We start from the raw sequence: 87,237 nt of genomic DNA, 5'->3' as shown, positions 1-87,237 counted from the left end.
GAAAGTATGAGTTTCCRAGGCCCTCGACGGTCAGGACCGAGGTCCTGATCGACGCTCTCGCCGAAGCGAGTGCGTGGGATATTTCTAATCCAGGGTCGGGTCGGCCACAAGTGGTTCAGCAGAGATTTCCGTGACTTTGTGGGCCATTTTCCTGTCCGCTCCGGCGTGTCCTGACGACACGCCGTGTCCGGGCCGCCGGCGCCGCCTGCGAGGATGGATCCATGCCCAGCGCCCTGCCCGACGGTGACCCTGCACCGTCGGACGGCCTCCTCCCGCAGGCGTCGCTCCAGGCTCTCGGGGACCGACCGTTCGGCATCTACCTGCACGTGCCGTTCTGCTCCGTCCGCTGCGGGTACTGCGACTTCAACACCTACACGCTGACCGAGCTCGGCGTCGACGGGGCCAGCGTCGGCACCTTCGCCGATGCCGCGCTGCGTGAGCTGGCCTTCGCGGTCGATGTGCTCGGCGACGTGCCGACCGTGGACACGGTGTTCGTCGGTGGGGGAACCCCGACGATGCTGGCCGCGGAGGACCTCGCCCGCATGCTGCACGGCATACGAGACGGCTTCGGGCTGGCGCAGGGGGCCGAGGTGACCACCGAGGCCAATCCCGACTCGGTCACTCCCGAGGGGCTCGCCGTGCTCGCCGACGCAGGGTTCACCCGGGTGTCCCTCGGCATGCAGTCGGCAGTGCCGCACGTCCTCCGGACCCTCGAGCGCACCCACGACCCGGCCAACGTCGAGCGCGCCGTCGCCGCCGCACGCGCGGCGGGGCTCCAGGTCAGCCTCGACCTGATCTACGGCACCCCCGGGGAGTCGCTCGACGACTGGCGGACCAGCCTGGCTGCCGCGAGCTCCCTCGAGCCGGACCACATCTCGGCCTACGCCCTCGTCGTCGAGGAGGGAACGAAGCTGGCCGCCCAGGTCCGGCGTGGCCAGGTGCCGGCACCTGAGGACGACGACGAGGCGGCCAAGTACGAGATCGCCGACGAGCACCTCGCCGCAGCCGGCTACTCCTGGTACGAGGTGAGCAACTGGGCCCGGCGCGAGGATGCGCGGTGCCGCCACAACGAGGGCTACTGGGCCGACGGCAACTGGTGGGGAATCGGGCCCGGGGCGCACAGCCATGTGGGCGGAGTGCGGTGGTGGAACGTCAAGCACCCCAACGCGTATGCCGCCCGCGTCGCCGAGGGCCTCAGCCCAGCTCACGGCCGGGAGACGCTGACCGCCGAGCAGCGGTACGACGAGCGGGTACTGCTCGCGGTCCGGATGGTCGACGGCCTCCCGATCAGCGACCTGCGCGACGAGGGGCGGGTCGCCGTCGCCGGGCTGATCGCTGAGGAGCTCGTGGACGCGACAGCGGCCCTGCGCCGTCAGCGGGTCGTGCTGACGAGGCAGGGCCGGCTGCTCACGGACACCGTCGTGCGACGGCTCCTCGGCCTGCGCTGAATCCTGGGAGTGCGCTGACCGCTACGCGGTCACCTCACCAGCTCCGGGGTCATCGGGTAGCGGTACCACTCGCCGTTGTTGGCCTTGACGGCGGCGATGATCGAGAAGACCACCCAGGCGATGCCCGTGGCGATGAGGAACGGGATCCCGATCAGCACGAAGGACAGGAGCCCGAAGACCCACAGCGCGATCGTGATGACGATCTGGAAGTTGAGCGCCTGCGCGGCGTGGAACCGGATGAACGGCCCCCGGTCCTTGAACACGAGGAACACGATGAGCGGGCCGAGGAACGGGAAACCCACCATGGCCGCGACGAACGGGGCGATGTGGACGAGCGTGGCCCAGGTCTTCTCGTCCTGCGGCGACATCGGCCGGGGAGCCACGCCGTAGGCCGGCGGGGGCTGGACCGGCGGCTGGTAGTGCGGCTGGTCCTGTGGCTGGTTCGGCGTCGGCGGCTGGTAGCCCGGGGGTGCCTGCGGGGGCACCTGCGACTGCTGCGGCTGCTCTGGTTGGTCGGTCATGGGTTTCTCCGTGGTGAGTGGCTCCGTGGTGGTGCTACACCCAGTGAAACGCATGACGGCCCCCGAAAGTCCGCCTCTCGGGGTGTGGGCAGGGGCGGGTCAGGGACCGTTCAGGGTCGACCCCGAGAGCTCAGTGCCCCGGCTCCGTCACGCTGTATCTAATCTCGCGACTCCGTCACGCTGTATCTAAGCTCGCGACTCCGTCACGCTGTATCTAATCTCGCGACTCCGTCACGAAGTCGATGAGCTCCTCGACGCTGGCCAGCAGGGTTGGCTCGAGGTCGGCGTACGACCGCACCGTCCCGAGGATCTGCTTCCACGCCCGCGCGATGTCGGCCTGGTCGTCGTGCGCCCACCCCAGGTGCGCGCAGATGCCGTGTTTCCACGACTGGCCGCGGGGGATGACCGGCCACCGCGACAGCCCGAGCCGCTCCGGGCGCACGCTCTGCCACACGTCGACGTACGGGTGTCCCAGCACGCGCACGTGCCGGGCATACGGTCCCCGCGCTGCCTGCTGCACGACTCGGTGCTCCTTGGTGCCCGGCAGCAGGTGGTCCACGAGGACCCCCATCCGCCGACCTGGGCCGGGCTGGAAGTCCGCGATCGCCGCGACCAGGTCGTCCACGCCCTCCAGCAGCTCCACGACGACTCCCTCGACCCGCAGGTCGGCACCCCACACCTTCTCGACCAGCTCGGCGTCGTGCCGGCCCTCGACGAAGATCCGCGAGCCGCTGGCCACCTTGGCCCGCGCGCCCTCGACGGTCCTCGACCCGGAGGCCGTGCGCGAGGCCGCGGCGCGTGCGTCGGCCAGCTGGGCACGGGCTGCGGCAGTCGGCGGGGTCAGGATGACCGGGGCGCCGTCGAGCAGGAAGCCCGGGCCCATCGGGAAACCCCTGGTGCGGCCGCGACGGTCCTCGAGGTGCACGACGCGCATCCCACCGGCCTTCTCGACGCGGACCACGGCACCGCACCAGCCGGTCTCGACGTCCTCGACGACCAGGCCGGTCTCGGCCTCCACCTCGCGGGAACGGCCCCGCGGGGGGACCTTCCAGTCACCGGACAGGACATCGGAGCCATAGCGGTCGGACACCGATGCAGGGTATGCCGCGGCGTGGCCTCGACAGCGCGGGCGCGCCGCCCGTGCGGGCAGGACCGGGGAACAACGTAGACTTGGCACTCGCTGAGCCTGAGTGCCAGCCTGTCCGTAGCCGGGCCAGATCGGTCGAAGGAGGTGCCTGATGAGCGAGGAACGTCGACTCGCAGTGCTGCGCGCGATCGTGCAGGACTACGTCCAGACCTCCGAGCCGGTGGGTTCCAAGGCCCTGCTCGACCGGCACCAGCTGGGGGTCTCGGCCGCGACCGTCCGCAACGACATGGCGGCGCTCGAGGAGGAGGGCCTGATCGCGGCTCCGCACACCAGCGCCGGGCGTGTGCCGACCGACGCCGGTTACCGCCTGTTCGTCGACCGGCTGAGCTCGGTCAAGCCGATGACGGCGGCCGAGCGGGCCGCCATCGCCCAGTTCCTCGAGGGCGCCGTCGACCTCGACGACGTGGTGGACCGGACCGTTCGCCTGCTCGCCTCACTGACCCGGCAGGTCGCCGTCATGCAGTACCCGTCGCTGACCCGTTCGACCGTGCGGCACATCGAGTTCGTCGCGATGGGCCCGACCCGCCTGATGGTCGTGCTCATCGTCAACACGGGGCGCGTCGAGCAACGCGTGATCGAGACCAGCCACGACCTCTCCAGCAAGGACGGCGAGGCGACCCTCGGGCTGGTCCGGGCCAAGGTCAACGCCCGCGCCATCGGGCAGCGGCTGGTGGACGCCGCCGCCTCCCTGGCCAGCCTCGCCGACGAGTTCGAGCCGGTCGACCGTGACCTCGTGCGTGCCGTCGTGCGGTCCCTCGACGACGCGCTGGTCGAGGAGCGTGAGGAGCGTGTCGTCCTCGCGGGCACAGCGAACCTCGCCCGCGTCGGCACCGACTTCCCGCTCAGCATCGGCCCGGTCCTGGAAGCCCTCGAACAGCACGTCGTGCTGCTCAAGCTGCTGGGCACGGCACGCGAGACCTCCGACACGGTCTCGGTGCGCATCGGGCACGAGAACCCGTTCGCCGGGCTCCAGTCGACCTCGGTCGTCTCGACCGAGTACGGCTCGGGCTCCGAGCTCGTCGCCGGTCTGGGCGTCCTCGGCCCCACCCGGATGGACTACCCCACGACGATGGCGTCGGTGCGGGCCGTGGCGACCTACGTCTCCCGAATCCTCGCGCAGTGACGCGCGTTCGACCTCGTACCACCGACCGTCACCCCGGTGACACCAAGGACATTCGTTGAACGACTACTACCAGGACCTGGGTGTGTCCCGGGACGCCAGCCCCGAGGACATCAAGCGCGCGTATCGCAAGAAGGCGCGGACGCTGCACCCGGACGTCAACCCGAGCCCTGAGGCCGAGGAGCAGTTCAAGAAGGTCTCGCAGGCCTATGACGTGCTCTCCGACGCGGACAAGCGGCGGTCCTACGACATGGGGTCCGACCCCTACGCCGGGGGCGCTGCCGGGTTCGGCCAGGGCTTCTCGTTCAGCGACATCATGGACGCGTTCTTCGGTGCCGGGGCAGGTCAGGCCCAGCGGGGTCCGAGGTCGCGTCAGCGGCGCGGCCAGGACGCCCTCATCCGGCTCGACATCGACCTCGGCGACGCCGTGTTCGGTGCCGAGAAGGAGCTCGCCATCGAGACGGCCGTGGTGTGCGCCACCTGTCACGGTGACGGCGCGCAGCCGGGCACCTCTCGCCGCACCTGTGACGTGTGCGGCGGTCGCGGCGAGATCCAGCAGGTGCAGCGCTCGTTCCTCGGCCAGGTGATGACGACCCGTCCCTGCGCCACCTGCCAGGGCTACGGCGAGGTACTCGTCAGCCCGTGCTTCGAGTGCTCGGGTGACGGCCGGGTCCGCACCCGACGCACCCTCAAGATCAAGGTTCCTGCCGGGGTGGACACGGGCACCCGCATCCAGCTCGCCGGCGAGGGTGAGGTCGGCCAGGGCGGCGGGCCCGCTGGAGACCTCTACGTGGAGGTGGCGGTGCGCCCGCACCAGACCTTCCAGCGGCGTGGCGACGACCTGCACTGCACCGTCGAGCTGCCCATGACGGCCGCAGCCCTCGGCACCACCGTCAAGCTCGACACCTTCGACGGCAGCAACGAGCTCGAGATCAAGGCAGGCACGCAGCCCGGCGACGCGATGACGCTGCGTGGCCTCGGGGTCACGCACCTGCGCGGCACCGGCCGCGGCGACCTCATCATCCACGCCAACGTGCAGACCCCGACACGCCTCGACGAGCAGCAGGAAGAGCTGCTCCGCCAGCTGGCCACGCTGCGCGGTGAGGAGCACCCGGCAGGGCGGCTGTCGCCGGCCCACCCCGGGCTCTTCGGCAAGCTCCGCGACGCGTTCAAGGCCAAGTAGCAAGGTCCTCCCGCCGTGACCCTGCCGCTGTTCCTCGTCGAACCAGCCGTCCTCGTCGGGGCCGCTGCGGGCAGCCACCTGGTGCTCGATGGTCCCGAGGGCCGGCACGCCGCGACGGTCCGCCGGATCGCGGCGGGGGAGCAGGTGATGCTCGCCGATGGCGGCGGCCTGCGGGTCACCTGCACGGTGCTGGGGGCCGGCAAGGCCGAGCTCGACCTCACCGTCGTCAAGGTATGCCGCGAGCCCGAGGTCGTGCCCCGGTTCGTCCTCGTGCAGGCCCTGGCCAAGGGCGACCGTGACGACCAGGCGATCGAGGCGGCGACCGAGTTCGGGGTCGACGAGGTGGTGCCCTGGCAGGCCTCACGAAGCATCGTCCAGTGGCGTGGTGACCGTGGCGACAAGGCCCGGCGCAAGTGGGAGTCGACCGTCGCCGCGGCGGCCAAGCAGTCCCGCCGCGCCCGCGTACCGGTCGTCGCAGAGCTGGTCTCGACCAAGACCCTCGCGGCGCGCATCGGCGGCGCCGCGGCGGCATACGTGCTGCACGAGGACGCGACCCGACCCCTGGCGGGGCAGGCGCTCCCGACCGACGGCGACGTCCTCGTCATCGTCGGCCCGGAGGGCGGCATCACCGCCGAGGAGGTCACGGCGTTCGAGGCTGCGGGTGCGCTGACCGTGCGCCTGGGCGACACGGTGCTGCGGTCCTCCAGCGCCGGGCCGGCTGCGCTCGCCGTGCTGAGCGCCGCCGGCCGCTGGCGCTGAGGCGGCCTAGCGGACCGAGAAGGACACGACCTTCTCTGCCACGATCTTGTCGCCGCCTTGCATGCTCGGCTCGAAGACCCGGATCGAGTAGTCGCCCGCCGTGAGCCTGCCGAGGTCGATGGAGTACGTGCCCTGCATGGGGCCTCCGATCGAGGCGGTGGTGTGGCCGGCCTTGACCTTGGTGCTGCCGCGCCTGAGCTCGTAGCTGACGTTGGCCTCGAACACGATGGCCAGGCCCTGGACGACGACCGGCTTGGCCACCGGGAGAACCTGGTCCCGAGACGGTGACGTGACCCAGATCGGGGCGACGTCCTCGTAGAGCCGGTCCGACGGCGGCCTGGTGAACGTCTGGTCGGTCGAGATCGAGCCGAACAGGGTGGTCGACCCGTCGGCAACCTCGAACCGCACGGGGGAGGTCTGCTGGATCGCGGCCTGCGCGGTCCACACGAGCTCCTGGACGGCGAGCCGCTTGTTCTCGTCACCGACGACGGCGTCCTTGGAGCCGCCGTTGGCCAGGTGGACGGTGATCAGCGTGTCGGTCACGGTCACGTCGCCGATGGTCTGTCCGGACCACGGCTGGAGGTAGCCGTCGGTGTTGCTGTAGGGCTGGGCGTTGATGGCCAGCACGAGTGCTGCCTTCGCCCGCTCCGCCGGGGTCGCGCCGGTGGGCAGCTCGCTGCGGATGAAGTCGCGGAACAGCCGGTAGGTGGGCTTGTCGTCCCCGATCGGCCCCAGGAAGTAGACGGGCAGCGACACGGCCTGTGTCGTGGCCGGGCCACTGGTCGACGGCGACGAGGAGGGTGACGTGGTCGGCGTCGTGCTCGCGGACCCGGTGGCGGACTGCGAGGGGCCCGAGGTCTGCGGAGGCGTGATCGTGGGCCCGTCGTCCTGGGCGGACCACCACACGCCACTGATGATCGCGGCCACGGCCGCGGCGGCCGCCAGGGGCATCACCCAGCGCCGGGCACCAGCACCACCGGTCGCGGTCACCGGCCCCGCCTCGTGGGCCTCGTGCAGGATCGTGTCCAGGCGGTGCGAGGGGTGCATCTGCTGGGCGTCCTGGGCCAGGGCCTGGCGCAGCCGCCGCTCGACCTGGTCGAACTCTCCCGGCTCGTAGTCGGGGTGCAGGAAGTCGATGCGGTCACTCATGACGCCGCCTCCATCCGGTCGCGCAGGGTGGCGAGTCCGCGGTGGGCATGGGCCTTGACCGAGCCCGCGGAGATGCCGAGCGCGTCGGCGATCTCGGCCTCGCTCAGGTCGAGGTAGTAGCGCATCGTCAGGACCTCTCTCTGGCGCTGGGGCAGTCGCCCCAGCGCGCTGATCATCGAACTGGTGCTCTCGGACTGGAGTGCGCGTTCCTCGGCGCTGGCCTCGGTGTGCCGTGCGTAGGCCGTGGGCTCACCCTGCTCCCGGGCGACGTACCGCTCCTCGACCCCGCGGTGTCGCAGGCCCGAGCGGGCGCCGTTGACGACGGACCGACGCAGGTAGGCCGCCGCGGCCTGGTGGTCGCGGATCGACTCCCAGCGTCGGTGCACGGCGATGAACGCGTCCTGGACGACCTCCTCGGCCGCGAGGTCGTCGCGCAGCAACAGCCAGGCCAACCGGACCAGCCCGGTCCAGTGGGCGGCATACAGCTCGGCGATCGCCTCGTCGGCCGCTGGCCGGACCTCGCCACGGCGGTCATGCTCTGCCACGCTCAACAGTCTCACGCCCTGATGACGCGCAGCCCCGTCAACCGGTTGACGCGCCGATAGGGTCGGATTCATGGGAACCCCGGCCCCGCGGCACACCGACCCCGACTGCCTGTTCTGCAAGCTCGTGGCGGGCGACATCCCCTCGACCGTGGTGTACGAGGACGAGGCGACCTTCGCGTTCCGCGACCTCGAACCCCAGGCTCCGACCCACGTCCTGGTGGTCCCGCGCCACCACGTGCCGAACGTCGCCGCTCTCGTGCACGAGGCGCCCGAGGACGCCGCGGCCCTGATCCGCGCCGTGGCTGCAGTCGCAGAGCAGGAGGGCATCGCCGACCGCGGCTACCGCTCGGTCTTCAACACGGGCGCCGAGGCCCACCAGACCGTGTTCCACGCGCACGTCCACGTGCTCGGCGGCCGGTCAATGACGTGGCCGCCCGGCTGAGCGGCACCGTAGACTGGTCGGACCATGCCAGATCCTGACCATCCGACTCATCCGACTCATCCGACAACACTGGGGGGCGCGCCCGAGGGTGCCCTTCCGATGCCCACCCACACCGTCGAGATCCCTGCCCAGGTGCAGATGGTGACGCTTCTCGGTCCGCGCGACGAGCTGCTACGCACCATGGAGCGGGCCTTCCCGCAGCTGCAGATCCACGTCCGGGGCAACGAGTTCCACCTGTCCGGACCGAGCGCCGAGGTCGCGCTCGCCGAGCGCACCATCGACGAGCTGCTCCTGGTCATCGACGGCGGTCAGCCGCTGAACCGCGACGCCGTCGAACGCTCGATCAGCATGCTGCGTGCCCAGACCACCGAGCGCCCCGCCGACGTGCTCACCATGAACATCGTGAGCAACCGCGGCCGTACCATCCGGCCCAAGACGCTCAACCAGAAGCACTACGTCGACGCGATCGACAAGCACACCATCGTCTTCGGCATCGGTCCGGCCGGCACCGGCAAGACCTACCTCGCGATGGCCAAGGCCGTCGCGGCGCTGCAGGCCAAGCAGGTCAACCGGATCATCCTGACCCGCCCGGCGGTCGAGGCGGGCGAGCGGCTCGGCTTCCTGCCCGGCACGCTCAACGACAAGATCGACCCCTACCTGCGGCCGCTCTACGACGCGCTGCACGACATGGTGGACCCCGAGTCGATCCCGCGGCTGATGGCTGCCGGCACCATCGAGGTCGCACCGCTGGCCTACATGCGCGGACGTTCGCTCAACGACGCGTTCATCATCCTCGACGAGGCACAGAACACCTCGCCCGAGCAGATGAAGATGTTCCTCACGCGGCTGGGGTTCGGGTCCAAGATGGTCGTGACCGGTGACGTCACCCAGATCGACCTCCCCGACGGCACCCGATCGGGGTTGCGCGTGGTCCGCGACATCCTCGGTGACGTCGAGGACATCCACTTCTCCCTGCTCACCGCCCAGGACGTCGTCCGGCACCGCCTCGTGGGTGCCATCGTCGACGCCTACGGCCGGTGGGACGAGCAGGGACAACGCGTCCAGGGTGAGCGCCTCCAAGGCCAACACGCCCAGGGCGAGCAGCACGGTCAGGGAGGGCGAGGGCGTGAGCGTCGACGTTCTCAATGAGACCGACTTCGAGCTCGACGAGCTCGAGCTGGTGGCGCTGAGCCGCTACGTCATGGGGGAGATGCGGGTCCATCCCGGCGCCGACCTGTGCCTGCGGCTGGTCGACGAGGCCGCGATGGAGGTGCTCCACGTGCAGTGGATGGACCTACCCGGCCCGACCGACGTCATGAGCTTCCCGATGGACGAGCTGCGGCCGGCCCGGGAGGGTGACGAGCCCGAGGAGGGCGTCCTCGGCGACATCGTCCTCTGCCCGTCGGTCGCGGCCAAGCAGGCTGCCGACGCGGGTCACGCGACCGAGGAGGAGCTCCTGCTGCTGACGACGCACGGGATCCTGCACCTGCTCGGGTACGACCACGCGGAACCCGAGGAGGAGCGCGAGATGTTCGAGCTCCAGCGGCAGCTGCTGCTCACCTTCCTCGCGGGCCGCGGGCGGCCCGCCACCTGATGGGGCGCTGATGACCGCACTCGTCTTCGCAGCCCTGCTCAGCATCGCCAGTGCCTTCCTCCTCTCGGCGGCAGAGGCGGCCCTGTGGCGGATGTCCCGGGTCCGCGCCCAGGAGCTGCTCGAGGAGAAGCGCACCGGCGCCGTGGCGCTGTCGCGCATCGTCGCCGACAGCGCGGCATACCTGTCCGTGACGGCGTTCCTGCGCATCGTGGCGGAGTCGACCACCGCCGTCCTGATCACGCTCGGAACCATCGACCTGGTCGACGGGTTCTGGCGGCGGCTGCTCATCGCCATCGGCATGATGGCCCTCGTGTCGTTCGTCGTGGTCGGCGTCTCGCCGCGCACGCTGGGGCGTCAGCACTCGGATTCCGTTGCCCTGCTTGCCTCCCCGCTCATCGTGGGTCTGCGCACGTTCCTCGGACCGGTGGCGAGGGTGCTGGTCGCCCTCGGCAACGCCGTGACACCGGGGCGCGGCTACCGCGACGGCCCGTTCCAGAGCGAGTCCGAGCTGCGCGACCTCGTCGACCTGGCGGGTGAGAGCTCGGTCATCGAGGCCGGTGAACGCGAGATGATCCACTCCGTCTTCGAGCTCGGTGACACGGTGGCGCGCGAGGTCATGGTGCCGCGCACCGACATGGTCACCATCGACGGCGAGAAGTCGCTGCGCTCGGCGATGTCGCTGTTCCTGAGGTCCGGGTTCTCGCGCATCCCCGTGGTGGGCGACGGCTCGGACGACGTCCTCGGGCTGCTCTACTTCAAGGACGTCGTCCGCCGGGTCAACGCCGACCACGAGTCGGGGTCGCTGCCGGTGACGGCGCAGATGCGGCCGATGCACTACGTTCCCGAGAGCAAGCCGGTCGACGACCTCCTGCGCGAGATGCAGCGCGACCAGAGCCACTTCGCGCTCGTCGTCGACGAGTACGGCGGCACGGCCGGCCTGGTGACGATCGAGGACATCATCGAGGAGATCGTGGGCGAGATCGCCGACGAGTACGACCGCGAGGCGCCCGGGGTCGAGGACCTCGGTGACGGCACCTTCCGCGTGCCCGCGACCATGGACATCGACGACCTCGCCGACCTGTTCGACGTGGACATCGAGGAGGACGAGGTCGACACCGTCGGAGGGCTCATCGGCAAGTCCATCGGACGGGTTCCGATCGTCGGCTCCCGCTGCGAGGTGGGCGGGCTCGCCCTCACGGCCGAGCGGATGGCCGGCCGGCGGCACCGCATCGCCAGCGTCATCGTCCAGCGCCTGGTCGTCGACGAGGATGCCGATGCCGACGGTGGGCGCGAGCGCACTACGGTGGAACCCGAGCGCGAGGGAGTGTCATGACTGCGAGTGGTTCCGGACCGACCGAGGGGTATGCCGGGTCCTCACCGTCCGGGGCGTCGGCTCCGGACGCGCCGTCGGGATACGTCGCCGGCTTCGCCTGCCTCGTCGGACGACCCAATGCCGGGAAGTCGACGCTGACCAACGCCCTGGTGGGGCACAAGGTGGCGATCACCTCGTCGAAGCCCCAGACCACCCGGCACACCATCCGCGGGATCGTCTCGACACCCGCCTCCCAGCTCGTGCTCGTCGACACCCCCGGGCTGCACAAGCCGCGCACCCTGCTGGGGGAGCGGCTCAACGACGTGGTGCGCGAGACCCTGCTCGAGGTCGACGTCATCGGGTTCTGCCTGCCGGCCGACCAGAAGATCGGGCCCGGTGACGGGTTCATCGCCCGTGAGCTCAAGGAGATCCAGCAGGACAGACGGCGCCCGGTGGTCGCCATCGCGACCAAGATCGACATCGTCGACCGACAGCGGCTGGCCGAGCACCTCATCGCGATCGACCAGCTGGGGGACTGGGCCGCGATCGTGCCCTGCTCCGCCGTCGACGGCCGCCAGGTCAAGGACGTGGCGCAGGTGCTGTCGACCTACCTGCCGCCCTCGCCCGGACCGCTGTACCCCGAGGGACAGCTGACCGACGAACCGGACGTCATCATGATCGCCGAGCTGGTCCGCGAGGCGGCGCTCGAGGGCGTTCGCGACGAGCTGCCCCACTCCTTGGCCGTGGTCGTCGAGGAGATGCTGCAGCGACCGGATCGCCCGGTCGACAAGCCGATGCTCGACATCCGTGTCAACGTCTTCGTCGAGCGGTCGTCCCAGAAGGCCATCATCATCGGCCGCGGTGGCTCCCGGCTGCGTGAGGTCGGCACCAACGCCCGCGTGGGCATCGAGAAGCTGCTGGGCCAGAGGGTCTACCTCGACCTGCACGTCAAGATCGCCAAGGACTGGCAGCGCGACCCCAAGCAGCTCCAGCGCCTCGGGTTCTAGGCATCCCTCGGTCCTGACGCTCAGGCGCCCTGTGTGGTGAGGGTCACGGCATACCTGAATGTGGTTGCAGCGCAATGGATCTGGCCATGCCGACCCCGTCTCACGCCGTGGAAGATTTGAGTTCCCTGTGAGTTCTCGGCAGGGTGGGCGGCTGCGCGACACGGTTTTCATACGCAACTAACCCAGAACAGCGAAGGAGCGGCGCCCTCCCCAAAGAGGGCGCCTACGCCACGTGGACACGACACTGACCAAGACTGGCCCCGCAGCCCCGGCGGAAGCCGCCGGCGAGCACGAGGCCCTCGAGCACCTGCCCGACAACCAGCACCCCGCCCTCGACCCCGTCGTGGTGGAGCACCAGGCCAACGAGCCACAGAAGGTCGACACCATCGTCTTCGGTGTCACGGCCGCCATCGCGGTCGCGTTCGTCCTCTGGGGCTTCCTCAGCACCGACACCCTCAGCTCGGCGTCGGGTGCCGGCCTCGGCTGGGTCGTGCACAACATGGGCTGGCTCTTCTCGCTCGTGGCGTCCGGCTTCGTGCTCTTCGTCATCTGGATCGCGGCCAGCAAGTACGGGCGCATCACGCTCGGCCGGGACGACGAGGAGCCGGAGTTCAAGACCGTCTCCTGGATCGCGATGATGTTCTCCGCCGGCATGGGGATCGGCCTGATGTTCTACGGCGTCTCCGAGCCGCTCTCGCACTTCGTGACCCCGCCGCCCGGCACCGGTGCGGCCGGGAACCCCGAGGCCGTGCAGAACGCCATGGCGACCACGCTGTTCCACTGGACCCTGCACCCGTGGGCCATCTACGCGGTCGTCGGACTGGCCATCGCCTACGGCGTGTTCCGCAAGGGCCGTTCGCTGCTCATCAGCTCGGCCTTCGCGCCGCTGCTGGGGGAGAAGCACACCAACGGTCCCGCCGGTCGCGTCATCGACATGCTCGCGATCTTCGCGACGCTCTTCGGCTCCGCCGCCTCGCTCGGCCTGGGCGCGCTCCAGATCGGGTCGGGCTTCGAGATCGTCGCGGGGATCGGCAAGGCGGGCAACATGCTGCTCGTCGCCATCATCGCGGTGCTCACCCTGTGCTTCATCCTGTCGGCCGTCTCCGGTGTCGCCAAGGGCATCCAGTGGCTGTCCAACATCAACATGGTGCTGGCCCTCGGGCTCGCGGTCTTCGTGTTCGTCGTCGGCCCGACCGTCTTCATCCTCAACCTCGTGCCGACGGCCGTGGGCTCCTACTTCCAGGACCTCGCGATGATGTCCGCGCGCACCGACGCCGCTGGCGGTTCCGCCATGAAGGAGTGGCTGTCGGGCTGGACGATCTTCTACTGGGCCTGGTGGGTCAGCTGGACCCCGTTCGTCGGCATGTTCATCGCGCGGATCTCGCGTGGTCGCACCATCCGCCAGTTCGTGACCGGTGTGCTGCTGGTGCCGAGCCTGGTGTCCCTGGTGTGGTTCGCCATCTTCGGTGGCGCGGGCATCGACATGCAGCGTGGTGGCACCGACCTGGCCGGCGCCGGGTCCGCCGAGGGGACGCTCTTCGCGATGCTCTCGCACATGCCCCTGTCCACGATCACCTCGATCGTCGTCATGGCACTCGTCGCGATCTTCTTCGTCTCCGGCGCGGATGCGGCGTCCATCGTCATGGGCACGCTGTCCGAGCGGGGCACCCTCTCGCCGAGCCGCAAGACGGTCATCTTCTGGGGCGCCGCCACMGGTGCGGTCGCCGCGGTCATGCTCCTCGTCGGCGGTGAGGACGCGTTGTCCGGGCTGCAGAACATCACCATCGTGGCGGCGCTGCCGTTCCTCGTCGTGATGATCGGGCTGGCCATCGCGCTCGTCAAGGACCTCAGCAGCGACCCGCTCATCGTCCGCGGTGCGTACGCCGTGGCCGCGGTCGAGCAAGCTGTCGTGGCGGGCGTGACCGAGCACGGCGACGACTTCACCCTCACGTTCGAGCAGTCCGCCCCGGGTGAAGGGGTCGGCGACCTGGTTGACGTGGGGTCGACTTCCGACAACGAGCACACAGGTTCTGCCACATCGTGAGCCGCTGAACCGCTGCACGACCGAGCCGACCTATCCTTGGTCCCATGAGAATTGGTGTCTTCGGGGCCACTGGGCAGGTCGGCTCGGTCATGCGTGCACTCCTCGCCGAGCGGGGGTTCCCGGTCGACGAGATCCGCTACTTCGCCTCTGCGCGGTCGGCGGGCACGACGCTTCCGTGGGCCGGGGGCGAGGTCACCGTCGAGGACTCGGCGACCGCTGACTTCTCGGGGATCGACATCGCGCTGTTCTCCAACGGTGGTGCGGCCTCCAGGGACCTGGCCCCCAAGGTCGCCGCCGCTGGCGCGATCGTCGTCGACAACTCCTCCGCCTGGCGCAAGGACCCCGACGTCCCGCTCGTGGTGAGCGAGGTCAACGCCGACGACCTCGACACCATCCCCAAGGGCATCGTCGCGAACCCCAACTGCACGACGATGGCCGCCATGCCGGTGCTCAAGCCGCTGCACGACGAGGCCGGCCTGGTCCGCCTCACCGTGGCGTCCTACCAAGCCGTGTCCGGCTCCGGTGGCAAGGGCGTCCAGGAGCTCGACGGCCAGCTGCGCGGTGGGTATGCCGCGGGCGCACCTGCCGACCTCGCCCTCGACGGGCGCGCGGTGGAGGTCCCTGCGCCGAACGTCTACGCCGTGCCCGTGGGCTTCAACGTGATCCCGCTCGCGGGGTCGATCGTGGACGACGGATCGCTGGAGACCGACGAGGAGCAGAAGCTCCGCACCGAGTCCCGCAAGATCCTGCACATCCCGGACCTGCTGGTCTCGGGCACCTGTGTCCGGGTGCCCGTCTTCACGGGGCACTCGCTGGCCATCCATGCCGAGTTCGCCGACGACATCACGCCCGAGCGCGCCCTCGAGCTGCTGGCCAAGGCTCCAGGCGTCGTCGTCACCGACGTGCCGAACCCGCTCGAGGCGGCCGGACGCGACGAGGTCTACGTCGGGCGCGTGCGCGTCGACCAGGCGGCCCCGGCGGGCAAGGGGCTGGTGCTGTTCGTGGTCGGCGACAACCTCCGCAAGGGCGCGGCGCTCAACGCGGTGCAGATCGCCGAGGAGCTGCTCAAGCGCCGTTAGCGCTCAGCGCTCAGCGCTCAGGCCTCGGGCCTCAGGGCTCGGCGCGCGCCCGTTGGCCGCGCTCGTGGCAGCCATGACAAATGGCACCCCTGCCCTACGCGATGTGGCGTCCCTCGGCCTGATCATTGTGGGGGTGCCTCCTGGGTGTGGAACGGGTGTTCCGTGGATCTGCGGGACGGGCGCACGCGAGGTGCGCCGCCGTCGGACACGAGGAGCATGCTGTGGAACGACGAATCTGGCGGATCGTGGTGGCGGCGGTCACCGCCGGGGTGGCCGCTGTGGGAGTGCAGGCCGTACCTGCCCTCGCAGCCCCGGGGGGGACCGGTCACACGGTCACCCAGACCGAGCACCAGCACGGGACCTGGACCGAGACGGACGACAACGACTTCTGCACCGGCGAGCTGATCTCGCCCACCATCACGGGCAACTCGGTCGAGCACGTGACCTACTTCCCGGCAGGTGACGAGGTCTGGGGGACCTTCACCACGGAGGGTGTCGGCTCCTTCGTGCAGCCCTCCACCGGACTCACGTTCAGCGGGCGCGTGACGGTCTGGGGGAACTTCAACGTCAACGAGAAGAACAGCAACAACACGTTCACGGCGACCTTCACCTTGTCAGCAGTGGACGGCTCGGGGGTCACGCACCTCGAGGTGGGTCACGAGGTGGCACACATCGGGTTCAACGCGGTGGACCCGATCAACCCGATCGTGACGTTCGACAAGCTGAGCGTCACCTGCTCCTGACCACCCGGCTCGAGAGTGCACGACACGCTGACTGCGAGCGTCCGTCGCCAGCGTGTCGTGCACTCTCGACCACCCGGTCACCTGGTCACCCGACCACCCGACCACCCGGTCACCCGACCACCCGACCACCCGGTCACCCGGTCACCGGCGCGCCGAGCGCGCTCAGCGGACGGCGCGCCAGACCGACCCGGACTCGCTCGCGCCCGGTGACCACGGCGCGATCCACGGCCCGGTGCCCTCGCTCTGGTCCAGGACTCCCTCCTCGAGCCACGTGTAGTCGCCGGCCAGCACGCCCTGGGCCAGCCGCGTGTCGGCGTCGTCGGAGTTGGACCACAGGTCGGTGAACAAGGTCTCGACGCGGTGCCGGCTCTGCTGGCAGAACACGTCTGCCAGCTGGTAGGCCGAGCGCCCTCGGGCCTCGTCGTCCGTGCGCAGCATCTCTGCGCGGCTGCAGGCTGCCGCGATGGCGAACAGCTCGGCACCGATGTCCACGACCCGGCCCAGGAACACCTGCCGATACTCCAGCTTCGCCTGCCACCGCGACATCCCGTAGAACGTCTGCCGGGCCAGCTTGCGACTGGACCGCTCCACGAACCGCAGGTGGGCCGCCAACGGTCCGAACTCGGCGTACGAGGTCGGGGCCGAACCCTTGCCGATGACCAGCTGCGGCAGCCACTTCGCGTAGAACCCGCTCGCGCCCGCGGCGGCGCGGGCCTTGTCCTCGAGCGAGGCGTCCTTCTCGGCCAGGGCGCCGGCGGCCTTGAGGTGGGCATCGACGGCCTCACGGGCGATGATCAGGTGCATGATCTCGGTCGAGCCCTCGAAGATCCGGTTGATCCGCAGGTCACGCATCATCTGCTCGGCCGGCACCGCGCGTTCGCCCCGGGCTCGCAGCGACTCGGCGGTCTCGTAGCCGCGCCCGCCGCGCACCTGCACCAGCTCGTCGGCGATCTGCCACGCCATCTCGCTCGACCACAGCTTGGCCAGCGCCGCCTCGATGCGGATGTCCTTGCTCCCGGCGTCGGCGAGCTGCGCCGACAGCTCCAGGACCGACTCGAGGCCGTAGGTGGTCGCGGCGATGAAGGCGATCTTCTCGGCGACAGCACCGTGCTCGCCGACCGGCCGCCCCCACTGCACCCGCTCGRCCGACCACTCGCGCGAGATCTTCAGCGCCCACTTGCCTGCTGCTGCGCACATCGCCGGGATCGAGAGGCGCCCGGCGTTGAGGGTCGTGAGCGCGATCTTGAGACCGTCCCCCTCCTTGCCGAGCCGGTTCTCCGCGGGCACGCGTACCTGGTGGAAGCGGGTCAGGCCGTTCTCGATGCCCTTGAGCCCCATGAAGGAGTTGCGCCGCTCGACGGTGATGCCCTCGGCAGTGCCCTCGACGACGAAGGCGGTGATGCCGCCCTTCTGACCGTCGTGCGCAGGCACCCGCGCCATGACGACGAGCAGCTCTGCCACCACCCCGTTGGTGGTCCACAGCTTCACCCCGTCGAGGAGGTATGCCGTGCCGTCGTCCGTGAGGGTCGCGGTGCTGCCCATGCGGGCCGGGTCTGAGCCGACGTCCGGCTCGGTCAGCAGGAACGCCGAGATGGCGCCTGCGGCGCACCGGGGCAGGAACGCCTGCTTCTGCTCGGCCGTGCCGACGAGCTTGACCGGCTCGGGGACGCCGATGGACTGGTGGGCGGACAGCAGCGCACCCAGGCTGGGGTGCGCCGACCCGATCAGCATCAGCGCCTTGCCGTACGACGACATCGTCAGGCCGAGGCCGCCGTACTCGCGAGGGATCTTCATGCCGAAGGCACCGATGTCGGCGAGGCTGGCCAGCACCTCGTCAGGGATCTTCGCCTCGCGCTCGATCCGGGCCCCGTCGATCTGGGCGCAGACCTCGCGCAACCTGGTCAGGAACTCCTCGCCGCGGGCCTCGTCCTCGGGGGTGGCACGCGGGTGCGGGTGGACCAGGTCGAGGTCGAAGTGGCCGAGGTAGAGGCCCTTGGCGAAGCTCGGGCGCTCCCAGTCGGACTCCCTGGCGGCCTCGGCGACAGCGCGCGACTCGCGCTCGCTCGCGTGCACCGTGGGCTCGGCACCACGCGGGGGAGTCGCGCCGTCCGGTGAGGTCGCGGCTGTCGGGGGACGGTCCTGCTCGACGTCACTGCTCATGTGATCGCCTCCTGCCTTCACGCTACTCCCGGGTAGGCCGTGCGACCACCGGGCTCAGAGGTCGGTCATCCACTGCCGCCACGTCTGCGTCACCTGCATGCCGACGTGCTCGTAGAGGCCGAGCGCTCCCGTCCTCGAGTCGGTGGACAGCTCGCTGACGGTCGCTCCGTGCTCCCGGGCGCGCGCGAAGGCGTCGACGAGGAGGGCGCGTGCCAGACCGAGGCCGCGCTGGTCGCGACGCACGGCGATCGCGTCGACGTAGCCCGTGGCGCCGGCGAGGATCGTGTAGCAGACGCCGACCTCGGCGCCGCCGGGGTCGACGGCGAACCGGATCTGCCACGGCTCGAAGCCTGGCCGCAGCGGACCCCGTGGCGCCCAGTCGTCGTAGCTCGACGGGTCGCGGCCCGGCCACTCGTTGAACGCGTCCTCGATCAGCTGGAACGCCACCCGCCCGTCGGCAGCCCCAGCGAACTCGCGCAGGGTGTAGCCGTCCGGCAGCGGCTGCGGCTCGATCGTCGTGCCGGCGGGCAGCTGCAGCACCCACGAGGTCCAGCCCACTCGGTAGCCGCGGGCGTGGAAGAACGCCTCGGGTGAGCTGTCGCCGGGGACGGTCTGGCCCACCAGCTCCGACCCCCTGGCTCTCGCGCGGTCCTCGAGCCAGGTGGCTAGCCACGTGCCGATCCCGCGACCGCGGTAGTCGGGGTGGACGGAAGCGTCGGCCCTGCGGCCCTTGAAGACCTCGCCCGCAGCCGCCAGCCGGTCTCCGTCCCACACCCCGATGCTCTCGGTGGTGAGGTCGAAGCTGCCCCGCAGCCAGTCGCCCTCGATGTCCTCCAGGTCGATGGCGGGGGAGCCCGCGTCGACGGTCTCGGCAGCTGCGATGAGGTCGGTGACGGCCTGCGCGTCGCTGGGGACGTGGGGGCGGGCCACCAGCCCGTCGGGGAGTTCCATGTGGGACATGCTGACGGCGGAGAGCGGTCCACGCATCCGATTTCTGGCCCTGCCGTGACTCTGCAGATCGAACTTGACTGTTCTGGCCAACTGATATGCAATATATTGCATGCCGATCCCCACGCTCGCACCAGCAGTGGCCCGTGCGCTCCTGCGCGACGACGTCTACCTCCGGGTGCGCGACGCGATCGTCGACGGCACCCTGGCGCCCGGCGAGCAGCTGCGCGACCAGGAGCTCGCCGCCTGGCTCGGGGTGAGCCGCACGCCTGTCCGCGAGGCGCTGCTCCGCCTGCAGCAGGCGGGCCTCGTCGAGTCGCGGCCGGGGCGCTCGACGACGGTCGCCTCGCTCGACACCCGCGCCGCGCGCGACGCCCAGGCTGTCGTGGCGGCGATGCACGAGCTCGCGGTGCGCGAGGCGGTGGGGCTGCTGACCGCTGACGACCTCGCTCGCATGCGCGACGCCAACGACCGCTTCGAGACCGCCCTGAAGGCAGGCGACCCCGACGCCGCCCTCGAGGCGGACGACGAGCTGCACGGCATACCCGTCGCTGCTGCGGGCAACGCCGCGCTCGCCGCAGTGCTCGACCAGTTCACGCCGGTCCTGCGGCGGGTCGAGCGGCTGCGCTTCGCGTCGCTGGCCGGCCGCGGTTCGGTCGCGCTGCACGCTCGACTCATCGACCTGTGCGAGGCGGGGGAGCGAGAGGCCGCTGCCGAGGTGTCCCACGCCACCTGGCAGACCCTCGCACCCCTGCTCGACACCTGACCGCCCCATCCCAGCCAACCCACTCAGCCCAGGAGACGCGATGTCGATCCACGACTTCGAGCGCTACCCGCTCACGTTCGGTCCGAGCCCGATCCACCCGCTGAAGCGGCTGTCGGCCCACCTGGGTGGCGCCCAGGTGTGGGCGAAACGTGAGGACTGCAACAGCGGCTTGGCGTTCGGGGGCAACAAGACCCGCAAGCTGGAGTACATCGTCCCCGACGCGCTGGCCCAGGGTGCCGACACCCTCGTGTCCATCGGCGGGTACCAGTCGAACCACACCCGTCAGGTCGCCGCCGTCGCCGCACACCTCGGGCTCAAGTGCCGTCTGGTCCAGGAGAAGTGGGTCGACTGGGACGACCCGGTCAACGACAAGGTCGGCAACATCCTGCTCTCACGGATCATGGGTGCCGATGCCCGGCTCGACCCGCACGGCTTCGACATCGGCATCCGATCCTCGTGGGAGGACGCGCTGCGCGAGGTCGAGGAGGCGGGTGGCAAGCCCTACGGCATTCCCGCTGGCGCCTCCGAGCACCCGTTGGGTGGGCTGGGCTTCGCCAACTGGGCCTACGAGGTCGCCGAGCAGGAGCGCGCGCTGGGCGTCTTCTTCGACACGATCGTCGTCTGCACGGTCACCGGCTCGACGCACGCGGGCATGATCGCCGGCTTCGCGGCCCTCGAGGACGCAGGTGGTCGCCCACGTCGGGTGCTCGGCATCGACGCGTCCGCCACGATCGACAAGACGCGCGACCAGGTGCGTCGCATCGCCCAGCACACGGCCGACCTCATCGGGCTCGGGCGCCCGCTGCGCGACGACGAGGTGACGGTCCTCGAGGGCTGGGCCGGTGACCTCTACGGCATCCCGGTCGAGTCCACGGTCGAGGCGATCAGGCTCAGCGGCCGGCTCGAGGGCATGATCATCGACCCGGTCTACGAGGGAAAGTCGATGGCCGGGTTGGTCGACCTGGTGACCTCGGGTGAGATCGCCGCCGACTCGACCGTCCTCTACGCCCACCTGGGCGGCCAGCCCGCCCTCAACGCCTACTCCGGCATCTTCGACGGTTCGATGTAAACGCGCCGGCGGTCACCGGCGCGTTGACATCGAACCGGGTCAGGGTCGGCGTCCGGATGGTGGGCGCGGCGGCTCGGACGATGGACGGATGCCGGGCGCGCGGCATACCCTCGACTCGTGCGTTCTCTGCGCCTCCTCCTTCGCCGCCGCGGCGGGGCCTGACCGATCAGCCGCCCCTCGTCGCGGAGTAGCGTTGCCCCGGCTGGCTTCAGCAGCAACGAATCGTTAGGCGAGAGAACATGATTCACCCGCAACAGCCGTCGGGTATGCCGGTCGCGAAGTATGTGCCGTTCAAGGACCAGATCCCGTTCGAGCTCCCCGACCGCACCTGGCCGACGCGCGTCATCGAGCACGCCCCTCGCTGGTGCGCGGTCGACCTTCGCGACGGCAACCAGGCACTCATCGACCCGATGAGCCCGGACCGCAAGAAGCGGATGTTCGAGCTGCTCGTGCGGATGGGCTACAAGGAGATCGAGGTCGGCTTCCCGTCGGCGAGCCAGACCGACTTCGACTTCGTCCGGATGCTCATCGAGGACGACATGATCCCCGACGACGTGACGATCCAGGTGCTGACGCAGTGCCGTGACCACCTCGTCGAGCGCACCTTCGACTCCATCCGCGGGGCCAAGCAGGCCATCGTGCACTTCTACAACTCGACCTCGATCCTCCAGCGTCGGGTGGTCTTCGGGCTCGACCAGGACGGCATCGTCGACATCGCGCTCCAGGCCGCGCGGCTGTGCCGCAAGCTCGAGGAGACCATCCCCGACACGACCGTCTACTACGAGTACAGCCCGGAGTCCTACACCGGCACCGAGCTCGAGTTCGCGGTGCGGATCTGCAACGAGGTGGCCGACGTCATCGACCCCACCCCGGACCACAAGATGATCATCAACCTGCCTGCCACGGTCGAGATGGCCACGCCCAACGTGTACGCCGACTCGATCGAGTGGATGATTCGCCACCTCGAGCGGCGCGAGTCGATCGTCGTGAGCCTGCACCCGCACAACGACCGGGGGACCGGTGTCGCGGCGGCCGAGCTGGGCTACCTCGCCGGCGCCGACCGCATCGAGGGCTGCCTGTTCGGCAACGGGGAGCGCACCGGCAACGTCGACCTCGTCACCCTCGGCATGAACCTCTTCAGCCAGGGCATCGACCCGCAGATCGACTTCTCCAACCTCGACGACATCCGTCGCACGGTCGAGCACTGCAACCAGCTGCCCGTCGGCGAACGCCATCCCTGGGGTGGCGACCTGGTCTTCACGGCGTTCTCCGGGTCGCACCAGGATGCGATCAAGAAGGGCTTCGAGGACATGGACCGCCAGGTCAAGGCGTCCGGCAAGTCCATCAACGAGCTCGTCTGGGGAGTGCCCTACCTGCCGATCGACCCCCACGACGTGGGCCGCTCCTACGAGGCCGTGGTCCGCGTCAACAGCCAGTCGGGCAAGGGCGGGGTCGCCTACCTGCTCAAGAAGGAGCACCAGCTGGACCTGCCGCGGCGCCTCCAGATCGAGTTCAGCGGCGTCGTGCAGGCCAAGACCGACAGCGAGGGCGGCGAGGTCAGCGCGGCACAGCTGTGGGAGATCTTCCAGGACGAGTACCTCCCCGCCGTCGACGGCGCGGTCAACACGTGGGGCCGGTTCACGCCGGTCAGCCACTCGCTCATCAGCGAGCAGGGCGGCGTCGACAAGATCAGCGCCACCATGCTCGACCGCGGCACCGAGGTGGTCGTCGAGGGCACCGGCAACGGACCGATCGCGGCGTTCATCGACGCGCTGTCGACCCTCGGGGTCGACGTGCGCGTGCTCGACTACGCCGAGCACGCCCTGTCCGCAGGTGGCGACGCGAAGGCCGCTGCCTACGTCGAGTGTGCCGTCGGCGACCGCGTCCTCTGGGGCGTGGGCCTGCACTCCTCGATCGTCAAGGCGTCCCTCACGGCGGTGCTGTCCGCTGTCAACCGAGCCGAGCGGATGGCTCCGGTCGAGTGAGCCGAGGTATGCCGCGTGGCCGGCCCACGCGGCATACCTCGCGCGCGTCCGTCAGCGGACGCCGCGCGGGCGGAACTGGATCGAGATGCGCGGCCCGACCGGCTTGCTGGTCTTGGGGATGGCGTGGTCCCACGTGCGCTGGCACGAGCCGCCCATGACCACCAGGTCGCCGTGGCCGAGAGAGAAGCCGCGCGACTCGCCGCCGCCCCGCGGCCGCAGGGCCAGGGTGCGTGCCGAGCCGATCGAGAGGATCGCGACCATCGTGTCGAGGTCCTTGGCGCGGCCGATGCGGTCGCCGTGCCACGCGACGGAGTCCCGGCCGTCGCGGTAGAGGCACATCCCGGCGGTCACGAACGGCTCACCCAGCTCCGCGGCATACCACTGCGACAGGGCGTCACGCGCCTGGGTGAGGACCGGGTGGGGGAGGGCGTCGTCCTCGTCGTAGAACTTCAGCAGGCGCGGGACGTCGACCATGCGCTCGTACATCTCGCGGCGCTCGGCGTGCCACGGCACCTCGTGGTGCAGCGACTCGAAGAGCGTGTCGGCCCCGGCGAGCCAGCCCGGGCGGTAGTCGACCCACGCGCCGCGGCCCAGGTCGGTGCGGCGCAGCCCCGGCGGGAGGGGGTGCAGGGCGATCTCGTCGGCGGTGTCGAGCAGGGACCCCTGGAATGCCGTGGCCATGGCACCACCATAACCCACCTTCGAACACCTGTTCTAGTCCTTGGGGCGGCTCCGTGCCGCTACGGTCTTCCCATGACCGAGCAGCCTCCTGAGGGCGAGCAGCTGGCACGTGGGCTGGCGTGTGGGATCTGGGCGGGCCTCGTGGCGGTGGTGGTGATCCTCGTGATCGTCGCCCTGGCGTTCTTCGGGCTGGGTCTGCGCGGCTGACCTGATGGAGACGACCTGGCCCGAGAAGGCACTGCTGGAGGTCCGAGTCCTCCCGTGGCGGCCGCGCGCGCGAGTCATGAAACCCAAGACCCTGCGCGAGGCCGCCGATCCCTCTGTCATCGGCCTCGACGACCTGAGCGGAGTGGTCGTCGGCCTGGCGCTCTGGCTGGTCGTCATCATCGCGGCGCCGGTCGTGGTCCTCCTCCTCGCTGCCGGGCTGTTCTCCGTCGAGCTCCCCGTCGTGGTCGTGCTGGCGGTTCCGCTCCCGCTGGCGCGCTTCGCGGGGCTGCTTCCGTGGACGGTGGTGATCCTCGACGCGGTCACCGGCGGCGAACGTCGCGAGACGTACCGCAACCTCGTGCACGCGCTCCGGCGGATCCGTGAGGTCAACGCCGACCGTCGCGTGGCGGTGCGCTGGGCCTGGACGTAGGCAACCCACCGTCGGCACGGCATACCCGCTTCGGGCCGACGACTTGCGACAATGGGGGCATGCCGCTCTACCGCGACGAAGGGATCGTCCTGCGCACCCAGAAGCTGGGTGAGGCCGACCGCATCGTCACCCTGCTCACCCGCACCCTGGGCAAGGTCCGCGTCGTCGGCAAGGGCGTCCGTCGCACCAAGAGCCGCTTCGGGGCGCGGCTCGAACCGGCGATGATGGTCGACGTCCAGTGCTACGAGGGCCGCAACCTCGACACGGTGACCCAGGCCGAGACGCTGGCCTCCTGGGGTGACGTGCTMGCCCGCGACTACACGACCTACACCGCGGCCGCCGCGATGCTCGAGACCGCGGACCGGCTCACCGAGGAGCGCGAGCCCAACCTCCAGCAGTACCTCCTGCTCCAGGGCGCGCTGCGGTCGATGGCCGAGGGGCTGCACGATCCCGGCCTGGTCCTCGACGCCTACCTGCTGCGCGCGCTCGCCGTGGCCGGCTGGGCGCCGAGCTTCCACGACTGCGCGCGCTGCGGTGCCGAAGGGCCGCACCGCGCGTTCAACCTCGCCTCGGGCGGCACCGTCTGTCCGGTATGCCGTCCCGTCGGGTCTGCTGCGCCGGCGCCGGAGACGCTGGCCCTGCTGGCCGCCCTCCTCGCAGGCGACTGGGTCATCGCCGACGCGTCGCAGGGGCGACACCGACGCGAGGGCAGCACCCTGGCCAGCGCCTTCCTCCAGTGGCACCTCGAGAAGGGTGTGCGATCGTTGCGCCTCGTGGACCGACGTGACCCCGACCAGCCCCGGCTCGACTCCCGCGTGACGTGGTCGCCGGCCCCGCTCAGCGTGATGGACAAGGTCGAGGCGGCGCATGCCGCCGCCCAGGTGGCCAAGGCGTGAGCACGGCATACCCCAGGCCGTTTGCCCACCCGAGCGGCGCCCAGCCGCCTTCGCTGCCCGTCGAGCTCGTGCCCAGGCACGTCGCGATCGTCATGGACGGCAACGGTCGCTGGGCCAACCAGCGAGGACTGCCCCGCACCAAGGGGCACGAGGCCGGTGAGGCGGCCCTGCTCGACGTGACGGCCGGTGCGATCGAGGCGGGTGTCACCCACCTGTCGGCCTATGCCTTCTCCACCGAGAACTGGAAGCGCAGCCCCGACGAGGTGCGCTTCCTCATGGGGTTCAACCGCGACGTGATCCGGCGTCGTCGCGACCAGCTGCACGAGTGGGGCGTCCGGATGCGCTGGGTGGGCCGGCGGCCGCGCCTGTGGGGCTCGGTCATCAAGGAGCTCGAGGTCGCCCAGGAGCTGACCAAGGACAACACCGGGCTGACCCTCTACTTCTGCGTCAACTACGGCGGACGAGCAGAGATCGCCGACGCCGTGCAGCGGATCGCCGAGCAGGTGCAGCGCGGCAAGTTGAAGCCGGGATCGATCGACGAGTTGACGATCGCGCGTCACATGCCCGAGCCCGACATGCCGGACGTCGACCTGTTCGTGCGCAGCTCGGGGGAGCAGCGGACGAGCAACTTCCTGCTGTGGCAGAGCGCCTATGCCGAGATGGTCTTCCAGGACACGCTGTGGCCGGACTACGACCGGCGCCACCTGTGGGCGGCCATCCAGACCTACGCCGAGCGTGACCGTCGCTACGGCGGGGCGGTCGACCTGCCCACCAGCTGAGGACGGCCCTTGCTCCTGCCGGCTGCCCCAAGCTCTGCTAGCAGATCTTGCCTCTCTCAGCAGAGGTCGCAACCTGCGCTGAGCGAGCCAGACCCTGCTAGCAGAGGTCAGGGCGAGGTGCAGGTGGCGCAGGTGCCGAAGATCTCGAGCGTGTGGCGCACCTCGGTGAACCCGTGCTCAGCACTGACCCTGGCCGCCCACGCCTCGACGGCAGCACCCTCGACCTCCACGGTCCGGCCGCACTCGCGGCACACCAGGTGGTGGTGGTGGCCGGTCGAGCAGGCGCGGTAGACGGCTTCGCCCTCGTCGGTTCGGAGCATGTCGATCTCGCCCTCGGCGGCCATCGCCTGCAGGTTGCGGTAGACGGTGGCGAGCCCGACCTTGTCGCCGCCCTCGCGCAGCAGGGCGTGCAGCTCCTGCGCGGAGCGGAACTCGCCGGTCTCGGCCAGGACGGCGGAGACGGCGGCCCGCTGGCGGGTGGGGCGACGGGTGCCCTCGGTGGTGGGCCGTTCCTGGACTCCGGTCATTGCGGTGCCGCCTCCTTCGCTGCCTCATGACTGCCGTCGTGCGGACTGCCGTCGTGGTGGTGGTGGCTGCTCGCCTCGTGCCTGGCCGGGTCGTGCTCGTCGTAGTGGCCCTCATGAGGGGCGTGCCGGTGCCCGTCGTGCACGTAGTCGACGTGGTCGCCGTGGGCGACGGCGGGGTGGCCGCACTCGGGACCGTGCTCGTGGTCGTGTCGCTCGGCCCGGCGGTGCTGGTGGGCGCGCGCCCTGGCGATCGCCGCTGTGCCGGTTGCGGCCACCACGAAGAACCCGATGGCCAGCAGCACGATCGTTCCGCCGGAAGGGGTTTCGGCATAGAACGACAGGATCACCCCGCCCACGCTGGACACGACGCCCACCAGCACGGCCCACCGGGTGGACGCGCGGAAGCTGCGACCCAGCAGCTGCGCGGTCGCGTTGGGGATGATCATGAGGGCGCTGATGAGCAGCAGCCCGACCACGCGCATCGACACCACCACGGTCACCGCGGTCAGCACGGCAAGGGCGATGTTGAGACCCGTGACCGGCAGGCCGCTGGCCCGGGCGTACTCCTCGTCGTTGGCGACCGCGAACAGCCACGGCCGGAGCAGCCAGGTCGCGAAGAGCACCACGAGGGCGAGTCCGGCGAACACCCACAGGTCGCGTTGGTCGGCCGTGGTGATCGCGCCGAACAGGTAGGCCGTGAGGTTGGCTGGGCTGCTGCTCGGTGACTTCGCGATGATCACCACACCGGCGGCGATGCCGCCGTAGAACATCACGGCGAGGGCGATGTCACCGCTGGTCCGGCCACGCCCTCGGATCACCTCGATCGCCACAGCCGCGGCAACGGCAGCGACCAGCGCCGTCAGGACCGGGGCCTGACCGGTGAGCACCCCCACCGCGACACCGGCGAGGGCGACGTGACCCATGCCGTCACCGATCAGCGACAGCCGCCGCTGGACGAGGAAGACACCCACGAGGGGCGCGGCGACACCGACGAGGACGGCGGCGACGAGGGCCTGCCGCATGAAGTCGAGGGACAGCAGCTCGCTCATGAGCGGACACCTCCGCGCGGGTCGAGGGGGCCCRCAGAGGGTGCACCGGGCAGCCTGGGTGTGGTCATGCGGTCCTCGTCCTCGTGGTGGTGGTCGGCCGACGAGGCGAACTCGCCCGTTCGCCGGGCGAACTCCTCGCGCGACCCGTCGAAGGCGATCCGCCCGCCCTGCACGACCACGATCCGGGTGACGATGTCGGCCAGGGCCGCGAGCTCGTGGGTGACGATGACCATCGTCGTACCGCGTCCGGCCAGCCGCGCCAGCACCGCCGACAACACCTGCTGGTTGGCGGCGTCCACCCCGGCTGTGGGCTCGTCCATGAGCAGGACGTCGGGGTTGGAGGCCAGCGCACGCGCGATGAGGACGCGGCGCTGCTGACCGCCGGACAGGGTTGCCACGTCGGCGTGGGCGCGGTCGTTCAGGCCCACGACGTCCAGGGCCCGGTCGATGATCGCGGCGTCCTGCGTGGACCGGATGACCGGACGCCACCAGCGGTGGTGCGACAGCCGTCCGACCGCGACGATCTCCGTGACGGTCGCGCGCACGGACGCCGAGAGGGTGTGCCGTTGGGGGACGTAGCCGAGCCGGGCGAAGTCCGAGAAGGACTCGCGCGACTGGCCGAAGAGCTCCACGTCGCCACCGAGGTGGTCGTTGAGGCCGAGCAGACCGCGGACGAGTGTCGACTTGCCGGAACCGTTCGGCCCGAGGACCGCCACCACCTCGCCGGGGCGGATGGTCAGGGTCGCGCCGGTGACCACCGGCTGGTCGGCGTAGCCGAAGCTCGCACGCCGCAGCTCGATGATGGGTGCGATGTCCGTGGTGGTCATGAACACTCCTGTCCCGCGCGCAGGACCGCGAGGTTGGCCCGCATCACCGCGGGGTAGTCGCGGCCGGTCGAGGCGCTGGTGATGCCCTCGATCGGGTCGAGCACGGCCAGTCTCGCACCGGTCTCCCGGGCCAGYGCCTTGGCGACGTCCTCGCTCACGAGCGTCTCGGCATACACCGTGCTGGCGCCGGTCTCGCGGATGTGCCTGGTCAGCGCCCCCATGGCGGCGGGGCTCGGTTCGGCGTCGGGGGTCAGCCCGGTGATCGACTCCTGGTGGAAGCCGTAGGTCTCTGAGAGGTAGCCGAAGGCGGTGTGCGAGGTGACGAGCTCGTGGTTGGCGCAGGACTTCAGGCCGGTCCGGAACTCGGCGTCGAGGGTGGTCATCGTCGCGCGGAACGCCTTCGCATTCGCCTGGTATGCCGCGGCGTCGGCGCTGTCTCGCGCCGCCAGCTCGGCGGCGATCGCGTCGCCCACGTCGGCGTAGCGCATGGGGTCGAGCCAGAAGTGCGGGTCGCGAGCGCTCGCCCCTTCGGCTGCGTGGTCGGCGTGTTCCTCCTCGGTCTCGCCCCCGTGGTCGTGGCCCTCCTCGACCAGGACGAGGTCGAGCCGGGCGGCGGAGGAGACGTCGAGAGCCGTGTCTCGCGCCTGCCCCGCGACGGCGGCGTCCACGGCGGGCTGGAAGTGCTTCTCGTAGACCACGAGGTCGGCCTGCGCGACCTTGGCAACCTGTCGCGGGCTGAGCTCGAGGTCGTGCGGCTCGGCGCCGGCCTTGGTCAGGCCGGTGATGTCCACGTGGCTGCCCCCGATCTGGGCCACGGCGTACTCGAGCGGGTAGAAGGCTGCGACGACACCCAGTCGCCCGTCGTCGGCGCCGCGCCCCCCGGTCGCGCCGCAGGAGGAGACCATGGCGATGGACAGCAGGCCTGCGAGCAGACCGAGGGGGCGAAGCGTCATGACAATCATTCTCATCTTAAATGAGAACGATTGTCAAAACCACGGCGACGCACGGCCGCGAGATCGTGGCAGATCGACCTCATCGGACCGCGTTGCGACGGTTTGCCACCCCGTCGGGTGAAGGGGTTGAGCCGGCCTCAGCTGCGCGGGAAGGCCTGGGTGACGGTGATCGCCACCGCGATCAGGAACACGGCGAACCTGCCCAGCCGCGCGGTCCGGTCCAGCGCCGGCCACGCCAGGTAGAGGGTCCAGCCGAGGAAGGCCACGACGACCGCCAGGAACAGCCAGCCCCAGGGACGGACGAAGAGGCCGGCGACCATGAGGCCCAGGACCAGGAGGAAGGGGACCGCACGGGGCATCCGGTTCAGCGAGTTGATGACGGGCAGGCTGACGTCGGCGACGCGTTCACGCAGGGAGGGCACGGGCGAAACCCTACGTCGTCAGGTACCGCGGACCTGAGTCAGTGCCGAGGCGAACCGCGGCAGGCTCTGCTCCATCACCGGGAGGGTCTGGGTCAGGGAGATCCGGAAGAAGCCGGGCGTCTCGAAGATCCGGCCGGGCATCACGATGACGCCCAGGTCCGAGAGCAGTCGCACGAACGCCTCGTCGTCGGGCACCGGCGAGCGGGGGAAGAGGTAGAAGGTCGCCTCGGGCACCCGGAGGTCGTAGCCGATCCGGCGCAGTCCCTCGACCATGAAGTCACGCTTCACCTGCAGGTGCGCCACGTCGAGGCTGAGCTCCTCGAGGCGCGGCGTGGCGTACTGCATGACATTGTTCGGAAAGAGCCACCCCGCAGCGATCTGGACGCTCTCCACCGCCTCGATGATGGCGTCCACCACGTCGACGGGCATCGACGGGGGCAGTGCGAGGTAGCCCAGCCGCTGTCCCGGCGACACCAGGACCTTGCCGTAGGAGTAGCAGAGCAGGGTGTAGGGGTAGTGCTGGGCCGGGCTGACGAACCGCGCCCCGTCGAAGACCAGCCGGTTGTACGCCTCGTCGGACACGAGGTAGATCCGCCGGCCGTTCCTGGCGGACGCCTCCTCGAGCAGGGCGCCCAGGGCTTGCAGGGTCGACTCCGGGTAGATCCGACCGGTGGGGTTGTTGGGGGTGTTCACGATGACCACCCGGGTCCTCGGGGTGATCGCGGCCTCGACGGCCGCCAGGTCGAGGTCGAACGACTGCGGGTCGATCCGCACCTTGACCGGCACCAGGCCGGCCTCGAGGACCAGGGACTCGTAGAGGAACCACGGTGGCAGGCTGAACACGACCTCGTCTCCCGGGTCGGCCACCGTCTTGAGCGCGGTCGCGATCGCACCGAAGCCGCCGGTGGTCATGCGTATGCGGTCGGCCGGCCACGCGATCCCGAGGTGACGCGAGAGCGAGGCGGCGGCCGCGTCCTGGGCCGGTTCCTGGCTGAACTTGTACGCGAACCAGAGCTCGTCCTTCGGAAGGGCGGCCTCGCGCAGCGCCTCGACGTAGGAGGACTGGGGCAGCTCGTGCGGGTCGCCGAAGGTGAAGTCGAGCACGCCGGGCTCCAGGCGGCGCTCCTGGTAGCCGGACTTGCGGGCGAAGTCGAAGAGCATCCGGAAGGACTCGGCCTGCTGGATCCGCAGCGCTCGTGCGGAGACGGGGTTGTCGTTCATGCCCATCGACGCTAGGTCTGCCCTCCGGCAGAGGGGACCACCATTCGACGGAGGCGGCCACGCGGCATACCCGTCGAGAGGCGAGTCGACGCACGCACAGTAACCTTCTGCGCATGGCTGCACCCTCCACCGTCGACACCGTCGTCTCCCTCTGCAAGCGCCGGGGCTTCGTCTTCCCCTGCGGCGAGATCTACGGAGGCACGAGGTCGGCCTGGGACTACGGCCCGCTCGGTGTCGAGCTGAAGGAGAACATCAAGCGACAGTGGTGGAAGAGCATGGTGACCAGCCGCGACGACGTCGTCGGCCTGGACTCCTCGGTGATCCTCCCGCTCCAGACGTGGGAGGCCTCCGGCCACGTCGCGACGTTCTCCGACCCGCTCGTCGAGTGCCTGTCCTGCCACAAGCGGTTCCGCGCCGACCACCTGCAGGAAGCGGTGTTCGAGAAGACGGGGGCCAAGCACGGTCTGACCTCACCCGACGAGGTCAAGCTCGCCGACGTCGCCTGCACCAACTGCGGCACGCGGGGGCAGTGGACCGAGCCGCGCCAGTTCTCCGGGCTGCTCAAGACCTATCTCGGCGTCGTCGAGGACGAGTCGGGGCTGCACTACCTGCGACCCGAGACCGCGCAGGGCATCTTCCTGAACTTCCTCAACGTGATGAACACGGCCCGCAAGAAGCCGCCGTTCGGCATCGCCCAGACCGGCAAGAGCTTCCGCAACGAGATCACCCCGGGCAACTTCATCTTCCGCACGCGCGAGTTCGAGCAGATGGAGATGGAGTTCTTCGTCAAGCCCGGCGAGGATGAGGACTGGCACCAGTACTGGATCGACGAGCGCACCCGCTGGTACACCGACCTCGGCATCAACCCCGACAACCTGCGCCACTTCGAGCACGCCCAGGAGAAGCTCAGCCACTACTCCAAGCGCACCGTCGACATCGAGTACCGCTTCGGGTTCACGGGCAGCGAGTGGGGCGAGCTCGAGGGCATCGCCAACCGCACCGACTTCGACCTGACGACGCACAGCAAGCACTCGGGCACCGACCTCGTCTACTTCGACCAGGCCAGCGGCGAGAAGTACACGCCCTACGTCATCGAGCCCGCGGCAGGCCTGTCGCGCAGCCTGATGACCTTCCTCGTCGACGCCTACACCGAGGACGAGGCGCCCAACACCAAGGGCGGCGTCGACAAGCGCGTCGTGCTCAAGCTCGACAAGCGCCTCGCGCCGGTCAAGGCCGCCGTGCTACCTCTGTCGCGCAACGCAGACCTGTCGCCGAAGGCCCGCGACCTGGCCGCCACGCTGCGCCAGCACTGGAACATCGACTTCGACGACGCCGGCGCGATCGGCCGTCGTTACCGTCGCCAGGACGAGATCGGCACGCCGTTCTGCATCACGGTCGACTTCGACACCCTCGAGGACCAGGCGGTGACCATCCGTGAGCGCGACACCATGGCGCAGGAGCGCGTCGCGCTCGACCAGGTCGAGTCCTACCTCGGCGCGCGCCTCCTCGGCTGCTGACCCCTGCGCGCAAGCCACTCCCTCCCATCGGTATGCCGCCGCGGCGCCAACCTTTTGGGGTACCTCGTGCGTTACTTGGGGTGAGGGAACTCGCTGAGGTGTGGGAGGTGGCATGCGGCACGAGGTGGACGAGGAGTTCGCCCGCTACGTGCGGGCCCGCCAGCACCGGTTGCTGCGCGCGGCGTACCTCGTCTGTGGTGACGCCCACCTGGCCGAGGACCTGCTCCAGGGAGCCCTGACCAAGCTCGCCTCTCGCTGGGACAAGCTCCGTCACGAGAACCCCGACGCCTACGTGCGGCGGATCCTCTACCGCGACGCGGTGTCCTCGTGGCGCAGGACTCGTCGCGAGTCGCTGTCGTCCGTGCCCCTCATCGAGGTCCCGGTCCAGGACCGGTCGGCCCAGACAGGCCAGCGGGTCGACCTCGAACGCGCCCTGGCGGAGCTCACGCCAAAGCAGCGTGCGGTGGTCGTGCTGCGCTTCTTCGAGGACCGCACCGAGAGCGAGTCCGCCGAGGTGCTCGGAGTCTCGGTCGGCACCGTGAAGAGCCAGACGTATGCCGCGCTGGCTCGACTGCGCACGTTGCTGCCGGACTTCGCCCCTCACCTGTCCGGGAAGGACCAGCCATGACCGAGCGAGACCTGAGCAGCCTGCTCGAGCGGGCGAGCGAGCACCTGCCCGAGGTGGACTTCGCCCAGGGTGCGTGGGCCGCTGCCGTGGCGGGACGGGCACGTCGCCGTCGGCTGGCCGTGGGCGCCGTCGGTGCGGTTGCGGCAGCCGGACTGGCAGTGGCCGCCGTCCAGCTGGGCGGCTCGACCAAGCCCCGGCCCGTCCCTGCGACCTCGTCCACGACGTCAGCCCGCGGCGGCACCCTGTCGGACGGAACGGCATACGCGGTCATGCCCTTGGAGGGCGCCGAGGCTCGGCTGCCCGACTTCGATGCCGGGCTGCCGTCGGTGATCGACCTTCGAGCCAAGGGCGCCCGCGCGTTCGCTGGCCCCCCCACGTCCGTGGTCGCCGTCTACCTGCGTGCTGACGGAGAGGTCTTCCATCCGGTGCTGGTGGCCCGAGACGGGACGCAGGTCATCGTCGACCAGCTCGACCTCGTGCGGACCAACGACGCGAACGGCAACGCGGCCACGCCGCTGGGACCACGCGCCATCGGCGGTGGTGGGCGCTACATCGTCTTCCCCCAGCGGGACCACGTGCTGCGGCTCGACATCCAGACCGGTGACACGGTCTCGTACCCAGTGCCGTCCCAGGTCGTGGAGTGGGCCGGATGGAATGACTCAGGCAGCGTCATCGTGGCTCGGGACGCGGAGCATGCCTGGACCATCGACCCGTGGAAAGCGGGCGCGAAGGCGGTGCGGGTCGATGGTGGGTACGAGGGAAGGTTCCGTGTCACCTCTGTCGACACGAACTCGATCGGGCTGATGGTGACGAGGTTCGACGATGCTGGGCGCCCCGGGGCGGAGTCTGCCGTGCGGGCTCCGGTGGCCTCCGTGTTCAGCGAGACGATCAACACCGAGGTGTTGGCGGCAACGGGTGCCTTCTTCGACCAGAACGTGACAGCAGAGGTGATTCGTCGGGGCAACGGCCCGATCTACCAGGGGCTGCTGGTCGTCGACGCGGGCTCCTCAGCGGCCCGGGTCCTGCTGGCACCGGAGAACCCGGACGGACAGACAGGTCGGTTCAAGGGATGCTGCACGGTGCTCGGCTGGGCTGACGCCACGACCGTTCTGTACCAGTCGGTGGGCAGCCACGGCCGGTGGATCCTGGCCTGGAACGTCGACACGGGAGCGGTCTACGAGGTGTCTCGTCTCACCACTGGCGCGCCCGACGATCCCCCGACCGCGATCGCGCTGAACGTGGGTGCGCGCAACTGACCCGGACGTGCCGACGACCGGGAACCGGAGCGGCCCACTGGCTGCCACCTGACAGACGTCACGGTGACCTCGTGACGGCTGTCCGAGGCCCGCGCCGGTCGCCCGCGGCAGGCTGGAGCCATGCCACAGACGCGGACCCACACGCAGACAGGTCGGTCGACGCGAGCCGCCGAAGTGCCCGCCATCGAGCTCCAGGGGCTCACGAAGAGCTTCGGCAGCGTCCGGGCGGTGCGCGGGATCGACCTGACCGTGTGGCCCGGTGAGATCGTCGCCTTCCTCGGACCCAACGGGGCCGGCAAGACCACCACCATCGACATGGTGCTCGGGCTGTCGCGCCCCGACCACGGCAGCGCCCTGGTCTACGGCATGGAGCCCTCGGCGGCCGTTCGCCGCGGGCTGGTCTCGGCCGTGATGCAGTCCGGCGGGCTGCTCAAGGACCTCACGGTCGAGGAGACACTGCGCCTCACCGCAAGCCTGTTCAGCGACACCCGACCGGTGGCAGAGGTGCTGGGTCGTGCCGGCATCGCCGACATCGCGGGACGGCGCGTGGTGAAGTGCTCCGGCGGCCAGCAGCAGCGGCTGCGGTTCGCCATGGCGCTGCTGCCCGACCCCGAGCTGCTCGTGCTCGACGAACCCACCACCGGCATGGACGTCACCGGGCGTCGAGACTTCTGGGGAGCCATCCGCGAGGACGCCGCGCAGGGGCGAACGGTGCTCTTCGCGACGCACTACCTCGAAGAGGCCGATGCGTACGCGGACCGGATCGTGCTCGTCAGCCACGGCCGGGTCGTCGCTGACGGCACGGCGGCGCAGGTCAAGGCCCTGGTTTCCGGACGGACCGTGCGGGCGACGTTGCCGGGTGCGGATGTGACTGAGCTGCAAGGACTTCCCGGGGTCGAGACGGTCGAGGTGAGAGGTGACTCGATCCTCATCGCGTCCACGGACAGTGATGCCGTCGCCCGCCACCTGCTCGGGTCCACCCACGCCCGCGACCTCGAGATCACCTCGCGCGGGCTCGAGGACGCCTTCATCTCCCTGACCACCGAAGGAGGACAGCCATGAGCACCAGCACCGCGTCCACCCCTGCGTCCACCCCTGCGTCCACCGTCCCGCAGCGGAAGGTCCCACCATTCGGCGGTTTCAACAGCGTCCTGCTGCGGCTCGAGGTGCGCCGCATGCTCCGCAACCGACGCACCGTGATCTTCTCGGTCGTGCTCCCCGTGGTCTTCTTCCTCCTGTTCGGCACAGGGAGGGACTACTCGCTGAAGAGTGCCGGGGCGCACGGCAACGTGGCTGCCGAGATCATGATCTCGATGGCGCTGTACGGCGCGATGCTCTCCACCACGGCGGGCGGCGCGATGGTCGCCACGGAACGCAGCCAGGGCTGGAGCCGCCAGCTGCGGCTCACGCCGCTCACGCCCGCGGCCTACATCGTCGTGAAGGTCCTCGTCGCGATGCTCCTCGGTGCGGTCTCGGTCGCAGTGACGTATGCCGCTGGCGGCTTCACCCAGGCCCAGCTGGATGGGCCGCTGTGGGTCGGGACAGCCCTCATTGCCTGGGTGGGGTCGCTCGTCTTCGCCGCCTTCGGCGTGTTCATGGGGTACCTGTTGCCGAGCGAGAACGTCATGCAGATCCTCGGTCCTGGCCTGGGCCTGTTGGCTTTCCTGGGTGGCCTCTTCACGCCGCTGGACCAGATGGGTTCGACCTTCCAGACCATCGCGAAGTTCACCCCGATGTACGGCCTCAGCGAGCTGGCACACGCCCCACTGACGGGCAACGGTCCCGGATGGGCCGCCGTGGTCAACGTCGCCGTCTGGCTCGCAGTGTTCGCAGGAGGGGCGGCGTGGCGGTTCCGACGCGACACAGCCCGCGTCTGAGCCTGCTGCAGGCGTTGCGCCCGTTCACCACCGACCCGGTCTCTGAGAGGCTGGGCCCCGTGAGCGAGCACAGCACTGGGGACKCGGTCCCCGAGGGCCCCGGACGCGCGGGGGTCCCCGACCCACGCCCGCAGTTGTTCGCGCGCACCGGCGAGAACACCTGGGGCGAACGGGTTCTCGGCTTCTTCTTCGCGAGCATCTGGCTCGTGTTCCTCTGGGACGCGGTGGGTGCGGCCTGGGAGCAGCGGGAGACCCTGCGCGCAGATGGCGGCCTGGTGGTGCTCGCGCTGTTCGTCGTGCTCTACCTCGTGCACTTCTCCCACCTGCGAGCGGCCGTGTGGGGGACGCGCGGCTCGATCGCCTCCCGTTGGTACGTCACGTCGGTGGGGCTCCTCTACTGGGCCGGGCTGGCCGTCCTGGCGGCGTTGGCCACCGTCACCATCGGCCAGGAGGGTGCGGCGACCTGGGTGTTCCTTGCGGTGTCGGGGCTGTGGACCTTCCGGGTCCGCATCGGGCTGGCCATCGGGGGAGCCCTCGTGGCGCTCTACGAGTTCCTCACCTTCCACGTCGACGGCTGGCGGCACGACGCGAGCATCAGCATGTCGATGGTGCTCGCCATGGCCGCCGTCACCGGAGGCATGATCGCGTCGCAGCGGCAGCGGGCCCTGGCAGAGGCCCGCGAGGAGAACGCGCGGCTGGCCATCCAGGACGAGCGCAACCGGATGGCCAGGGACGTCCACGACATCCTCGGCCACAGCCTGACCGTCATCACCGTCAAGGCCGAGCTGGCCGCGCGGCTGATGGACGTCAGCCCGGAGCGGGCCAAGGTGGAGGTCGCGGACCTCGAGCGGCTGGCCCGGGACGCCCTGGCCGACGTGCGCCAGGCCGTCGCGGGTTTCCGCGAGACGTCGCTGCCTGCCGAGCTGGCCCGCGCCCGATCCTCGCTGGCCGCCGCAGGGATCGAGGCGGACCTGCCCACCGCGGCCGACGCCGTGCCCAGCCACCTGCGCGAGCTGTGCGCCTGGACGCTCCGCGAGGGCGTCACCAACGTCATCCGTCACAGCGGGGCCACGAGCTGTCGGGTGACTCTCGACGAACGCGGGATCACCATTGCCGACAACGGTGCCGGGTCCCGGCCCGGCGCACCCGGCACGGGGTTGGTCGGCCTGAAGGAACGCGCCGAGGGCGCCGGCGCCCGGCTCGTCACGGCAGCCGTCTCGCCACACGGTTTCGAGCTGTCGGTCACCTCCTCCCCGCACCCTCGCTCCGCGGACCCGGACTCGCACGAGAGGGTTGGGGCATGACGATCCGCCTGCTGCTGGCCGACGACCAGGCCATGGTCCGTGGTGCCATCGCCACCCTCCTCGGGCTCGAACCCGACATGGAGGTCGTGGCCGAGGTCGGCAGTGGTGACGAGGTGGTCGCCGCGGCACGCAGCAGCAAGCCGGACGTCGCACTGATCGACGTCGAGATGCCGGGCCTTGACGGGATCGCGGCCACGGCAGCACTCCACGACGCGATGCCTGGCGTGCGGGTGCTGATCGTCACGACCTTCGGCCGCCCCGGCTTCCTGCGTCGCGCGTTGCAGGCAGGGGCCAGCGGTTTCGTCGTCAAGGACACGCCTGCCCGGCAGCTCGCCGAAGCCGTGCGCCGTGTGCACTCCGGACTGAGGGTGGTCGACCCTGCCCTGGCGGCCGACTCGCTGGCCGGCGGCGAGTCACCGCTCACCGCACGCGAGACCGAGGTGCTACTCGCCGCCCGGGAGGGAGGTTCGGTGGCGGACATCGCCAGGCACGTGAGCCTCTCCGAGGGCACCGTGCGCAACCACCTCTCCTCGGCGATCGGCAAGACCATGGCCCGGAACCGCGCTGACGCCGTGAGGATCGCCGACGAGTACGGCTGGCTCTGACCGTTGCTCCCGCAGCGCAGGCGGCTCAGTCGCCGGTTGCCACAGGGCGGTTCGGGTCGGTGATCCACTCGCTCCACGACCCGACGTAGAGCGCCGCCTCGACGCCGACCTCGTGCAGGGCGAGCACGGTGTGGGCTGCAGTGACCCCTGATCCGCAGTAGGCCGCCACTGGTCCCGGTGTAGGAAGTCCCTTGCGGGAGAACAGCTCTCGCAGACCGTCGGCAGTCAGGAACCGTCCGTCCGGCTCCACGCTGTCGGTCGTGGGGGCACTGACGGCGCTGGGCACCCGACCTGCGACCGGGTCGATCGGCTCGGTCTCGCCGCGGAACCGCTCGGGAGCCCGCACGTCGAGCAGGACGCCGTCCCTGGCCGCCCGGGCGGCGCCGGTTGCGTCGACGACGGGCATGCCGCCGGCGTGCGCCTCGAACGTCCCCGTGCCGGGTTCGGGCAGCTGCGTCGTCACCGGTCCGCCCGCGGACCGCCAGGCTGCGAGACCGCCGTCGAGGACGCGCACGTCGCTCGCCCCGAAGTGGCGCAGCACCCACCAGGCCCGGGCCGCGGCATACGAAGGGCCCTGGTCGTAGACGACGATGCGCGAGTCGTTCGTCGCGCCGCACCGCTGCGCCGCTGCCGCAACCGCGTGCGCCTGGGGGAGCGGGTGCCGGCCACCGCGCCCCGGCGGTCCKGCGAGCTCGGCGTCGAGGTCGACGTGGTGGGCGCCGGGGAGGTGCCCCGCGGCATACAGCTCGCGCCCGGGCGGGCCTGCGCCGGCGGTGAGGGCCCACTGGACGTCGATGAGGACCAGCGCACCCGGGGTGCGGGTGAGCTCCTCGAGGAGGTCGTGGGCGCTGACGAGGGCACGCATTCGGCCAGTCAAGCATCAGATGGGACACTGGGGCGCCATGACCGCCACCTCCACGCGCCACAGCGCGCCGACTGCCGTGCTGCCGCCCCTGCAGATCGGCCGGCACACCATCGAGTCGCCGGTCGTGCTCGCCCCGATGGCCGGCATCACGAACCGGGCGTTCCGCAAGCTGTGCCGCGAGTACGGCGACCAGGGGCTCGACCAGGGCGGCGCCAGCGGCGCGACCTCGCTGTACGTCAGCGAGATGATCACCTCACGGGCCCTCGTCGAGCGGACGCCCGAGTCGATGCGGCTGATCGAGCACGATCCCCAGGAGAACCCTCGGTCGATCCAGCTCTACGGCGTGGACCCGGCCACCGTCGCCGCCGCGGTGCGGATGCTCGTCACCGAGGACCGCGCCGACCACATCGACCTCAACTTCGGCTGCCCCGTCCCCAAGGTCACCCGCAAGGGCGGCGGCGCCGCCCTGCCGTGGAAACGTGACCTCTTCCAGGCCATCGTCACGGGAGCGGTCCGGGAGGCGAGCCCGTATGCCGTGCCCGTCACCGTGAAGATGCGCAAGGGCATCGACGACCAGCACCTGACCTACCTGGAGGCCGGGCTCATCGCCGAGCGCGCCGGCGTCGCCGCCGTGGCCCTGCACGGTCGCACCGCGTCGCAGGCCTACTCCGGCGAAGCGGACTGGAGCGCCATCGCACGGCTCAAGGAGACCGTGCGGAGCATCCCGGTGCTCGGCAACGGCGACATCTGGTCGGCCGAGGACGCGCTCCGCATGGCTCACGAGACGGGCTGCGACGGCGTGGTCGTCGGGCGCGGCTGCCTGGGTCGTCCGTGGCTGTTCACCGACCTCGCCGCGGCCTTCGCCGGGACGCCCGCGCGGGTCGAGCCCACGCTGGGCGAGGTGACGGCGACCATGCGTCGGCACACCGAGTACCTCATCGACTTCTACGGCAACGAGTACAAGGCCTGCCGTGACATCCGCAAGCACATCGCGTGGTACCTCAAGGGATTCCCCGCTGGTTCCACGGTGCGTCACCAGCTCGCGCTCGTCGACTCGCTCGCCGCGCTGGACCGGCTGATCGCCACCATGGATGCCTCGGCGCCGTGGCCCGGTGACGCCGCCGAGGGGCAACGTGGGCGCGCTGGTTCGCCCCGACACGTCGCCCTGCCTGAGGGGTGGCTCGACAGCCAGGAGCTCAGCGAGGCCCACCGCCAGGCCGTGTCCGAGGCCGAGCTGTCCGTCTCCGGCGGCTGAGGGCTACCGCGGGAGGACCGTCGCGAGTCGGCGGATGGCTTCGGGCACCTGCTCGACGGTGACCCGACGGAACCCCATCGCGAGACCGGGCCGCGGCGGTGTGTCGAGGAACCGCACGGACACCGGCTCGAGCGACACCCCGGCCTCCGACGCGGCCCTGGCCACCGCCACGTCGTCGACGGTCCGGTCGACGAAGTAGGTGCACAGGTGCAGCCCGGCCGCGGACGGGAGCAGCTCCAGGGTGCCCGCGGGCAGAGCCTCCAACCCCCTCACGAGGGCGGCCCGGCGCCGGGCGTAGACCCGGGTGACCCGGCGGACATGGGCGGAGAGCAGGCCCTCGGCCATGAACCGCGCGAGGGCGCCCTGGGTGACGGCATCTCCTTGCCAGTCCGTCAGCAGCTTGGCCTGGCCCAGGGTGTGCTGGAGCGACTGGGGGGCGATGAGGTAACCCACCCGAAGCGACGGCATCAGGGTCTTGGAGAACGACCCGACATAGACGACGCGCCCGTCCCGGTCGAGGCTCTGCAGTGGTGCGAGCGGCCGGTCCTCGAACCGGAACTCCGAGTCGTAGTCGTCCTCGACGATCACAGCGTTGCGTCGAGATGCCCACTCCAGCAACGCGATCCGTCGCCGCAGTGACATCACCGCCCCGGTCGGGAACTGGTGCGACGGAGTGACGTAGACCATTCGGGCGGTGCGGGGGAGCTCCTCGACGACCAGGCCCTCGCCATCCACGCGGACCCCCTGCACCCGGGCGCCGTGCGAGACGAACAGGCGGGTCGCGGCGGTGTACCCCGGGTCCTCGACGACGACGACGTCACCGGGATCGAGCACCGCCCGCGCGATGACGTCGAGCGCCTGCTGGGCGCCGTTGGTGAGCAGCACGTCCCCCGGGCCGGCGACGACGGAGCGGGACAGCCCGGCATACCTCGCGATCTCCCGACGCAAGCCGGCGTCCCCCTGACCCTCGTAGGCCGAGGCGGCCAACAGCGAGGGTCGGAGGGTTGCGGAGACGAGCCGCCGCCAGACCGCGAGGGGGAACAGCGAGGTGTCGGGACCGCCGACGGACAGGTCGAACTCGGCGGCCGGCGCGTCGAGGACCGGGGGAGGCAAGGTCGCCCAGACGGCCCGCGGTCGCACGTCGCCCACCGGCGCGTGTCGCGTGCGCTGTGGCACGACGTCCCTGCTCACGAAGGTGCCCGAGCCGACTCGGGCCGTCAGGAAGCCCTCGGCGGTGAGTCGGTCGTAGACCGTGGTGACGGTCCCGCGCGACAGGCCCAGCTCGGTGGCGAGCTCGCGGGTGGGTGGCACCCTCGAGCCCGCAGCCAGACGGCCGTCGACGACGGCGTCGAGCAGGTGTTCGTAGAGGGTCGAGGCCCGGTCGCCGACCGCGACACCGTCGAGGGACAGGCCCAGGTGCGGGCGCAGGTGCAGGTCCACTCCGCCAGCCTAGATTGGTCCAACCGGATTGGCGAGAAGTGGCTCTTCGCGCGGGTCCAATCGAGCGGCATGCTGAAAGCATGACCACGACAGCCACGACCACCACCACCGGCGCCCGGCCGTTCGGGCTGTCCGTCCCGCAGGGCGCCGCCCTGTCGATCGGCGCGGTGCTCGGCACGGGCGTCATCACGCTGCCGGCCATCGCCGCGGGCATCGCCGGGCCGGCCTCGCTGGTCGCCTGGGCGGCCCTAGTGCTGCTGAGCGTCCCCCTCGCGTCCACCTTCGCGGCGATGGGCGCGCGGTTCCCCGACAGCGGTGGGGTCTCGACCTATGTGCGGCGTGCCTTCGGGCCCAAGGCCTCCGCCGCCGTGGGGTGGTGCTTCTACTTCGCGGTGCCGGTGGGGGCGCCGCCGGCGTCGCTGATGGCCGGAGGTTATGTCTCCGACGCCTTCGGCGCTGGCCGCACCGTGGCTGTCGCCGTCGCGGCTGCGCTCATCGTGGGAGTCGCACTGATGAACGCCGCCGGGCTGCGCCTGTCCGGGCGCGTCCAGCTCGGCCTCACCGCGGTCCTCGCCACCCTCATGGTGGTCACGATCGTTGCCGCGCTGCCGCACGCCCGGCTGGAGCACCTGCAGCCGTTCGCCCCCCACGGCTGGGGTGCCGTCGGTCCGGCGGCCGCGCTGCTGGTCTGGGGCTTCGCCGGCTGGGAGGCCGTCGCGTCGCTGGCGGGGGACTACCGACGACCGTCCCGCGACGTGCCCCGGGCCACCGCCGTCGCCGTGGTGGTCGTCGGGACCCTCTACCTGGCCCTCGCTGCCACCAGCCTGATGGTGCTCGGGCCTGCCACGGGGTCCAGCGAGGCGCCGTTGTCCGACCTGCTCGCGGCGGGCCTCGGTGGACAGGTGCGGGTCGTCACGGCCGTGGTGGCCATCCTCCTCACGGTGGGCGCCATGAACGCGTACTACGCAGGCGGGTCCCGGCTGGGGGCCGCACTGGCTCGCGACGGCGCCCTGCCGGCATACCTCGCCTCGGGGTCGGGCGCTGGTCAGGTGCCACGACGCAGCCTGGCCCTGATCGCCATGCAGTCGGTCGTGTGGCTGGTCGCCGGCGAGGTGCTGCACCTCGGCCTGACGCCGTTGATGCTGCTGGCCACCGGCTGCTTCACGCTCGTGTACGTCCTCGGCACGGCAGCCGCCGTGCGCCTGCTCCCGCGCGGGTCCCGGGTGTGGTGGACCGCGGTCGTCGCCCTGACGTCGGTGCTCGGGCTGCTGGTCATGAACGGCTGGCACGTCCTGTGGGCGGTCGGGATCGCCGCTGCCGCCGTGGGGTACCAGACGTGGCGCGGGCGTCGGACCGTCGTGGCAGGCTTCGGCCATGACGCGGAAGGGCACACCGAAGCAGATCGGCACACCGGGCGGGACACCGGAGAGACCTGCGACGTTCTTCTCGGGGCCTGAGGAGTTCGGGGCCTGGCTGGCGGCCAACCACGACACCGCCACGGAGCTCTGGATGGGCCTGAACAAGAGGCACGTCGCCGACCGCGGGCTCACCTGGGAGCAGGCCGTCATCGAGGCGTTGTGCTGGGGCTGGATCGACTCGGTCGCGCAGCGCATCGACGAGGACACGACGCGACAACGGTGGACTCCGCGCAAGCGCACCAGCAACTGGAGCGCGATCAACATCGCGGCCGTCGAGCGACTCAAGGCCGAGGGCCGCATGCAGCCGTCCGGGATCGCTGCCTACGAGCTGCGTCGGGCCGACCGGTCCGGCATCTACTCCTACGAGTCGGGCGAGGTCGAGCTGGCGCCTGGGTATGCCGCGCGGCTGGCCGACGACGCCGCGGCCAGCGCCTTCTGGGAGGTCGCCACCGCGTCCTACAGGAGGCTGGCCCTGCACTGGGTGATGACCGCCAAGCAGGAGGCGACGCGCGACAAGCGGATGGCCCAGCTGTTGGAGGACAGCGCCGCCGGCCGGCTGATCCCCAGCCAGCGGTACGGCGAGCAGCCCAAGTGGGTGGAGCGGGCTGCCGAGGCAGCCCGCGCTGCACAGTCGTAGGCTCGGCGCCGTGGCTTACACCTCGGTCGACCGGGAGCGCTGGGTGCGGGAGGACCCTGCCACCAGGCGCGCCGACCGCGACGACTTCGCGAGGGACCGGGCCCGGCTCGTCCACTCGGCCTCGCTGCGACGGCTGTCGGCCAAGACCCAGGTCGTGCAGCCCGGCGACGACGACTTCGTCCGCAACCGGCTCACCCACAGCCTCGAGGTGGCCCAGATCGGTCGTGAGTTCGGCGAGGCCCTCGGCTGCAGCGCCGACGTGGTCGACTCCGCCTGCCTGGCGCACGACCTCGGGCACCCGCCCTTCGGCCACAACGGCGAGCGTGCTCTGGACGACATCGCCCGCGACATCGGCGGCTTCGAGGGCAACGCCCAGACGCTGCGACTGCTGACCCGTCTGGAGCCCAAGCGGGTCCATCCCGACGGTCGCCCAGCTGGCCTCAACCTCACGCGCGCGACCCTGGACGCGGCCACCAAGTACCCCTGGGTGCGCGGCGAAAGCGGCACTCCCACAAGGAAGTTCGGCGTCTATGCCGATGACGTGCCGGTGTTCGACTGGTTCCGCGACGGCAGGCCGCAGGGGGAGCGCTGCATCGAGGCCGACGTCATGGACTGGTCCGACGACGTCGCCTACTCGGTGCACGACGTGGAGGACGCGATCGCTTCCGGCCGCCTGGACGTGCGACGACTGCGTGACGCCACCGACGTCGACTCGGTGTTGGCGGTGGCCACGGGGCTCTACGCCGCGGACCTGGGCATCGACGCCCTCGGTGCGGCGCTGGAACGCGTGCTCGCCAGCGGCGCCGTCCCCACGGCATACGACGGCTCGCGGGTGGACCGTGCTGCGCTCAAGGACATGACCTCACGGCTCATCGGACGGTTCGTGCACGGGGTCGAGGTGGCCACGCGCGAGCGGCACGGTGAAGGGCCGCTGACCCGCTACGCCGCCGACCTGGTGGTGCCCGACGACACCCGCGCTGAGTGCGCTGTCCTCAAGGCGGTGGCTGCCCACTTCGTCATGCACGCGCAGGAACGGGTCGACGTGCTGACGAGGCAGCGCGAGGTCGTGGCGGACCTGGTCGCCGGCTACCAGCAGGACCCGGTCGCGCGGCTGGACCCCGACCTGCTCGGGGACTGGAAGAACGCTGAGTCCGATGCCGCCGCGCTGCGCGTCGTCGTCGACCAGGTGGCCTCACTCACCGACGTCCGCGCGGAGTACCTGCACCGCATCTGGAGCTGACCCCGCCGCGACGAGGGGTCAGTGCGTCTCGAAGGCTCGCGCCTCGCCGACCACCGAGAGACCGACGATCGATCCTGTGTGCGGGACGTCAGAGCCGTTGACGCGGGCTGTCACCACCGTGTGGTCAGCCTGCAGACGCAGCGCCACGAGCGCGTCGTGACCGAAGTAGGTCGTCGACAGGACCTCGGCGCAGGGGATCCCGGGCGCCATGTCGCGCAGCACGATCTGCTCGGGTCGGATGAGCACGTCGACCGTGCCCGCTGGGGCCGGCTGGTGGACGGCGAGCCGCCCGAGGGCGGTGCTGACATCCGTGCCGTCGGCGCTTCCGCGAAGGAAGACCGCGTCTCCGAGGAAGGCCGCCGCGTGACGGTCCGCAGGGGTGCCGTAGACCTCGGACGGCGTGCCCACCTGGGAGAACCGGCCGTCGTGCATGATGGCGACCTGGTCGGCGAACGACAACGCCTCGGCCTGGTCGTGGGTGACGAGCACGACCGTGACGTCCTCGTGGGCCAGCGCCTGCGCGACGGCCTCGCGGGTCGAGGAGCGCAGTCCCGCGTCGAGGGAGGAGAACGGCTCGTCGAGCAGCACGACCGTGGGACGCCGGGCGAGGGCCCTGGCCAGTGCCACCCGCTGCTGCTGCCCACCGGAGAGCTGGTCGGGGCGACGCGCCGCGAGGTCGGGGGAGAGCCCCACCAGCTCGAGCAGCTCAGCCACGCGCTCGCCCGCGCGGCGGGCGTGTCGGGCGAGCCCGTAGGAGACGTTGGCCCCGACGCTGAGGTGGGGGAAGAGGTTGCCCTCCTGGGCGACGTAGCCGATGCCACGCTTCTCGGGCGCGACCCACACACCCGGGCCGGTCACCGTCCGGTCGCCGAGCTGCACCACTCCCTCGTCGGCCTGCTGGAACCCGGCCACCACACGCAGCAGCGTCGTCTTGCCGCAGCCCGAGGCGCCCAGGATCGCCGACGTGGTGCCCGACGGCACGACGAGGTCGAGCCCGTGCAGGACGGGTCGTCCGTCGTAGGACGCGGCGACACCGGAGATGCGCAGCGTGGTCACAGGGCGGGCTCCTCGTCGGGTCGGCGCAGCAGGAGATAGGTCAGGGGGGCGGACACCAGCACGAGCGCAGCGGCATAGGGCGCGGCGCCCGCGTAGTCGATGCTCTCACTCGCACTCCAGAACGCCGTCGCCAGTGTCTGCGTGCCGGTCGGCGCGAGCAGCAGCGTCGCCGTCAGCTCGGTCGACGTCGCGATGAACACCATGGCGAAGCCGGCCAGCGCGCCGGGCGCGGTGAGCGGCACGAGCACGCGCACGAAGGCCCGGAACGGCCCGTCGCCCAGCGCCCGCGCGGCCTCGGTGAGCTCCTCGGGGGCGTGGGCCATGGCCGCCCTGATGCTCACCATCGCGCGGGGGATGAACAGGATGGCGTATGCCGCGACGAGGACGACACTGGTCTGGTAGACGGGGCGGGCGTAGCGGACCGACAGGGTGACCAGCGCGAGGGCGATGACCACACCGGGCAGGGACGAGGCCACGTAGGTGGCCCGCTCCACCAGGATGGACAGCCAGGTGCGACGCCGGGCAATGAGCCATGCGACGGGGAACGCCGCCACGACGGTGACGACCCCCGCGACGAGGGCCAGGCGCAGCGTGCCCCAGAGCGTCGTCACGAGCTCGCCCGGGTCGAAGGCGCTCTCGGTCAGGCCGCCGCTCCCGGCGCGGAACCAGTAGACGAGGCTCCCGAGCGGCACCCCCAGGGCCAGCACCGTCAGGACCGTCATGCCGAGCAGGGCCGGCGCCGTCCACCTACCGAGCCTGGCGGGCAGGGCGCGACGGGCTGCGCCCCGACCCAGTCGGGCGTGCCGCACCGTGCCGCGCAGGAGCAGCTCGGCCGTGAGCAGCCCCAGGCACAGCGCGATCAGCACGACCGCGAGCAGGCTGCCGGCACTGTTGCTGAAGGCGACCTGGAACTGCTCGAGGATCGCCGTGGTGAAGGTGGGGAACCGCAGCATCGCGAGCACGCCGAACTCGGACAGCAGGTGGAGCGAGACGAGCAGCATGCCGCCGAGGGCAGCGGGTCTCAGCTGGGGCAGGACCGCGCGGAAGAACGACCGCCAGGGACCCAGGCCCAGCGACCGGGCGGAGTCCTCGAGGCTCTGGTCGAGGCCGCGCAGCACCGCCGCCACGGGCAGGAAGACGAACGGGAAGTAGGACAGCGTCGTCACCAGCACGGCACCCCCGAGCCCCTGGAGGTCGGGGCGCACCGTCACCCAGGCGTAGGAGTTCACGAAGGCAGGCACGGCCAGCGGGCAGACCATCAGCACCCGCCAGAACTTCGCACCCGGCAGCGAGGTCCGCTCGACCAGCCAGGCGGCAGCGATGCCGAGCCCCGTCGTGAGCGAGACCGTGAGCAGCACGAGCGCCCCGGTGTTGCGCAGCAGCTCGCCGACGCGCGGCCGCCACAGCAGGTCCCAGGCCGGCCCCCAGCCGATGTCGAACGCCTTGACCGCCACGACCACGAGGGGGAGCACGCAGACAGCCGCCACGACGAGGCTGGCCGCGACGACCGCTGCCGGGGTGGGGTTCGAGCGACCCCTCCGGGGTGTGGTGAGAGACGTCATGAGAGGCGTCAGGAGTGACGGCATGAGTGGCGTCCTGAGGAGTGCGGCACCTAGAGGATGCCGGCCGTCGTCATCAGCTCGATGACCTTGGGGCCGTTGAGCTTGAACGGGTCCACCTGCGGCGCCTCGAGGGTGTCCAGGGGCTCCAGGGCCTTGTCGGAGGCCACGCCCTTGCCCACGGCATACTCCTTGGCGTCACTCGTGGCGAGGATGCCCTGGCCCTCCTTGGACGTGACGAAGGCGAGGAACTTCTGCGCGTTGGCGCCCCTCTTGCTCGACTTGAGCACCGCACCGCCCGAGATGCTGACGAACGCACCCGGGTCCTGGTGGCGGAAGTAGAGGAGCTTGGTGTTCTTGCTGCCGGCCTTGGTGAGCGCCTGGTCGCGGTACCAGTAGTAGTGGTACATGATCCCGACCGGCACCTGTCCGGCGTTGACGGCCTTCATGACCGCGATGTTGTTCTGGTAGATCTGCGCGCCGTCCTTGAGGCCCGTGAGCCAGGCGGCGGTCTTGGCCTCGCCCTGGGTCTCGAGGATGGCCGAGACGATGGCCTGGAAGTCGGCACCTCCCGCGGCGGCACCCCACTTGCCCTTCCACTTCGGGTCCTGCAGGTCCATGATCGACGTCGGCAGCTCGGCCTCGGTGATCTTGCCGGGGTTGTAGACCAGCACGGTGGAGCGCGCGGCAATCCCGACCCACTCGTGGGTCGACGGCGCGTACTCGGCGCCGACCTGGCCGACCGTCGCGTCGTCGACCTTCGCGAGGAGCCCGGCGTTCTGCACGGTCGTCATGGCGGGGGAGTTCTCGGTGAGGAACACGTCCGCGGGGCTCTTGGCGCCCTCCTGCACGATCTGCGCGCCCATGGAGGAGTCCGACCCGTAGCGGATCTGCACCTTGACGCCGGTGTCCTCCTGGAACTTCTTCGCCCAGGCCTGGGTGAGGTTCTCGTGCTGGGCGCTGTAGATCGTCAGCTTGTCCGGGTCGAGGTTCTTGCCCGCCTCGAGGCTGCCGTCTCCGCCGCAGGCCGTCAGGGCCAGGGTGGCTGTGGTCGCCAGGGCGAGCAGGGCGGTCCGTCGGCGGATCACGGTGGTGGTCTCCTGAACACGATGGGGGCGAGAAGGCAAGCCTTACCTTACCTTTCTGGGCACCGAGGGCCCAGTCCGGGTATGCCGCGTGGGCGGCCACGCGGCATACCTCAGCTGTGGAGGTGGGCCACGCGGGACGGGACGCACCGCCTAGACTCGGCCGCGACAAGGAGGGCCAGTGCCGGGTCGGATCAAGGCCGACGACGTCGCGCTCGTGAAGGAGCGTTCGTCGATCGAGGACGTCGTGCGCGAGCACGTGACCCTTCGACCTGCCGGACCGGGCTCGATGAAGGGGCTGTGCCCCTTCCACGACGAGAAGTCCCCGTCGTTCAACGTCCGTCCGACCGTCGGGGCCTGGCACTGCTTCGGCTGCGGCGAGGGCGGTGACGTCATCTCCTTCGTGCAGAAGGTCGAGCACCTCACCTTCACCGAGGCGATCGAGCGGCTCGCGCAGAAGCTCGGCATGGAGCTGCACTACGAAGAAGGCGGCAAGCCCGGCGGCGGGGAGTCCCTCGGACGGCGCTCGCGGCTGGTCGAGGCGCACCGCGTCGCGCAGGAGTTCTACCACCACGCGCTGCTCAACGCCCCCGAGGCCAGGGCCGGCCGCGACTTCCTGCGCGAGCGCGGGTTCGACAGTGAGGCGGCCAAACGGTTCGGGGTCGGGTTCGCCCCGCGAGGTGGCGAAGACCTGTCGCGCCACCTGCGGTCCAAGGGTTTCACCGACGAGGAGCTCGTCCTGGGCGGGTTGTCGGGGCGGGGGAGCCGCGGGCTCTACGACCGGTTCCGTGGGCGGCTGGTCTGGCCGATCCGCGACATCACCGGTGACACGGTGGGGTTCGGCGCACGGCGCCTCTATGACGACGACCGGATCGCGGCCAAGTACCTCAACACCTCCGAGACCCCGATCTACAAGAAGTCCACGGTGCTCTACGGCCTGGATCTGGCGAAGAAATCCATTGCAGGAGAACGCAAAGCGGTCATCGTCGAGGGCTACACCGACGTCATGGCGTGCCAGCTGGCGGGGATCGAGGGTGCCGTGGCGACGTGTGGCACCGCCTTCGGTGTCGACCACATCAAGATGCTGCGCCGGATCATGCGCGACGAGGTCGACCTCGCGCCGGCCCGCGTCGTCTTCACGTTCGACGGCGACGCGGCGGGCCAGAAGGCAGCGATGCGTTCGTTCGCCGAGGACCAGCGCTGGGCGTCCCAGTCGTTCGTGGCGGTGGCCGACGGCGGCATGGACCCGTGCGAGCTGCGGATCGCCAAGGGCGACGACGCCGTCCGCCACCTCATCGACGACGCCGTGCCGCTGTTCGAGTTCGCGGTGCGCACCACGATCGACCGTTTCGACATGGTGACGGCCGAGGGGCGGGTGCAGGCCATGCGCGCGGCCGCGCCGATCGTGAACTCGATCCGCGACAGCTCGATGCGCCCCGAGTACATCCGCACCGTCGCGGGCTGGATCGGGGTCGAGGTGGAGCAGGTGCAGGCCGAGGTGTCGCGCGCCCAGCGAACGGCTGCCCGCGACGCCAAGGAGGCCAAGGACGCACCCGCCGGTCGCGAGCGTCGTCCTGATGCCGACACCGTGCCGGAGCCCTCCATCGAGGAGGCCCGAGCCGCCCTGCCGACGCCGGACCTGCGCGACCCGATCGTCTTCGCCGAGCGCCAGCTGCTCCAGACGCTGCTGCAGTACCCCGACAGCTTCACCACGGACGACGTCGACAAGGTGTCCGCCGACGCGTTCACCGCCCCTGCCCACCGGGCGGTCTTCGACGGGGTGCGCGGGGCCGGCGGGCCACAGCGCGGGCTGTCGGTGCAGGCCTGGGGCGACCGGGTCACGCAGGCCGCGCCACTGGCGGTCCACGGCCTCATCGCCGAGCTCGCCGTCGCGCCCTTGCCCACACGCATGGACAGGGCCACCGGCCTGCCCGAGCGCCGCTACATCGACGCCCTGCTCACTCGCGTCCAGGAGGTCTCCCTGACCCGCCGCATCGCCGACGCGATGTCGGCGATGCGGCGCATGGCCACCGACTCGCACTCCGACCCCGCGGCGGCGCGCACGCTCAGCACGCAGCTCCAGGAGCTCCAGCGCGAGCTCGCCACCCTGCGCGACCGGGCCTCCTGATGGCGCTCTCGCTGCGCCGTGCGGAAAGGCTGCCCACCCAGGTCCGCGAGGCCGTCGGACTGAGCGGCGGCGAACGAGTCCTCAGCTGGGGTCGGGAGGTGGCCAGCGGCACGACCGTGGTGGCCACCAACCATGCCCTGTGTGCCGTGGACGCAGCGGGAGTCCGGACGCTCGCCCGCCCGTGGCACGAGGTGGACGGGGGCACCTGGTCGGCCGAGCTCACCCAGCTGACCGTGACCTGGGTGGATGGTTCGAGGCCGTCGCAGTGGGTCCTGGGTGCCACGAGCCTGCTGCCGGAGACGCTGCGCGAACGCGTCCAGGCGAGCGTCGTCCTGGCCCAGCGGATCGAGCTGGGGCCGCGGCGGTGGGCCAAGGCGGTACTGCGCCAGGACCTGGCCACCGGCGACCTCGTCGAGCAGGTGGTGCTGGGTCGCGGGGTGCGCGCCGACGACGCCGAGATGACCGCCCGCACCGAGGCCGCGCTGGCCTACCTGCGCGAGCAAGTCGGCCGCTGACACCACGGCCCGGCCGTTTTCAGAACTGCGCGCATCCTTTGCTATGGTTGCGCAGCGCCGAACGCGGGGGACCGCAGACGGACATTCCCCTGTAGCTCAATTGGCAGAGCAGCCGACTGTTAATCGGCAGGTTGTTGGTTCGAGTCCAACCGGGGGAGCCACCACACCAACGAGGCCCCAGACCATCCGGTCCGGGGCCTTCGTCGTGCCTTCTCGAGTCAGGCGTGTCAGGCCGCTGCGCCTGCGCCGGCCGCGGCTGGCGCAGGGACGGCAGCGGCCTCGTGGATCGTCGTGCGGCCACGTTTGGACAGGCGCTTCTCGACCTTGCCCGCGACGACGGTCAGCGAGAAGTTGATGAGGATGAACAGGACCGCTGCCACGATGTAGGCCGGCAAGGTGTTCGCGAAGGCGGACCCCAGGGTCTTGGACCAGATGAGCAGCTCGCCGTAGGTGATGGCGAAGCCCAGCGCCGAGTCCTTGAGGATGACGACGAACTGCCCGATCAGCGCGGGCAGCATGGCGGTGATGGCCTGGGGCAGCTGGATCGAGCGCAGCGTCTGCGACTCGGTCAGCCCGATCGACAGGCCCGCCTCCGACTGGCCCTTGGGCAGCGAGAAGACGCCGGAGCGGACCAGCTCGGCAATGACCGACCCGTTGTAGAGCGTCAGGCCCGTGACGACTCCCGCGAGGGGTGCCGTCTCGCTGGAGAAGACACCGGAACGGGAGTAGTAGCCGTAGCTGGCGATCATCATGATGAGCACCGGGATGGAACGGAAGAACTCGACGACGACGCCCGACGCCCATCGGATCACCCGGTTGCTCGACAGCCGGCCGAGGCCGAAGAGCAGCCCGAAGGCCAGGGCCAGCGTGATGGAGATGACCGCGGCCTTGACGGTGCCCCAGAGCCCGATGAGCAGGTAGTCGCGCCAGACCGAGCGGTCGGTGACAAAGGGCTTCCACATGTAGCCCTGGAGCTGGTTCGCGTCCTGCATCTTGCGGACCACGATGTAGCCCGCGGCGACGACGAGCAGCACGCCGATGACGGAGAGCGTCGCGTGGCGTCGGCGCGCCTTGGGCCCCGGTGCGTCGAAGAGGACGGAGGCGCTCATCGCTTCACCGCCAGGCGCTGCGACAACGACGTGAAGAACACGCCCAGGGGCAGTGTGAGGATGACGAAGCCGATCGCGAAGATCAGGAAGACCGAGAGCGTGCCGGTCTCGTTCTCGATGACCTTCTGCATCAGGCCACCGGCTTCGGACGCGACGATGACGGCCGTGACCGTGGTGTTCTTGACGAGGGCGATGAAGTTGGAGCCGAGCGGGGCGATGGCTCCCCGGAACGCCTGGGGGAGGATCACCTCGCGCATGCCCTGTGAGAAGGTCAGGCCGATCGACCGAGACGCCTCCGCCTGACCGACCGGAACGGTGTTGACGCCAGACCGCAAGGCTTCGCACACGAAAGCCGCGTGGTAGACCGACAGCATCACGGCAGACCACCGCAGCGCGTTCTGCGTCACGTCGGCCTGGTCCAGGCTGAGGCCGAGGATGTACGTGAGTCCAAGGATGCTGAACAGCATGAGCAGGGTCAGCGGGGTGTTGCGGAAGACGTTGACGTACCAGGCGCCCAGCAGCCGCAGAACGCGTACTGGTGACAGTCGCATGACCGCGACGAGGGTGCCGATGACGAGGGAGCCGACCCCGGCGACCAGTGCGAGCCGGATGGTGACCCAGAACGCGTCGAGGATCTCGGTGCCGTAGGTGCTCAGGATGTCACCCATTCAGAACCTTCCGTTGGAGGGTCAACCGGACGAACGCTGCGGTATGCCGCCCGCTCGCGGGAGCGGGCGGCATACCAGTGCCAGTGCCTGACCGATCAGGTGCAGGCGTCCTGCTTGGGCGGGTTGGTGGCCTTGTCGACCTGGAACCCGGCCGGACCGAGGTTCTTGTCGACGGCCTTCTGCCACTCGCCGGAGGAGATCATCTTGGCGATCGCAGCGTTCATCTTCTCGCAGGTGGCGGTGTCGCCCTTCTTGAGACCGATGCCGTAGCGCTCCTCGGAGAAGGTCTTGCCGACGACCTTGAGCTTGCCCTTGTACTGGGCCTGCGAGGCGTAGCCGGCGAGGATCGTGTTGTCCGTCGTCAGGGCGTCGACGCCCTTGGAGACCAGGGCAGCCACGCACTCCGAGTAGGTGCCGAACTCCTGGAGCTGGACGCCCGGGTACTTGTCCTTCACCTTCTGGGCCGAGGTCGAGTTCGTGACCGAGCAGAGCTTCTTGCCGGTCATCGCCTCCGGGCCGGTGATGGAGGAGTCGTCGGCGCGCACGAGGAGGTCCTGGCCGGCGACGAAGTACGGGCCGGCGAAGGAGACCTTCTCCTTGCGGGCGTCGCTGATCGAGTACGTGCCCACGATCATCTCGACCTGACCGGTCGAGATGAGCGTCTCGCGCTGGGGCGTCGGAGCCTGGACCCACTGGATGTCGCCGGCCTCGTGACCGAGCTCCTTGGCCACGTAGGTAGCCACATCGACGTCGAATCCGGTGTACTTCGAGCCCTCCTTGAGCCCCATGCCCGGCTGGTCGAACTTGATGCCGACCTTGAACTTGCTGCCGCCACCACCGCCGTCCGAGCCGGAGTCCTTGGCGCTGTCGCCGCAGGCGGTCAGGCCGAGCGCGAGGACCGATGCGGCGGTCACTGCGCCAATCTGACGAATGTTCATTCCGTTTCCTCCTGATGTGTTGCCGCTGCGCTGGTGCGCCCCGGTGTGCAGTGCAGTGCGGGTCTGGATTGTCAGTGGGTCAGGATCTTGCCGAGGAAGTCCTTCGCGCGATCCGACTTGGGTGTGGTGAAGAAGCCCTCTGGGGTGTTCTCCTCGACGATCTGGCCGTCAGCCATGAAGACCACCCGGTTGGCTGCCTTGCGGGCAAAGCCCATCTCGTGGGTGACGACGACCATGGTCATGCCCTCCTTCGCCAGGGCCACCATGACGTCGAGGACCTCGGTGATCATCTCGGGGTCCAGGGCAGAGGTGGGCTCGTCGAAGAGCATCACTTTGGGGTCCATGGCGAGGGAACGGGCGATGGCCACCCGTTGCTGCTGTCCGCCGGAGAGCTGGGCGGGGAACTTCTGGGCCTGGTGGGCCACGCCGACGCGCTCGAGCAGCTCCATGGCGCGCTTCTGCGCCTCGGCCTTGGGGACCTTGCGGGCCTTGATCGGACCGAGGGTCACGTTGTCGAGGATCGTCTTGTGCGCGAACAGGTTGAAGGACTGGAACACCATGCCGACGTCGGCACGCAGCTTGGCCAGCTCCTTGCCCTCCTCGGGCAGGGGCACACCGTCGATGGTGATCGAGCCGGTCTCGAAGGTCTCGAGCCGGTTGATGGTGCGGCACAGCGTCGACTTGCCCGACCCCGAGGGGCCGATCACGACGACGACCTCGCCTTTGCCGATGGACAGGTTGATGTCCTGCAGGACGTGCAGCTCGCCGAAGTGCTTGTTGACGCCCTTGAGAACGACCAGTGGCTCCGTCATGTCCGGCAACCTATCGGTTTGTCGCGATCAGCGGATCCCTCAGGCTGCCACTGTCATGCAATAGCAACCCGACGCGAACGAGCCGTCAGGCGTGAATGCCGGCCTGCCCGACCGCCTCGGTCTGGACGGACGGTCACGGCGGGAGCACGCTTGACCCATGAGGTTCCTCGACCTGCTCGCCTGGGTCGCACTGGTGGTTGCGGTCGCCGGGTACGTCGTGGGCCTGCGGTACAGCCGGCACACCGACGAGGCCGAGCGGGGCCTGGTGGCGTGGATGGTTCTCGCGTGGGTGGCGGTCGCCTGGCTCGTGGCCAGTGAAGTGACGTAGCCACCTCGCCGGCGTGACGGAAATCGGGGCCCAGAAGCCCAACTCGGGCCGTTCGTCATGGGGTCCGCCTCGTCCGTTCGGTGGGACCTCCCGTCGGCGGGCCCGATGTGGCAGGGAAAGGCGGCCCGGGTTTGTAGCCTTTCCGCATGAGTGAGCCGAGCTCCCCCGTCAGTGACGCCAGGACGCTGTCCGCCGAGGAGCGTGCCGACCTGGTGCGCTTGCTCCGCCACGGTGCCTGGCGGCCGTTCGGCGGCCCGCAGGGCGAGTAGGCCCCATGCGCGGGACCTCGACAGCCGGGGGCTGTGTCAAGGATCAGCCGAAACACCTGTCAAGCATCAGCCGAAACCACTTCGACACTGGTGGGGCAGGTCGGGCTTGAACCGACGACCGACGGATTATGAGTCCGCTGCTCTGACCGACTGAGCTACTGCCCCGGCACCAGCTCGGCATGCACCGGCTGGGCGCCGTGAGCCTACCGCCCAGCCCACAGGCAACCCACGGTCTGTGGAGGTCTGCGTCATAGGGCGCGGTTGCACGGTGGAGCTCCACCACCGAAGGAGCACCTCATGAAGATCCGAATCGTCCCCGTGGCCGCCGGTCTCGCTGCCGCCGCCGGCATCGCCATCACCGGAGCGTCCCTGGCCAGCGCCGATGCGACCTCACCGACATCGACCGGTGCCGCCTACGGCCAGGTCGCGCCGGGCCAGGGGGAGGCCCCCCAGGGCAACGGCAACACCGACCCGAGCAAGCCGATGCGTTCGGACGAGACATTGCTGACCGGTGACGTGGCGGCCAAGGTCACGGCCGCGGCCAAGGCCAAGGAGCCCACCGCCACCATCGAGCGCGTCGAGACCGACTCGGACGGCGTCTACGAGGCTCACATGGTTCGCACCGACGGCACCCACATCATCGTCCAGATCGACAAGGGCTTCGCGGTGACCAACGTCCAGGTGGGTGGCGCCGGCGGACCGGGCGGCCGCGGGAGCGCGCCGACGGCCCCTTCGGGCGAGTCCAGCTCGACCACCTGAGCCGGCCCGCCGCGGGTCACGACACACAAGGGACCTGACACCAGAGGTGCCTGTATGCCGCGTGGTCACCACGCGGCATACCGGCACCTCTGGTGTGGTCGCCAGGCCGCTGTTCCGCGAGGCGACTGTTCCATGAGATGACACTGAGGTTGGTGTGGGTGCTGGTGCCTGAGTGCTTCGTGGTGCACAATGGGCGAGCACGCCAACTGAAGATGCGACAAGCAGCCAGGCCAGCAGGTGACGAGGTTCGTGGGGAAGACGTCCCTCGCACACCGAAGGAGGCCCGGATGTCTGTCGCGATGCCGCGTGTCATGACCCGCGGGGTGGTGTTCATTCACTCCACCCCCAAAGCGCTGTGCCCGCACATCACCTGGGCACTGGAGGCCGCGCTCGATGGCCGGGTGGCCATCGACTGGACGCCCCAACCTGCCGGTGCCGCACTTGTCCGCGCGGAGCTCGCGTGGGCAGGGGTGCAAGGCACCGGCGCCAAGCTCGCCTCGACGCTGCGTGGGTGGGACAACCTGCGCTACGAGGTGACCGAGGAGCCCAGCGCCGGGTCGGACGGCTCACGCTGGTCCCACACGCCTGCCCTGGGGATCCACCACACGTGGACCTCCGCCTCCGGCGACGCGGTCATCAACGAGGACCGCCTGCGCGAGGTGCTGCGCCTGTCCCAGGGCTCTCCCGAGGCCATGGTCGAGATGGTCGAGGAGCTGCTCGGCACCGACTGGGACGCCGAGCTGGAGCCGTTCCGGTACGCCGGCGACGGGGCTCCGGTGCGCTGGTTGCACAAGGTGGGCTGAGCGGGTCCGACCTGCCGCGCTGACCTGCACGTTTCGAGGATTCGGCTGGGCGTTGGGTAACCTAGCGCGCTGACCGACGACTCTGGAGGAATGCGTGACCCGCCCCAACCTACTTGTGGGGGCGCTGGCTGCAGTCTGTGTGGGGACGCTGCTGTGGTGCGCCCGGCTCATCCTGGCCGCCGACCTGCCCCGTGGTGCGCACATCGCATCGTGGAGCCTGTGGGTGGTGGCAGTGGTGGCCGTCCTGACTCTCATCGCCTATGTTCGCGAGTTCCTGCGACACCGGCAGCAAGCAGGGCGTGACGCCAGCTGGAAGCCCCTGCCGTCCCTGGTCCTGCTGTGGATCGGCGGGCTGACGGCCCTGATGTCCTTCGCCTTCATCCTCCCGAGCAAGGCCTCGTCGGAGGGTGCGTCCGCACCGGCCAAGGCCGGCACCTCGTTGACCGCGACCCCGACCCCGATGGCCACCACCGGTGCATCGGACGTGGCTCGGCCGGCGACCTCCTCGACCTCCTCGCGGTCCAAGGCGTCTCGCACGGCGCCGCCTGCCCCGGCCGCGACCACGTCGCAGAGCAGCTCGACGGGCGCAGCGCCGGCTCCACGGACCACGACACCGACGCCGTCGACCACCACGTCGCCCCTGATCGACATCCACATCCTCCCGACGCAGGCCCAGCACACGAAGCCGCCGGGTCACTAGCAGCTGCAGAGGACCCTCTGTCGCACCGCGGGTGCGGTGAGACCAAGGACGCCCGCCCCCAGGTCTGGGGGCGGGCGTCTCTCGTCTGCCTGGTGCCGGCTCTGGCCAGCCGGCGCTGAAGCCTTGCCTAGATGCTGGTGAAGACCACCGCTACGTTGTGGCCACCGAAGCCGAACGAGTTGTTGAGCGCCGCGATGTCGCCGTCCGGCAGCGTGCGCGCCTCACCGTGCACGACGTCGAGCTTGATCGCGGGATCGAAGTCGTCCAGGTTGATCGTGGCGGGAGCGAGCCGGTGGTGCAGGGCGAGGATCGTGAGGACGCCCTCGAGGGCCCCGGCCGCCCCGAGGAGGTGACCGGTCATCGACTTCGTGGCGCTGACCGGCATACCGTCGGTGTCGTCGCCGAAGGCGCGACGGATGGCGTTCGACTCCGCCACGTCACCGACCGGGGTCGAGGTGGCGTGTGCGTTCACGTGCACGATGTCCTTGGGGGTCAGGCCCGCTCGCTTAACGGCCTCGACCATGGCCCGGGACGCGCCGGCACCTTCGGGCTCCGGCGCCGCGATGTGGTGGGAGTCCGAGGACATGCCCACGCCACCGATCTCGGCATAGATCCTGGCGCCACGGGCCTTGGCCGCTTCGTACTCCTCGAGCACGATCACGGCCGCACCCTCGCCCAGGACGAAGCCGTCACGGCCGGTGTCGTAGGGGCGTGAGGCGCGCTCGGGGTCGTCGTTGCGGGTCGACAAGGCCTGCATCGCGGCGAACCCGGCGATGGGCAGCGCGTGGACCGCGCCCTCCGTGCCGCCGGCGACCGCGATGTCGGCACGGCCGTTGCGGATCATCTCGTAGGCATACCCCATCGCCTCGAGCCCGGAGGCGCAGGCGGAGACGGGCGTGTGGGCTCCGGCACGGGCGCCGATCTCCAGAGAGACGGCAGCCGACGAGGCGTTGGGCATGAGCATGGGCACGGCCAGGGGGAAGACCCGGCGCGGTCCCTTCTCGCGCAGGTTGTCCCACTGGTCGAGCAGCGTCCAGACGCCGCCGATGCCGGTGCCGATGCAGGCGGCGAGACGTTCGGGGTCGACCTCCGGGGAGCCGGCGTCGGCCCAGGCCTCGCGGGAGGCGATGAGGGCGTACTGGGCGCTGGGGTCGAGCCGGCGCACCTCGACCTTGGTCAGCACGTCCAGTGGCTGGGTGTGGATCGTGGCTGCGAACTTCACCGGGAGCTCGTACTTCTCCACCCAGTCGAAGGGCATGGTCTTCGCGCCTGACCGTCCGGCCAGGATGGCGTCCCACGTGTCGGGGACGTTGCCGCCCACCGGGGTGGTGGCTCCGAGGCCTGTGACGACGACACGTCGTTCGGCGGTCATGGCTGGGTCTGCTCCTTCGTCGGGGTGGTGCGGTGGCGGGGCGCCGGTTGCGGGGTGGCGGCCGAGCAGCATCGGTATGCCGCGTGGCCGCCACCCGCGCTGGGTTCAGACCGGCTCAGCCCTGGTTCTTGGCGATGAAGCTGACGGCGTCGCCGACGGTCTTGAGGTTCTTGACCTCGTCGTCGGGGATCCGCACGCCGAACTTCTCCTCGGCGTTGACGACGATGGTCATCATCGACAGCGAGTCGATGTCGAGGTCGTCGGTGAAGGACTTCTCGGACTGCACCGACTCGGTGTCCAGCCCGGTCTCCTCGTTGACGATCTCGGCCAGACCCTCGAGGATCTCCTGCTCGCTCTGCGCCATCCGGCTCAGCTCCTTCATTCTGTTGACGTGACAGCCTCTTGGTGTCACTGGTGTTGGGCACGTGCTGTGGTCACTGCGGTGGCCCGGATCACCCGCGGGCCGGCGGGAGTCTGGTCAGGGGAGGACGACGACCTGCGCGGCATAGACGAGGCCGGCACCGAAGCCGATCTGGAGGGCGAGCCCCCCATGGGCCACCTCGCCCTCGCGGAGCATGCGTTCGGTGGCGAGGGGGATCGAGGCGGCGGACGTGTTGGCGGTCTCGGCGATGTCGCGTGCGACGGGGATGTCGGCGGGCAGCTTGAGCTGCTTGATCATGGCGTCGATGATCCGCATGTTGGCCTGGTGCGGGATGAAGGCGTCAAGGTCCTCCGCGCGCACACCGGCGGCATCGAGAGCCTTCTGGGCGACAGGGGCCATTCCCCAGACGGCCCAGCGGAAGACCGACTGCCCGGCCATGCCGATGGCGGGCCAGCCCAGGTCGCCGTCACGGACCTCGACCCACGAGTCCCGCTGCGAGATGGTCTTCCACTGCGAGCCGTCCGAACCCCACACGGTGGGGCCGATGGACGGGGTGTCCGACGGGCCGATGATCGCGGCTCCGGCGCCGTCACCGAAGATGAAGGCCGACCCCCGGTCCTTCATGTCCGTGAAGTCGGAGAGCTTCTCGACCCCGACGACGAGGACGTGGCGGGCGCTGCCGCCGCGGACCATGTCGCTGGCCAAACTCACGGCATGGCAGTACCCCGCACAGGCGGCGGAGATGTCGAAGGCTGCACCGCGGATGCCGAGGCGGTCGGCGAGAATCGGTGCGGCTGCAGGGGTCTGGTAGGGGTGGGTGACCGTGGCCACGACCACCGCATCGACGTCGGACGCCTCGAGCCCGGCTGCGGTGAGCGCCTCGCGCGTGGCCGCCTCGGACATGTCGACGACGCTCTCGTCCTTGGCCGCGAACCGGCGGCTCTTGATGCCCGAGCGCTCCTGGATCCACTCGTCGGAGGAGTCGATCGCCTCGACGAGCTCTGAGTTCATGACGACGCGCTCGGGTCGGTAGCCACCGACGCCCATGATGCGTGCGTAGGTCGCTCCCTCGGCGGGGGTGATGAAGCCGGTGCCCTTGGGGGCTGGTGCGGTCATGTCAGGCCTCTTGCGCGTCGGTGGGAAAGGAACGTGGGGAGGCGGGGTCGCCGCCGTGGTCGCGAACCAGCTGCTGCGCCGCCTCGAGGTCGTCGGGCGTCTTGACTGCCAGTGTGGCAACTCCGGGCATCGCACGCTTGGCGAGGCCGACGAGGGTGCCTGCCGGGGCCAGCTCGATCATCGCGGTGACGCCGAGGTCGACCATGGTCTGCATGCACTGGTCCCAGCGGACCGGGCTGCTCACCTGCTTGACCAGGCGGGCCAGGGCGTCGGACCCACTCGCCACGGGCTGGCCGTCGGCGTTGGACAGGAGGGTGACGCCCGGGTCGCTGACGTCGAAGTCTGCGGCGAGCTGCTCGAGGGCCTCGACCGCAGGCGACATGTGGGCGGTGTGGAAGGCCCCGGCCACCTGCAGCGCGATGACCCGCGTCTTGGCGGGAGGGTCCGCGGCCAGGGCCGCGAGCTGGTCGAGGGTGCCGGCGGCGACCGTCTGGCCGGCGCCGTTGGCGTTGGCGGCGGTGAGGCCGTGGCGGTTGAGCGCCTCGGCGACCTCGACGGGGTCGCCTCCGAGCACCGCGCTCATGCCGGTCGGAGCGAGGGCGCTGGCGGCGGCCATCCCGGCCCCGCGCTCACGGACGAACACCATCGCGTCGTGGTCGGACAGCGCGCCCGCGAAGGCGGCAGCCGTGATCTCGCCGACCGAGTGCCCGGCGGTGACCCCGACCGGGCTGGTGGGCCCGTCGGGGAGCAGGACGGCAGCCGTGGCAAGGCCCGCGGCAACGATGAGCGGCTGGGCCACCGCGGTGTCCTTGATGGTCTCGGCGTCCGAGGTGGTGCCGTGCGCGACCAGGTCGAGTCCCGCGACCTCGGACAGCGACTCGAGCCGCTCGCGGAACGCCGACAGCTCGAGCCACGGGGTGAGGAAGCCGGGGGTCTGGGAGCCCTGTCCCGGGCAGACGATTGCTAGCACGCTCCCAGCCTTGCGGTCCGGCCGTGACCTCAGCGTGACCGTTTGGCACGAACATCCGGCACGACATTTGGAGGATGTCTACAAAGAGGACGGTGCGGGACCGGGGCGGCGGCGTCACCTCCCGACACCGGTGACGCCCCTTCTAGGCGCCCGTGCTGGGCCTGGGAGCGGTGGTGAAGGGTCGGCTGAGCCTGCCGAGGGCCAGGGCGATCCGCACCGTGTGGGCGTCGTGCGGGTCGGTGAGCTGGTAGCCGGTGAGGTCGGCGATCTTGCCCAGGCGGTAGCGCACCGTGTTGGGGTGCACGAACAGCACGCGCGCAGTGCCCTCCAGGCCGCCGCCGGTCTCGAGGTAGGCCGAGGCGGTCTCGAGCAGGCCGCCGCTGCTGGACGACAACGGGTGCCAGATGCGGTCGAGGAGGAGCGCCCGGGCCGGGGCGTCGCCCACGAGGACGCGCTCGGCGAGCAGGTCGTCGGCGGTCACCGGGCGGGGGGCGCCCGGCCAGGCGTGGGCGCAGGACTGTCCGGCCAACGCGGCCCGCGCCGACCGGCCGGCCGCGAACAGGTGAGGCACCGTGGGTCCCACGACGAGCGGTCCGTCGCCGAAGTGGTCGGCGACCGCGAGGGCGGCCGTCATGGGGTCGTCGACATTGCCGAGGATGCAGACGAGCCGGCGTCCCTGGACGGCAATGAGCGTGTCCACACCGACGCGTTCGGCCGCACGCCGCAGCCCGTCCACGATGCCCGCCGAGCCGCCCGGGGGTGTGCTGCCCGCGACGACGGCGACCCTCGTCGTGGAGCCCCAGCCGAGGGCCGCGGCGCGCGACTGCATCGAGTCGTCGGCCTCGCCACGCAGCACCGCGTCGACCACCAGGCCCTCGAGCCGGGCGTCCCAGGCGCCGCGCGCCTCGGCGGCGTGGGCGTAGACCTCGGCGGCAGCGAACGCGATCTCCCGTGAGTAGCGCAACACCGACTCGCGCAGCGCCTGTTCCTCGCCGGGCTCGGCGAGCGCTGTGGCGTCCTGCTCGACGACGTCCACGACGGACCGCACGAGGTCGAGGGTCTGGCGCAGGGTGATCGACCTGGTCAGCTCACGTGGGGCCGTCCCGAACACGTCGGCGGTCACCGGGGTCTGGTCACCGCCGGCCCTGAGCCAGGCGATGAACGCGGCAATGCCGGCCTGGGCCACCAGCCCCACCCACGAGCGGTCCTCGGCCGAGAGCACGCGGTACCAGTCGTGGGCCGCCTCCATCCGCCTGGTCGCGGCCGACGAGAGCTCGCCCGCAGACCGCTCGACCCGTTGCAGGGTGGCGGTCGACGTGGTCACGCGAGTGGCCGGCATCCGCCCATTCTATTTGTATGCCGCCCACAACCGTGGCGGTGCGGCCGCCGACGGTTCGGCCGGGCTTCACCCGCTCGACACCGCGTGGTCGCCCGCCGCGACCCGGCAGTTCCTAGCGTCGTGGCCATGACCAGAACCCTCCCTGCCCTCGTCGTCACCGGGGCCCTCGTCCTCGGCTCCACGGTCGCGTCCAGCGCCACCGCCACCGCCGGATCGGCCACCGCGGACACCGCCCGCACGGCGACCGCCACCGTCCCGTTGGTGCTGGCCCACCGGGGCGCCTCCGGGTACCGGCCCGAACACACGGTGGCCGCCTACGAGCTGGCCGTCGCCATGCACGCCGACTACATCGAGCCCGACCTCGTCATGACCAAGGACGGCGTCCTCGTCGACCGCCACGAACCTGAGATCTCGGGGACGACCGACGTCGCCGACCACACCGAGTTCGCCGCCCGCAAGACCACCAAGCTGCTCGACGGCGTCTCGACGACCGGGTGGTTCACGGAGGACTTCACGCTGGCGGAGCTGCGGACCCTGCGTGCCAAGGAGCGGCTGCCCCAGATCCGCCAGGAGAACACCCTCTACGACGGGCGGTACGCAGTCCCGACCTTCGAGGAGGTGCTGGAGCTGCGGGACAGGCTCTCCAAGGAGTACGGCCGCGAGGTCGGGGTCATCCCCGAGATCAAGCACTCGACCTACTTCCACAGCAAGGGGCTCAACCCCGAGGCCGCGCTCATGAAGCTCCTGGACGAGTACCACCTCAACCGCACCAAGGCACCGGTGTGGGTGCAGAGCTTCGAGCTCGGCAACCTCGTCGCGCTTCGCCGGACCTACGGCTACAAGGCCAACGAGGTGTTCCTGGCGAGCGGGACCGGCGCGCCCTTCGACCTGGCCAGCAGCGGCGATCCCCGCACCTACGCCGACCTGCTCGCCCCCGCGAGCCTCACGCAGCTGTCGGGCACGATCGACGGCATCGGCCCCGACAAGAACCTCGTGGTGCCGCGCCGCGGAGACGGCACCCTGGGCAGTCCCACCGGACTGGTTGCCGCCGCCCACGCGGCCGGCCTCAAGGTCACGCCCTACACGTTCCGCGCCGAGAACACCTTCCTGCCCACCGACTACCGGGTCGGCACGAACCCGGCGGACTACGGCAGGGCTGTGGACGAGGTCGGGGTGTTCCTGCGGGCGGGCGTGGACGGGGTCTTCTGCGACCAGCCCGACATCTGCGTCACCGCCCGCAAGGAGTTCCTCGGTCACTGACTCGGTCCGTGACCCCGGCACTGATCGCGGGCTGACTGCGTGTGCTCAGCCGGCGTGCTCCCGCCAGGAGTGCGCCGGCTCGTAGCCCAGCAGCCGTCGTGCCTTGTCGATGCCCAGCAGGGTCTCGTGCTCGCCGAGGTCCTTGCGCACCTCGACACCGGGGAACACCTCGGCCATGAGGTCCGCGCTCGAGCGGCCCATGACGGTGTCGGCGTTGGCGATGACGAAGACCTCGCACCCGGGCTCGGTCCGCTCGAGTCCCAGCCGCACGGCCTGCGCGCCGTCGCGACCGTCGATGTAGCCCCAGAGGTTCCACCTGCGCAGTGACGCGTCGGCGTCGAAGGACGGGAAGGCCGCGTAGTCCTCGGGGTCCATGACGTTCGAGAACCGCAGGCCGACCATCGTCAGCTCGGGGTCCCAGCGGCAGAAGTGCCGGGCCATCTCCTCCTCGAGTGCCTTGTTCAGCGAGTAGGTCGACTCGGGCCGCGGGTGGTACTCCTCGTCGACGGGGACGTAGGGCGGGGGAGTGTCGAAGGGCAGGCCGAGGACGGTCTCGCTCGAGGCCCAGACGATGCTGCGGACCTTGAGGGCGCGGGCTGCGGCGAAGACGTTGTAGGTTGCGGCCGAGTTGTTCGCGAAGGTCGCCGCGTTGGTGGTCAGGCCGGAGGCGGGGATCGCCGCGAGGTGCACCACGGCGTCCACGGGGGTCGAGTGCTCGTCGGTGCCGCCAGAGAAGGCCTCGAGCACCTGGCCGTAGTCGGTCAGGTCGACGGTGATGAACGGCGTCGCCGGGGAGGCGGGCCGGGTCCGGTCGAGCGCGAGCACGTCGTACCCGTGCTCGGCCAGGTGGGCGACGACGGTGCGGCCGAGCTTGCCGGTGGAGCCGGTGACGGCGACGCGGCGTCGGGTGGTCGGTGCGGGCTGTGAGGTCACTCCCTCATCCTGCCCCAGCCTGCGCCCCACCCCAACAACAAGGTATGCCGCCCGCTCAGGTGAGCGGGCGGCATACCTTGTCGTGCAAGAGGTTTCACCAACTGATCATGGTCAGACCGGTGTCAGCTGTCGCCTCCGGCGTTGCCGGACGTGCCGGCGGTGACGTCGAGGAGGCGATAGCGGGCCGCGGCCTCGCGGGCCACGCCGCCGTCGACCTCGCCACGCTGGACGAGCATCTGCAGGGCGCGCACCGCCACGGACGGGCCGTCGATGTGGAAGAACCGCCGGGCCGCAGGGCGGGTGTCGGAGAACCCGAACCCGTCGGCGCCGAGCGAGGCGAAGTCTCCGGGCACCCACTGCTGGATCTGGTCCTGCACCTGGCGCATGTAGTCGGAGACGGCGACGACCGGACCGCGCGTGTCCCGGAGCCGCTCGGTGACGTAGGGGGTGCGGGCCTCGCCCTCGGGGTGGAGGAAGCGCTGCTCGTCGCAGGCCATCCCGTCCCGACGCAGCTCGCTCCACGACGTCACGGACCACACGTCGGCGACGACGCCCCAGTCGTTGCGCAGCAGGTCCTGCGCCTCGAGGGCCCACGGCACACCGACACCCGAGGCGAGGAGCTGCACGCGCGGGGCGTCGTCCGGCAGCCCGTCGGGGATGCCCGGGGCGAACAGGTGCATGCCCCGCAGGATCCCCTCGTGGTCGACGTTCTCGGGCTCCTGCGGCTGGCTCATCGGCTCGTTGTAGACGGTGATGTAGTAGATGACGTTCTCCGGGTCGTCGCCGTACATCCGGCGCAGCCCGTCCTCCATGATGTGCCCGATCTCGAACCCGAACGCCGGGTCGTAGGAAACCACGGCCGGGTTGGTCGCCGCCAGCAGCGGGCTGTGGCCGTCGGCGTGCTGCAGGCCCTCACCGGTGAGGGTCGTGCGACCGGCGGTGGCACCGATGAGGAACCCCCGAGCCATCTGGTCGGCGGCCGCCCAGATCGAGTCGGCGGTGCGCTGGAAGCCGAACATCGAGTAGAAGACGTAGATCGGGACCATCGGCTCGCCGTGGGTGGCGTACGACGTGCCGGCCGCGGTGAACGCCGCCATCGAGCCCGCCTCGTTGATGCCGAGGTGCAGGATCTGGCCGTCCTTGGCCTCCTTGTACGCGAGCATCAGCTCCGCATCGACGGAGGTGTACTTCTGGCCGTGTGGGTTGTAGATCTTGATCGTCGGGAAGAACGAGTCCATGCCGAAGGTGCGGGCCTCGTCGGGGATGATCGGCACGACTCGCTTGCCGAACTCCTTGTCGCGCATGAGCTCCTTGAGCAGCCGGACGAACGCCATCGTCGTGGCGATCTGCTGCTTGCCGGTGCCCTTCTTGACGACGTCGTAGGCCGAGTGGTCGGGCAGCTTGAGCGGCTCGTGCTGCACGCGGCGCACGGGCAGCGGCCCTCCGAGCTTCTCGCGGCGCTCGAGCAGGTACTTGATGCTCGGGTCGTCGGGTCCGGGGTGGAAGTAGGGCGGGGAGTAGGGGTCCTTCTCCAGCACCTCGTCCGAGATCGGCAGCTTGAGGCTGTCGCGCAGGCCCTTGAGGTCGTCGAGGGTGAGCTTCTTCATCTGGTGGGTGGCGTTGCGGCCGGCGAAGTGGCTGCCGAGGCCGTAGCCCTTGATCGTCTTGGCCAGGATCACGGTCGGCTGCCCCGTGTGGTTCATCGCCGCCTGGTAGGCCGCGAACACCTTGCGGTAGTCGTGGCCGCCGCGCTTGAGGCGCCACCAGATGTCCTCGTCCGACCAGTCCTTGACCATCTCGCGGGTGCGCGGGTCGCGGGCGAAGAAGAAGTCCCGGACGTACTTGCCGTCGTTGGCGCGGAAGGTCTGGTAGTCGCCGTCGCTCGTGGTGTTCATGAGGTGCACGAGGGCACCGTCGCGGTCCTGGGCCAGCAGCGGGTCCCACCCGCGACCCCAGACCACCTTGATGACGTTCCAGCCCGCGCCGCGGAAGAACGCCTCGAGCTCCTGGACGATCTTGCCGTTGCCACGGACCGGGCCGTCGAGGCGCTGCAGGTTGCAGTTGACGACGAAGGTGAGGTTGTCGAGCTCCTCGCCGGCCGCCAGCTGGAGCAGGCCGCGCGACTCCGGCTCGTCCATCTCGCCGTCGCCGAGGAACGCCCACACGTGCTGCTGGCTGGTGTCCTTGACGCCGCGGTTGTGCAGGTACTTGTTGAACTGCGCCTGGTAGATGGCGTTCATCGGCCCGATGCCCATCGACACCGTCGGGAACTGCCAGAAGTCGGGCATCAACCGCGGGTGCGGGTAGGACGGCAGCGCGACCGGCTGCCCGCCGACGATGTGGCTCTTCTCCTGGCGGAACCCGTCGAGCTGGTCCTCGGACAGGCGGCCCTCGAGGAAGGCGCGGGCGTACATGCCGGGGGAGGCGTGCCCCTGGAAGAAGACCTGGTCGCCGCCGCCCGGGTGGTCGGGCCCGCGCCAGAAGTGGTTGAAGCCGACTTCGTAGAGGGTGGCGGCCGAGGCGTACGTGGAGATGTGGCCACCGACGCCGATGCCGGGCCGCTGCGCGCGGTGCACCATGACCGCGGCGTTCCAGCGCAGGTAGGCGCGGTAGCGGCGCTCGACCTCCTCGTCGCCGGGGAACCAGGGCTCCTGCTCGGGCGAGATGGTGTTGATGTAGTCGGTCGCCGTCAGCGACGGGACCCCGACCTGCATCTCCCGGGCGCGCTCGAGCAGCTTGAGCATGACGTAGCGAGCCCGCTGCCGGCCGCCCTCCTCGATGACCCCGTCGAGGGAGTCGAGCCACTCCTTGGTCTCCTCGGGGTCGATGTCCGGGAGCTGGCTGGGGATGCCGTTGAGAATGGGTCCGGCTTCCTCACGTGCGGCCACGGTCGTGGGTCCTTTCTCGCGCCAGTGTTGACGAGGGGTCGCGGGGTTGCCTGCGGCCTCCTCGTCCATCTTCCACCCCAAAGAGGCGCAGGTCACAACCGGAGGTGGCTACTGGCCAGTATGCGAAGCACGGGCAAACCGCGTCGGCTCACAGGCCGAGGCGGTGGCCGCCCGCGTAGACCGTCAGGCGCGGCGGGCGGGCGAACCCCACGAGCGTCAGGCCGGACTCAGTGGCCAGCTCGACTGCCAGCGACGAGGGAGCCGACACCGCGACCAGGGCCGGCACCCCGGCCATCACGGCCTTCTGCACCAGCTCGAAGCTGGCCCGCCCGCTGACGACCAGGACGTGCCCGGTCAGCGGCAGCAGCCCCTCGCGGCCGGCCCAGCCGACCACCTTGTCGACGGCGTTGTGCCGGCCGACGTCCTCGCGCACGACCAGGGGTTCGCCGTCGGCCGTGAAGATCCCGGCCGCGTGGAGGCCACCGGTCCGGTCGAAGACCTTCTGCCCGGTCCGCAACGTGTCGGGCAGGCTCGCGACCACGGCAGGTGACAGCCGCAGCGGGTCGTCGGCCACGGCATACGGGCTGGTCGCGGTGATGGCGTCGATGCTCGTCTTCCCGCAGACGCCGCAGGCGCTGCTCTGGTAGCCCGACCGGGCGGTGCGCCCCAGGTCGGGCACGACGTCCGGTGCCAGCGTCACGTCCACCACGTTGTAGGTGGGGGAGCCGGACTCGTCCTCGTCGAGGCAGTGCATCAGCTGGCGCACCTGGTCGGCCCTGCGCAGGACGCCCTCGGTGAGCAGGTTGCCCAGCGCGAGGTCGAAGTCGTCGCCCGGCGTGCGCATCGTGACGGTGACCGAGGTGCCGGCCACGCGGATCTCGAGGGGCTCCTCGACAGCGAGGGTGTCCGGCCGGGCCGTCGACCGGACCCCGTCCGAGGTCACCTCGACCCGGATCGCCGGCGTCCGCCTCGTCACCCGTCCCACCCGAGCAATGTATGTCGCGGGCCCGGGTCGATCACCGGCGGATAGGTTGGGAGACGTGAGCGACGCCCCCATCGACCAGTCCCCGTCCCCCGATGAGGTCCGCCTCTTCGGCGACACCGGTATGCCGTGGCGCCCCGTGTCGCCCAGGCTCGCGACCGCGCGGCTGCTCGTCCTGTCGGTGTTCCTCGTGCCCCCGCTGCTCGCCCTGCTGGCGCTCGCCGTGTTCGTCTGGACGTGGTTCTGGGTGGGGGCCGCGGTCGTCGCGGTCGCCCTCGCCGTGGGTGCGTGGCTGATCAGTCGCCAGGTCCCCGCGATCACCTGGGCCGAAGGTGCCGAGGAGCTGGTGGTCCGCCGAGGACGGATGTTCCGCACCCTGGTGAGCGTGCCCTACGGCCGGCTGCAGTTCGTCGACGTCCAGTCCGGCCCGCTCGGGCGGCGGTTCGACATGGCGACCGTCGAGCTGCACACCGCCTCGCCGCAGAGTGGCGGCCAGATCCCCGGGCTGCCGACGGCCGAGGCCGAGGCCCTCCGTGAGCGCCTCGCGGCCAGGGGCGAGTCCCAGCGGGCCGGCCTGTGAGCGCAGTCGAGCCGACGCCGGTCCCGGCGACGGAGCCGGCTCCCGAGACCGAGTGGCGGCACCTGCATCCCCTCTCACCCCTGCTCAAGGGCGGCATCGCGTTCGTCGCCGTGCTGGCCTACGTCGTGTCGCAGCAAGTGGACTCGTTCTTCGGTGCCCAACGCGACGACCCCACCCAGGGCCACCTGGGCTGGGCCGCGATCGCGGTCGTCGTCGTCCTTCTCGGCATCATCGCCGGTGCGTGGGTGTCCTGGCGGTTCTCCCGTTTCCGCGTCGCCGACACCCTCATCGAGCTGCGGACCGGCGTGGTCTACCGGCAGCACCGGCAGGTGCGGTTCGACCGGATCCAGGCCGTGGACCTCGGTCGGCCACTGCTGGCTCGGCTCACGGGACTGTCGGAGGTCGTGGTCCAGTCCGCCGGTGGCAAGGACTCTCACCTCAAGCTGTCGTTCCTCACCGACGCCCAGGCCCAGCAGGTCCGCGAGCAGCTGATGGCCCTCGCCGGGCGCAGCGACGAGGTCGTCGGATCCATGGCTGCTGCGCCGAGCGGGATGCCGGAGTGGGGCGGCACCCGGCTGTCGGACGAGGACTACGCCGACCTGCCTGCTCCGGAACCCGTGGGCCACCGCATTCTCGCGATCCCGAACTCGCGCATCCTGCAGTCCATCTTCTACAGCGGCCCCGGAGCCGTCATCCTGCTCGCGGTGCCCGCTCTCGTGGTCTCGGTGGCGCTCGGCGTGCCCGAGATGGTGGCCTGGCTCGGCCCGATGACCTTGGCCGTGGGCACGTCCCACCTCAAACGACTCACCCAGGAGTGCAACTTCGAGCTGCTCCACCAGGTCGACCGGCTGCGGATCCGGCACGGCCTCACCGACCTGCGGACGACCACGGTGCCGCTGCACCGCATCCAGGCGGTCGAGGCGCGCCAGCCGCTGCCGTGGCGGCTGACCGGCTGGTGGCGGATCCAGGTCAACGTCGCCGGTGCGGGTGCCGGCGACGACGTCACCCAGACGGTGCTGATGCCGGTGGGCAACCGCGAGGAAGCCCTTCAGGTCCTCGCTCTCGTGCACCCCGGCATACCTCGGGCCGCGGCTCTCGCCGCGCTGGAAGGGGAGGGCACGGCAGAGGGGTTCGTCACCGCGAGCCGGCGAGCCAGGGCCTTCGACCCCCTCGGCTGGCGACGACAGGGGTATGCCGTGGTGCCCGGAGGTCTGCTCACCCGCCGCGGCGCGTGGTACCGCGCCGCCCAGTTCGTGCCGCACGCGCGCATCCAGTCGCTCACGGTGGAGCAGGGCCCGGCGCAACGCCGTCGCGGCGTCGCCACGGTCAAGCTGCTGTCGACGGTCGGCCCGGTCTCACCGGTCGTCGCCCACCTCGACGAGCCCGAGGCGGTCCGACTGCTGGCCGAACAGGTGGTCCGCTCGGGCCACGCCCGCCAGCAGGCCCAGCTCCGCTGACCTAGCGCGCTTCGAAGCGGACCACGAGCGCCTTGGCCACCGGGGTGTTGGACCGCAGGGCGACGTGGTCGGCCGACATGAGGACGTTGGTCTCCGGGTAGTAGGCCGCAGCGCAGCCCTCGGCGGTGGGGTACGACACGAGCGTGAAGCCCTCGGCTCGGCGGTCGGTGCCCTCGAACTCGCTGACCACGTCGACGACCTGGCCCTGGTGGAACCCGAGCCGGTGCAGGTCGTCGGGGTTGACGAGGACCACACGCCGGTTGCCCGAGATGCCTCGGTAGCGGTCGGCGTGGCCGTAGATCGTGGTGTTGAACTGGTCGTGGCTGCGGATGGTCTGCAACAGCAGCCGTCCGTCGGGCACCTCGAGCGGCGGGACGCGGCCGGCGAGGAACTCGGCCTTGCCGCTCGGGGTGTCGAACTCGCGCAGGTCGCGCGGCTTGTGGGGGAGCAGGAACCCACCGGGGCGGCGGACCCTGGTGTTGTAGTCCTCGAAGTTCGGGACGACCCGGGAGATGTGCTCGCGGATGGAGTCGTTGTCCTGGGACAGCGCTGCCCAGTCGATGGAGCCGACCCCCGGCACGAGCCAGCGGGCGAGTCCGGCCACGATCGCGACCTCCGACCGGCACAGGTCGGACGGTGGGTCGAGCCGGCCCTGGGACAGGTGGACCTGGCCCTGCGAGTCCTCCACCGTGACCCCCTGGTCGCCGAGCGGGGTGGTGTCGCGGTCGGTCCGGCCCAGGCAGGGGAGGATCAGGGCCTCGGTGCCGGTGACTGTGTGCGACCGGTTGAGCTTGGTCGACACGTGGACCGTCAGGTCGCAGGAACGCAGTCCCTCGTGGACGACAGGCGTGTCGGGCGTGGCCATCGCGAAGTTGCCGCCCATGCCGAAGAACACGCGCACCGACTTGTCACGCAGCCGCTTGACCGTCGCGCTGGCGTCGACGCCGTGGTCCGTGGGCGGGGTGAAGCCGAACTCGGCTTCGAGGGCGTCCAGGAACGGCTGGGACATCTGCTCCCAGATGCCCATGGTCCGGTCGCCCTGGACGTTGGAGTGACCGCGGACGGGGCAGGGGCCGGCGCCGTCCTTGCCGAGGTTGCCCTGCAGGAGGAGGACGTTCACGATCTCCTGGATGGTCATCACGGCGTGCACGTGCTGGGTCAGGCCCATGGCCCAGCAGACGACGGTGGCCCTTGACTCGGTGAAACGCCTGGCCAGGGCCTCGATCTCGACGCGCGTGAGGCCGGTCGCGAGTTCCGTTGCGGTCCAGTCGATCTCGCGGACGGCGTCGGCGTAGGCGTCGTAGCCGGCGGTGTGCGCGTCGAGGAACTGGCGGTCCACGACCGTGCCCGGGGCGGCCTGCTCGGCGGCCAGGAGGAGGTGGCCCACCGCGCGGAACAGGGCGTGGTCGCCGCCGAGCCGGATCTGGAGGTAGTCGTCGGCGAGCGCCGTGCCCGGTCCGATCAGGCCGCGCGGTGTCTGGGGGTTCTTGAACCGGATGAGGCCGGCCTCGGGCAGCGGGTTGACCGCCACGATGACCGCGCCGTTCTCCTTGGCCCGCTCGAGGTGGGTGAGCATGCGCGGCGCGTTCGTGCCCGGGTTCTGGCCCGCGATCACGATCAGCTCGGCCCGCTCGAGCGACTCGAGCGTGACCGCACCCTTGCCGATGCCGATCTGCTCGGTCATCGCGGTGCCCGAGGACTCGTGGCACATGTTGGAGCAGTCCGGGAGGTTGTTGGTGCCGTAGGCGCGGACCATCAGCTGGTAGAGGAAGGCAGCCTCGTTGCTCGTGCGGCCCGAGGTGTAGAACACCGCGTCGTCCGGCGAGGGGAGTGCAGTGAGGTGCCGCGCGATGATGGCGAACGCGTCGTCCCACGACACCGGCGTGTAGTGGGAGGCGCCGGGCGCTCGGTGCATCGGCTCGGTGAGCCGGCCCTGCTGCCCCAACCACCACTCGCTCTGCCCGTCGAGCTCCTCGATGCCGTGGCGGGCGAAGAACTCGCGGTCGACGCGACGCTTCGTGGCCTCCCACGCCACCGCCTTGGCCCCGGACTCGCAGAACTCCGCGACGTGCCGGTCGCCCGCCTCGGGGTCGGGCCAGGCGCAGGACGGGCAGTCGAAGCCTTGCGTCTGGTTGAGGCGGCCGAAGACCCGCGCCGTCCGGGGCAGACCCATCTGCTCGACCCCGTGGCGGAACGAGTTGACGACCGCGGGCAGGCCGGCAGCCCATTGCTTGGGCGCGTGGGCGTCGACCACTCCCGTCGGATCGATGCTGCTCAGGGCCTCTGGAGCTGCTCCGGAAGGGCGGCTGGGGGAGTGCTGATCGGCCATATGACCGACCCTAGCCTTGTCCACGCGGTGGGAATGTGTGCGTATTCCGCCGACTCAGTTGAAAATCCCGGCTCAACCCGATGGACTTACCCGCAACTGACCGCCTCGAGGGATGGAGAAGGGTGTGACCACGCCAGCGCAGTCTGCGCTGCAAGCATCGGTGGGCCGACTCGGCCTGACCGCAGGACAGGTGATCCAGGAGTTCGGCTACGACTCCGACGTCGATGACGATTTCCGCTTCGCCATCGAGGATCACACCGGGACCGAGCTCGAGGACGAGGAGTACCAGGACGTCGCCGACGCCTCACTCATCTGGTGGCGACAGGACGACGGAGACCTCGTCGATGCCGTCGTCGATGCCCTGACCAACCTCGGCGAGGGTGGCTCGGTCGTCGTCCTCACGTTGAAGTCGGGTCGCCGCGGCCACGTCGAGGCGAGCGACATCGAGGAAGCCGCGACGACCGCGGGTCTGCACACCTCGGGCACCGTCAACGCCTGCGACGACTGGACTGCCACCAGGTTGGTCGCCCCCAAGACCGGTCGGCGTTGACGTCGCTGGCAGACTGCCGGGCATGACCTCACCCTTGGCCGTCGGGGCTGCGGCTCCGGACTTCACCCTCAGGGACCAGAACGGCCAGGAGTTCTCCTTGGCGCAGTTCCGCGGCGCCAAGAACGTCGTCCTGGTGTTCTACCCCTTCGCGTTCTCCGGCATCTGCACCGGTGAGCTGTGTGAGATCCGGGACGACCTCGGCGGCTTCGTCGCCGACGACGTGCAGGTGCTCGCGGTCTCCTGCGACCACATGTTCAGCCAGCGTGCCTGGGCCGACAAGGAGGGCTACTTCTTCCCCCTCCTGTCGGACTTCTGGCCGCACGGCGGGGTCGCGCAGAGCTACGGCGTGTTCAACGAGCAGGCCGGAGCGGCGGTGCGCGGCACCTTCCTGGTCGACAGCCACGGGGTGGTCCGGTGGTCCCTGGTCAACGAGATCGGCCAGGCGCGTGACTTCACCGGCTACCACTCGGCGCTGGCCGAGCTGCGCGGCTGACCAGCTCTCCGGGCCACACCACCCGACGACGCTGGGACGCACGAGGGCCGGTATGCCGCTCGCACGGCATACCGGCCCTCGCACCGTTCCTTGGTGGCTCCCGCCTCTGATGGCTCCCCGGGACTAGGGGGCCGGAGGCGTGATCTTGATCTGCGCCGACTGGTTGCCAGCCATGGCCTTGGTGACGGTCACCGTGGTGCCGTACCCGACACCGTCGTCGGCCGGGTTGCCCGAGCCGAGCGGGGTGGCGAGGCCGATGTCGAGGCCGTAGTACTGCGGCAGCGGGTTGCCGGCCGCGTCGACGACGCGGACGCTGTACGGCGCGTTGCCCTGTGACGGGACGACCGTGGAGGCGTCCGGGTCACGGTAGAAGATCCGGTTGCCACGGATCTCCATGCCCGGGTACCAGGTCGAGTCGTCGGTGAACGACGTGACCGCGGACTGCGCCGGGAAGGCGTTGCACGCCTCGCCGGTGAAGTCAGCCTTGGCCTGGCACTCGTTGAACGGGTAGGTCCCGAACAGGTTGAACGCTGCGTTGGACGACTGGGGTCGCGACGGCAGGTTGTGCAACGTGGTGGCGGGAACCTCGAGGCTCGCGTTCACGCCAGTACGACGCAACGGGTCGAAGTGGCTGTCCACGATGAGCAGACCACCCTTGGCGCCCTCACTCGGCAGGCTCGTGAGGTTGTTGAGGATGTGGTTGACGTTGCCGTACCCCGTGTCGCGGTACCAGACGAGGGCACCGGGCGCGTTGTACTTGATCTTCTCGACCTTCCACGCACCGTTGTCCCCGAGCTTCTGGTACGTCGTGTCGTAGGCGTACTGCAGGCCGGCGTCGAACCCGTCGAAGTTGCGCCACTCCACGAGGTAGTACTGCGCGTTCTGCGACGTGCCGGAGTCGAGCACCCAGCCGGCGCCGGTGGTGTCGACCCAGGTGCCCACGGCGGTGGTCCAGCCGTGGTTGGCCTCGGCGTCGTCGGACCACACGGTGGTGGCGCCGTTGGTGACGGAGAGGTCGTCGACGAACCAGCCCTTGTCCTCGAAGCCCGCGTCGGTCGCGTACACCAGGCGGACCTTGATGTTCTGGCCGGCGAAGGCGGTGAGGTTGGCGTAGTTGTGCGCCCAGCCATCGGTCGCACCCGTGAGGCCGTACTTCTTGCCGCCGTAGTCGGCCATGCGGCCGTTCGGGTCGGCGTAGCCGTCCGGGGTGGACACCGCGGTGCCCGCCTCGTCGTAGACCGTCTGCTCGGTCCACGTGGCGCCACCGTCGGTCGAGACCTCGACGAAGCCGAAGTCCCAGTCCTCCTCGATGGAGTAGTCGTTCCACATCCAGAAGCGGGCGTCCGTGGCACCGGCAGGCACCGAGACGTCGCGCGTCAGCGTGTTCTTCGCCCACGACTGGTCGGCGCTGGAGTACCACATGGTCGAGCCGGAGTGCGGCTCGGCGAGGGTGAGGGTCTTCGGCGGCAGGTTGATCTTGACGCCGTCAGCCGTGCCCTTGGGGGTGCGGCTGGTCTGGCCCACGAGGACCGTGCGGGGGTCGTCGCCGGGGTTGATCTGGACCGGGTCGGCCCAGCCCAGGACCCACTTGTCCCAGAGGCCCATGTGCGTCGGCATCGACTGGAAGATCGGGCCCGAGTGCGAGCCGGAGCTCATCAGGTCCCAGAAGTCGACGTCGGAGTCGCCGCCGCTGGCGGTGTCGTAGAGGTCCGGCAGACCGAGGTCGTGGCCGTACTCGTGCGAGAAGACACCGACACCGGAGTCCTCGGGCTGCACGATGTAGTTCGACAGCTTCAGGTTGGTGCCGGGCACGGGAGCGCCGCCGGCCACGGCCGAGGAGTGCGCCCAGATGGCGTACGGGCCCTGGGCGCCGCCGCCACCGGACTTGTCCTCACCTGCGTGGACGAGCACGACGTGGTCGATGACCCCGTCGGGCTCGAGCACGTTGCTGTCGCCGTCGACGTCGCCCTGGTCCTCGAGGTCGTAGTCGGCCCACGGGAAGTTGGGCTGGGCCTTGGCGAGGGCTGCCACTGCGTCGATCGGGAGCTGGCCGGGGCCCAGCGGGTTGTCCGGGTGACCCTGCATGTCCTGGATCGCGCCGTACTCCCACACGCCCGCGTCGTTCTGGTGGCACACGGTGGCGCCGTAGTACGCCTCCGAGTGGGCCACTGACACCCAGGGGGTGGCGGCACCGCTGACGGTGTAGGCGCCCTTGGACATCTCCTCGTACATGTTCTTCATCGTGTAGCCGGAGATGTCGAAGCCGGGCTGGCCGTCAGGACCGGTGAGGTCGGTGCGGACGCGCTGGGTGATGCCGGTCTTGGTGTAGAGCATCGCGTTGTAGTGCGCGGACGAGAAGTCCGGCATCCACATCGAGTTGTTGTCCAGCAGGCCCGCGCCAGCGGGGTTGGGGATGGTGTTGTGCGTGGGTCCGTTCTGCATGTTCCCGGGGACGCATCCCTCCGCGCCCCAGCCCTCCGGCACCATGGAGCCGGAGAAGTCGTCGTTCGCCTGGGTGTTGAACTCGACCAGGATCGTCAGGAGCTTGGCCACCTGCGTGCTCTTGGCCTGCTTGATGGCCTTGGGGCTCTTGCCCGTCCGGACCGACTCCGCCTCCAGCTTGGCCAGTTGGCGGGCCGCCTGGGGGTTTCCCTTGGCGTGCTTCTCGTCGTAGACCTTGGCCTTGGCCAGGGCGTCGAGCTGCTGCTTGTTCRCGGCCTTGCTCTTGCTGAGCGCGATGTCCTTGCCGACCGCCGCCTCCGCGCGGGGTGCGACCGTGTTCAGGAAGTAGTCGCCGGCGGGCGACGTTGCGGCTGGCGTGCCGGCCGGTGCGGGTGCTGCCACCGAGGCCGTGGAGCCGGCGGCGGCGAAGCCGGCGGCAACCAGGGCGACGGCAGGCACCACCGCAGTGGCCCGGAGCCGATGCCCCGTGATCCTGCGAGTCATGTGCGTCCCTTCGAGGGTTCGACCCGCGGTGTGCGGCCGCGGGCTGGCGGCCCCCGCGGTGGAGGCACGTTGGGCGGCATCTTGCTGTGGTTCTGCAGGCTTGGGAAGAAGCACCGGCTGGATTTCTCGGTTCTGGCAGGTAAATTCTTCGTCTGAAGCTGCTCAGACAGGACGATGTGTCGCGTTGGCCTGCGGTCGCGTTGCGACCTGTCCGTCGACCCGGACTCGACCCGGACTCGATCCGGACTCGACCGGGACTCGACCCGGACTCGACCCGGACTCGACCTGGCTCCGTGACCTGACAGAATGTCGACCGCAGTCAGCACGCGGCGCCCGCGCCAGCCGTGACGACGCGGGCCTGTAGCTCAGTTGGTAGAGCGCCACGTTTACACCGTGGATGTCGTCGGTTCGAGCCCGGCCGGGCCCACATGCACACCACCTTGGCTGACGTCGTCCGTGTGCTCGATGACCTCTACCCGCCCTCGACGGCGCAGTCGTGGGACCAGGTCGGACTGGTGGCCGGTGACCTCACCCAGCCGGTGCGACGGATCCACTTCGCGGTCGACCCCACGCTCGCGGTCATCGAGGAGGCGAGGGCCCTGGGCGCGGACCTCGTGGTGACGCACCACCCGCTCCTGCTGCGCGGCATACACAGCGTGGCCACGTCGGGCGCCAAGGGCGCCTCGGTCACGGCGCTCGTGGTCCATGACATCGCGCTGTACGTCGCCCACACCAACGCCGACGTCGCCTCGCCGGGTGTGAACGACGCCCTCGCCCAGGCATGCGGCCTCAGCGACGTCGAGCCCCTCGCGGTGGTCGAGGGGCAGGCCCTGGGGCGGGTGGGGCGCCTGGCCCAGCCCGTGTCCCTGGCCGAGTTCACCAGGTCCTTGTATGCCGCCCTGCCGCCCTCCGCGGGCGGGCTGCGGGTCGCCGGCCCGGCTGGTGCCCGGGTGGAGCGGGTCGCCGTGATGGGGGGCGCCGGCGACGACCTCTTCGACCAGGTCCGGGCGAGCGGAGCGGACGTCTACGTCACGGCCGACCTGCGGCACCACCCGGTCCTCGAGGCACGCGAGGAGTCCAGAGGGGGTCCGCCCTACCTCATCGACGCAGGTCACTGGGCCACCGAGTCGCTCTGGCTGGCCGGCGCCGCCGATCGGCTCAGGGGCGCGATTGCGGAGGGCGGCGACGGGGCCCCTAAGGTGGAGACCCACATCTCAACACTGCGCACCGACCCCTGGGACTTCGTGGTCGGAGCCGAATCGCCCGCTGGGCTTGGAGGTACGTCCTGAAAGCCGACCCGTCCCGTCAGTGGCGACTGCTCGACCTCCAGGCGATCGACACCCGTCTGGACCAGATCGCGCACGCCCGCAAGAACCTTCCCGAGCACGCCGTGCTGGCTGATCTCGAGACCAAGGCCGCGGGCCTCGACTCGTTGCTGGTGCGAGCCCGCACCGAGCTCGGCGACATCCAGCGCGAGATTGCCAAGGCCGAAGCCGACGTGCAGCTCGTCCGCGAGCGGGCGGCGCGCGACCAGGCCCGCCTGGACTCCGGCACGGGGTCGGCCAAGGACCTGCAGGCGATCCAGCACGAGCTCGCGTCCCTCGTCCGTCGCCAGTCCGAGCTCGAGGACGTCGAGATCGAGGTCATGGAGCGGGCCGAGGACGCCGAGTCCGCCGTCTCGCAGCTCGATGTCGAGCACACCACGCTCGCCGCGCAGCTCACGGCGGCCAGCGAGGCCAGGGATGCGGCCCTGGCCGACCTCGAGCTCGAGGCCACCAAGATCTCCGCCCCACGCGCCGACATCGTCGCCGGCGTCGGCGACGAGCTCGTCACGCTGTACGAGAAGGTCCGACTGCAGAGCGGTGGCCTCGCCGCGGCGCCACTGCGGCAACGGCGCTGTGGCGGCTGCCAGCTCGAGCTCAACAACGTCGAGATGAACCGCATCAAGGCCGCTCCGGACGACGAGGTGCTGCGGTGCGAGGAGTGCCGGCGCATCCTCGTGCGCACGGCCGAGTCCGGCCTCTGACCCGTGCCTGACCGACGCGCGCTCGTCATCGAGGCTGACGGCGGCTCCCGGGGCAACCCCGGGGTCGCCGGGTACGGCGCCCTGGTGCGCGACGCTGCCACGAGGCGGGTCCTGTGGGAGGGCGCAGCACCACTGGGCAAGGAGTCCAACAACGTCGCCGAGTACTCGGGCCTCATCGCCGGGCTGAAGGCGGTCCTGCGGATCGACCCGGGCGCGGACGTCGAGGCACGCATGGACTCCAAGCTCGTCGTCGAGCAGATGGCCGGACGCTGGAAGATCAAGCACCCGGACATGCGCATGCTCGCGCTCGAGGCCCGCGACCTGGCCGCCCAGATCAGCGCGGCAGGCGGGTCCGTGTCGTTCACCTGGATCCCTCGCGAGCAGAACAAGGACGCGGACGCCCTGTCCAACGACGGCATGGACGGCCGGACCATCGACCGCATGCTGGGGGAGAGCACGGGTGGGTCGACGGTCGACGAGACCGTCGACGAGGTGGTCGACGAGCTGATCGACCCCGAACCCGGTCCGGTTGCCACGGGGCCGTGGCAGGGCACACCGACCCGGATCGTGCTGGTCCGCCATGGCGTCACCGACTTCACCGTCGCCTCGCGCCTCGACGGCCGTGGCGGCGTCGACCCGTCGCTCAACACGGCAGGCCAGGCCCAGGCGGCAGCCGCTGGACGCGCGACCGCACACCTCCTCGGCGGGGCGCCGGCGCGGGTGGTCACGTCCTCGCTGGCCCGCGCGCGCCAGACCGGCGCAGCCGTGGCCGAGGCCATCGGGGTCACGCCGCTGGTCGACGAGGACTGGGACGAGCAGGACTTCGGCGACTGGGACGGCGCCAGCATCCCCGACCTGGTCCGCGACCACCCGGGCGAGCTGACCGCGATGCGCGAGGACCCGGCATACACCCGTCCCGGCGGGGAGTCGCACGACCAGCTGGCTGCGCGCGTCGTCGCCGCCTTCGACCGGGTGGTCGCCGCGGGCGGTACCACGGTGGTGGTCTGCCACCGCAAGCCGATCATGTGCGTGCTGGCCCACGTCCTGGGCATCCCGCACGACAAGGTGTGGCGCCTCGCCGCCGCGCCGGGCTCGTTGACCGCCCTGGAGGTCTGGCCCGACGGCAACGTCTCGGTCGCCTTCACCAACCGCACCTGAGGCCGCTGCCTTCGTCCCGGTGGTCCACGACGTGGGCCGCTCGTCTCGCCATGTGGCGTGAGTTCTAGGCTGGCGCCATGAGTGCTGAGTCCATCAACGCTGAGTCCCTCACGTACGCCGGCGACGTCGCCCCCGAGGATGCGTATGCCGCGCTGGCGGCTGAGGACGACGCCGTCCTCGTCGACGTGCGGACCACCGCGGAGTGGAGCTACGTCGGGGTGCCCGACCTGTCGCCGATCGGCAAGCGGGTGGTCTGTGTCGAGTGGCAGCGCTATCCGGACGGCGCCGTCAACGGCGACTTCGTCGAGCAGCTGCAGGATGCCGGGCTGCCCGACGGGGCGCCGATCTACTTCATCTGCCGCTCCGGAGTGCGCTCGATCGCCGCGGCGCAGGCCGCCACGAAGGCTGGTCTCGGGCCGGCCTACAACGTGCTCGAGGGTTTCGAGGGACCGCACGACGAGCACGGGCACCGTGCTGTCGCGGGCTGGAAGAACGCTGGCCTGCCGTGGCGGCAGGGGTGAGCGACGTGACGCCAGACCCGTTGCCACAGAGCGGATTTCGCCCTGACACCATCGCCGTGCGCGGTGGGCTGAACCGGAGCAACTTCGACGAGACCGCCGAGGCGCTCTACCTCACGTCCGGATTCGTCTACGAGAGCGCCGAGCAGGCGGAGGCAGCCTTCAAGGACGAGGTCGACCACTTCATCTACTCGCGCTACGGCAATCCCACGGTGACCATGTTCGAGCAGCGGCTGCGCGAGCTCGAGGGGGCGCAGGCCTGCTTCGCCACGGCCTCCGGGATGTCCGCGGTCTTCGTGGCGCTGGCCGCCCTGCTGGGCAACGGCGACCGCGTCGTGTCGTCGCGGGGGCTGTTCGGGTCGTGCTTCGTCATCCTCGACGAGATCCTGCCGCGCTGGGGCGTCGAGACGGTGTTCGTCGACGGACCCGACCTCGACCAGTGGCGTGAGGCCCTGTCCGAGCCGACCCAGGCCGTCTTCTTCGAGACCCCCAGCAACCCGATGCAGGAGCTGGTCGACATGCGTGCGGTCTCGGACCTGGCCCATGCGGCAGGCGCCCAGGTCGTGGTCGACAACGTCTTCGGCACGCCGGTGTTCTCCAAGCCTCTCGAGCACGGCGCCGACATCGTCGTCTACTCGGCCACCAAGCACATCGACGGTCAGGGCCGCACCCTCGGAGGGGCCGTCCTGGGGACCGCCGAGTTCATCGACGGGCCCGTCAAGAACCTGATGCGGCACACCGGCCCCTCGATGTCGCCGTTCAACGCCTGGGTGCTCGTCAAGGGCCTGGAGACCCTGTCCCTGCGGGTCGAGAAGCAGGCTGCCAACGCCCTTGCCGTGGCGGAGGCGCTCGAGGCCCATCCCAAGGTGACCACGGTCCTCTATCCCTGGCTGCCGTCGTTCCCGCAACACGACCTGGCCCGTCGGCAGATGCTGGGCGGAGGGACCGTGGTGACCTTCGAGCTCGACGGCGGCAAGGCCGAGGCGTTCGCCCTGCTGAACGCACTGCGCGTCATCGACATCAGCAACAACCTGGGTGACGCGAAGTCGATGGTCACGCACCCGGCCACCACCACCCACCGCCGACTGACGCCCGAGGCCCGCGCCGCGGTCGGGATCACCGACGGCACGGTGCGCATCTCGGTCGGGCTCGAGGACGTCCAGGACGTGATCGAGGACCTCATCCGTGGGATGGGCTGAGCGCTAGAGGCCCCGGAAGTGAGGTTCGAGCTGCGGCCACGTCGCCTCGAACCTCGCCAGGGCGCGGTCCCGGGCGGTGGTCTCCACGTCGAACAGCAGCACGTAGGCGGCGATCCTGGCCGGGTCGCGCTCGTCGGCGGCCAGCCCGCGGAGCAGCCCGATGCTGACCACGGCGTCGTGGTGCTCGCCCAGGACCTCCTGCACTGTCTTGGCTTCCGCGGCCCCCGCCACGATGCGCGACCCGCACGAGGCGCCGAGCGCGTCGCTGGCGTAGCGCAGCCGGCGCAGCGACTTGCGCACCTCGTGGAGTGACTCGTCGCGCAGGTGCTCGTCCGCGGCGGTCAGGTATGCCGCGTGGCGTCGCTGCGTGCGGCGCCACACCTGCCGCACGGCGCGACGCAGTTCCCGTCGCCGAGGTCGGGGGGTCGCCGCCGCGCCGGCCGCCGCGAGGGCCGGCGACAGTGCGGCGAACCGAGATGAGTCCAGGGCGGTGCGCAGGTCGGTCGTCGCCCGCGCCAGTGCCTCGGTCAGCGCCTGCTCGACCGTGGCAGGCACCTCGTGCGCCGCAGGCAGCCTCGTCGCGAGGACCTCGGCGTCCCGGAACGCCCCGAGCTCGGCACTGAGCCAGGACAGCTCACGGCCCATGCTGACGCCGTCGGGGATCTCCAGGACGTCCCCGAACGACGTCAGGCACGCGGAGGCGCGCCGGGCGGTGGTCCGCATCTGGTGTGCGGCGTCGGGCGTCCCGGCGACGACGGTCGGGACCAGCTCGTCGAGCCGAGCCGCGAGGTCGCGCAGGTACCGTCCGACATCGCGACCTGCCCGCGGGTTCATGGCCCAGTTCTACCGGACGAGTCCCCGAAATCCTGTTGAACCCCAAGGAGAGGCCATCGGCGGCTGCACGCGTCAGCGCGCGAGCACGAGAGCTCCCAGGGCCAACCCGGCCGACCCGACCGCGCAGAGCAGGCCTTGCGCCGCAAGGGACTTCACCGAGATGTGTATGCCGCGTGCCCGGCACCGCTGGGCCCAGAGCAGGGTGGCGAGGGATGCCCAGGGGGTGACCAACGGTGCGACGTTCACGCCGATCAGGAGCGCCATCAAGCGGGCTGGCACGTCCGAGGTCACCGACTCGAGGGCGATGTAGGCAGGCAGGTTGTTGACCACGTTCGCGGCCAGTGCGCCCACGCCGGCGACGCGGGCAAGGTCGCCGGCGGTCGTGCCGTGACCGGCGAGGGACGCCAGGGCGGGTTGGAGCCCCAGCTGGAGCGCCGCGTCGATGACGACGAACAGCGCGGCGACGGCCAGGGCCATCTTCCACGGGACGGAGACCTGGCGGACCAGGTCGCGGTTGCGAGCCCCCGCGGCGGCGACGAGCACCACCGCAGCGCAGGACGCCACCCAGGCGGGGGACAGGCCGATGGCGAAGAGCGGTCCGACCGCCACGCAGACAGCGGCAGCCACGCGCAGCAGCACCTGGTCGTGCGGATCCGGGGGCGCGTCAGGCAGGTAGCGCCCGCTCAGCTCGCGGCGGTGCAGGGCGTAGAGCACGGCGACGGTGCCGAGCACTGCCGCCACGGCGGGGAGGACGGCCAGCCGCACATATCCCGTGTGGCCCACCCCCAGCAGCGCGAAGTGGTGCAGGGCCAGCAGGTTGGTGAGGTTGGAGACCGGGAGCAAGAGGCTGGCGGTGTTGGCGATCCACAACGTCGTCAGCGCGAACGGGATGGGGGAGATCTTCAGCTGTGCGGCAATGGCCAGGCCCACCGGGGTGAGCAGGACGGCTGTCGTGTCGAGGCTCAGCACGACGGTGCAGGCGACCGCGACGAGCACGAACAACAGCCACAGCACAGGGGTGCGATGGCGACCGGCACGTGAGGCCCAGTGACCTGCGACGTCGAAAACCCCCGCCGCGTCGGCGATCTCGGCCACGACGGTGATCGCGACGAAGAAGATGAGCACGGGCAGCACCCGCGCGAGGACGTCGCCGAGCTCTGTGACGTTCACTGCCGCTGCGCCGCGGTCACGGGCGGGCAGTGGCGTCGATGATCCAGGGTCGGCCGGCCTTCGTCGGCTCCTCCACCGTCACGGCGAAGGCGTCGCCGAGCACGTCGGCGAGCTGAGGCACCCGACGGACGTCACGACCGATGCGGCACAGCTCGCGCGCGACGAGCCCGCGAGTGTGCTTGGCCATGTGGGTGGCCCCGGGCACGCGCACCTGCACCCAGCGTTCGGCGAGGTCGCCCTGGGGAGCCCACGCCGCGGCATACGTGCTGGAGCGGCAGTCGACCACGACACCCCTGCCGGCGGCCTCCGGGAGCACGCGGGTGAGGTCGGGCTTCCACGCGCTGGCGAGGGGACCCACGCCGGGCAGGTTCACGGCCATGGACAGGCGGTAGGGGGCGATGGCGTCGGTGGGGCGCACCGCGCCGTAGAGCGCCGAGACGACGACGAGCCAGCGGTTGGCCCGGCGTTTGGCGGCGCTGTCGAGGGACGCGTAGTCGAGCGCGTCGTAGAGGACCCCCGAGTAGACCCGCGAGGCAGGCATCGCCGGCGCCGTGTGGAGCACGAGGTTGCGGGCGATCTCGGTCGTGAGGTTGGGGCTGACGCCGAGCGTGGCAGCCGCGTCGGGGTGTGCGCTGACCATGGCGACGGCTTCGGCGACGGACTGGCGGGTCGCGGCGAGCTCGGGGAAGGAAAGGTGCTCGGCGACGACCGACCGTCCGCGGGTGCGGCCCGTCTTCGACTCCGACGGGGGCAGCAGGATCAGCACGGGCCCAGCCTAGGTGGCGAGGTCAGTCGGTCCGGTGAGGGTCACCCGCGCAGGCGTCTGGATAGGTTGGCTCCATGCCCACGCGCAGCATTCACGTCCAGCAGCCCAAGGCCGGCAAGGCCGTCGCGCAGTCCGCAGAGCTGGTCGCCCGGTTCGACGCGATCCGCGCCGAGCTCAGCGTGCCCGAGGCGTTCCCCCCGGAGGTGGAGTCCGAGGCCACCGCCTCTGCTGCCTCGCCTGCGCTGCCGGAGCGCGACGAGACGGCGGTCGCCTTCCTCACCATCGACCCGCCCGGGTCGATGGACCTCGACCAGGCCTTGCACATCGAGCGCGACGGTGACGGCTACCGCGTGAGGTATGCCATCGCGGACGTGCCGGCCTTCGTCTCGGCGGGTGGGGCCGTTGACGCCGAGACCCGCAGGCGCGGCCAGACGGTGTATGCGCCGGACAAGCGAACTCCGTTGCACCCGACCGTGTTGAGCGAGGGTGCCGCCAGTCTGCTGGCGGGGCAGACCCGTCCGGCGTTCGTCTGGGACATGCGTCTCGACGCCGGCGCGGAAGGCACCGCCGTCGAGGTCTACCGGGCCATGGTGAGGAGCACGGACCGTCTCGACTACGGGGGCGTGCAGAAGTCCATCGACGACGGGTCAGCGGACGAGCGCCTGCTGCTGCTCAAGGAGGTCGGGCTCAAGCGGATCGAGTTCGAGCGCCGCCGCGGGGGAGCGAGCCTGCCCATGCCCGAGCAGGAGGTCAACGAGGACGACCAGGGGCACTACCGGCTCTACTTCCGCCCGCCGCTGGAGGTCGAGGACTGGAACGCCCAGATCTCGCTGATGACCGGAATGGCGGCCGCGGAGCTGATGATGAAGGCCAAGGTCGGCATCCTGCGCACCATGCCCGCGCCCGACCCGAACGCCGTGGGTCGGTTCCGCCACGCGAGCCGGGCCCTGGGGATCGAGTGGCAGGAGGGGACGCCGTACGGCGAGTTCCTGCGCACCCTCGACCGCACCAACCCCAAGCACCTGGCCCTGATCCACGAGGCGACCTCCCTGTTCCGCGGCGCCGGCTACACGCCCTTCGACGGCGCCGTGCCGGAGCAGTCCGGCCACGCCGCGGTGGCCGCTCCCTACGCCCACGTCACGGCACCGCTGCGTCGCCTGGTGGACCGGTTCGGGCTGGCCATCTGCGAGGCGCTGAGCGCCGGCGAGGAGGTGCCCCAGTGGGCGCGCGAAGCGCTGCCGTCGCTGCCCGAGATCATGGCTGCGTCCGACAAGGTCGCCAACGGTGTCGAGCGAGCGTGCGCGGACGCCGTCGAAGCCGCCGCCCTGGAGGACCGCGTGGGAGAGGTCTTCGACGCGATGGTCGTCGACAAGCGCGAGAAGGGTGGCGCGGTCGTGCAGATCCAGGATCCCGCCGTCCTCGCCAACGCCGAGGGCCAGAACCAGCTCGGCACCTGGGTGAAGGTCAAGCTCACCGAGGCCACCGTCGCGACCGGCACGGTCCGCTTCGAGATCGTCCACTAGCCGCCCCCTCTCGCGCCTGTTGGAAGCGTTGCTTCCGGATATCCGGAAGGAACGGCACCGAATCGACGGATCCCGTCCACCGCCCGCGGCGCGGCCCAGCCTTGTCCACCGCGGTGTGGCCGTGGCTGGGCGCAAGACGGCCGACGTCCAACGCTGGGGCGATGGCTTCGACATCGCGCAGAGAGCTCCGTCTGGAGGCGGTCGCGGCGGGGGATCGGCACGACGGCGTCCTCACCCGCACCGCCCTGCTGACACTCGGGGTCACCCGGCAAGCGACCAGCCGCGAAGTGGTCGCGGGGCGCTGGCGGGCGCACGGCCGGCATACCGTCGCGCTCCACACGGGCGACCTGTCCGAGGCGGCGCAGAGGTGGCGTGCCGTGTGGGAGGTCGGCGCCGGGGCGGCCCTGGACGGTGTCTCGGCGCTCCAGGCCGCCGGGCTCGCGGGATTCCACACCGATGTCATCCACGTGTCGGTGCCCGCAACCCACCGACCACCGCACGTGCCTGGGGTGCGCGTGCACGTGGTCTGTGCACGCGACGAGGGCGACGTCGTGGCAGCAGGTGTTCCGCGGACGAGGCCCGCGATCGCCGCGATCCGYGGGGCGCACTGGGCGGTGTCCGACCGGCAGGCGGCGCTGATCGTGTGCATGGCCGCTCAGCAG

General features: G+C 70.5%; 83 protein-coding genes, 3 tRNA genes and 1 pseudogene. 51 read left to right on the top strand and 36 right to left on the bottom strand.

Annotation, left to right across the window (positions count from 1 at the left end; genetic code table 11):
• Positions 1-221: 221 nt before the first annotated feature.
• Positions 222-1,448: a radical SAM family heme chaperone HemW gene (gene hemW, locus AC1DVZ_RS04770; RefSeq protein WP_477617028.1), complete on the top strand. Its 1,227-nt coding sequence runs from the start codon at positions 222-224 to the stop codon at positions 1,446-1,448.
• 29 nt (positions 1,449-1,477) lie between these two features.
• On the opposite strand, the gene AC1DVZ_RS04765 is transcribed toward hemW, so the two are convergent.
• Both AC1DVZ_RS04765 and AC1DVZ_RS04760 read right to left on the bottom strand, forming a co-directional pair.
• A complete protein-coding gene (locus AC1DVZ_RS04765; RefSeq protein ID WP_477617027.1) occupies positions 1,478-1,969 on the bottom strand; it encodes a DUF4870 domain-containing protein in 492 nt (163 codons plus the stop codon).
• Between the two features lie 214 nt (positions 1,970-2,183).
• The gene (locus AC1DVZ_RS04760) at positions 2,184-3,059 is read right to left on the bottom strand and encodes a DUF3097 domain-containing protein (RefSeq protein ID WP_477617026.1); all 876 of its coding nucleotides are present in this window, start codon (positions 3,057-3,059) and stop codon (positions 2,184-2,186) included.
• A gap of 148 nt (positions 3,060-3,207) precedes the next feature.
• Between AC1DVZ_RS04760 and hrcA the strand changes: the two genes are divergently transcribed.
• From hrcA to AC1DVZ_RS04745, 3 genes are read left to right on the top strand one after another with little or no spacing between them, the layout of a single operon-like run.
• Positions 3,208-4,239 carry a heat-inducible transcriptional repressor HrcA gene (gene hrcA, locus AC1DVZ_RS04755; RefSeq protein WP_477617025.1) on the top strand — a complete coding sequence of 344 codons (1,032 nt, stop codon included), beginning with the start codon at positions 3,208-3,210 and terminating at the stop codon, positions 4,237-4,239.
• Positions 4,240-4,294: 55 nt separating this feature from the next.
• Entirely contained in the window at positions 4,295-5,419 is a 1,125-nt protein-coding gene (gene dnaJ, locus AC1DVZ_RS04750) for a molecular chaperone DnaJ (protein WP_477617024.1), read from the top strand.
• Positions 5,420-5,434: 15 nt separating this feature from the next.
• On the top strand, positions 5,435-6,178 hold the full coding sequence (locus AC1DVZ_RS04745; protein WP_477617023.1) for a 16S rRNA (uracil(1498)-N(3))-methyltransferase: 744 nt from the start codon (positions 5,435-5,437) through the stop codon (positions 6,176-6,178).
• Positions 6,179-6,184: 6 nt separating this feature from the next.
• Here AC1DVZ_RS04745 and AC1DVZ_RS04740 read toward each other — a convergent pair whose 3' ends face one another.
• Positions 6,185-7,327 (bottom strand): Gmad2 immunoglobulin-like domain-containing protein, encoded by a 1,143-nt coding sequence (locus AC1DVZ_RS04740; protein WP_477617022.1) that lies wholly within the window; start codon positions 7,325-7,327, stop codon positions 6,185-6,187.
• Positions 7,324-7,872 carry a SigE family RNA polymerase sigma factor gene (locus tag AC1DVZ_RS04735; RefSeq protein ID WP_477617021.1) on the bottom strand — a complete coding sequence of 183 codons (549 nt, stop codon included), beginning with the start codon at positions 7,870-7,872 and terminating at the stop codon, positions 7,324-7,326. Before AC1DVZ_RS04735 ends, AC1DVZ_RS04740 begins: the two co-directional genes overlap by 4 nt.
• A 70-nt stretch (positions 7,873-7,942) precedes the next feature.
• Here AC1DVZ_RS04735 and AC1DVZ_RS04730 point away from each other — a divergent pair, with 70 nt between their 5' ends.
• From AC1DVZ_RS04730 to AC1DVZ_RS04695, 8 genes are all read left to right on the top strand, one after another.
• Entirely contained in the window at positions 7,943-8,314 is a 372-nt protein-coding gene (locus tag AC1DVZ_RS04730) for an HIT domain-containing protein (RefSeq protein WP_477617020.1), read from the top strand.
• A 99-nt stretch (positions 8,315-8,413) separates the two neighbouring features.
• On the top strand, positions 8,414-9,463 hold the full coding sequence (locus AC1DVZ_RS04725) for a PhoH family protein (protein WP_477617019.1): 1,050 nt from the start codon (positions 8,414-8,416) through the stop codon (positions 9,461-9,463).
• Positions 9,441-9,908, top strand: coding sequence for an rRNA maturation RNase YbeY (gene ybeY, locus AC1DVZ_RS04720; protein WP_477612551.1), 468 nt, complete (start codon positions 9,441-9,443; stop codon positions 9,906-9,908). The genes AC1DVZ_RS04725 and ybeY overlap by 23 nt, the downstream gene beginning before the upstream one ends.
• A gap of 10 nt (positions 9,909-9,918) precedes the next feature.
• Complete coding sequence (locus tag AC1DVZ_RS04715) at positions 9,919-11,241, top strand: hemolysin family protein (RefSeq protein WP_477617018.1); 1,323 nt, start codon at positions 9,919-9,921, stop codon at positions 11,239-11,241.
• Complete coding sequence (gene era, locus AC1DVZ_RS04710) at positions 11,238-12,227, top strand: GTPase Era (protein ID WP_477617017.1); 990 nt, start codon at positions 11,238-11,240, stop codon at positions 12,225-12,227. Before AC1DVZ_RS04715 ends, era begins: the two co-directional genes overlap by 4 nt.
• A gap of 307 nt (positions 12,228-12,534) precedes the next feature.
• Complete coding sequence (locus AC1DVZ_RS04705) at positions 12,535-14,271, top strand: BCCT family transporter (protein ID WP_477617031.1); 1,737 nt, start codon at positions 12,535-12,537, stop codon at positions 14,269-14,271.
• Between the two features lie 44 nt (positions 14,272-14,315).
• Complete coding sequence (locus AC1DVZ_RS04700) at positions 14,316-15,350, top strand: aspartate-semialdehyde dehydrogenase (protein ID WP_477617016.1); 1,035 nt, start codon at positions 14,316-14,318, stop codon at positions 15,348-15,350.
• A gap of 221 nt (positions 15,351-15,571) precedes the next feature.
• On the top strand, positions 15,572-16,093 hold the full coding sequence (locus AC1DVZ_RS04695) for a hypothetical protein (RefSeq protein ID WP_477617015.1): 522 nt from the start codon (positions 15,572-15,574) through the stop codon (positions 16,091-16,093).
• A gap of 162 nt (positions 16,094-16,255) precedes the next feature.
• Here the strand turns inward: AC1DVZ_RS04695 and AC1DVZ_RS04690 are convergent, their stop codons facing one another.
• Together AC1DVZ_RS04690 and AC1DVZ_RS04685 are read right to left on the bottom strand one after the other, a co-directional pair.
• Positions 16,256-18,253 carry an acyl-CoA dehydrogenase family protein gene (locus tag AC1DVZ_RS04690; RefSeq protein ID WP_477617014.1) on the bottom strand — a complete coding sequence of 666 codons (1,998 nt, stop codon included), beginning with the start codon at positions 18,251-18,253 and terminating at the stop codon, positions 16,256-16,258.
• 54 nt (positions 18,254-18,307) lie between these two features.
• Positions 18,308-19,204: a GNAT family N-acetyltransferase gene (locus AC1DVZ_RS04685; RefSeq protein ID WP_477617013.1), complete on the bottom strand. Its 897-nt coding sequence runs from the start codon at positions 19,202-19,204 to the stop codon at positions 18,308-18,310.
• A 109-nt stretch (positions 19,205-19,313) separates the two neighbouring features.
• On the opposite strand from AC1DVZ_RS04685, the gene AC1DVZ_RS04680 reads away from it, so the two are divergent.
• From AC1DVZ_RS04680 to leuA, 3 genes are all read left to right on the top strand, one after another.
• Positions 19,314-19,967, top strand: coding sequence for a GntR family transcriptional regulator (locus tag AC1DVZ_RS04680; RefSeq protein ID WP_477617012.1), 654 nt, complete (start codon positions 19,314-19,316; stop codon positions 19,965-19,967).
• A 40-nt stretch (positions 19,968-20,007) separates the two neighbouring features.
• A complete protein-coding gene (locus tag AC1DVZ_RS04675) occupies positions 20,008-21,036 on the top strand; it encodes a 1-aminocyclopropane-1-carboxylate deaminase (protein ID WP_477617011.1) in 1,029 nt (342 codons plus the stop codon).
• A 239-nt stretch (positions 21,037-21,275) separates the two neighbouring features.
• Positions 21,276-23,021, top strand: coding sequence for a 2-isopropylmalate synthase (gene leuA / locus AC1DVZ_RS04670; protein WP_477617010.1), 1,746 nt, complete (start codon positions 21,276-21,278; stop codon positions 23,019-23,021).
• Positions 23,022-23,072: 51 nt separating this feature from the next.
• On the opposite strand, the gene AC1DVZ_RS04665 is transcribed toward leuA, so the two are convergent.
• Positions 23,073-23,702, bottom strand: coding sequence for an alpha-ketoglutarate-dependent dioxygenase AlkB (locus AC1DVZ_RS04665; RefSeq protein ID WP_477617009.1), 630 nt, complete (start codon positions 23,700-23,702; stop codon positions 23,073-23,075).
• Between the two features lie 72 nt (positions 23,703-23,774).
• Between AC1DVZ_RS04665 and AC1DVZ_RS04660 the strand changes: the two genes are divergently transcribed.
• From AC1DVZ_RS04660 to AC1DVZ_RS04645, 4 genes are read left to right on the top strand one after another with little or no spacing between them, the layout of a single operon-like run.
• The gene (locus AC1DVZ_RS04660) at positions 23,775-23,909 is read left to right on the top strand and encodes a hypothetical protein (RefSeq protein ID WP_477617008.1); all 135 of its coding nucleotides are present in this window, start codon (positions 23,775-23,777) and stop codon (positions 23,907-23,909) included.
• 4 nt (positions 23,910-23,913) lie between these two features.
• Positions 23,914-24,339 (top strand): hypothetical protein, encoded by a 426-nt coding sequence (locus AC1DVZ_RS04655; protein ID WP_477617007.1) that lies wholly within the window; start codon positions 23,914-23,916, stop codon positions 24,337-24,339.
• A gap of 59 nt (positions 24,340-24,398) precedes the next feature.
• Complete coding sequence (gene recO, locus AC1DVZ_RS04650; RefSeq protein ID WP_477617006.1) at positions 24,399-25,235, top strand: DNA repair protein RecO; 837 nt, start codon at positions 24,399-24,401, stop codon at positions 25,233-25,235.
• Positions 25,232-26,014, top strand: coding sequence for an isoprenyl transferase (locus AC1DVZ_RS04645; RefSeq protein WP_477617005.1), 783 nt, complete (start codon positions 25,232-25,234; stop codon positions 26,012-26,014). The genes recO and AC1DVZ_RS04645 overlap by 4 nt, the downstream gene beginning before the upstream one ends.
• Before the next feature lie 107 nt (positions 26,015-26,121).
• Here AC1DVZ_RS04645 and AC1DVZ_RS04640 read toward each other — a convergent pair whose 3' ends face one another.
• The 6 genes from AC1DVZ_RS04640 to AC1DVZ_RS04615 form a co-directional block, all read right to left on the bottom strand.
• Complete coding sequence (locus tag AC1DVZ_RS04640) at positions 26,122-26,541, bottom strand: Fur family transcriptional regulator (protein WP_477617004.1); 420 nt, start codon at positions 26,539-26,541, stop codon at positions 26,122-26,124.
• On the bottom strand, positions 26,538-27,590 hold the full coding sequence (locus tag AC1DVZ_RS04635; protein ID WP_477617003.1) for a metal ABC transporter permease: 1,053 nt from the start codon (positions 27,588-27,590) through the stop codon (positions 26,538-26,540). Before AC1DVZ_RS04635 ends, AC1DVZ_RS04640 begins: the two co-directional genes overlap by 4 nt.
• Complete coding sequence (locus AC1DVZ_RS04630; RefSeq protein ID WP_477617002.1) at positions 27,587-28,417, bottom strand: metal ABC transporter ATP-binding protein; 831 nt, start codon at positions 28,415-28,417, stop codon at positions 27,587-27,589. Before AC1DVZ_RS04630 ends, AC1DVZ_RS04635 begins: the two co-directional genes overlap by 4 nt.
• Positions 28,414-29,370, bottom strand: coding sequence for a metal ABC transporter substrate-binding protein (locus AC1DVZ_RS04625; protein WP_477617001.1), 957 nt, complete (start codon positions 29,368-29,370; stop codon positions 28,414-28,416). The genes AC1DVZ_RS04630 and AC1DVZ_RS04625 overlap by 4 nt, the downstream gene beginning before the upstream one ends.
• Before the next feature lie 137 nt (positions 29,371-29,507).
• The gene (locus AC1DVZ_RS04620; protein WP_477617000.1) at positions 29,508-29,792 is read right to left on the bottom strand and encodes a DUF6703 family protein; all 285 of its coding nucleotides are present in this window, start codon (positions 29,790-29,792) and stop codon (positions 29,508-29,510) included.
• 18 nt (positions 29,793-29,810) lie between these two features.
• Complete coding sequence (locus AC1DVZ_RS04615) at positions 29,811-31,013, bottom strand: aminotransferase class I/II-fold pyridoxal phosphate-dependent enzyme (protein ID WP_477616999.1); 1,203 nt, start codon at positions 31,011-31,013, stop codon at positions 29,811-29,813.
• Positions 31,014-31,126: 113 nt separating this feature from the next.
• Between AC1DVZ_RS04615 and AC1DVZ_RS04610 the strand changes: the two genes are divergently transcribed.
• The 7 genes from AC1DVZ_RS04610 (at position 31,127) to AC1DVZ_RS04580 (ending at position 38,200) form a co-directional block, all read left to right on the top strand.
• Entirely contained in the window at positions 31,127-32,530 is a 1,404-nt protein-coding gene (locus AC1DVZ_RS04610) for a glycine--tRNA ligase (RefSeq protein WP_477616998.1), read from the top strand.
• 112 nt (positions 32,531-32,642) lie between these two features.
• Positions 32,643-33,158, top strand: coding sequence for a SigE family RNA polymerase sigma factor (locus tag AC1DVZ_RS04605; protein ID WP_477616997.1), 516 nt, complete (start codon positions 32,643-32,645; stop codon positions 33,156-33,158).
• Positions 33,155-34,414 (top strand): hypothetical protein, encoded by a 1,260-nt coding sequence (locus AC1DVZ_RS04600; protein WP_477616996.1) that lies wholly within the window; start codon positions 33,155-33,157, stop codon positions 34,412-34,414. The genes AC1DVZ_RS04605 and AC1DVZ_RS04600 overlap by 4 nt, the downstream gene beginning before the upstream one ends.
• A 120-nt stretch (positions 34,415-34,534) precedes the next feature.
• Positions 34,535-35,476, top strand: coding sequence for an ABC transporter ATP-binding protein (locus AC1DVZ_RS04595; protein WP_477616995.1), 942 nt, complete (start codon positions 34,535-34,537; stop codon positions 35,474-35,476).
• A complete protein-coding gene (locus tag AC1DVZ_RS04590) occupies positions 35,473-36,291 on the top strand; it encodes an ABC transporter permease (RefSeq protein ID WP_477616994.1) in 819 nt (272 codons plus the stop codon). Before AC1DVZ_RS04595 ends, AC1DVZ_RS04590 begins: the two co-directional genes overlap by 4 nt.
• 59 nt (positions 36,292-36,350) lie before the next feature.
• Complete coding sequence (locus AC1DVZ_RS04585) at positions 36,351-37,595, top strand: sensor histidine kinase (protein WP_477616993.1); 1,245 nt, start codon at positions 36,351-36,353, stop codon at positions 37,593-37,595.
• Complete coding sequence (locus AC1DVZ_RS04580; RefSeq protein WP_477616992.1) at positions 37,592-38,200, top strand: response regulator transcription factor; 609 nt, start codon at positions 37,592-37,594, stop codon at positions 38,198-38,200. Before AC1DVZ_RS04585 ends, AC1DVZ_RS04580 begins: the two co-directional genes overlap by 4 nt.
• Before the next feature lie 25 nt (positions 38,201-38,225).
• On the opposite strand, the gene AC1DVZ_RS04575 is transcribed toward AC1DVZ_RS04580, so the two are convergent.
• The gene (locus AC1DVZ_RS04575) at positions 38,226-39,065 is read right to left on the bottom strand and encodes a sulfurtransferase (protein WP_477616991.1); all 840 of its coding nucleotides are present in this window, start codon (positions 39,063-39,065) and stop codon (positions 38,226-38,228) included.
• Between the two features lie 37 nt (positions 39,066-39,102).
• Here AC1DVZ_RS04575 and dusB point away from each other — a divergent pair, with 37 nt between their 5' ends.
• Positions 39,103-40,320: a tRNA dihydrouridine synthase DusB gene (gene dusB, locus AC1DVZ_RS04570; protein ID WP_477616990.1), complete on the top strand. Its 1,218-nt coding sequence runs from the start codon at positions 39,103-39,105 to the stop codon at positions 40,318-40,320.
• A 3-nt stretch (positions 40,321-40,323) separates the two neighbouring features.
• Here the strand turns inward: dusB and pdxR are convergent, their stop codons facing one another.
• Complete coding sequence (gene pdxR / locus AC1DVZ_RS04565) at positions 40,324-41,760, bottom strand: MocR-like pyridoxine biosynthesis transcription factor PdxR (RefSeq protein WP_477616989.1); 1,437 nt, start codon at positions 41,758-41,760, stop codon at positions 40,324-40,326.
• Positions 41,761-41,840: 80 nt separating this feature from the next.
• Between pdxR and AC1DVZ_RS04560 the strand changes: the two genes are divergently transcribed.
• The 3 genes from AC1DVZ_RS04560 to AC1DVZ_RS04550 are packed head-to-tail and all read left to right on the top strand — an operon-like array spanning position 41,841 to position 45,055.
• Positions 41,841-43,217, top strand: a complete 1,377-nt coding sequence (locus AC1DVZ_RS04560) for an amino acid permease (protein WP_477616988.1) — start codon at positions 41,841-41,843, stop codon at positions 43,215-43,217.
• Entirely contained in the window at positions 43,135-43,815 is a 681-nt protein-coding gene (locus AC1DVZ_RS04555; protein ID WP_477616987.1) for a YdeI/OmpD-associated family protein, read from the top strand. Before AC1DVZ_RS04560 ends, AC1DVZ_RS04555 begins: the two co-directional genes overlap by 83 nt.
• A 10-nt stretch (positions 43,816-43,825) precedes the next feature.
• Complete coding sequence (locus AC1DVZ_RS04550) at positions 43,826-45,055, top strand: deoxyguanosinetriphosphate triphosphohydrolase (protein WP_477616986.1); 1,230 nt, start codon at positions 43,826-43,828, stop codon at positions 45,053-45,055.
• A gap of 18 nt (positions 45,056-45,073) precedes the next feature.
• Here AC1DVZ_RS04550 and AC1DVZ_RS04545 read toward each other — a convergent pair whose 3' ends face one another.
• From AC1DVZ_RS04545 to AC1DVZ_RS04535, 3 genes are read right to left on the bottom strand one after another with little or no spacing between them, the layout of a single operon-like run.
• Positions 45,074-46,111: an ABC transporter ATP-binding protein gene (locus AC1DVZ_RS04545; protein WP_477616985.1), complete on the bottom strand. Its 1,038-nt coding sequence runs from the start codon at positions 46,109-46,111 to the stop codon at positions 45,074-45,076.
• Positions 46,108-47,697, bottom strand: coding sequence for an ABC transporter permease (locus AC1DVZ_RS04540; protein WP_477616984.1), 1,590 nt, complete (start codon positions 47,695-47,697; stop codon positions 46,108-46,110). The genes AC1DVZ_RS04545 and AC1DVZ_RS04540 overlap by 4 nt, the downstream gene beginning before the upstream one ends.
• 26 nt (positions 47,698-47,723) lie before the next feature.
• Positions 47,724-48,755, bottom strand: a complete 1,032-nt coding sequence (locus AC1DVZ_RS04535; protein ID WP_477617030.1) for an iron ABC transporter substrate-binding protein — start codon at positions 48,753-48,755, stop codon at positions 47,724-47,726.
• A 181-nt stretch (positions 48,756-48,936) separates the two neighbouring features.
• Between AC1DVZ_RS04535 and dnaG the strand changes: the two genes are divergently transcribed.
• The 3 genes from dnaG (at position 48,937) to AC1DVZ_RS04520 (ending at position 51,559) form a co-directional block, all read left to right on the top strand.
• A complete protein-coding gene (gene dnaG / locus AC1DVZ_RS04530; RefSeq protein WP_477616983.1) occupies positions 48,937-50,883 on the top strand; it encodes a DNA primase in 1,947 nt (648 codons plus the stop codon).
• Positions 50,883-51,398, top strand: a complete 516-nt coding sequence (locus tag AC1DVZ_RS04525) for a hypothetical protein (protein ID WP_477616982.1) — start codon at positions 50,883-50,885, stop codon at positions 51,396-51,398. The genes dnaG and AC1DVZ_RS04525 overlap by 1 nt, the downstream gene beginning before the upstream one ends.
• A gap of 85 nt (positions 51,399-51,483) precedes the next feature.
• A tRNA-Asn gene (locus AC1DVZ_RS04520) sits at positions 51,484-51,559 on the top strand.
• Positions 51,560-51,625: 66 nt separating this feature from the next.
• Here AC1DVZ_RS04520 and AC1DVZ_RS04515 read toward each other — a convergent pair.
• The 4 genes from AC1DVZ_RS04515 to AC1DVZ_RS04500 all read right to left on the bottom strand — a co-directional run bounded on the left by AC1DVZ_RS04515 (position 51,626) and on the right by AC1DVZ_RS04500 (position 54,925).
• A complete protein-coding gene (locus tag AC1DVZ_RS04515) occupies positions 51,626-52,507 on the bottom strand; it encodes an amino acid ABC transporter permease (RefSeq protein WP_477616981.1) in 882 nt (293 codons plus the stop codon).
• Positions 52,504-53,175, bottom strand: coding sequence for an amino acid ABC transporter permease (locus tag AC1DVZ_RS04510; protein WP_477616980.1), 672 nt, complete (start codon positions 53,173-53,175; stop codon positions 52,504-52,506). The genes AC1DVZ_RS04515 and AC1DVZ_RS04510 overlap by 4 nt, the downstream gene beginning before the upstream one ends.
• Positions 53,176-53,270: 95 nt before the next feature.
• Positions 53,271-54,113, bottom strand: coding sequence for a glutamate ABC transporter substrate-binding protein (locus AC1DVZ_RS04505; RefSeq protein WP_477616979.1), 843 nt, complete (start codon positions 54,111-54,113; stop codon positions 53,271-53,273).
• 71 nt (positions 54,114-54,184) lie between these two features.
• Complete coding sequence (locus AC1DVZ_RS04500) at positions 54,185-54,925, bottom strand: amino acid ABC transporter ATP-binding protein (protein ID WP_477616978.1); 741 nt, start codon at positions 54,923-54,925, stop codon at positions 54,185-54,187.
• Between the two features lie 157 nt (positions 54,926-55,082).
• Between AC1DVZ_RS04500 and AC1DVZ_RS04495 the strand changes: the two genes are divergently transcribed.
• Together AC1DVZ_RS04495 and AC1DVZ_RS04490 are read left to right on the top strand one after the other, a co-directional pair.
• Complete coding sequence (locus AC1DVZ_RS04495) at positions 55,083-55,253, top strand: hypothetical protein (RefSeq protein WP_477616977.1); 171 nt, start codon at positions 55,083-55,085, stop codon at positions 55,251-55,253.
• Between the two features lie 146 nt (positions 55,254-55,399).
• Positions 55,400-55,522: a hypothetical protein gene (locus AC1DVZ_RS04490; protein WP_477616976.1), complete on the top strand. Its 123-nt coding sequence runs from the start codon at positions 55,400-55,402 to the stop codon at positions 55,520-55,522.
• Between the two features lie 88 nt (positions 55,523-55,610).
• Here the strand turns inward: AC1DVZ_RS04490 and AC1DVZ_RS04485 are convergent.
• Positions 55,611-55,687, bottom strand: a tRNA-Ile gene (locus AC1DVZ_RS04485).
• A gap of 132 nt (positions 55,688-55,819) precedes the next feature.
• Here AC1DVZ_RS04485 and AC1DVZ_RS04480 point away from each other — a divergent pair.
• The 3 genes from AC1DVZ_RS04480 (at position 55,820) to AC1DVZ_RS04470 (ending at position 57,784) form a co-directional block, all read left to right on the top strand.
• Entirely contained in the window at positions 55,820-56,281 is a 462-nt protein-coding gene (locus AC1DVZ_RS04480; RefSeq protein WP_477616975.1) for a hypothetical protein, read from the top strand.
• A gap of 287 nt (positions 56,282-56,568) precedes the next feature.
• Positions 56,569-57,084, top strand: coding sequence for a DUF3145 domain-containing protein (locus AC1DVZ_RS04475; protein WP_477616974.1), 516 nt, complete (start codon positions 56,569-56,571; stop codon positions 57,082-57,084).
• Between the two features lie 94 nt (positions 57,085-57,178).
• Positions 57,179-57,784: a hypothetical protein gene (locus tag AC1DVZ_RS04470; RefSeq protein ID WP_477616973.1), complete on the top strand. Its 606-nt coding sequence runs from the start codon at positions 57,179-57,181 to the stop codon at positions 57,782-57,784.
• 127 nt (positions 57,785-57,911) lie between these two features.
• Here the strand turns inward: AC1DVZ_RS04470 and fabF are convergent, their stop codons facing one another.
• The 5 genes from fabF to AC1DVZ_RS04445 all read right to left on the bottom strand — a co-directional run bounded on the left by fabF (position 57,912) and on the right by AC1DVZ_RS04445 (position 62,963).
• On the bottom strand, positions 57,912-59,156 hold the full coding sequence (fabF, locus tag AC1DVZ_RS04465; RefSeq protein ID WP_477616972.1) for a beta-ketoacyl-ACP synthase II: 1,245 nt from the start codon (positions 59,154-59,156) through the stop codon (positions 57,912-57,914).
• Positions 59,157-59,271: 115 nt separating this feature from the next.
• The gene (locus AC1DVZ_RS04460; protein WP_056923461.1) at positions 59,272-59,520 is read right to left on the bottom strand and encodes an acyl carrier protein; all 249 of its coding nucleotides are present in this window, start codon (positions 59,518-59,520) and stop codon (positions 59,272-59,274) included.
• 114 nt (positions 59,521-59,634) lie between these two features.
• Positions 59,635-60,654, bottom strand: coding sequence for a beta-ketoacyl-ACP synthase III (locus tag AC1DVZ_RS04455; RefSeq protein ID WP_477616971.1), 1,020 nt, complete (start codon positions 60,652-60,654; stop codon positions 59,635-59,637).
• 1 nt (position 60,655) lies between these two features.
• A complete protein-coding gene (locus AC1DVZ_RS04450) occupies positions 60,656-61,624 on the bottom strand; it encodes an ACP S-malonyltransferase (protein ID WP_477616970.1) in 969 nt (322 codons plus the stop codon).
• 142 nt (positions 61,625-61,766) lie between these two features.
• The gene (locus AC1DVZ_RS04445) at positions 61,767-62,963 is read right to left on the bottom strand and encodes a PucR family transcriptional regulator (protein ID WP_477616969.1); all 1,197 of its coding nucleotides are present in this window, start codon (positions 62,961-62,963) and stop codon (positions 61,767-61,769) included.
• A gap of 126 nt (positions 62,964-63,089) precedes the next feature.
• On the opposite strand from AC1DVZ_RS04445, the gene AC1DVZ_RS04440 reads away from it, so the two are divergent.
• Positions 63,090-64,223 (top strand): glycerophosphodiester phosphodiesterase, encoded by a 1,134-nt coding sequence (locus AC1DVZ_RS04440; protein WP_477616968.1) that lies wholly within the window; start codon positions 63,090-63,092, stop codon positions 64,221-64,223.
• Between the two features lie 45 nt (positions 64,224-64,268).
• Here the strand turns inward: AC1DVZ_RS04440 and AC1DVZ_RS04435 are convergent, their stop codons facing one another.
• The 3 genes from AC1DVZ_RS04435 to fdhD all read right to left on the bottom strand — a co-directional run bounded on the left by AC1DVZ_RS04435 (position 64,269) and on the right by fdhD (position 69,029).
• A complete protein-coding gene (locus AC1DVZ_RS04435) occupies positions 64,269-65,156 on the bottom strand; it encodes an NAD-dependent epimerase/dehydratase family protein (protein ID WP_477616967.1) in 888 nt (295 codons plus the stop codon).
• A gap of 122 nt (positions 65,157-65,278) precedes the next feature.
• On the bottom strand, positions 65,279-68,044 hold the full coding sequence (aceE, locus tag AC1DVZ_RS04430; RefSeq protein ID WP_477616966.1) for a pyruvate dehydrogenase (acetyl-transferring), homodimeric type: 2,766 nt from the start codon (positions 68,042-68,044) through the stop codon (positions 65,279-65,281).
• 148 nt (positions 68,045-68,192) lie between these two features.
• Entirely contained in the window at positions 68,193-69,029 is an 837-nt protein-coding gene (gene fdhD, locus AC1DVZ_RS04425; RefSeq protein ID WP_477616965.1) for a formate dehydrogenase accessory sulfurtransferase FdhD, read from the bottom strand.
• A 55-nt stretch (positions 69,030-69,084) separates the two neighbouring features.
• On the opposite strand from fdhD, the gene AC1DVZ_RS04420 reads away from it, so the two are divergent.
• Positions 69,085-69,606 (top strand): PH domain-containing protein, encoded by a 522-nt coding sequence (locus tag AC1DVZ_RS04420; protein ID WP_477616964.1) that lies wholly within the window; start codon positions 69,085-69,087, stop codon positions 69,604-69,606.
• Positions 69,603-71,063: a PH domain-containing protein gene (locus AC1DVZ_RS04415; protein WP_477616963.1), complete on the top strand. Its 1,461-nt coding sequence runs from the start codon at positions 69,603-69,605 to the stop codon at positions 71,061-71,063. The genes AC1DVZ_RS04420 and AC1DVZ_RS04415 overlap by 4 nt, the downstream gene beginning before the upstream one ends.
• A 1-nt stretch (position 71,064) precedes the next feature.
• Here the strand turns inward: AC1DVZ_RS04415 and AC1DVZ_RS04410 are convergent, their stop codons facing one another.
• Positions 71,065-73,392, bottom strand: coding sequence for an FdhF/YdeP family oxidoreductase (locus tag AC1DVZ_RS04410; protein WP_477616962.1), 2,328 nt, complete (start codon positions 73,390-73,392; stop codon positions 71,065-71,067).
• Positions 73,393-73,516: 124 nt separating this feature from the next.
• Here AC1DVZ_RS04410 and AC1DVZ_RS04405 point away from each other — a divergent pair, with 124 nt between their 5' ends.
• Complete coding sequence (locus AC1DVZ_RS04405; RefSeq protein ID WP_477616961.1) at positions 73,517-73,942, top strand: DUF3052 domain-containing protein; 426 nt, start codon at positions 73,517-73,519, stop codon at positions 73,940-73,942.
• A gap of 22 nt (positions 73,943-73,964) precedes the next feature.
• Positions 73,965-74,435, top strand: a complete 471-nt coding sequence (locus tag AC1DVZ_RS04400; RefSeq protein WP_477616960.1) for a peroxiredoxin — start codon at positions 73,965-73,967, stop codon at positions 74,433-74,435.
• Between the two features lie 123 nt (positions 74,436-74,558).
• Here the strand turns inward: AC1DVZ_RS04400 and AC1DVZ_RS04395 are convergent, their stop codons facing one another.
• Positions 74,559-77,381 carry an immune inhibitor A domain-containing protein gene (locus AC1DVZ_RS04395; protein WP_477616959.1) on the bottom strand — a complete coding sequence of 941 codons (2,823 nt, stop codon included), beginning with the start codon at positions 77,379-77,381 and terminating at the stop codon, positions 74,559-74,561.
• A gap of 354 nt (positions 77,382-77,735) precedes the next feature.
• On the opposite strand from AC1DVZ_RS04395, the gene AC1DVZ_RS04390 reads away from it, so the two are divergent.
• The 6 genes from AC1DVZ_RS04390 (at position 77,736) to AC1DVZ_RS04365 (ending at position 82,282) form a co-directional block, all read left to right on the top strand.
• Positions 77,736-77,808, top strand: a tRNA-Val gene (locus AC1DVZ_RS04390).
• A gap of 13 nt (positions 77,809-77,821) precedes the next feature.
• Positions 77,822-78,670, top strand: a complete 849-nt coding sequence (locus AC1DVZ_RS04385) for a Nif3-like dinuclear metal center hexameric protein (protein WP_477616958.1) — start codon at positions 77,822-77,824, stop codon at positions 78,668-78,670.
• The gene (locus AC1DVZ_RS04380; protein ID WP_477617029.1) at positions 78,616-79,407 is read left to right on the top strand and encodes a zinc ribbon domain-containing protein; all 792 of its coding nucleotides are present in this window, start codon (positions 78,616-78,618) and stop codon (positions 79,405-79,407) included. The genes AC1DVZ_RS04385 and AC1DVZ_RS04380 overlap by 55 nt, the downstream gene beginning before the upstream one ends.
• 3 nt (positions 79,408-79,410) lie before the next feature.
• Positions 79,411-80,565, top strand: coding sequence for a bifunctional RNase H/acid phosphatase (locus AC1DVZ_RS04375; RefSeq protein WP_477616957.1), 1,155 nt, complete (start codon positions 79,411-79,413; stop codon positions 80,563-80,565).
• Positions 80,566-80,642: 77 nt separating this feature from the next.
• Positions 80,643-81,086, top strand: a complete 444-nt coding sequence (locus tag AC1DVZ_RS04370) for a rhodanese-like domain-containing protein (RefSeq protein WP_477616956.1) — start codon at positions 80,643-80,645, stop codon at positions 81,084-81,086.
• The gene (locus AC1DVZ_RS04365) at positions 81,083-82,282 is read left to right on the top strand and encodes an O-succinylhomoserine sulfhydrylase (protein ID WP_477616955.1); all 1,200 of its coding nucleotides are present in this window, start codon (positions 81,083-81,085) and stop codon (positions 82,280-82,282) included. The genes AC1DVZ_RS04370 and AC1DVZ_RS04365 overlap by 4 nt, the downstream gene beginning before the upstream one ends.
• A gap of 3 nt (positions 82,283-82,285) precedes the next feature.
• On the opposite strand, the gene AC1DVZ_RS04360 is transcribed toward AC1DVZ_RS04365, so the two are convergent.
• From AC1DVZ_RS04360 to AC1DVZ_RS04350, 3 genes are all read right to left on the bottom strand, one after another.
• Positions 82,286-83,116 (bottom strand): CHAD domain-containing protein, encoded by an 831-nt coding sequence (locus tag AC1DVZ_RS04360; RefSeq protein WP_477616954.1) that lies wholly within the window; start codon positions 83,114-83,116, stop codon positions 82,286-82,288.
• 72 nt (positions 83,117-83,188) lie between these two features.
• On the bottom strand, positions 83,189-84,286 hold the full coding sequence (locus AC1DVZ_RS04355; protein ID WP_477616953.1) for an SLC13 family permease: 1,098 nt from the start codon (positions 84,284-84,286) through the stop codon (positions 83,189-83,191).
• A 16-nt stretch (positions 84,287-84,302) separates the two neighbouring features.
• Positions 84,303-85,052, bottom strand: coding sequence for a YaaA family protein (locus AC1DVZ_RS04350; protein WP_477616952.1), 750 nt, complete (start codon positions 85,050-85,052; stop codon positions 84,303-84,305).
• A gap of 74 nt (positions 85,053-85,126) precedes the next feature.
• On the opposite strand from AC1DVZ_RS04350, the gene AC1DVZ_RS04345 reads away from it, so the two are divergent.
• Together AC1DVZ_RS04345 and AC1DVZ_RS04340 are read left to right on the top strand one after the other, a co-directional pair.
• Positions 85,127-86,575 (top strand): RNB domain-containing ribonuclease, encoded by a 1,449-nt coding sequence (locus AC1DVZ_RS04345; RefSeq protein ID WP_477616951.1) that lies wholly within the window; start codon positions 85,127-85,129, stop codon positions 86,573-86,575.
• Positions 86,576-86,736: 161 nt separating this feature from the next.
• Positions 86,737-87,237: pseudogene (locus tag AC1DVZ_RS04340) on the top strand (hypothetical protein); the annotation flags it as partial.

The sequence above is a fragment of the Pedococcus sp. P2_E5 genome (genome assembly GCF_056403895.1).
This window is presented reverse-complemented; position numbering and strand designations above follow the sequence as displayed.

Bases quoted from the DNA above. Each gene is read 5' to 3' on its own strand.
- AC1DVZ_RS04635 (WP_477617003.1), bottom strand. From the start codon at position 27,590: ATGAGCGAGCTGCTGTCCCTCGACTTCATGCGGCAGGCCCTCGTCGCC.
- AC1DVZ_RS04605 (WP_477616997.1), top strand. From the start codon at position 32,643: ATGCGGCACGAGGTGGACGAGGAGTTCGCCCGCTACGTGCGGGCCCGC.
- AC1DVZ_RS04525 (WP_477616982.1), top strand. From the start codon at position 50,883: ATGGCGCTCTCGCTGCGCCGTGCGGAAAGGCTGCCCACCCAGGTCCGC.
- AC1DVZ_RS04510 (WP_477616980.1), bottom strand. From the start codon at position 53,175: ATGGGTGACATCCTGAGCACCTACGGCACCGAGATCCTCGACGCGTTC.
- AC1DVZ_RS04440 (WP_477616968.1), top strand. From the start codon at position 63,090: ATGACCAGAACCCTCCCTGCCCTCGTCGTCACCGGGGCCCTCGTCCTC.
- AC1DVZ_RS04410 (WP_477616962.1), bottom strand. From the start codon at position 73,392: ATGGCCGATCAGCACTCCCCCAGCCGCCCTTCCGGAGCAGCTCCAGAG.
- AC1DVZ_RS04345 (WP_477616951.1), top strand. From the start codon at position 85,127: ATGCCCACGCGCAGCATTCACGTCCAGCAGCCCAAGGCCGGCAAGGCC.
- AC1DVZ_RS04555 (WP_477616987.1), top strand. From the start codon at position 43,135: ATGACGCGGAAGGGCACACCGAAGCAGATCGGCACACCGGGCGGGACA.
- era (WP_477617017.1), top strand. From the start codon at position 11,238: ATGACTGCGAGTGGTTCCGGACCGACCGAGGGGTATGCCGGGTCCTCA.
- AC1DVZ_RS04595 (WP_477616995.1), top strand. From the start codon at position 34,535: ATGCCACAGACGCGGACCCACACGCAGACAGGTCGGTCGACGCGAGCC.
- AC1DVZ_RS04675 (WP_477617011.1), top strand. From the start codon at position 20,008: ATGTCGATCCACGACTTCGAGCGCTACCCGCTCACGTTCGGTCCGAGC.
- AC1DVZ_RS04660 (WP_477617008.1), top strand. From the start codon at position 23,775: ATGACCGAGCAGCCTCCTGAGGGCGAGCAGCTGGCACGTGGGCTGGCG.
- AC1DVZ_RS04515 (WP_477616981.1), bottom strand. From the start codon at position 52,507: ATGAGCGCCTCCGTCCTCTTCGACGCACCGGGGCCCAAGGCGCGCCGA.
- AC1DVZ_RS04655 (WP_477617007.1), top strand. From the start codon at position 23,914: ATGGAGACGACCTGGCCCGAGAAGGCACTGCTGGAGGTCCGAGTCCTC.
- AC1DVZ_RS04370 (WP_477616956.1), top strand. From the start codon at position 80,643: ATGAGTGCTGAGTCCATCAACGCTGAGTCCCTCACGTACGCCGGCGAC.
- leuA (WP_477617010.1), top strand. From the start codon at position 21,276: ATGATTCACCCGCAACAGCCGTCGGGTATGCCGGTCGCGAAGTATGTG.
- AC1DVZ_RS04680 (WP_477617012.1), top strand. From the start codon at position 19,314: ATGCCGATCCCCACGCTCGCACCAGCAGTGGCCCGTGCGCTCCTGCGC.
- AC1DVZ_RS04500 (WP_477616978.1), bottom strand. From the start codon at position 54,925: ATGACGGAGCCACTGGTCGTTCTCAAGGGCGTCAACAAGCACTTCGGC.
- hemW (WP_477617028.1), top strand. From the start codon at position 222: ATGCCCAGCGCCCTGCCCGACGGTGACCCTGCACCGTCGGACGGCCTC.
- AC1DVZ_RS04360 (WP_477616954.1), bottom strand. From the start codon at position 83,116: ATGAACCCGCGGGCAGGTCGCGATGTCGGACGGTACCTGCGCGACCTC.
- AC1DVZ_RS04610 (WP_477616998.1), top strand. From the start codon at position 31,127: ATGGCTGCACCCTCCACCGTCGACACCGTCGTCTCCCTCTGCAAGCGC.
- AC1DVZ_RS04490 (WP_477616976.1), top strand. From the start codon at position 55,400: ATGAGTGAGCCGAGCTCCCCCGTCAGTGACGCCAGGACGCTGTCCGCC.
- fabF (WP_477616972.1), bottom strand. From the start codon at position 59,156: ATGACCGCCGAACGACGTGTCGTCGTCACAGGCCTCGGAGCCACCACC.
- AC1DVZ_RS04600 (WP_477616996.1), top strand. From the start codon at position 33,155: ATGACCGAGCGAGACCTGAGCAGCCTGCTCGAGCGGGCGAGCGAGCAC.
- AC1DVZ_RS04740 (WP_477617022.1), bottom strand. From the start codon at position 7,327: ATGAGTGACCGCATCGACTTCCTGCACCCCGACTACGAGCCGGGAGAG.
- AC1DVZ_RS04725 (WP_477617019.1), top strand. From the start codon at position 8,414: ATGCCCACCCACACCGTCGAGATCCCTGCCCAGGTGCAGATGGTGACG.
- AC1DVZ_RS04640 (WP_477617004.1), bottom strand. From the start codon at position 26,541: ATGACCGGAGTCCAGGAACGGCCCACCACCGAGGGCACCCGTCGCCCC.
- AC1DVZ_RS04590 (WP_477616994.1), top strand. From the start codon at position 35,473: ATGAGCACCAGCACCGCGTCCACCCCTGCGTCCACCCCTGCGTCCACC.
- AC1DVZ_RS04480 (WP_477616975.1), top strand. From the start codon at position 55,820: ATGAAGATCCGAATCGTCCCCGTGGCCGCCGGTCTCGCTGCCGCCGCC.
- AC1DVZ_RS04495 (WP_477616977.1), top strand. From the start codon at position 55,083: ATGAGGTTCCTCGACCTGCTCGCCTGGGTCGCACTGGTGGTTGCGGTC.
- AC1DVZ_RS04505 (WP_477616979.1), bottom strand. From the start codon at position 54,113: ATGAACATTCGTCAGATTGGCGCAGTGACCGCCGCATCGGTCCTCGCG.
- AC1DVZ_RS04730 (WP_477617020.1), top strand. From the start codon at position 7,943: ATGGGAACCCCGGCCCCGCGGCACACCGACCCCGACTGCCTGTTCTGC.
- AC1DVZ_RS04400 (WP_477616960.1), top strand. From the start codon at position 73,965: ATGACCTCACCCTTGGCCGTCGGGGCTGCGGCTCCGGACTTCACCCTC.
- AC1DVZ_RS04685 (WP_477617013.1), bottom strand. From the start codon at position 19,204: ATGGAACTCCCCGACGGGCTGGTGGCCCGCCCCCACGTCCCCAGCGAC.
- AC1DVZ_RS04665 (WP_477617009.1), bottom strand. From the start codon at position 23,702: ATGGCCACGGCATTCCAGGGGTCCCTGCTCGACACCGCCGACGAGATC.
- AC1DVZ_RS04475 (WP_477616974.1), top strand. From the start codon at position 56,569: ATGTCTGTCGCGATGCCGCGTGTCATGACCCGCGGGGTGGTGTTCATT.
- AC1DVZ_RS04700 (WP_477617016.1), top strand. From the start codon at position 14,316: ATGAGAATTGGTGTCTTCGGGGCCACTGGGCAGGTCGGCTCGGTCATG.
- AC1DVZ_RS04580 (WP_477616992.1), top strand. From the start codon at position 37,592: ATGACGATCCGCCTGCTGCTGGCCGACGACCAGGCCATGGTCCGTGGT.
- AC1DVZ_RS04445 (WP_477616969.1), bottom strand. From the start codon at position 62,963: ATGCCGGCCACTCGCGTGACCACGTCGACCGCCACCCTGCAACGGGTC.
- AC1DVZ_RS04540 (WP_477616984.1), bottom strand. From the start codon at position 47,697: ATGCCGTCACTCCTGACGCCTCTCATGACGTCTCTCACCACACCCCGG.
- AC1DVZ_RS04715 (WP_477617018.1), top strand. From the start codon at position 9,919: ATGACCGCACTCGTCTTCGCAGCCCTGCTCAGCATCGCCAGTGCCTTC.
- dusB (WP_477616990.1), top strand. From the start codon at position 39,103: ATGACCGCCACCTCCACGCGCCACAGCGCGCCGACTGCCGTGCTGCCG.
- AC1DVZ_RS04765 (WP_477617027.1), bottom strand. From the start codon at position 1,969: ATGACCGACCAACCAGAGCAGCCGCAGCAGTCGCAGGTGCCCCCGCAG.
- hrcA (WP_477617025.1), top strand. From the start codon at position 3,208: ATGAGCGAGGAACGTCGACTCGCAGTGCTGCGCGCGATCGTGCAGGAC.
- AC1DVZ_RS04615 (WP_477616999.1), bottom strand. From the start codon at position 31,013: ATGAACGACAACCCCGTCTCCGCACGAGCGCTGCGGATCCAGCAGGCC.
- AC1DVZ_RS04455 (WP_477616971.1), bottom strand. From the start codon at position 60,654: ATGACCGCACCAGCCCCCAAGGGCACCGGCTTCATCACCCCCGCCGAG.
- AC1DVZ_RS04560 (WP_477616988.1), top strand. From the start codon at position 41,841: ATGACCACGACAGCCACGACCACCACCACCGGCGCCCGGCCGTTCGGG.
- AC1DVZ_RS04460 (WP_056923461.1), bottom strand. From the start codon at position 59,520: ATGGCGCAGAGCGAGCAGGAGATCCTCGAGGGTCTGGCCGAGATCGTC.